The organism is Methyloceanibacter stevinii (assembly GCF_001723355.1).
Classification (GTDB): domain Bacteria; phylum Pseudomonadota; class Alphaproteobacteria; order Rhizobiales; family Methyloligellaceae; genus Methyloceanibacter; species Methyloceanibacter stevinii.
Map to the genome: position 1 here is coordinate 56782 of NZ_LPWE01000013.1, position 113870 is coordinate 170651.

The following is a 113870-nucleotide window of genomic DNA, read 5'->3' on the forward strand; positions in this document are numbered from 1 at the left end:
CGGAGCGCATCGAGCGCCTCGCCAAGAAGTACCTCGAACTCAACCCTGCTAATCCGCAGCAGATCGTCATTCTCGACGAAGTCACCGAGAACGATTTTGCGCGGGTTCGCCAGTTGGCGCAGTCTGCCAAGACGGGTGATGCCAAAGCCGCAAACTACAAGGCGGCGAACTAGGCACGGATCCGAATGGCACAGCCCGAAAACCAGACTCCAACCCCAGCCGAAGCGCGCGCGGCGCGCGCCTATCACGCACGCTGCCGTACAAGGTTCCGGCTGGCCTGCCTGGGCTTCGCCTTGGCGTTCGTCTTGATTGGCGGACGGCTCGTATCGCTCGGCCTTGCCGGCAGCGGGCCGGGACGCGGCGGCGCCTACGACATCTCGACCACCATCCATCGCCCGGACATCCTCGACCGCAACGGTCAATTGCTGGCGACCGACATTCGCGGCGCGACGCTCTTCGCCGATCCCAAGCGCATCCTCGATGCCGATGAAGTGGTGAATGGCGTCGCGAGCGTGCTGCCGGACATCAACCGGGCCAAGCTCCGCAAGCAACTCTCAGGACGCGGGCGCTTCGTGCGCATCGCGCGCGAGCTGGCGCCCAGCCAGCAGCAGCGGGTGCACGATCTGGGGCTTCCGGGCCTAGGCTTCATTCAGGAGTACCGCCGCTTCTATCCGGTCGGACCGACCGCAAGTCATGTTGTCGGGCTGGTCGACGTGGACAATCGCGGTCTCGGCGGCATCGAGAAGTTCATCGACAACAACCCGCAGCTGACCATGATGAACCCGCAGACCGAGTCGGGCGGCGAGACCGTGGCGGTGTCGCTCGACGTTGGTGCACAGCACGTCCTGCGGGAAGAGCTCGCGAACGCAATGAAGCTCTATGAGGCCAAGGCCGCGTCGGGCATCGTCATGGATGTGAATACTGGAGAAGTCGTCGCCCTCGCATCGCTTCCCGATTTCGATCCTCATCGCCGCGAGGAGGCGCTGGACAAGAACCGGATCAACCGCGTCGGCTTCGGCGTCTACGAATTGGGCTCGGTCTTCAAGACCATCACGGTCGCCGGCATCCTCGATTCCGGTTTGGCGAACCTCAATTCCGTCTACGACGCTACCAGCCCCATCTATTTCGGCCGCTTCTCGATCAGCGACTTCCACGGCAAGCGCCGCCCGCTCACCGTCACCGAGGCCTTCATTTACTCCTCGAATATCGCCTCGGCGAAAATGGCGGTGCATATGGGTGTGCCGGCCCATCAAGCGTTTCTCAGGAAGCTCGGTCTGCTCGATCCCGTCGTCACCGAACTCGGTCCGAGCGCCGCACCGATCGTGCCCAAGCATTGGAAGAAGCTGAACACGATGACGATCGCCTTCGGGCACGGACTTTCGGTGACGCCGCTTCAGTTGGCGACGGCGACCGTACCGCTTATGAATGGCGGTCTTGCCATTCCGCCCACGTTCCTGCCGCGCACCCGCACCGAAGCGATGGCGGAGGCGAAACGTGTCGTCTCGCCGGAGACCAGCGCCGCGATGGTGAAGCTGATGCGGGAGAATGTGCTGCGCGGTTCGGGCAAGCGCGCGAACGCGGAAGGCTACCGCGTCGGCGGCAAGACCGGAACGGCGGAGAAGGTGGTCAACGGGCGCTATGCGCGGCACTCGCTGCTGAACAGTTTTCTGTCCGTCTTCCCCTCCGACGATCCGCAATACGTTGTCCTCGTGACCTTGGACGAGCCTCAGCGCGTCGAAGCCACGAACTGGAATTCGACGGCCGGCGTGAACGCGGCCCCGACCGTCGGGAAGGTCGTGGCACGGATCGCACCGATCCTCGGGGTTCAGCCCAGGCTCAGCGAGACGGCATCGCGGTTTGACGCCAAGACATCGGCCACCTATTAGAAGACGGCCGGGGCGCAAAACCAGCCGTCGCGGCCCTGAGTTTTTCTTTTGATATGAGCCGGTTGCGGGCAATCCGACATGACCCTCGGTGAATTGGTAGGACCGGAGGCGAAGCTGAGCGCGGCGGTTGCGGCACTCCCGATTGCAGGCATTGCCGCCGACAGCCGGGAGGTGAAGCCGGGCTTTCTCTTCGCGGCCCTGCCAGGCGTCAACACGGACGGAGCCCGGTTTGCGGCCGACGCCGTGGCGAGGGGAGCCGTCGCCGTCTTGGCATCCGAGCCGATGGATGTGGGCGCGCCGGTCATCGCGGTCCCTGATCCCCGCCGAACCCTTTCATTGATCGCGGCGCGCTTCTTCGGCGCACAGCCCGAGACGACGGTGGCCGTTACAGGCACCAACGGCAAGACATCGGTCGCTGCCTTCACGCGCCAACTCTGGAGCGATGGAGGCCACGCGGCGGCGAGCCTCGGCACGGTCGGCGTCGTATCGCCAAGCGGCACCAAGGTTCTACGGCACACCACCCCCGATCCGATCGAACTGCATGGTCTTCTCGCCGGCCTCGCGGGGGATGGCGTAACGCATCTCGCGCTGGAAGCCTCCAGTCACGGGCTGCAGCAACGGCGGCTCGACGGCGCCGTCCTGAAGGCGGGCGCGTTCACCAATATCTCGCGCGACCATTTGGACTATCACGCAAGCTTCGAAGACTATTTCGCGCAGAAGCTGCGACTGTTCACCGAACTCCTGCAGCCTGGCGCGACCGCGGTCATCGACATGGACAGCGCGGAGAGCGCGCGTGTTGCCGATGCCGCCAAACAACGCGGCCTGGAAATTCTCAGCGTGGGGCGGGCGGGCGAGACGCTGCGCCTCGTCTCGGCGGAGATCGAAGGCTTCGCGCAGCGGCTCGAGATCGAACACGCAGGCAAAATCTACGCGGTGCTGTTGCCGCTTGTCGGCGAGTTTCAGGCGAGCAATGCGCTGGTGGCCGCCGGTCTCGTCATGGCGACGGGCGCGAGCGCGGAAGAGGTGCTGCCGCGTCTCGGACAATTGCAGGGTGCGACGGGACGTTTGGAACTTGCGGGAACGTCTCACTACGGCGCACCGATCTTCATCGACTACGCCCACACGCCCGACGCGCTCACCAAAGCGCTCGACTCTTTGCGGCCTTACGCAGACAAACGGCTCTTCGTGGTCTTCGGCTGCGGCGGCGATCGCGATCGCGGCCGCCCGCAGATGGGCGCGGCCGCGGCGGCCAAGTCCGATGTGGTCATCGTCACGGACGACAATCCGCGCAGCGAAGACCCCGCCGCCATTCGCGACGAGATTCTGGTCGCCGTTCCGGGCGGCCGCGAGATCGGCGACCGCGCCACGGCGATCTCCGAGGCGATCCGCATGATCCGCGCGGGCGACGTCTTGCTCGTGGCTGGCAAGGGGCACGAGACCGGCCAGACCGTTGGAACGACCGTCATCCCGTTTTCCGATCACGACGCGGTCGCCGCTGCGCTGACCAAGGGGGCTCGACTTGGCTGATCCACTCTGGACGTTGGGTGAGGTTGTGAGCGCCACGGATGGCCGTTGCGAGGGAGACCCCGCCGCGCCGATTGCCGGGTTCTCCATCGACAGCCGCGCCATCGAACCGGGCGAAGGCTTCATCGCGATCCGCGGACCGAACCGCGACGGTCACGACTTCGTTCCGAAGGCCCTGGAGGCGGACGCCGCTGCGCCGTGGTCGAGGAGACGTTTCCGGCGGACACTTCAATCGCGCCGCGCGACGCCGATGCACCAACCGAGTTCGACGAGACGCGTCTGGTCCGGGTGCGCGACACGTTCGATGCGCTCAACGATCTCGGCCGGGCGGGCCGCGACCGCACCGACCATGGCTGTCGTAATCGCGGTGACCGGCAGTGCGGGCAAGACGGGAACGAAGGAAGCGCTGCGCGTCGCGCTGCAGCCGAGCGGCAGCGTTCATGCCTCGGCGAAGTCCTTCAACAATCATTGGGGCGTGCCACTCACCCTCGCGAACATGCCGCGCGATATCGATTACGGCGTGTTCGAAGTGGGCATGAACCACGCCGGGGAAATTGCGGCGCTCACGCGGCTTGTGCGCCCCCATATCGCGATCGTCACGACCGTGGCGCCGGTCCATCTCGGCTTCTTCGCTTCGGTGGAGGAGATCGCGGATGCCAAGGCGGAGATCTTCGAGGGGCTGGTACCGGGCGGGTCCGCCGTAATCAATCGCGACAACCCACATTTCGAACGCCTGGCTGCGGTCGCGCGCAGTGAGGGCGCGGAGGTTGTGTCGTTCGGCGAGCATGAGCAGTCGAAGGTTCGGGTCATGCACTGCGATCTCGGGCCGGACGGCTCGACGGTCACCTCGGACATCCTCGGCGAAACACTGACCTACCGTGTTGGCGCGCCGGGACGCCATGTGGTTCAGAACACGCTTGGCGTTCTGGCTGCGGTGAAACTCGCCGGCGCCGATCTCAAGGCTGCCGCCGACGCACTCGGCGCGCTTCAGCCGCCGGCGGGCCGCGGCCAGCGGTTTGTCATTGCGACGGAACGAGGACCCGTCTGCATCGTTGATGAGTCCTACAACGCCAATCCGGCATCCATGCGCGCGGCGCTCGCAACCCTGGGGCTCACGCCCCGCAGCGAATACAAGCGGCGGGTTGCCGTGCTTGGCGACATGCTCGAACTCGGCACGGAAGGCCCAAGACTTCATAAAGAACTGGCGGAAGCCGTTGACGCGGCTGGTATAGATGTTGTCTTTGCGTCCGGCACGGATATGGCCTCGTTGTTCGAAGCGGTGCCGAAAGAGCGCCGTGGGGCTTACGCCAAAACGTCTGAGGAACTGGCGCCGGTGCTATTGTCGAGTGTGCAGCCCGGCGACATCGTGATGGTGAAGGGCTCGCTGGGCAGCCGCATGGCGCCGCTTGTCGAGGGGCTCAAGCGCGAGTTCGAATACCGTTAATTCCGGCCGCTGGAGCCGCGGGGCCCGCAGGGCCGTCGAACAAGGGGGGTAGAAACGCGATGTTTTACTGGTTGGCGGAACTTGCGCCTGACGTCGCCGTTCTCAATATCTTCCGCTACATAACGTTCCGCACCGGCGGGGCCATCGTCACCGCGTTGCTGTTCGTGTTCTTCTTCGGGCCGCGCGTGATCCGCTCCTTGCGCGTGCGCCAGGGCAAGGGGCAGCCGATCCGCACCGAAGGCCCCCAGAGCCACATCATCCAGAAGCAGGGCACACCGACCATGGGCGGCCTGATGATCCTTTCGGGCCTCGTGGTTTCGGTGCTGCTGTGGGGCAACCTCTCCAACCCCTACGTCTGGGTCGTGCTGCTGCTGACGCTGGTCTACGGCGCGGTCGGTTTGTACGACGACTATCTCAAGGTCACGAAGCAGTCGGTGCTGGGTTTCGCGGGCCGCATCAAGATCGTCATCGAGGCGGGCGCGGCCATCATCGCGACCTACATCATCGCCTCTGTCGGAGAGCCGCCGCTCTCGACGACTCTGACTATTCCCTTTTTCAAGGACACCGTAATCCCGCTAGGGATGTGGCTGTTCGTGATCTTCGGGACTTTCATCATCGTGGGCGCCGGCAACGCGGTGAACCTCACCGACGGTCTGGACGGTCTCGCGATCGTTCCCGTCATGATCGCCGCCGCGACCTTCGGCTTCATCGCCTATGTGGTCGGCAACTCGCTCTTCGCCGACTACCTCCAGATCCATTTCGTGAACGGCACCGGCGAGCTGGCCATCATCTGCGGCGCGCTGGTAGGAGCGGGGCTCGGCTTCCTCTGGTTCAATGCGCCACCCGCGCTCATCTTCATGGGCGATACCGGCTCGCTCGCGCTTGGCGGCGCGCTCGGCACGATCGCGGTGGCGACGAAGCACGAACTGGTGCTGGCGATCGTCGGCGGTCTTTTTGTTCTCGAGGCCGTCTCGGTGATCGTGCAGGTCGCGTCCTTCAAGATGTTCGGCAAGCGCGTATTCCGTATGGCGCCGCTGCACCATCACTTCGAACAGAAGGGCTGGCCGGAATCGACCGTCGTCATCCGCTTCTGGATCATCTCCGTGTGCTCGCGCTCGCCGGTCTGGCGACCCTGAAATTGCGGTAGACTTCGTCCATCATGATTCCCGTTACGATCTTCGCTGGGCGCAAGCTGGCGGTCGTCGGCGCTGGCCTCAGCGGTCTTGCGACAGCGCGGTCCCTGCAAGAGGGCGGCGCGGACGTCGTCCTATGGGACGATAAGGACGCGGGCCGTGCCCAGGCCGCCGCAGCCGGCTTTACCGTCGAGGATCTGTCCGAGGCGGATTTGGGCGCGTTTGCCGCGCTCGTACTCGCGCCCGGCATCCCGTTGACCCACCCCGAACCCCATTGGAGCGTGAAGAGCGCGCGCGCCGGCATCGAAGTCATCGGCGACGTGGAGCTATTCTTCCGAGCGCGTGAGGCCTCCGGCGTCGACTGCAAGGTCGTCGCCATCACCGGTACCAACGGCAAGTCCACCACGACGGCGCTGACGGCGCATCTTCTGGAATCGGCGGGGAGGGACGTCGCCCTCGGCGGCAATATCGGTAACGCCGTTCTCGACCTCGCCCCGTTCGCGCAGGAGCGCATCTACGTCCTCGAACTGTCGTCCTACCAGATCGACCTCACGCCCTCGCTGAAGCCCGACGCAGCGGCGCTCCTGAACATCACCCCCGACCATCTGGATCGCCACGGGTCGCTCGAAGGCTATGCAAGCGTCAAGGCGCGAATATTCGCGCAGCTTGCGCCCGACGCGACCGCCGTGATCGGCGTCGACGACGTACCGTGCCGGGCCATCGCAGAAACGCTTCAGGACTCCTATGCGGTCAAGCGCATCTCGATCTCCGGCACCGTGCAGAACGGGGTCTGGGCGAGCGATGCGACGCTCATGGAAATGGAGGGCGGCAAGGAGGTCGCGCGCGCCGCCCTTGCAGGCGTCGGGTCGCTGCGTGGCGCTCACAACTGGCAGAACGCCGCCACCGCCTATGCGCTGGCCCGTAGCCAAGGCGTCGAGCCGGGCGTGCTCCAAGAGGGCCTGCGGAGTTTCGGTGGCCTCGCCCACCGCATGGAGCAGGTGGGACGAGCCGGCAAGGTGCTGTTCGTGAACGACTCCAAGGCCACCAACGCGGATGCCGCCGGGAAGGCCCTGGGCAGCTTCGACACCATCTATTGGATCGTCGGCGGCGTGGCCAAGGAGGGCGGTCTCGCGGGGCTCGAGTTCTTCTACCCTCGGATTGCGCGCGCCTATCTCATCGGCGAAGCCTCCGACGCGTTCGCGGGCCAACTCGGGGACGCCATCCCCCATATTGCCTGCGAGACGCTCGACCGTGCCGTGGAGCTGGCGGCCGCCGATGCAAGCCAATCGCAAGCGGACGAGCCGGTTGTGCTATTGTCCCCTGCCTGCGCGTCGTTCGACCAGTATCCGAATTTCGCCAAGCGCGGCGACGCCTTCAAAGAACTCGTGATGCAGCGTAACGGTGTCACAAGCCTTAGCGAGTAGGGTTGCGTGTCATGAGGATTACGCGCGCCGACAAAAGCGTCCTTTCCGATTGGTGGTTCACCGTCGATCGGCTGATGCTTGTCGCCTTGATGCTGCTGATGGGCGCGGGCGTCGTGCTGTCTTTGGCCGCCAGCCCGCCCATTGCCGAGAAGCTCGGGCTTGATCAGTTCCATTTCGTTCGGCGCCATGTGGCGATGCTTCTGCCGGCATTTGCGATCATGTTCGCCGCTTCCACCCTGACGCCGAAGCAAATCCGGCGCGCGAGCCTCATCTCTCCTGATCGGATCGCCTTGATGATAGGCATTCTGTTCGTCGGGCCGGAGGTGAAGGGCGCCAAACGCTGGCTGCACATGGGTCCCATCGGCATCCAGCCCTCCGAATTCGTGAAGCCCGCCTTCATCGTGCTCACCGCCTGGCTCTTCAACGAGAGCCAGAAGCGCAAGGATGTCCCCGGGCTGGAGCTTGCGATCCTGATTTACGCCGTGTTCGCGCTGCTCCTCATTCTGCAGCCGGATTTCGGCCAGACGCTGCTCGTCAGTATCGTCTGGGGCGGACTGTTCTTCATGGCCGGGATCAACATGATCTGGATCGTGGTCCTGATCGGCCTTGGCGTGCTGGGGCTGCTCTCCGCCTATTTCCTGCTGCCTCATGTGGCCTCGCGTATCGACCGGTTCCTGTTTCCGGCCTCCGGCGATACCTACCAGTCGGATCGCTCGCTGGAGTCCTTCCTGCGCGGCGGGTGGTTCGGGCGCGGACCGGGCGAGGGGACGGTCAAGGATGTCCTGCCGGACTCCCATACGGACTTCATCTTCGCCGTCGCGGCCGAGGAGTATGGCCTGATCGCCTGTCTGATCCTGTTGATCCTGTTCGCCTTTATCGTCCTGCGGGGGTTGTCGAAGGCCTCTCAAGAGACCGATGGCTTCATCCGGCACGCCATCGCGGGGCTCGTGATGCTGTTTGGATTACAGACCTTGATCAATATGGCCGTGAACGTCGGTCTGCTGCCCGCCAAGGGGATGACGCTGCCCTTCATTTCCTTCGGCGGTTCATCCATGCTTGCCATGGCGCTCACCATGGGCTTTACGCTGGGGCTGACCCGCAAACGACCGAGGGCGGGGCGACTGGAGTATTCGGCAAGCGCCGCGCATGATGGGGATCCTGCGAAGGCCAGGGGGCAGACGGCTTGACCCAGACCATTCTACTCGCCGCCGGAGGCACGGGCGGACATCTCTTCCCGGCGACGGCACTGGCCCAGGAACTGACGCGCCGCGGCTTCGCGGTGGAGCTGGCGACCGACGAGCGGGCCGGGCAGTACGGCACCGACTTTCCCGCACGCGCCACCTACGAGGTGCCCTCGGCCACATTCTCGGGGCGGTCTCCGGGCGCGGTGATGAAGACGCTGTCCACGCTGGGGAAGGGCTATTTCCGGGCCCGGCGCCTGCTGGAGATGGTGCAGCCGCATGTGGTGGTCGGCTTTGGCGGCTATCCCACGCTTCCGCCCTTGCTCGCCGCGCGCTCGCTGGCGATCCCGACGGTGCTGCATGAGCAGAATGCGGTCATGGGGCGCGCCAATCGCCTGCTGTCCCGTTTTGCCGATGCCATCGCCTTATCGTTCGGGACCACGAAGCATCTGCGGCGCAGTGCCGAAAAGCGCTCGGTCGTGACCGGCAACCCGGTGCGCGATGCGGTCGTGGGGTTCCGCGATCAGGACTATGCGCCGCCGGAGGCCGCGGGCCGGCTCCTGCTACTCATCTTCGGCGGCAGCCAGGGCGCGCGCTTTTTCTCCGAGATGATGCCGGAAGCTTTGGCTAAGCTGCCGTCGCCCCTGCGCTGGCGCTTGACGGTTGTGCAGCAGGCGCGGCCCGAGGATGTCGCTGAAGTGCGCGACGCCTATCGTGAAGCGGAAATTACGGCCCACGTGGCGCCTTTTTTCAAGGATTTGCCGGAGCGGATCGCGAACTCCCATCTCGTTATCTCACGGGCAGGGGCGTCGACCGTGGCCGAGGTGACCGCGATCGGGCGTCCGGCCATTCTCGTGCCGCTGCCCCATGCGATCGACAACGATCAGCTCGAGAACGCGCGCCGCCTCGAAGAAAGCGGCGGCGGCTGGTGTATGCACCAGTCCAGTATTTCGCCGGAGTTCTTGGCCGGTCGGCTGGAGGAATTGCTCGCTAATCCGGACAGGCTGGCCCAGGCGGCCGCCAAATCCAAGGCCATGGGCAATGTCTATGCGGTGAACAGGCTCGCCGACCTCGTGGCGGATCTGGCCGGACCGGACGGAGCGTAGGCGACCATGCATTTGCCACCGCCTGACACCACAGGCCTGTTTCATATCGTCGGCATTGGCGGCATCGGCATGAGCGCCATCGCCGAGGTCATGCACACGCGCGGCTACCGGGTCCAAGGCAGCGATCTCAAGGACGGGCCCAACCTGGCGCGGCTTCGCGACCATGGGATCGAGTGCCTCATCGGGCACGACCCCGGCAATGTCGAGGGCGCGTCCTACCTCGTGATCTCCAGCGCGGTGAAGCCGGGCAACCCGGAGTTCGAGGCGGCGCAGGAACGCGGCATCCCGATTATCCGGCGCGCAGAGATGTTGGCCGAGCTCATGCGTCCGTGCACGACCGTGTCGGTGACCGGAACCCACGGGAAGACCACCACCACGTCGTTGGTGGCGGATCTCTTTATGGCGGCGGGCTCGGATCCGACCGTGATCACCGGCGGCATCATCAACGCCTGGGGCACCAATGCCCGGATCGGCCAGGGCGAATGGATGGTCGTCGAGGCCGACGAGTCCGACGGGACCTTCCTCAAGCTGCCGACCCAGATCGGCGTCATCACCAATCTCGATCCGGAGCACATGGACTTTTGGGAGTCCGAGGAAGTCCTCCACCAACCTTCGAGCAATTCATCGAGAGCATCCCGTTCTACGGCACGATGGCTTGCACCGACCATCCGGTCGTGCGCAGCCCTGATGGCCGCGCTCGGCGGCGCGGAGAACGGACGGCGGACGCTGACCTATGGCGTGTCGCGCTCGGCTGATCTGCGGCTGTTCAATGTGCGCCCCGATCACGCCACCATGACGTTCGATGTCCGCCTCGGGTCCGGCGTCGCCGGCGGCGCGCGCGAGATCAACGATCTGATGCTTCCCGCGCTCGGCCACTACAACGCGCTGAACGCAATCGCCGCGCTGGCCGTCGCCACGGAAGCCGGTATCAGCGACGATGCGATCCGCGCGACCCTGGCGAACTTCTCCGGTGTGAAGCGCCGCTTCACCCGCGTCGGTGAGTGGCAGGGCGTCGCGATCTATGACGACTATGCCCATCACCCCGTGGAGATCGCGGCGGTCTTGCGCGGCGCGAACGCCGCCGGGAAGGGCCGCATCGTCGCGGTCATGCAGCCGCACCGCTACACGCGGCTCCAGGCTTTGTTCAACGATTTCTCGGCGTGCTTCGACGATGCCGACGTGGTGATCCTCACGCCGGTCTACTCGGCTGGTGAAGCCCCGATCCCCGGCATCGACCGGGACGAACTTGCCCGCAGCCTGCGGCGTCACGGTCATGCGAACGTGCTCATGGTCGACGACGGAGAGTCGCTGGTAAGCACGGTCGCCTCGGTAGCGCAGGACGGCGATCTCGTGGTGGGGCTCGGCGCCGGCACGATCACCGATTGGATCAACGCGCTGCCGGCCAAGCTCGCCGCGCAGGGAGGCGCTTCGTGAGCGGAACGAAATTGTACGAAATACTCGTTGCGGCGATGCCGGACTTGCGGGGCCGCCTCGGCGCCGGATCGGTCCTCAAGGACTACACGTGGTTTCGCGTCGGGGGTCCCGCCGAAGTGCTGTTCTCGCCCGCCGACGAAGCGGATCTCGCTTATTTCATGAAGGCGCTGCCGGCTGACGTGCCCGTGACGACGATCGGGCTCGGCTCCAATCTCCTCGTGCGCGATGGCGGGATCGACGGTGTTGTCATTCGCCTCGGCCGCGGCTTCAACCAAATCGAAGTCGAGGAGGGGAGTCGGCTTCGCGTCGGCACCGCTGTGCCCGATACGAAAGTGGCGCGCGCTGCAGCAGATGCCGGGATCGCGGGGCTTGCCTTCTACCGGGGCATCCCCGGCGGCATTGGCGGCGCCTTGCGCATGAATGGCGGTGCGCACGGAACCGAGACCTGCGATGTCCTCGTCGAGGCGCGGGCGTCGGACCGCTCGGGTAACATCCACGTCCTTTCCGTGGGCGACATGGGCTACACGTACCGGCATTGCGGGGCGCCGGAGGATTACATCTTCACGGAGGCGCTGTTCCAGGGGCGCCCCGGCGATCCCGCAGAGATTCTCGCCGAGATGGACGAGATCGCCGCCTATCGCGAAGAGGTGCAGCCCATCAAGAGCCGTACGGGCGGCTCGACCTTCAAGAACCCGCAAGACAACAAATCCTGGCAGCTCATCGATGCGGCCGGCTGCCGGGGGCTCGCCGTGGGGGATGCGAAGGTCTCCGAATTGCACTGCAACTTCCTCATCAACGAGGGCAATGCCTCGGCGGCCGATCTCGAAACGCTCGGCGAGACCGTGCGGGAGCGCGTCAAGGAAACGAGCGGCGTCCAGCTCGAATGGGAAATCAAGCGCCTCGGCAAGCCCGCCTAGCCGCCGGCCCATCCTTCGGTCCTCTTCGGCGTGGCCTACGGGCTACAGCTCCCCATTTTTCGCCCAAAATCAATCGGCGTGCGCCGTCGCGCAATTACGGTTAATGCAGCGTTAACCAAATCGGGGTGTCTTGCGTAGTGAAGGACGCGAGGCGCTCTTTCCGCGTTTCAGTCCAAGTCACAAGGGCCGTTCCATGACCGAAAAACAAACCCACGTCGCCGTCCTGATGGGAGGTCTGTCCTCCGAGCGCGAGATATCGCTCCGGTCCGGCACCGCCTGTGCCGAGGCCCTCGAGGGCGAAGGCTACAAGGTCACCAAGGTCGATGTGGGCCGGGACGTCGCCGAGCGTTTGGCTGCGATCAAGCCGGATGTCTGCTTCAACGCGCTCCACGGCAAGTACGGCGAAGACGGCTGCATCCAGGGCGTTCTCGAGACCATGGGGCTGCCCTACACCCATTCGGGCGTTCTGGCCTCGGCGCTCGCCATGCACAAGGAACGCGCGAAGGCTGTTCTCCGCGAGGCTGGCGTGCCGGTGGCCGAAAGCCGGGTCGTAAGCCGGGCCGAAGCGGCGAAGGGGCACCCCATCGACCCGCCTTATGTGATCAAGCCGCCGGCAGAGGGCTCATCCGTCGGCGTTTACATCATCCGTGAAGACCAAGCGCACCCGCCGCAGGAGCTGATGTCCGCCGATTGGGCGCTGGGCGAGGAACTGATGGTGGAGCGTTTCATCCCCGGCCGCGAGCTCACCTGCGCCGTAATGGGCGACGAAGCGCTGGACGTGATCGAGATCCGTCCGGCCGAGGGCCTCACCTTCTACGACTACGAGTCGAAATACGCCCCGGGAGGGTCAATTCACGTCCTCCCGGCGCCAATTAAACTAAATGTTTACCAATTGGTACAGAAGCTGTCGGTAGCGGCTCATAGGGCACTGGGCTGCCGTGGGGTCAGTCGGAGCGACTTCCGTTACGACGACCGGCCGGATGGAACGGGGGAACTGATCTGTCTTGAGGTCAACACCCAACCGGGCATGACGTCCACGTCGCTGGTGCCGGAGCTTGCCGCCCACAAAGGGCGATCGTTTGGTGAGCTGGTCCGTTGGATCGTGGAGGATGCGTCGTGCAATCGCTAGGCACGTCAAGAGGTTACGGCAGACAAGGAGGGTCCCGCAGGGCGCCGGTGGCGAACCGCGTGGCGAGCCCTTACGAGCGCCAGCTCCCCGTGCCGCAAGGACGCCGGACGGTCGCGACGAAGGGACCGAGGCAGATACAGCTCGGCCGCACGCGCCGGGGTCCCCTCGGCGCCAAGTGGCAGCTCTTGTGCGCTGCGTTCGTGGCCAGCGCGGTCCTCTATGGCGCGATCGTCGGCGGTCAAATCGAAAAGATTTTTAACGCGACGGTAACAGGCGCCGAGCGCGCCGCCGTCGCGATGGGTTTCGGGGTCAAGCGCGTGGTCGTCGAGGGGCAGAAGAATGCCACCGACTATGCGATCACGACGACTCTCGGCGCCGGGCCCGAGACATTCATGCTGGCCTTCGATACGGACGCCGCCAAGGACCGCCTGGAGGCGGTTCCGTGGATCCGCCATGCGCGCGTGATGCGCCTTCTGCCTTCAACCTTGCAGGTCGAGATCGAAGAGCGCGACCCATACGCGATTTGGCAGAACAAGAGACAGACCTTCGTCGTCGACAGCGAAGGCGTCGTGTTGGCGCCGGCGCTGCCGCAGGCCTTTCCGCACCTGCCGCTCGTCGTCGGCGAGGGCGCCGGTAAGCACGCGGCAGCCCTCTACCAGACCCTTGAGCCCTACAAGGATCTGAGAAGCCGGATGCTCGCGGCCTTGCGCGTCGGCGACCGCCGCTGGACGCTGAAGCTGCGCACGGGCACCGAAATCATGCTGCCCGACGGCAATATCGAGATGGCCCTGGATGCGCTTCAGAAGCTCGAGCGGGAACGCGGAGTATTCGAGCAGGATATCGCCGCCATCGACATGCGCCTCCTGGACCGGATCACGCTGCGTCTGCGCGAGACCACGGCCGCGTCCGCTCAGGACGCCACGACGCCTGCCGGCGTGCCCACATCGGCGACCGGCACGATCAATCAGCCCGCAATCCATCAACCCAACGGCAGAACGTAAGAGGGAGCTTGAGGGCAGGGGGATGACCTACAACCCATCGATCAGAGGAAAGCGCCAGCGCATCGTGACCGCTCTCGATATCGGCACGAGCAAAGTGTGCTGCCTGATCGGCAAGACGTCCGACATGCCCGATTGGGCCGAGGGCGGCACTGACGCCGTCCAGTTCGACGTGCTCGGCTTCGGTCATACGCGCGCCGAAGGTCTCAAGGCCGGCATGGTGACCCATCTGGACAGCGCCGAGCGCTGCATCCGTGCCGCCGTCGATTCCGCCGAACGCATGGCCGGTGTGATTGTCGAGGACGTGCACGTCTCGGTGACGGCCGGACGCCTCAAGAGCGACAGCTTCTCGGCGGGCGTTGGGCTTCCGTCCGGTTCCGTGCGGGAAGACGATGTGCAGCGCCTGCTCGCCGGCGGCCGCCAATACGCCGCCCGCGACCGGCGTACGGTCCTGCATGCTCTGCCCACTGATTTTCGCCTCGACGACAACGGCGGCATCTCCGAGCCGCACGGCATGTGCGGCGAACGCCTGTCCGTCGATCTGCATACCGTTACCGCGGACGATGCCGCGACCCGCAATCTGATGCTCAGCGTCGAGCGCTGCCATCTCGGCGTTGGCGGTCTGGTGGCGGCGCCCTATGCCAGTGCACTGTCCGTCGTGACGCCCGATGAAGCGAAGCTTGGCGTGGCGGTCATCGACTTCGGTGCCGGAACGACGACCTTATCGGTCATCGCCGATGGACATTTCCTGCATGCCGATGCAATCGCGCTTGGCGGTCACGGCGTGACGGTCGATATCGCGCGCACGCTCGGCGCGCCGATGGAGCATGCCGAGCGGCTCAAGACCCTGCATGGCAGTGCGTTCGCAACGCTGTCCGACGAACGCGAAATCATCACCTATCCGTGCGTGACCGGCGTCGCGCAGGGGAACATCAATCAAATCACGAAGGCCCAACTCGCCTGCGTCATCCGTCCGCGCGTCGAGGAAATCCTCGACCTCATGCGCCACCGGCTCGCATCGAGCGGCTTCCCGGCAGAGGTCGCCCAGCATCTGGTGCTGACCGGCGGCGGAAGCCAGCTTACGGGCCTCGTCGAGCTTGCCTCGAACATGTTTGGCGCCCGGCGCGGCTTGGCCGCCCGCGCGTCATGACGGGATTGCCGCCTGCCGCCGCCGCGCCGGATTTCTCCGCCGCGATCGGTCTGCTTCTGCATTGGGCGCGCGGTGACGAAAGGCTCGGAACCCAAACCGGGCAACGGTTCTTGCGTACGGGGACAGGCTACTTCGCCCGGATGGGCGAGTGGATCATGGAGAATTTCTAACGGACACGAAGCCGGACGCCGCGCGTTAAATGGGGGTGTGGGTGTCGGCTCAATAGCAAGGGGCAATTCGCAAGGATTGGAAGCCACCATGACGATCAATCTCAAAGTGCCAGATCTGACCGAGCTCAAGCCGCGGATCACCGTTTTCGGTGTGGGTGGCGCCGGCGGAAACGCCGTGAACAACATGATTGAGCGCGGGCTCAACGGGGTCGAATTCGTCGTCGCCAATACCGACGCGCAGGCCCTGGCAAGCTCAAGCGCCGAACGCCGCATCCAGATGGGCAACAACGTCACCGAGGGTCTCGGTGCCGGGTCCAAGCCGGAGATCGGCGCCGCCGCCGCCGAAGAAGCCATGGCGGACGTGAAAGCTCACCTCGTCGGTTGCCATATGGCCTTCATCACGGCCGGTATGGGTGGTGGAACCGGAACAGGCGCTGCGCCCGTTATTGCCCGTGCCTCCCGGGAGGAAGGCATTCTGACGGTCGGTGTCGTCACCAAACCATTCCAGTTCGAAGGGGCGCGCCGCATGCGCGCTGCCGAGGCCGGTATCGAGGAGCTGCAGAAATACGTCGATACCCTGCTCATCATTCCGAACCAGAACCTGTTCCGGATCGCCAACGAGAAGACGACCTTCACGGACGCTTTCGGCATGGCCGACGACGTGCTGCGCTCCGGTGTCGGCTGCATCACCGACCTGATGGTCAAGGAAGGCCTCATCAACCTCGACTTCGCCGATGTCCGGACGATCATGGCCGGCATGGGCAAGGCCATGATGGGAACGGGCGAGGCAAGCGGCGACCGGCGCGCGATCGACGCTGCCGAGGCTGCCATCTCGAACCCGCTGCTCGACGATGTCTGCATGAAGGGCGCGAGCCGCCTTCTGGTCTCGATCACGGGCGGCAGCGATCTGACGCTCTATGAAGTCGACGAGGCCGCCAGCCGCATCCGTACCGAGGCGGATGAGGACGCCAACATCATCGTCGGCGCGACCTATGATGACGAGCTTGACGGCTTGATCCGGGTGTCCGTGGTTGCCACGGGGATCGGGACACTCTCGGTCGAGGAGCAGTCTCCGGAGACGGCGGCACAGCCGCAAGCCGATCGCGGGCGTCTGACGGAGCGTCTGGCCGGGCTCACGATGGTCCCGGGCGGCAGCCCCGACGAACCGGTTGATCTGGACGAGAGCCTCATGGTGCCTGCGCAGGAGCCGGCCAAGGATGCTCAGGTCTGGCATGCGCCGAATGACGTGACCATCGAGAAGCGGCCTCAGGCTGTCGGCGGCGTTGCCCTGCCGCGGCCGCCGGCCGCGCCGAAGCCGTCGGAAGCGCCGCGCAATTTCCAGCCTGCGCCTCCGGCCGCCATCAAGCGGCCCGTACGCCGCATGCCGAGTGTCGAAGAACTGCCCATGGTGGCTCAGAAGGCCCTTCAGGCGAAGGCGGGCGAGAACGATGCCGCTGGCCTGGATGCCCACAAGAAAAAGGTCGGCTTCTTGGAGCGCCTGGCGAACGTCGGGCGGGGCAAGAAGGATGACGATGCGGAAATGTCGCCCAAGATGGAGCCCGACTTTGCGCCGACCCCGGTGGCGGGCCGTCCGGCACCGCGTCCCCCCGGCACCGCCTGCGGCCGCCGCACAAGCTCAAGCCGCCCCGGCGCAGCCGCCGCGGCCCCTGAATGTGCAACGGCCCGCCGTGCAGCAGGCCCGGCCGCCGCAGCGTCTCGATACCCAGCCGCGGGTCGTCCACACCCAGGCGGCAGCAGCCGTCGCGCAGGTAGAATCGCTCGGGGACGACGACCTCGAGATTCCGGCTTTCCTGCGCCGCCGCGCGAACTGATACGGGGGGCGGGCGTTAACGATAATGCCTGCCCCGTCACTCCGGTTTTAGAAAATATACGCTAGATCAATAAGTTACGGGCATTACAGGCCCGTAATAGAGTGTAAGAAACCGTGATTTGTCCCATGTCTGACCGAGGGGGTATGGTTCCTAATAGATTGATTGGCCGACTCAAATAGGCACACCCGATAGACCGACAATAAAGGGTGACGCGATCCGAGAAATAGGGAAAACGGATCGATGATAATGCCGAAGACAGCCGATCGATTGGGGGGCCCGGAGCTTTCTCCGGGCTTGAGTAGGGGCCTAAAGACTGCGCGGGGGCCAACGGGGGCCATGAAAGGTTTCATCGGGGCAAGGCAAACAACGCTTGCCAACGAGATTTCACTCACAGGTATCGGGGTCCATAGCGGCGCTCCTGTTTCCTTGACACTGTGTCCGGCCGACAGCGACACCGGCCTTCGCTTCCTAATTTCCAATGATGACGACGCGGACGGCGTTGAGATTGCTGCCGATCAGCAGTGTGTCTCCGGCGTTACGCTCTGTACGGTTCTCGGCGACGGGAACGGTGCTTCGGTCGCGACTGTCGAGCACGTGCTTGCCGCGCTCCGCGGTCTCGGCGTCGATAACGCCCTGATCGAGATCGACAGCGGCGAAGTACCGATCATGGACGGCAGCGCCGCCCCGTTCGTCGAAGCGATCGACGAGGTCGGGATCGCCGAACTCGAGGCACCCCGCCGCTTCCTGAAGGTTCTCAAGCCGATCTGCGTCGAGGAAAACGGCGCCGTCGGCGAACTGACCCCCTACAATGGCTTCCATCTCGACGTCGAGATCGACTTCGAGACCCCGCTGATCGGCAAGCAGAACCTGTCGATTGAGCTCAATCCGGGCGCTTTCCGCCGCGATATCTCCCGCGCCCGCACTTTCGGCTTCATGAGGACGTCGAGCAGCTCTGGGCCGCCGGCCTTGCACTCGGTGCCTCCCTCGACAACACCGTCGCCATCGGCGGAGGACCGCGTCATCAACCGTGAAGGCCTGCGTTACGCCGACGAGTTCGTGCGGCACAAGGCCCTGGACGCCGTTGGCGATCTGGCTCTGGCTGGTGCACCGATCCTCGGCGCCTATCGCAGCCGTCGCGGCGGCCATCGGCTCAATGCTCTGGTTCTCAAGGAGCTGTTCGCGGATCCGGACGCCTGGACCATGGTCGAGGCCCCGCGCTACCGCGACGTGCGTCATGCCGAGCTTACCCCCGGCCTGGCGGCAGCCCACTTTGCGGCCGATCGCAGCTAGCGCGCCTCGTTCCTAAACGATTTGAAGTAAATTTGTGGCATCGTGCCGCTAATCTAGCGGGACGATGTCTGCCGTTTGAGGCGCCTGAGGCCCAAAAGACACCATAATACAGGAGTTTGTTGTGGCCTCGTCCGCTTAGCGCTTGCCCTTGGCGGATTTTGCGTGACATTGACCGCATTGATGACCGGCGATTTGAGGGGGAACATGTCCGGACCGGCTCGGCCGTCTTTTGGGACAGCACAGGTGGAACGGAACAGACGGCTGCTCTCGGGGCTGCTGTCGGTTGCGCTTCTTCTCACCGTGCCGCTGGTCGGCGGTTGTGGCTCCTTCGGAGGCTTCGACTCCCTAGGCTCGGGCGGCGGCCCGCTGGGCAAGTGGTTCGGCAAGAAGGACGAGGTCCCGCCGCTCAACACCGACCCGGCCGAAGTCATCTACGGCCAAGCCGATCAGATGGCCGATCAGGGCAAGTTCAAGGAAGCCGCCCGCCAATACGAAGAAGTCGATATCGCCCATCCCTATTCGCGGGAAGCGCGCCGGGCCATCATCATGGCCTCTTACTCCTATTATCGTGCGGGTAAGTACGACGAGGCCATCTCTTCCGCCGACCGGTATCTGACGCTGCATCCGGGCACTCAGGAAGCCGCCTTCGCGCAGGACATCATCGCGAAGTCCTATTACGACCGGATCCTCGATCCCAAGCGGGATCAGACCTTCGCGCGCCGGTCGCTGGGCGCCTATGAAAAGTTGGTTCAGCGCTACCCGTCGTCGGAGTACGCCGCCGAGGCTGCAAACCGCATCCGAATCCTGCAGGATCTGATCGCCGCAAGCGAGATGCAGGTCGGGCGTTACTATCTGCGCCGGAACAACTATCTTGCAGCCATCAATCGCTTTAAGACGGTGGTCACCGAGTACCAGACCACCGAGCAGGTCGAAGAGGCCTTGATGCGGCTGACCGAGGCCTATATGGCGTTAGGTATCGTTAATGAGGCCCAGACGGCGGCCGCCGTGCTTGGCCATAACTTCCCGGACAGTAAGTGGTACAAGCACGCTTACAAACTCCTAGGACAGCGCGGTCTCGAGCCTCAGCAATATCAGGGGTCGTGGATCACCCGGGCGTGGAAGACCCGAAGCTGGACCGGCGCCGGGCAAACCTAATAGGCCACCGGTGTTAGCGGCCCTGTCGATCCGCGACATCGTCCTGATCGACAAGCTCGATCTCGAGTTCGGCGAGGGCCTGTCCGCGCTGACCGGCGAGACGGGCGCCGGCAAATCCATCCTCCTCGATGCCTTGTCGCTCGCCCTTGGCGGGCGTGGCGATGCGTCTCTGGTCCGGCGTGACGCCGAACAGGGGCAGGTGACCGCCAGCTTCGAACTCGCGCCCGATCATCCCGTCTTTGCGCTTCTGTCGGAGAATGGAATCGCGATCGAAGACTCCGTGCTCATTCTCCGGCGTCTTCAGGGCATCGATGGGCGCAGCCGCGCCTTCATCAACGACATGAGCGTCAGCGTGCAGCTTCTGCGGCAGGTGGGGCGGGCGCTGGTCGAGATCCACGGCCAACATGACGAGCGCGCCCTGATCGATCCGAGCGGCCATCGCGACTTGGTCGATGCCTTCGGCGGGTTGGAGCGCGATGCCGTCAAGGTCGCAGCCTGCTACGAGGCCTGGGCCGACGCCGACGCCGCGCGCCTGCGCCACGAAAGCGAAGTCGCCGCGGCCCGCGCCAATGCGGACTACCTGGCGCACGCTCTGGACGAGTTGCAGAAGCTCGCGCCGGAAACCGGCGAAGAGGAGACACTGTCTTCCCGCCGGCAGCTCATGATGAACGCCGAGAAGATCGCGTCCGAGCTCGACGAGGCTATGGACGCGTTACAGGGGGAGGGGACGGCCGGCGCCCGGCTCGCCTCCGCGCTGCGGCGGATCGAGCGTCAGGCCGCAACGGCGGGGGCCGATGCAAGTTCGCCCTTTGCCGCCGTGGCGGACGCACTCGAGCGGGTGCTGAGCGAGACCGAGAATGCGCGAGGGCGGATAGAGGAAGCCCTCGCAGCCACCGCGTTCGAGCCTGGAGACTTGGAGCGCACCGAAGAGCGGCTGTTCGCGCTGCGGGCGCTCGCCCGCAAGCATCGCGTTCAGGTCGACGCGCTGCCCGCGCTCCAAGAGAAGCTCGAGGCCGACCTCGCGGCGATCACCACGAGCGAGTCCAAGGCGGCGGAGCTCGCCAAGGCCGCCGAGCAGGCCCGGGAGGCTTACGAGCAGGCGGCGCTTGCCTTGAGCAAGGCCCGCGCCAAGCCGGCCAAGAAACTGGACAAGGACGTGGCGGGCGAACTCGCCCCGCTGAAGCTCGAAAAGGCGCGCTTCGTGACCCAGGTCGACACGGTCGACATCGGCGAAGGCGGACCCTCGGGTGTCGATCGCATCGCTTTCTTCGTAGCGGCCAATCCCGGCACCGAGCCCGGGCCAATGATGAAGGTTGCCTCCGGCGGCGAACTGGCGCGCTTCATCCTGGCGCTGAAGGTCGTGCTGGCCTCGCGCGGCTCCGCGCCCACACTCATTTTCGACGAGGTGGAGTCCGGTGTCGGCGGGGCGACCGCGGCCGCGGTCGGCGAAAGGCTCGCGGGGCTCGGCGAGAGCGTTCAGGTGCTCGCGGTGACCCATGCGCCCCAAGTCGCGGCGCTGGCGCGCGGGCATCTGCGGATCGCGAAGGAAGCGGTGCCGACAGCAAAGGGCGAGGCCATGACGACACGCGTCGCCGTGCTCGGCGACGAGGAGCGGCGCGAGGAAGTCGCGCGCATGCTGGCCGGCCAGACCATCACGGATGAAGCGCGCGCTGCCGCCGACCGTCTGCTGCGCAAGTCGGCGTGAGGCGCGAGGACATGGCCAAAAAAAACAGCGAAGAAAGCCACAGCGAAGTCCACGAAACAGGACGAACTTGCAGAGAGGCCCGTCGACGATGTGACCGAAGACGAGGCGGCCAAGGAACTGGCGCGGCTTGCAGCCGAAATCGCCCATCACGATGCGCTCTATTACCAGAAGGACGATCCGGAGATTTCGGATGCGGACTACGACGCGCTGCGCTTGCGTAACGAGGCCATCGAGGCGCGCTTCCCGGGACTGATCCGCGAAGACAGTCCGGCAGAGAGAGTCGGCGCCGCGCCGGCGGACGGCTTCAGCAAGGTCACCCACGCGGTGCCGATGCTGTCGCTCGGCAATGTGTTCGACGATGAGGGCGTGCGTGACTTCGTGGACCGCATCCGCCGCTTCCTCGGCCTCGATGCGGACACGCCGCTCGCCTTCACCACCGAGCCCAAGATCGACGGGCTGTCGATCGGCTTGCGCTACGAAGGCGGCCGCCTCGTGCAGGCGGCCACGCGCGGCGATGGCTATGTGGGCGAGAACGTCACGGCCAATGTCATGACCATCGGCGACATCCCCAAGCAGGTCAAAGCGCGCGACTTCCCCGATCCGTTCGAAGTGCGCGGCGAGATCTATATGAGCCACAGCGCCTTCACCGCACTGAATGCGGAGCAGGAAAAGGCAGGGGCCAAGATCTTTGCCAATCCGCGCAACGCCGCGGCCGGGTCGCTGCGCCAGCTGGATTCTAGCGTGACCGCCTCGCGGCCGCTCCAGTTCTTCGCCTATGCCTGGGGCGAGGCGTCGAGCCTGCCGGCCGACACTCAATGGGGCGTATACGAAGCTTTTGCGAGATGGGGCTTTCCGCTCAATCCGCTGGCGAAGCTCACGGACTCCCTTGACGAGATGCTCGGCATTTATCGCGAGATCGAGGAGGGCAGGGCTGGCCTGGACTACGATATCGACGGCGTGGTCTACAAGCTCGACCGGCTCGATCTGCAGCAACGTCTCGGCTTCGTTTCGCGCTCGCCGCGCTGGGCCATCGCGCACAAGTTTCCGGCCCAGAAGGCGACCACGATCCTGCGCGACATCGAGATCCAGGTCGGTCGCACGGGCGCGCTGACCCCCGTCGCCAAGCTGGAACCGGTGACGGTCGGCGGCGTCGTGGTCCAGAATGCCACCTTGCACAACGAAGACGAGATCGCGCGCAAGGACGTCCGCATCGGCGACACGGTCATCCTGCAGCGGGCGGGCGACGTGATCCCGCAGATTCTCGGGCCCGTTCTCGACAAGCGGCCCAAGAGCGCCAAGCCGTTCAAGTTTCCGACCGTGTGTCCCGCCTGCAGCAGTCACGCTGTGCGCGAGATCAATCCCAACACGGGCAGGGAAGACGCGGTGCGCCGCTGCACCGGCGGCTTGATCTGCCCGGCGCAACGCGTCGAACGGCTGAAGCACTTCGTCTCGCGCAATGCCTTCGACATCGAGGGCCTGGGCGAGAAGAACATTCAGGCCTTCTACGACGAGGGCCTCATTCAATCCCCGCCGGACATTTTCACGCTGGCCGCGCGCGACGCCGCCGCGGAAGAGAAGCTCGAAAAGCGGGAAGGCTGGGGCCCGACCTCCGCGCAGAAATTGTTCGATGCCATCACGGCACGGCGCAACGTGTCGCTCGACCGTTTCATCTATGCGCTCGGCATCCGCCATGTGGGGGAGATCACGGGGCGGCTGCTCGCGCGCAGCTACGGCACCATCGAGAACTTCCTCAAAGCCATGGGCGAAGCCGCCAAGGATCGCGACGGCGACGCCTTCAAGGATCTCGACAACATCGACGGCATCGGCCCGACGGCCGCGTCCGCCATCGCCGACTTCTTCGCCGAACCGCACAACACCGAAGTGATCCACGATCTCCTCGAGGAGGTGAAGCCGCAACCCCTCGAGCTGGTCGCCAAGTCGTCGGCGGTATCGGGCAAGACCGTGGTGTTCACCGGCACGCTGGAACACATGACGCGGGCGGAAGCCAAAGCTCAGGCCGAACGGCTCGGGGCAAAGGTCGCGGGCTCAGTGTCGAAAAACACCGACTACGTCGTGGCGGGCCCGGGCGCCGGTTCCAAGCTCAAGAACGCGAAGGATCTCGGCGTCGAGGTTCTGACCGAGGAAGAGTGGCTGAAGCTGATCGGGTAGGTCAGCCGTAGCGCAGCTTCATCGCCACAATCGTCAGAGCCAACGCCAGCGTGACGATGTTCGCCAGGATCATCGGCCAGTTCCAGAGCATCAGACCGAAGATCAGCCAGAAGGCCACGCCTGTTGCGAACACAAGATACATCTGCAGCGAGATGGCCCGCGTTTCCTTGTGCCGGATGATGTGCAGAGCCTGGGGCACGAACGCGATGGTGGTGAGTGTCGCCGCAATGGCCGAAACAAGAAATTCCATGTGTGGCGCTAGCGGATCGGCGCAGTGGCGTGACGGAGCCAGGGCCGGTCTTCGCTCGCGATCAGCGGTTCGATCTTCTCGCGGACGCGCGCGTGGTAGTCGTTCAGCCAGGCAAGCTCCCAAGGTATGAACTGCTTGGGATCGATCAGACGCCGGTCGAACGGCACCAACGTCAGCGTCTCGAAGCCGAGCATCTTGCGCTCGCCGCCTTCGATGTCTTCGGCCGGTGTGACGAGGACGAGATTTTCGAGACGGATGCCGTACTGGCCCTCACGGTAATAGCCCGGCTCGTTGGAGAGGATCATGCCCGGCTCCAACTCTTCGGTGCCGAGCCGCGAGATGCGCTGCGGGCCTTCATGAACCGACAGATAGCTGCCGACGCCGTGGCCCGTGCCGTGATCGAAATCCAGCCCCGCCGCCCAGAGCGGTCCGCGCGCGAACGGGTCCAGGTCCTGCCCGCGCGAGCCGGCCGGAAAGCGCGCCGCCGCGATGGCGATATGGGACTGGAGCACGAGGCTGTAATGGCGCTTCATCGCCGCTGTCGGCTGGCCCACGGCAACCGTGCGGGTCACGTCCGTAGTGCCGTCCGCATACTGGCCGCCGGAGTCGATCAGGAAGAGCGAGTTCTTGTCGAGCACGCGCTTCGATTCGGTGGTCGGGCGGTAATGCACCACGGCCCCGTGGGGCCCGGAAGCCGCGATCGTGTCGAAGCTGATGTCCTTGAGTTGGCCGGTCTCGCGGCGGAAGTCCTCGAGCTTCATCGCGGCTGAGACCTCGTCCACGCGCCCCGTCTCGGCGACCTCGTCGAGCCAGGCGAGGAAGCGCGCCATGGCTGCCCCGTCGCGTACATGCGCGGCACGCGCGCCGGCCTGTTCGGCTTCCGTCTTGATTGCCTTGGGCATTGTGCAGGGGTCCTCGCCCGACACGTGCTTGGCGCCAGCGGCTTGGAGCACGCTGGCGAAGCGCATCGACGCGGAGCCCGGATCGAGGCGGATTTTGGCGCCGGATTTCGCCAGCTCCGTCAAGGCCTCGTCCAGCGCGTCGGGCGCGGCGATCTCGGTGAACGGCTTCAGCGCGATGCGCACTGACTCGCTGACCTTTTGCGGATCGATAAAGAGCGTCGGGCGCCCCTTGGCGGGGATGACGGCATAGGCGAGCGCGACCGGCGTGTGCTTGATGTCGCCGCCGCGAAAGTTGAACAGCCAGCAGATCGAATCCGGCGCGGTCAGAAGAACCGCGTCGTGCTCGGCCTCCACCAGGTCCATCTGTACCTGCATGAGTTTCTCGCCAGAGCCTTTGCCCGCGAGCTCCAGGGGCTGCATGAAGATCTCTGCGCGCGACGGGCTGGGGCGATCCTTGCCCCAAATTTTATCGATAGGGTTCTCGTCGAGGGGCGTGAGGCGAATACCGACGGCGCTGAGAGTCTTGGTCAGGCGCTCGATTTCTCTGATCGTGTGCAGCTTCGGGTCGTAGCCCAGCCGACTGCCCCGCGCGAGCGTCTCCTTCAGCCATTCGGAAGGCTTGGCCTTCGGGATTTGGAGGACCTCGAAAATGTCCGTGTCGACCTGTTTCGGCGCTTGCAGGATGTAGCGTCCGTCTACGAACAGCGCCGACCCCTTGTCCGTAACCACGGCGACGCCGGCCGAGCCGGTGAAGCCCGTCAGCCAGGCGAGCCGCTCTTCAGACGGCGGCAGAAACTCGTTTTGGTGCTGATCGCTATGGGGAACGAGGAAGCCTTTGAGCTGCCGCTGCTTCAGCTCCCGCAACAATGCCTTGACCCGCTCGCCGCTCTCCGCCGGAGCGCCGGTCTCATCGAACACTTGATACATGCGAAGCTTTGTAAGCCGAAGCGTCGCCGCCAATCAATCGAACAAAGTGCTTGCGTTGCGACGGCCTAGCAGCAGGGCCGCCCAACCGTCGAGAAGGATTCGCTTTTCCAGATCGAAGCCGAGCGAGGCATAGCGCGCCGTGGTCGCCCAGGCTTGGTTTTCGGTGATCCCGGACAGGAGCACGTAGCCGCCCGGCTGGACGGCGCGCGCCATGGCGGGGGCGAGGTCGTAGAGCGGGCGCGCGAGGATGTTCGCAACGATCAGGTCGGGCGCGAGCCGCCGCAGGGTCGGGTGCGCCAGGCCCTCCGCGACGAAGGCATGAACGGACTGGCTGACGCCCGCCTTGGCCGCGTTCTCCTCCGCGATCTCGACGGCGATGGGGTCGTTGTCGGTGGCGATGACGGGGCGATCGAAGGCCAGGGCCGCCGCGATGGCGAGGATGCCCGTGCCCGTGCCAATGTCCAGAACCAAGTCCGGACGCCCCCGTTTCGCGAGTTCGTCCAGCGCCAGCAGACACCCGCGCGTGGTCGCATGGTGCGCCGTGCCGAAGGCTTGGTCGGCGTCGATCTCGATGGTGTAGCGATTCCGGGAGACACGCCCCCGGTCGTGGCTGCCATGGACGAGAACCGTCCCGCGCGAACCGGCCCCCGCTGCCCCTGGCTGATCGTGACCCAGTTGGCGTCGGGCACCTCTTCGATGCGCAATGGCGACGCAGGACCGCCATTCGTGCGGCTCTTGTCGATCAGCGCCTGCAGACGGGCTTCGTCTGGAGCAGCCTGGTAGAGCGCGGAGACTTCGTAGAGGCCGTTGCCGAGCTCGAAATAGCTGACGGAGAGGGCTTCAGGGTCCCCGGCCTCGTCCAGGGCCTCATCCAGAAGCTCGGCGATGCGCGCAGCGCCGGGCCCGTCGGCCTCGACGGTTACGCGATAGGTCCGCGGTGATGCGGCTTCACTCACTGTGCTCTCCATTTTGGGCGGCAATAACCGCGCGCCACAATTCATCCACGGCCGGGTCGGAAACGCCGAGTTGATCCAGATGCTCGCGGACATTGGCGATGTAGTCGTAGCTGGACCCGGCGATCCCCTCGGCCACGAGGATCATGGCCGCGCGCGCATGAAGCGTCAGGCCGTCCTCGATCAGGCGCGGTCCGTCGTAGATGTAGGTGCGCGCCGCGACAGCCTCGTCGGGCAGGTGGACGGCGATGTCCGATGCGTGACAGGTCTCCCGCTCCGACAGATAGGCCTCGATCTCCGTCTGGTGCTCATCGGGAAAGTCGAAGGCGATTCCTCTACAGAGGTGAGCGTCCTCGCGCGCCGGCGCGAGATTGAGGGTCAGTCCCGGCTGCGCGTACGTGCCCCAGCGTTCCAGCGACTTCTTGTTGAGACGCGGCGGTGTTCGGGCGCCACAGCATGCACGCGCCGGCGGCAGCCATAGCGGGCTTCCCATCCGTCCCACATCAGAGAGCCATAGCCGAAGAGCCACATGGTGGCGCGTTACACCCGCTCGACGAAGCTGTCGACCACCTTCTTGCGGCCGGCCTTCTCGAAGTCGACGGTCAGCTTGTTGCCGTCGATGGCGGAGACGCGGCCATAGCCGAACTTCTGATGGAAGACACGTTGCCCCAACTCGAGCCCTGAACCTTCCGCGGTACTTGCGGCGACGAGCGTGCCCTCGATCGTGATCGGCTCGCGCCGCGGCCCGCTTCCCGAGCGCTGCCGGTTCGCGCGCGCCCGCTGCCAGCCCGGCGTCTCGTAGTTGCCGGATGCGAACATGTCCTCGCTGTCGAAGCGGCTGGGGCCGTAGCCGCGCAGTCCGTCGTCTTCGGCCACCTGCACGTGCTCATGCGGTAGCTCGTCGATGAAGCGCGAGGGCACGGCGGTCTGCCACATGCCATAGTTCCGCCGGTTCTGCGCGAAGGTGATCTTCGCGTTCTTCCGCGCGCGCGTCAGGCCAACGTGAGCAAGGCGGCGTTCTTCTTCGAGCCCGGAGCGGCCCGCGTCGTCGAGGCTACGCTGGTGGGGGAGGAGCCCTTCGTCCCAGCCGGGCAGGAACACCGTGTCGAACTCGAGCCCCTTGGCCGAGTGCAAGGTCATCAGATTGACCCGGTCGGTACCTTCCTCGGTCGCCGCATCCATCACCAGCGACACGTGCTCCATGAAGCCCGCGAGCGTATCGAACTCTTCCATGAAGCGGATGAGCTCTTTCAGGTTCTCGAGCCGCCCTTCGGCCTGCTGCGAGCGGTCCGCCTGCCACATGCACGTATAGCCGGACTCATCCAGGATCAGTTCCGCAAGCTCCGTATGCCGCATCGTGTCGACCATGGAGCGCCAGCGGTCGAAATCGGCCAGAAGCCCCGCGAGTGAGCGGCGCGGCTTCGGTTTCAACTCCTCGGTCTCGACGATGAGCCGTGCCGCTTGTGTGAGGGGGATTTCGTTGGCGCGTGCGAGCTGATGCAGCGATTTCAGCGTCGCCTCGCCAAGGCCGCGCCGGGGCACGTTGACGATGCGCTCGAATTTCAGATCGTTGGACGGGTTCAGCGTCACGTCGAGATAGGCGATCGCGTCGCGGATTTCCTGCCGCTCATAGAACCGGGGACCGCCGATGACGCGGTAGTCGAGGCCGAGCGTGATGAAGCGGTCTTCGAAGGCGCGCATCTGGAACGAGGCACGCACCAAGATCGCGATTTCGTTCAGCGCATGCTCGTGGCGCTGGAGCTGCTCGATGTCCTCGCCGATGACGCGCGCTTCTTCCTCGTCGTCCCAGCACCCTTGCACCACGACCTTCTCGCCGTCGTCGCCCTCGGTGTGCAGGGTCTTGCCGAGCCGTCCCTGATTGTGCGCGATCAGCCCGGACGCGCGCCCAGAATATGCGCCGTCGAGCGGTAATTGCGTTCGAGCCGGATGACCTTGGCGCCGGGAAAGTCCGTCTCGAAGCGAAGGATGTTGTCCACCTCCGCGCCGCGCCAGCCATAGATTGACTGATCGTCGTCGCCGACGCAGCAGACGTTCTGCGGTTCACCGTCCTCGCGCTGCGCGAGCAGACGGAGCCACAGATACTGGGCCACGTTGGTGTCTTGGTACTCGTCGACCAGAACATAGCGGAAGCGCTGCTGATAGCGGGCCAGCACATCCGGATGGTCCTGGAACAGCCGCAGGTTCTCCAACAGCAGATCACCGAAATCGACGGCGTTGAGATCCTTCAGACGCCGCTGATAGGCCGTATACAGATCGCGCCCCTTACCGTTGGCGAAGCCGTAGCTCTCGCCGTCGGGGACGCGCGCGGGTCTCAGGCCACGGTTCTTCCAGCCGTCGATCATGCTGGCGAGCACGCGTGCCGGCCAGCGCTTCTCATCGATGTTCTCCGCCGCGAGAAGCTGCTTGATCAGCCGGATCTGGTCGTCGGTGTCGAGCACCGTGAAGGAGGGCTTGAGGTCGACGAGTTCGGCGTGGCGCCGGAGGATCTTCACGCCGATGGCGTGGAACGTGCCGAGCCAAGGCATACCCTCGACGGCACCGCCGATCAGTTCGCTCACGCGCTGCTTCATCTCGCGCGCCGCCTTGTTGGTGAAGGTAACGGCGAGTATCTGGCCCGGATGGGCGCGTCCCAGGCGCAACAGATGCCCAATGCGCGTGGTCAGAACCCGCGTCTTGCCCGTGCCGGCGCCGGCCAGGACAAGAAGCGGTCCATCCAGCGTCTCGACAGCCTCCCGCTGCTCGGGATTGAGCGCCTCCAGATAGCGGTCCGCGCCGCGCCGCATGGCGCGCTGCGAGATCGAAAGCGTCTCGACGGGAGGTGTCTGTGGCGCCTCTTCGAACCCGTCACCCGGAGGGGGGACGTTTTCGGCGGCGCCCGTGCGAATCTTGCCCATGGCGTGGGACTATAGCACCGCACGCGTCCGCAACAGCCGGTGCGTACCAATGTCCACCGCCTGCTGGGCCAGACCAAGGCTGGGCTACGTGTGCGTACGAAATGCCACACTCACAAAATGTTGCACCGCAAGACTTGAAGGGGGGAACAACCGGTGGCAAATGGGGTGTACCGCTTGTGGGCTGTGATTTGGAGGTGGGAATGCTTCGTGTTTGGAAGGCGGGCTTCGCCTTGCTTGGGTTCTCGGTGCTGTTTTTCGGGGCCGTCCAAACGGCCGACGCCGGCTGTGAAATCGTAAAGGCCACCAACAGCGCGGACTCGAAGGCCGCCGCCGCAAGGGCCGCCTATGCCAACGCCCTTCAAACGGCCGAGCAGATCCGCCGCCGCCGGGGCTGGAAATACGTCACGCTGCGCCCTCGCAAGGTAAAGCCCGACCCGTTCTGGAAGGCCGTGCGGCCGGTCGTGACGCCCGACATGCTGCTGAAGCCCGATGTGGTGACACGCAAGACCTATGCGCAGTGCTGGAAGGGCGTCGTCGTGCCCTATGTCTGCACGGCGGGCGCCACGGCCTGCGGCAACTAGCAAGCCCCCGAAACCCGGCGCAAAAGCCGTCCCTGAAAGCGACAACTAGACTGAATTTGTTCAGGATCTCGGTCTAGACTGGGGCCATGACGACAGTCTCGGCAGTCGAAGCGCTTGGCGACCCGGCCTCCCCGGAGGCCTTGGAGAGCCTTTTTGCGCGGTTTTCCGCCCGTTTTGGCGACCGTTTCTCGCGCAGCGAGGCTTTGCGGGAGCAGCACGCCAATACCCTGACCTGGCTTAAGGTCCAGGCCCCCGACGCGGTCCTGTTCGCCGAGACCACCGAAGAGGTCTCCGAGGCCGTGGCGGCCTGCGCGGCGGCGCGGGTTCCCGTGATCCCGTTCGGGGCCGGCAGCTCGCTCGAAGGCCACTTGAACGCCCCCTTCGGCGGGCTCTCGCTGGACCTGTCCCGCATGAACGCGATTCTCGCCGTGCACGAGAACGATCTCGATTGCGCCGTGCAGGCGGGCGTCACCCGCAAGCAGCTCAACGAACATTTGCGCGATACAGGCCTGTTCTTTCCCGTCGATCCGGGCGCGGACGCCAGCCTCGGCGGCATGGCCGCGACGCGGGCCTCCGGCACCAATGCGGTGCGCTATGGCACGATGCGCGACGCCGTGCTGGGCCTGACCGCCGTGCTCGCCGATGGACGGATCGTCACGACGGGCGGCCGGGCCCGGAAATCCTCGGCCGGTTACGATCTCACGCGGCTCCTGGTCGGGTCGGAAGGCACGCTGGGCGTCATCACCGAGTTGACGCTGAAATTGTTCGGCATCCCCGAGACCATCCTGGCTGGCGTCTCGACCTTCCAAACGCTGGAAGGGGCCTGCAACGCGACCATCGCGGCGCTGCAGATGGGCCTGCCTCTGGCCCGTATCGAGCTGCTGGACGAGGTGCAGGTGCGCGGCTGCAATGCGTATTCGAAACTATCGCTGCCGGAGCAGCCAACCTTGTTCCTGGAGTTCCACGGGAGCGAGGCTGGCGCCCGCGAGCAGGTCGAGATCTTCTCGGAGATCGCGCAAGGCGAGGGCGGCGGTGCTCTGGAGTGGGCCGCGCGGCCCGAGGACCGGAGCAAGCTTTGGCAGGCGCGCCATGATGCCTATTGGGCAGCGAAGAATTTGCGTCCGGGGACCGATCTGATCGCGACCGATGTGTGCGTGCCGATCTCGGCGCTTGCGGCCTGTGTCACGGAAACGAAGCAGGATATCGAGAGACTGGATCTGATCGCGCCGATCGTCGGCCATGTGGGCGACGGCAATTTCCACGTGATGCCGCTGATCGACATGAGCTCGGCGCACGAGATGGAGCGGGCGCGGCAGTTCCTGGATCGCCTGATCGAACGGGCGCTCCGTTACGAGGGAACCTGCACCGGCGAGCATGGGGTCGGTCAGGGAAAGATCCGCTACCTGGTCGCGGAGCATGGCGAGGGGGTGGACGTAATGGTTGCCATAAAAAAGGCACTCGATCCGTTGAATATCCTGAATCCTGGCAAGATTTTTGCTGCAGATTTGTAAGTGTTTCCCGCAATGGCCCTGAATGGTTTGCGGTACTATTGAGAGGAACGGCGTACGCGGCAATTGGCTCAGTGTCTTTCGAAGGCTCTTGGCCTTTTGTTCTGCACGGGGACCATGCGCCGGCACACCCAGCCCTAGGCAGAGAGATCGGTGAATTCGTTTCTGCTGACACTCACGGCACTGTTGATATTGGTGCTGAGCGCGCTTTTCGCGGCGCCGCTCTTCGTCGATTGGGACGACTATCGTCCTGCGATCGAAGCGCAGATGACGAAGCTCGTGGGCCGCGACGTCAAGGTGGACGGCGAGGTCCAACTGATCGTGCTTCCCGCGCCGTATCTCAAGTTCGATGACATCAAGGTTGCCAATGCCGACGGCAGCCTTGAGACGCCTTTTCTCGAGGCTTCGTCCCTCGAGGCCAAGCTCAACGTGGGGACATTGCTGACCGGCAAGGTCGAGGCGCATGAACTCACGATCATCAATCCCACGGTGAGGCTTCAGGTCGATGGCACGGGCGCCGGCAATTGGAGCGATCTCGGTCAGCGCAAGCCGGGCGCGGTGTTCGTGCCCAGCGACGTGCTTCTCGACTCCGTACGCGTGACCGGCGGGACGCTGGAGATATCGAGAGGCGGCAGCACCGCTTTCGTGTTCACGAATATCGACGGTGAGGCGAGCGCCTCGTCTCTCGCGGGACCCTACAAGGTCTTGGCGGACTACGACTTCGAGGGCAGGTCCCAGTCCATCCGTTTCTCGACGGGCATCATCGATGACAGCGGCAAGTTCCGGGTCAAGACGGCGCTGCGGGATCCCGAGCGCTCGGCCTCGTATCAATTGGACGGCAGCATTTCGGGCCTGCGCGCCATGCCCGCCTATGACGGCACCTTCATCATGCGCGTCTCGAAGTTCGAGACATTGAACGTGGACGAACCCGCACAAGGCGACGCCGAGCCGGAGCCGGTGCTGGAAGAGGGCGAGATCTTCATTGAGCCGGCCACGGAGCCGGTAAGCGAAGTGGACCCGGAGGTCGTGACGGAAGAGACCGCGCCGCGCGGCCTCCGCGATGCCACCTCCTTCCTCGAAGTGAAGGGACCTCTAAGCGCCACGCCGGACCGCGCCGAACTGACCGGTTTCGAGCTCACACTCCATGCGTCAGGACGGCCGCAAATTCTGAAAGGCGACGTCGCGCTCGACTTCCGGCCGCCGTTCAAGGCGGACGCGACATTGGCGGCACGCTGGATCGATTTCGACGCGCTATTCGGTGCGGCTGGGACCGACAATCGGCCTGCGCCCGCGGCGGTCGTGCGCATGTTCGCCGACTGGGTCTTGGACGAGGCTGCGAAGGTCGGGCAGGGGACGCTCTCCCTCGACGTGGAACAGGCTGGCCTTGGCGGCGATCTCGCCGGCGGGCTCGCGCTCGAGCTCGCAAGCACAGACGGCGGTGTGGCTATCGAGAAGCTGAATGCGACGCTGCCCGGTGAGAACCGGGTCTCGGCGTCCGGATCCTTGCGCAAAGGCGAGTCCGGGCCGCTCTTCGAGGGACCGGCCTCGATCGACGGCTCCGGCTTGAGGGCGCTGACGCGCTGGGCGGCCGGCGATCGCGCCATCACCGGGCAGTCCTTCGTGGGCGACTTTTCTCTTTCCGCGGATGCCAAGGTCGGCGAGGGCGAGGTCGTCCTCTCGAATGCCAACGGCGCCGTAAGCGGTACGCCGTTCGGAGGCAACTTCCTCTACCGGTCCGGCGAGACCAATCTCATCAACATCGATCTCAGAAGCGAGCGTCTTGACTTGCGAGAAACGCTCGGTGGCGAACCGATCTGGTCCGCGTGGCTGCCGTCGCAGAGCGGCGAAGCCAAACCGCAAACCCCTTCCGAAGGCGCGGGCCTATCAGGCAGCTTCGCGGCGACGAAGTGCATGCGCGCTTGGAGATCGGCGAACTCCTGCTGCCCGACATCACGCCGGGCCGGCTCGATGCGGAGCTCTCTCTCACCGATGGGGATCTCGACATCCGGTCGCTGGCGTTCATCGCGCCTGGCGCCATGACCCTCGACGCAAAAGGGCGGGTCGTCAGCGTGGTGGAGGCACCGTCCGGCCAGATCGATTTGTCGCTGCAGGCGCAGAGCACCGACAACCTGCGGGCGCTCGCGGGCCTTGTCGGCTTTGGGAACCGTGTCGTGAAGTCCGAACATTTCTCCGCGCTGGCCCCCTTCGATGTCAGGGCCGCACTGGTAGCCGCGCGCGTGGGCGAGGCGACGGACGCATCGCTCGAACTGAGCGGCCAGGTCGGCGGGTCTGATCTCGCGGTCGTGGCCAAGGCAAAAGGCACGCTGGCGAACCCCCGCGACGCCGAGATCGACATTTCGGGCAGCGTCATGGGCGAGCGGCCGCAGGCGCTTCTCGTCCTCTGGTTCCCGGACCTGCCCCAAGACCGGCTCGCCGCGGCCGCAGGTGGGGAGGGCACGCTGTCTATCAAGGCCGCCGGCATCCCGAGCCAGCAACTCTCCGGCCGTGCCGCCCTGGAAACCACCGCCCTGCAGCTCGCGTTCGAGGGCATCGGGGCACTGAAAGATGACGGGACGACGCTGAACGGCTTCGGCTCCGTCGCGACCTCGGACGCGAGCCTGGCACTGCCCTTGCTGGGCCTCGACCCGCCGCCGAGTGCGCTGGGTGTACCGGCTGTCGGTCAACGGCCAACATCGCCGCTGCGGTCCGGCAAGGTGGACCTCGAGCAGGTCAGCGACAGTGATGGAGCAGCCGATCGAGGGTGCCGCGCATTTCGACCGCACGGGCGACGTCACGGCGTTCGATATTACGGCGCGTGCGGAGTGCATTTCTGTTCCCGCGCTGATGGGCCTCCTCGTGGCCTGGGAAAGGGCCGAGTCCACCGAGGAGATGCTGGGCGCCGTCGATGGCGATGCGGCGACCGTCTGGCCCGCACGCGGCCTCGCGCTTGGACTTCTGGAGAAGGCGGAAGGGAGCCTCGCGCTCAGCGCCAAGACTCTGTCCCTCGGCGAGCCGTTCCAAGTTTCAGACGGAAAGCTCAAGGCAAAGGTCGATCGCGGCACTCTGGCCATCGAGTCCATCGATGGCGGCTTGTACGGCGGCACGCTTACAGGGTCGGGTACGCTATCGCCCCGTGGCAGCGGCGCGGCCCTGACGGCAAGAGCCGATCTCAAGCAGGGCAGCCTTGCCGCGCTGAGCGAGGCAGTTGCCGGTGCGCCGCTTGCAAAAGGCGCATTCGATCTATCGTTCGATGTCGCGGGCGACGGCCTGAGCCCACCCGGCATTGTCGCGGATCTCGGCGGCACCGGTGTCCTGACGCTTGGGGCGGGCGAGCTGACGTCGTTCACCGCAGCCCCCTTGCGGCAGATTGCCGCCAAGGCGGCGGCGAGCAACGTGGCCGCCACCGCCGAACAGATCGACGCGGATGCCGAGAGCATTCAGAGCGAATTGAGACAAGGGCGCTACGCCTTCGAACCTGCGACGCTGAACTTCGAGGTGAAGAACGGCACCGTGCGCTTCGCACCGGCGAGCCTCGTGAGCAAGGACGTCGAGACGGCGCTCAAGACCTATGTGGATCTCGTCGGTCTCAAGCTCGACAGCGAATGGCAGATGCGGCTGACCTCTGCGCGCTCTGCGAACGTGCCGCCGCTGACAGTGGTTTTTGCCGGTCCGCTCGACAACGCGGGCACCATCTCGCCGGCGGTCGGCACGGCCGCCATCGAGAGCAAGCTCACCATCGATCGCTTGCGCGAAGACGTCGAGCGGCTCGAGTCTCTCGACGTCTCGGGAGGCCGTGCGCCCTCGAATGCTCAGGCGGAGGCAGCCGCAAAAGAAGCCGCAGCGCGAGAAGCCGCCGCCAAGGAAGCTGCTGAAAAGGAAGCCGCTGAAAAGGCGGCGGCGGAAGCCGCAGCGCAAGCCGCTGCCGAACGCGCCGAAGCTGCCCGCATAGCCGCCGAAAAGGAGGCTGCGGAGAGAGCCGCGCGCGAAAGAGCCGAGGCCGAAGCCCGCGCCGCCGAACAGAAGGCAGCCGCGGAACGGGCAGCTCAGGAGCAGGCGGCGCGAGAAGCAGACGCTGCTGCCCAGAAAGCAGCTGCCGAGCAAGCTGTGGCAGAGAAGGCCGCGGCGGCTGAAGCAGCCGATCAACGCGCGGCGGCAGAAGAGCGGGCCGCAGCGGAGAAGCGTGCGGCCGATGAGGCGCGCGCCGAGGCGGAAGCCCGCGCCGCCGCCGAAGCCCGTGCGGCCGCCGAAGCGAAAGCCGCGGCAGAATTGGAGGCTGCCAAACGCGCCGCCGCGGAAGCCCAGGCCGCTGCCGAGAAAGCCGCCCAGGAAAGAGCGGCGGCCGAAGCAAGAGCGGCCGCGGAAGCGAAGGCCGCTGCGGAGGCGAGGGCGGCAGCGGAGGAGGCTGCCGCGGCGCGCGTGGCAGCAGAGGCCCGTGCTGCGGCGGAGCGCGCCGAGCGGCAGCGTATCGAGGCTGAGGCGAAAGCCGCAGCCAGCGCCGCGGCCGCAGCCAGTACTGCGACTGAAGCGAATGCGGCCGCATCCGTCCCCGACGAATTCCTGCCGCCTCTGCCGACCCATGCGCCGGCCAACGACAATGCCGAGCCGGGCGATCCGATCGCGGATCTTCTCGAGGACGGGACGATAGCGGAAGACGCCGAGGCGGAGGAAGCGCCCGTCGCTGCGCCGCCTCAGCGCAAGCGCCGAAAGGTGATCCGCCGGTCTCGTCGCGACGATTGGCGCCGGAACTACGGTCCCTTCGGCGGCCTGTTCGGAGGCCGCTAGGCGGGAGCGTCTAGGAGGTCTCGCGTTTGCGCGCCTCTTTCATGCGCGCCAGCACGTAGAGGCGCAGCGCGGCCGAGAGACTGGTCCCGTCGCCCCGTTCCGTTCGTTCCTGATCGATTTCGCCGACGAGTCCTGCAATCGACTTGCCCTGGTCTCGTGCCAGTTCCGCCAACGCGTCCCAGAACGGTTCTTCCAGCGAAACACTGGTCCGGTGCCGGGCGATGGTGAGCGAGCGCTTGTTGCGGGCATTGGCCATCGGTGCGGAGCCGCTACTTTTTCGGAGCGACCATCTCCTCCGGGCGGACGAGCCTGTCGAAATCCTCCTCCTCGACATGACCGAGCCGCACAGCCTCTTCTTTCAGTGTGGTCCCGTTCCTGTGCGCGGTCTTCGCGATTTCGCTGGCGTTGTCGTAGCCGATATGAGGCGCAAGCGCGGTCACCAGCATCAGGGACCGCTCCATATGCTCGGTGATGCGCTCCCGGTTGGCTTTGATGCCGACCACGCAGTTCTTGTTGAAGCTGTCGGCCACATCGGCCAGGAGCCGCACCGACTGCAGAAGTGCGTAGGTCAGGACCGGCTTGAACACGTTGAGTTCGAAATGCCCCTGGCTGCCCGCGAAGGCGACGGTAGTCTCGTTCCCGAACACGCGCGCGCAGACCATGGTCACCGCCTCGCACTGGGTCGGGTTGACCTTGCCCGGCATGATCGACGAGCCGGGTTCGTTTTCCGGCAACAGCAGCTCGCCCAGACCCGAGCGCGGTCCCGATCCGAGCAAGCGAATGTCGTTGGCGATCTTGAACATGGCGGTTGCCACGGCCGTCAGGGCGCCATGGGTGAACACATAGGCGTCGTTTCCGGCCAGCGCCTCGAACTTGTTCTCGGCCGGGACGAAGGGAAGCTTCGTGAGCTCCGCCATCTTGCGGGCGAAGATGTCCGCGAAGTCGGGATGGCTGTTCAGCCCCGTGCCGACGGCCGTGCCGCCCTGCGCCAGAGCGTAAAGGCCCGGCAGGGTCATCTTGAGCCGCCTGATGCCGAGATCGATCTGCGCCGCATAGCCGCCGAACTCCTGGCCGAGGGTGAGGGGGGTCGCGTCCTGCATATGCGTCCGGCCGATCTTCAGAATGTCCTGAAAGGCTTCGGCCTTGTCTTTGAGGGCCGCATAGAGGCGAGACAGGGCCGGGTCCAGCCGGTAGGCGATCTCCTCGGCGGCGGCCACGTGCATGGCCGTCGGGAACGTGTCGTTCGAGGATTGGCCCATATTGACGTGGTCATTCGGATGAACCGGCTTTTTCGTGCCCAACTCCCCGCCGAGGATCTCGCTGGCCCTGTTCGCGATGACTTCGTTGAGGTTCATATTGGTCTGGGTACCGGACCCGGTCTGCCAGACCACGAGCGGGAAATGCCCTTCCATCTTGCCGTCGATGATCTCGGTCGCCGCGGTGGCGATGGCCTCGGCCAGCGTGGAATCGAGGCGTCCGAGCTCCTGATTCGTGAGCGCCGCGGCCTTCTTGACCAGGGCCATGGCGCGGATCATAGGTTCGGGCATCCGTTCGTCGCCGATCTGGAAATTTTGGCGCGAACGCTGGGTCTGCGCGCCCCAATAGCGGTCGCCGGGGACCTCGATCGGCCCAAAGGCGTCCGTCTCCGTACGCGGTGCGGACGAGGATTTCGGGGCGTCGGCTGCAGACATGAGCGAGATTTCCTTTTTGTAACTTGGAGATTGGTCGAGGAGCAGGTTTCTGGAATCCTTGGCCTGCCAACGACCGGACAATCTGACCTAACGCTATACCATTGCGGCGAGGGATGAGAGAACCTGGGATGTGGCGGCGTTTGCCACAATGGCGGTAGGGGCACGAGGGCTGGCTAGGCCAAAGCGCCTGACGAGGAGGATGTGTGACGGCGGCGTCCAGTAAGATCGTGCTGCCTCAGTCGAAGACAGTGCAAGCTTGCGAAACCTATGCCCGGTTCGCGGCTGTGTTGGTCTGCGTCATCGGCGAGGTGGTGCTGGCCGCATGGATCGGCATCTTGCCAGAGCGCTTCCTGCCGAGCCTGGCCGGAATGCCCCCCATCGCGGCCATCGGCGTCATCCTCGCAGGCCTCGGCCTCTTATGTTTCACCTACAAGCGGATCCGCTTCCTCTCGAGAACCATCGGCCTCGTGCTGGCCTTGTTCGGGCTCTTGATGCTCGGCCAGGCGGCTTTCGGCGATATCGGGCTGAATACATTTCTGATCCCAGACGAGGCTATCCCGCAGGCTCAGCTGAGCCATGAGTTCTCCTTCGCTCAAGCCGCGCCGGCTGCGCCGCTCCCAGTCCACGAGGGGACATCGACCGGTATCGTGGTGGCGCTCATCCTGTTCGGCGTGGCGCTGTTCTATGCCGAGCATCACCGCGTGGCGCCCTCAGTCCTCAGCCAAGTGCTGACGCTCGTCTTGCTCGCCCAGGTTCTGCTCGTGGTGACGGGCGCGGCCTATGGTGTCGACATGGACGGCGATCCTTTCCCATTCATGCGGCTCACGGTCTATGGCGTGATCGCGTTCGTCTTGCTGGCGACAGGGCTGATCTTGGCGTCCCCGGAACGGGGCATTGCGTCCGCGATTCTGGAGCAGTCTCCCGCGGGCGAGATGCTGCGCCGGCTCCTGCCGGGCATTCTGACCGTTCCGCCGGTGCTGGGATGGTTCGCGCGGGAAGCGAGGTCAACGCGCTCTACGACAGCGCCGCGACCCTGGTCATCTTTGCCGTGGCCAGCATTGTCGTGCTCGCCCTGTTCGCCTGGACGGCCCTTGGGGCCGTGCGCCGGGCCGATAGCGGCAGGCAGGTGGCGCTCATGGATTTGCGGGGACAGCGCGAGTGGCTCTCGACGACATTGGGATCGATCGGCGACGGCGTGATCGCGACGGACCCGAGCGGAAGCGTGCTACTGCTCAACAGGGTCGCCGAGGAACTGACGGGCTGGCCGGCGGCGGAAGCGCGCGGACGGCCCATCTGGGTCGTATTCCGTGTCGTGGATGAGGAGACGCGCAAACCCGTCGACGATCCGGCCCTGAGAGCGCTCCGCGAGCGCGAGGTATCCCGTATGGAGTCCGGCGCCATGCTCCTGACGCGCGACGATCGCGAACTCCCGGTGGAGCATTCGGGCGCCCCGATCATCGGGCAGGACGGCTCACTCGCCGGCGCCGTGCTCGTGTTCCGCGACGTCACCGAGCGGCGGCGCACGGCGCAGCGCCAAACCATGCTGGTCGGCGAACTGAACCACCGGGTGAAGAACGCGCTGGCGATCGTTCAGTCGCTCGTCCAGGCCAGCCTGCGCCAGGCCAAGGACCCGACCACGCAAACCATGGCCCGCACACTGGCCGAGCGCTTGCGCGCCTTGCACCGGGCGCACGATCTGCTGCTCGAATCCCAATGGTCCGGCGCGAGCCTGAAGGCGATGGTGGAACGCGAACTCGAGCCCTACAAGCGGGAGGGTGGACCCAAGGTCGTGATCAAGGGGTCCGACGTGCTGCTGCCGCCGCAATGCACGTCGATCCTCGCCATGACGCTGCACGAGCTCGCCACCAACGCGGTCAAATACGGCGCCCTGTCGCAGAACGACGGCCAGTTGAACGTCGCCTGGAAGACGCAGCGGCGAAACCGGCTCATCCTCGTCTGGGAGGAGAAGGGCGCCCCCATGGTGCAGAAGCCCACGGCCCGGAAAGGGTTCGGGTCGCAGCTCATCGATCAGGGCATCCGCCACAATCTCGGCGGCGAGACCAAGACCGAGTTTCGCAAGTCCGGACTCTATGTGGAACTCAGCGTACCCCTGACGCCATCCAACGAGCCGCGCGCCGCTCCCGACAAGGTTCACGCGCCGGCTGCCTAGGAGCACGGTCTCCCGCCTGGAGTCCTATTCCAGAACGCTGATTTCCTCGTTGGCGTGACGGAGACGCTCGGAGAATTCGCGCGTCAGATTGCCGAGAATAGTGATCATCACGTTGGGATGCTCTTCGGCCAACTCGTGCAACTCTTCGACGCCGAGCCCGTAGCAGATCACCTTCTCGTTCGCGATCACGTCGGCGGAGCGTGTACCGCCGTCGAGCAGCGCCATCTCGCCGAAGGTCAGGCCGGGCCCGATCGAGCACGCGCTTGTGCCGCCCGGGCTTGTCGTGGAGCTTGATCTCAACACTGACCGTGCCGCGCGCCAGCACGAAGAAAAGCTTGGCGGGATCGCCCTCGCGCATGATGACGTCGCCCTTGTCGAAGACGAGGGGCCGCACGATCCCTTCGACCAATCGGCATTCCTCGGGCGTGAGCCCGTCGAACAGGTTGATCTGATTGAGCGAGAACTTGGTGCCGGTGCTGGAGCCCTTGCCGGCGAGAAGCTGATCCTCGCACCATTCCAGCGCGGCGTCGGCATCGCGGAACTGGCGCAGGGCGTGACCTTCCGCCGTCTCGGCAAGCACCCGCGTGAGCCGGTCGAGCGATCCCTCGTTGTCGATGGACGCAAAGACGAGCTCCGTGTCGCTCTTCGCCATCGCGCGCACCGCCCGCCCGATCAGTTTGCAGGCCGCGTTGTCGGCATGGTGTACGCGCTTGAAGTCGACGACGATATATTTCGAGTCCTTGGCGAGTTCGGTCAGCTTGCGCAAGAGTTGCTCGGTCGAGCCGAAGAAGAGGGCGCCCTGTGCTTCGAGCACGGCGATCTTGTGGCCTTCCTCCGCGAGGAGCGTTCGCTCTTCCAAAGTGCGCAGCCGGTTCGAACGGACCATGTCGGCGCGGTAGTCGCGGCGCAGAACGCTGCGGACGTTGGTGTGATTGTAGAAAGAGTGGAGCTGGAACTCCCTCGACATGTCCTGGCACACGGCGATGCCGCGCACGCTGTTTCCCTGCGTATCGATCGGAGGCGCGTAAACGCAGATCCCGATCTGTCCGGGGATCGCGGCGATGATGCACCCCGACACGCCGCTCTTGGCCGGCATGCCGACTTCGTAGGCCCATTCGCCGGCATAGTCGTACATGCCGCAAGAATTCATCACCGTGAGTACGTCCCGCACGTACTGGGTGTCGAAGATCTTGTGATCGGTCACGGGGTTCGTCCCGTCATTGGCCAGCGTCGCCGCCATGACAGCGAGGTCGCACGCGGTGACGCTGAGCGCACACTGACGGAAGTAGAGTTCGAGGACTTCCTCCGGGTCGTGCTCGATCATGGCGGTGTTGAGCATCATGTACGCGATGGCGCGGTTGCGGTGGCCCGTCGCCAGCTCCGACTTGTAGACCGCTTCGTCGATCTCGATCTTGCGGGCGGCGAGGCTCGAGAACAATTCGAGCATGTTGTTGGTGCGCTGCTGTAGCGTGTCGCCCTGCATCATCTCCGCGACCGCGATCGCGCCCGCGTTCACCATGGGGTTAAAGGGCCGGTTGGCGGCCTCGTCGAGTAAGATGGAGTTGAAGGCCTCACCCGTCGGCTCCACGCCGACCTTCTCCAGGACGCGCGAACGCCCGTGGTGCTGTAGGGCGTACCCGTACATGAACGGCTTGGAGACCGATTGGATCGTGAACGGCACGCGGGCATCGCCCACCGTGTAGAGCTGACCGTCCACGGTGGCGATGGCGATACCGAACAGCTTTGGATCGACCTTGCCCAGCTCGGGGATATAGGCCGCCGGCGCACCACCCTCGATTTTCGAGATGCGTGCGTGGATCTCGTTCAGATAGTCCTGAATGGGCGCAAGCGCCCCGCCGTCCGCGTTCGGCGCGCCGCGGATTAGATCGAGTTTGTTCAAGTATGCGTCTCCCCAGCCGATGCGTGACACCGCATCCCGCGAGCATCAATCAGAAATCATGCCATGTCGACCATCCGGCCAATTGGGCGGACGGGCCATTTCGCACGTGCCGTGATGGCTAATGTGTGGGCATACCGTCGCCGCGGACGCACAAGAAAGCGGCTGCTTCGGGGTGCGCTACTTCTTGCGGAAGTTGTCGAGCTGCACGACTTCGGCCGGAGGCCGGGACATCACCACTTCGACCGGTTCGGTTTCGCTGGTTTCTTCGGCCGGTGGCTCCGTACCCGGACGGTCGTCGGACTGGTCGCTCACCACATCGGGCAGAGCGGAGGCCATATGCTGGCGCGCCGAGTCGTTGGCGGCGCCCGGCTTTCCGAACTGGAGACCGAATTGCGCCGACGGATCGTAGAAGGCCTTCACCGCGCTGAAGGGAATTACCAGCCGTTCGGGCACATTGGCGAAGGACAGCTTCACCTCGAAGCGCTCGTCCCACACGAACAGGTCCCAGAACTGGTACTGGAGGACGATTGTCATCTCCTCCGGGTACTGTTCCTTCAGGCGTTTGGAAATGGAAACGCCTTCGGCGCAGGTGTCGAAGGCGATGTACAGATGGTGCTCGCCGGGGAGCCCATCGCGCTGGACTTGTGTCAGGACCTCGCGCACCACGCCGCGGAGCGCGTCCTGTGTCAGAAGATCGTATCGAATTCCATCGTCTGCCATGTAATGGCGCCGCTCCATTTTTGGCGACGTAGGCAGTCCACCCCGTCAGAAGTGGAGGGCTTCTGTTGCCCGGTGCCCTCCGAAACCGCGCCTAACCTCTGCGAGGAGGCTAGGGCTTTAATTTAGGCTATCGCGCCGCATTACGCAGCGAGACGTGCCTCCGCATAGTTGTCATTGGCAACTATAAGGTTCGGCCCGATAACGGCGGATACCATGCCGAGCGAAAGTACGACCTTTACACCCTCGTCGATCCTATTTCGGCCCCGCCACGTTTCAGTCGTTACCGACTTAACGCCGCAAGTCCCATGCCACAGCTCTCTGGCCCGCACGTCACGTGCTCGAGAGACTGAAACCTGGTGGAGCCGCCGGGTACCGCCCCCGGGTCCGAATGGTTTATTACGTCAACCGTTTATCGCCATAGTCGGCCGAAGCCGACACCACATATATAAGCCCCAAAGAGGTTAATTGAAAGATCGGGAGGTAGATAACCCCCAATCTTCACCCCTTGAATAGGCTTGTCGCACAGTGAGTTGGCAGAGCCGGATCGGATGCGCTAGTCGCGTTCCATCTTGAGCACGCGGCCGGTCGTGGCATCGACGTGCATCTCGATATCGTCGCCGCGGGCATCTTCGCCCTCGACTTTCCAGATATTCCTTCTGCGCTTGTATTCGATGTCTTCGAGGTCGACGATACCCCGGTCGAAGGCCATCTGCCGGACCCGCTCGATGCCGATGCTCTGGGCATAGGCGGCGGTGGAGACGAAACCAAGGGTAGTGCAGGCCGCAAGGCCGAGGACAACTGTCAGACGACGCATTGAATGCTCCTTCTACAAGTCTATCGACAAAGTAGCGAGCCCGGCCTGTGAGTCTCGGCATTCCGGACCTCGGTGAATATAGGGACACTCTGACGTTGCGCCAATATCTCGAGCTCCTCTCTCATGTCCGCCATGCGGGCCTCCGCAAGGAGGATCGGACCGGCACCGGCACCCTCAGCCTATTCGGGGCGCAAATGCGCTTCGACTTGAGCGAGGGGTTCCCACTCATGACCACCAAGAAGCTGCATGTGAAATCGATCATCCATGAGCTTCTGTGGTTTCTGCAGGGCTCGACGAATATCCACTATCTCAAGGAACATGGCGTCAGGATTTGGGACGAGTGGGCCGACGAGAACGGCGATCTCGGGCCCGTCTACGGCAAGCAGTGGCGCTCATGGCCAACCGCGTCGGGGGGCGAGGTCGACCAGATCACGGCGCTGGTCGAGGGCATCAAACAGAACCCCGATTCGCGGCGTCACATCGTCAGCGCGTGGAATGTGGGCGAGATTCCCAACATGGCGCTCCCGCCTTGCCACTGCCTGTTCCAGTTCTATGTCGGCGACGGCCGGCTGTCCTGCCAGCTCTATCAGCGCTCCGCGGATATCTTCCTCGGCGTGCCGTTCAACATCGCGTCCTATGCCCTTCTCACGCACATGGTCGCGCAGGTCACGGGGCTGGAGCCCGGCGACTTCGTGCACACATTCGGGGATGTGCATCTGTACCTGAACCATCTGGATCAGGCCGACGAGCAGCTTTCGCGCACGCCCCGGACGCGGCCGCGCCTCGAGATCAACCCGGAAGTGACCTCGCTGTTCGACTTTGTCTACGACGATTTCAAAATCGTCGGCTACGACCCCTATCCGGCGATCCGCGCGAGGTGGCTGTGTGACCGACGAGTCCGGAGGACGGTCCCCCGCCATCGCCCTGGTCGTCGCCATGGGCGAGAACCGCGCCATCGGCCTGGACGGCGGGCTGCCCTGGCACTTGCGGTCCGACATGAAGTTGTTTCGCGCCGTGACCATGGGCAAGCCGGTGGTCATGGGGCGGTTCACCTTCGAATCGCTGCCACGCGTTCTCGACGGCCGCCTCAATATCGTCATGACCCGGAACGCAACGTCACGGCGCCTGGGGTGGTCGTGGTTCGCGATCTTGCGGCGGCGCTGGAAGAGGCGCGCCTCTGGGCCGCCAAGGAGGGTGCCGACGAAATCGCCGTGATCGGCGGGGAGGCGGTGTTTGCCGAAGTCCTGCCTCAAGCCGACCGGATCTATCTCACCGAAGTCCATGCCGCTCCGGAAGCCGATACCTGGTTCCCGGAACTCGACCCGGACGCGTGGCGGGAGGTCTCGCGGGAAGCCTTCGAGGCGGGTCCAAAGGACGACCACGATTTCAGCATCGTGATCTTGGAGCGGGTTTGAGCGAATAGGGCCGCCTTCGATTGCGCGCCCATTGGTACTGGCCTATAACCTCCCGGATTCTTGTCGCGGTTCCGCCACTTGGTGCGCCTAATCTCCCCTGCGATTGGCGCGGCCCAAATGTGGCGGCTTCGCGCGAAAGCCCCCTCAGCAATCAGGACGAGAGACAATATGCCTTGGAGCAATCAGAGCGGCGGTGGCGGCAACAACGGGCCCTGGGGGCCCAGGCCGGGCGGTTCCGGCGGTGGCGGCCAGCAACCTGACCTGGAAGACATACTGCGCAAGAGCCAAGACAAGCTGCGCCAGGCCATGCCCGGTGGCGGCGGCTGGCTGCTTCCGGCCGTCTTGGCCGTGCTCGTCGCCGTTGTGGTCGGCTTCTTCGGCTTCTTCGTTCGGGTGAACACGGACGAGGTCGGCATCGTGCTGCGCTTCGGTGAATATGTGCGCCAGCTTCCGCCTGGCCTGCATGTCCGCCTGCCGTATCCAATCGAGGAGGTCATGCTCCCGAAGGTGACGCGCGCCAACCGGATCGAGATCGGCATTCGCTCCGCTCAAGGCGGCGGGCTTTCGGTGCGGGATGTGCCCGAGGAAAGCCTGATGCTCACGGGCGACGAGAACATCGTCGACATCGACTTCGTCGTGGTCTGGAAGATCAGTGACGCACCCGACTATCTCTTCAACATCCAAAATCCCGAAGGCACCGTGAAGGACGTCTCCGAAAGCGCCATGCGTGAAATCGTCGGACAAAGCGATATCGAGCCCATCTTGACGTCGTCTCGCGCCCAGACCGAAGGCAAGGTGCAGCAGCTCATTCAGCGCACGCTCGATGGCTACAAGGCCGGTATCGAGATCACGCAGGTTCAGTTGCAGAAGGTCGATCCGCCGGCTCAGGTCATCGACGCGTTCCGCGACGTGCAGGCGGCTCGCGCCGACGAGGAGCGTCTGCAGAATGAGGCCCAAGCCTATGCGAACCGGGTCGTCCCGGAAGCCCGCGGTGAGGCCGAACGGATCCTTCAGAACGCACAAGGCTATCGCGATCAGGTCATCGCCGAGGCGAAGGGTGAGGCGGAACGCTTCGAGAAGGTCCTGCAGGAATACGAGAAGGCGCCGGACGTGACGCGTCAGCGCATCTTCATCGACACGATGAAGGAAGTCTTTTCCAAGACTGACAAGATCATCATCGACAAGGATGGCGGCGGTGGCGTGGTGCCCTATCTGCCACTCACGGAATTGCAGAGGAAACCGCCGCAATCGCCGGCATCGTCCACGTCGGCTCCCTCGCTCCAGACCGGAGGGCAGCAGTAATGAAAAAGGCAACCCTTACGCTCATTCTGCTGCTGATCGGCATCCTGGCCATCGGCGCCTATCTGACGCTGTTTAGCGTCTACCAGACGCAGCAGGCCCTGGTTCTCGAGTTCGGTAAGGCGAAGCGGGTCATCGATGACCCGGGCCTGAACTACAAGATCCCGTTCATCCAGAACGTGGTCTTCTTCGACAAGCGGCTGTTGGATTTGGATTCGGCGCCTCAGGAAGTCATCGCCGCCGATCAGAAGCGGCTTGTGGTCGACGCCTTCGCGCGCTGGCGGATCACCAATCCGCTGCTGTTCTACCAATCGGTGAACAACGAGTTCAACGCACGGACACGGCTCAGCGACTTTCTTGAAGCCGCGCTTCGCCGCGTCCTCGGTTCGGCAAGTTCGAGCGTCGTGCGGGACGATCGTAACGAGCTGATGCGGAAGATCACCAACGAGATGAACGAGAACGCCCAGAAGTTCGGCATGACGGTCGTCGATGTCCGGATCAAGCGGGCGGACCTGCCCGAGGCCAACAGCCTCGCCATCTTCCGCCGGATGCAGACGGAACGTCAGCGCGAGGCCGCGGAGATCCGAGCCGAAGGTGAGGAGGCGTCCCGCCGCATTCGCGCAGACGCTGACCGCCAAGTGACGGTGGTGAAGGCCGAGGCGACGGGTGAATCCGAGCGGATTCGCGGTGCGGGCGATGCGGAGAAGAACCGCGTCTTCGCCGAAGCCTTCGGCAAGGACCCCGACTTCTTCGCCTTCTACCGCTCCATGCAGGCCTATGAAGGCGCCTTGCAGTCGGGCGATACCAGGATGCTGCTCAGCCCGGATTCGCAGTTCTTCCAGTACTTCAACGACGCTTCGGGAGCCCGTCGCGGTGCTTCTTCCAGCATGCCGAAAGGGGACAAGAGCGCCGTAAGCCGGCCCTTGAGTTCGACCCCTTAGGCGGGTTGTACGGGCATGGAAGACCTGGGAGTGGCCATCGGTCTCGTCCTGGTGATCGAGGGCCTGGTTTGGGCCCTTGCGCCCCGGTTCGGGCGCCGGCTTCTGGAAGCGGCGTCCGATACACCCGAACAGTCCCTGCGGCTGGCGGGCACCCTCGCGGTTGCGGTGGGTGTCCTCCTCGTTTGGCTGATAAGAGGCTGATCGTGGGCCGGCCCGCGGGGACCGCCGGTCTGCTCCTGCGCACCTCTTGGGGTGAAACCGTGCTTCCTCAGGGCCTACGACTCTCGTTAAAATGCGCGGAACGCTCCGAGGCCTCGGCGCGCTTGAGCTTGGTACGATGACAGGAGTGCGCAGAAGGATGTCCGGACGCAACGGCCAGAGCTGGGCTCGTCGTTTTCGGGGCGCATGCGCCGTGCTTGTCTTCTGCGCTATGCCGCAACTGCCGGTCTCGGGCTTGCCGCGCTCCTCGCGCCGGCGCCGGGTTTTGCGAAGGGCCCCGTATCGGTCGCCGACATAGCCGAGGGACTCCAGGATGCTGTCGTCAATATATCGACGACGCAGACCCTCAAGGAACGGAACGGGAGTCCGCCCGGCCGGAAGGGACCGAAGACCAGCCCCTTCGACGAGTTGTTCGACGACTTCTTCGACGAGGAGGGACCCGACGGTTCCCCGCGCAAAGTCAGCTCGCTCGGATCGGGGTTTGTGATCGATCCCTCGGGACTAATCGTCACCAACAATCACGTGATCGAAGGCGCCGACGAGATCATCGTGAATTTCACCGATGGGTCGAAGCTCAAGGTGATCAAAATCCTCGGCCACGATCCCGAGACCGATCTTGCTCTGCTGCAGGTCAAGCCGCGCAAGCCGCTCAAGGCGATCACCTTCGGAGATTCTTCCATCCTGCGCGTGGGCGATTGGGTGATGGCGATCGGGAACCCCTTCGGCCTCGGTGGTAGCCTGACCGTTGGCGTCGTCTCCGCCGTGAAGCGCGACATCAACGCGGGGCCCTACGACAACTTCATTCAGACCGACGCGGCAATCAATCGGGGTAACTCCGGCGGTCCCTTGTTCAACATGGACGGTCAGGTCGTGGGCGTGAATACCGCGATCATTTCGCCGACGGGGGGATCGATCGGCATCGGTTTTGCGGTTCCGTCCAACACGGCTGTCCGCGTCCTGAACCAGTTGAAAGAATTCGGCGAGACGCGGCGCGGCTGGCTCGGCGTGCACGTTCAAAACGTCACCGACGAGATGGCCTCAACCCTTGGCCTGGAGGAGCCGATGGGCGCTTTGGTAGCCTCCGTCGCTCCCGAGGGGCCGGCGGGCAGCGCCGGGATCAAGCCGCGCGACGTCATTCTCGACTTTGGCGGACAATCCATCCGGAACATGCGCGATCTGCCGCGCGCGGTCGCTAACGGCACGGTGGGAGCGGACGTGCTCCTCAAGGTCCTTCGCGACGGCGAGCTCTTGGATCTCACCGTGACGCTCGGCCGCTTGCCTGCATCCGAGGATGACGAGGCGATCGAGACTGAGGATTCCGACGGTGTGAAAGAACTCCTTGGACTTACGATCGAGCCGTTGACCGCCGATCTGCGGGCCAAGTTCGAAATCAGCGGGACCGTCGACGGGGTTGTGGTGACGGCCGTCGACCCGGACAGTCCGGCGGCGAAGAAGCGCATAGAGGTTGGCGACGTAATCGTCGAAGTGACTCAGGAAGCCGTCCACCGGCCTGAGGAGGTTGTTGCCCGGCTGCGGGCCGTGGAGAAATCAGGACGCCGCAAGATCCTGTTTCTTCTCGCCAACGCGGATGGCGATCTGCGCCTCGTCAACGTCCCGATCAGCTGACGTGGCTCGTCGCCGTCGGCGCGAACCCCAATGGCCCATCGTGTTTGAAGCCGTTCTCATCGCCGGACCTACTGCTAGCGGCAAGTCCGCGGCGGCGCTGGCGCTGGCCGATCGCCTGGGCGGTGCGGTCATCAATGCCGATTCCATGCAGATCTATCGCGAGCTGCAGATCTTGACTGCGCGTCCCAGCGCGGCGGAGATGGCGGGCGTGCCCCACCACCTGTACGGCACCGTGCCCGGACGCGAGGGCTATTCGGTCGGGCGATGGGTTGGCGAAGCGGCCGCCGCCATCGAAGAGGCGCGCGCGGCCGGACACGTGCCGATCCTTGTCGGCGGTACCGGACTCTACTTCATGGCGCTGCTGCGGGGGCTCTCGCCGGTCCCAGACATTCCCGACGAGGTCAGACAGCGCTGGCGCAGCTTTGCGGCCACAGCGCCCGCTAGCGACCTCCACGCCGCACTGGGCGCTCGGGACCCGGTCATGGCCGCTCGCCTCGATCCCACGGATACGCAGCGTCTCGTGCGTGCCCTCGAAGTCGTCGAGGCTACGGGCGTGTCGCTTGCCGAGTGGCAGGAGACAGAAGGGGAGCCTGTTCTTCGTGACGAAGGGCTGCTGAAGCTTGTGGTCGCGCCGGAGCGGGACGTGATCTACGCCGCCATCGACGCCCGATTCGATTCCATGCTGGAGCATGGCGCGCTTGCTGAAGTCGAAGCGCTGACCAAGCTCGGCCTCGATCCGGGGCTTCCTATCATGCGGGCCTGCGGCGTCCCCGAACTCGCGGGCCACTTGGGCGGCGCCATGAGCCTGGACGAGGCGGCCGAGAAAGCGAAGACGTCGAGCCGGCGCTATGCGAAGCGCCAGATGACGTGGGCGCGGCGCTTCATGGCCGATTGGACGTGGGTTCCGGACAGCGAAGCCGCCCTCTTAGTAGGCCCAGAGCCAGGTCCAAACAAACGCTAGACGGTCACCTGCGTGCCGATAGCCACGACGCGGTCGGTCGGCAATTGGAAATAGGCCGACGCATCGTCCGCATTATGCGCAAGATAGACAAAGAGACGGTCCTGCCATTGCGGCATGCCGGATCGCGGGTCCGGCCGTATCGTCCTTTGCGACAGGAAGAACGACGTCGACATGATGTCGAACTGCCAGCCTTTCCGGCGGGCGATCGCGAGAGCTTTCGGAACGTTCGGCCGTTCCACAAAACCGAAATGCAGCGTCATCCGCATGAACTTGTCGCTTATCGGTTCCAACTGAACGCGGTCCTGGGGTGCGACGCGCGGAATGTCCTCGTTCTTGATGGTGAGGATGACGTTGTGCTCGTGCAGCACCTTGTTGTGCTTGAGGTTGTGCAGGAGTGCAGTCGGCGCGAACTCCGGATCGGCACTCAGGAACATGGCGGTTCCGGGCACGAGATGCGGCGGTTTGGTCTCGAGGCTCTTGATCAGAGGCTCGAACGGCACCTCGATGCGGCGTGTCTTCTGTGCCAGGAGCCGCGTGCCGCGCCTCCAGGTGAGCATGACGAGGACCAGGATCATGCCGACGAGCACCGGCAGCCAAGCTCCCTCGACGATCTTCAGCATGCTGGCCATGACGAAGGCGGTGTCGACGAAGGTCAGCGGCGCCATCAGGGCGATCGCCCAGTACAGCTTCCAGCGCCACAGTTTCCAGATGACGATGAAGCCGAGGATGCCTGCCACCCACTCCGTCGCCGCCACCGCCAGCACATAGGCGGAGGCAAGCTCGCTCGACGACCGGAACATGAACACCAGCAGCAGAACGCCGGTCAGTAGGACCCAGTTGACCCGCGGCATGTAGATCTGACCCGCCTGCGATTCCGATGTGTGCCGCACTTCCATGCGCGGCAGAAGGCCAAGTGCATGGCTTGCCGCGTGATCGAGTAGGCGCCCGTGATCACCGCCTGGCTCGCGATGGCAGTGGCCATCGTCGCCAAGGCAACCATGGGATAGAGCGCCCAATCGGGGAACAGTAGGAAGAATGGGTTCGACAGTGCGTCTGGATGTGCAAGCACCAGCGCGCCTTGCCCGAAATAGTTCAGGAGCAGGGCGGGGAGAACCAGAATGAACCATGCCGTCTGAATTGGCTTCCGTCCAAAATGGCCGAGATCGTTGTAGAGGGCCTCGGACCCCGTCACGACCAGGAACACCGCACCGAGCGTGATGAGGCCGATCATGCCGTGGGTGAAGAGAAACTTCAGCCCGTAATAGGGGTTCAGCGCCAGAAAGATGCGCGGGTATTCGGCGATCTCGACCGCCCCAGCGATCGCTATCACCAGGAACCAGACGGTCGTGATCGGCGCGAACAGCGCCGAGACGCGCGCCGTCCCGTGGCTCTGCACGGAAAACAGCGCGACGAGAATGATCACGGTGATCGGGAGCACATAAGGCTCGAACGCGTCCGTCGCGACGTTGAGACCTTCAACGGCCGAAAGCACCGACAGGGCAGGGGTGATCAACGTGGAGCCGTAGAACATGGCCGCGCCGACAATGCCCAGTCCCAGCACGAGCGGCGTGCGTTTGCCCAGTGCGGTGAACGCGAGCGCGGTCAGCGCCAAAGTGCCGCCTTCGCCGTTGTTGTCCGCGCGGAGGAGCAGCACCACGTATTTCAGCGTGACGACGATAATCAGCGACCAGAAGATCAGCGACAGGACGCCGAAAACGGCGGCCTCCGTCACGGCGCCGTAAGAACCGCCCGCGGCGAGCACGGCTTCGCGCAGCGCGTAGAGGGGGCTCGTGCCGATGTCGCCATAGACGACGCCGATCGACCCAAACGTCAGCGCCCAGAACGCGCGGCTCGTTATAGGCGCATTCGCCGGCTCATGGCCGTGGCCGTGTCCATTGCCGTTGGCAACGGCCGGTTCTGACGATGCGGTCTGCTGCATTCAGGATGTGATGAACTGGAAAAGCGTTTTCAGTTACGGGCCCACCAGAGCGTCTCTGCGCCGGCGTGGCTTTGTCCCTCTGATCGAGGTTGCCCCACTAATCGGTATGAGCCTTAGGCGTATCGTCGGCCATTGTCTAGAACGCTTGTGGGAAAAGATGAGGCCCTTTGTCATCATATTTCCCAATCGTGTAATTAATTTACAAAAACAAACTCAGATAGGTAATATATGCAAAGATTGGCCCGAAAAAACTTACCATACATTCGCATTTGTCGTTGACCCTGTGACACCGAGGCCCTAGGGTGCGCGGCCTAATCCGGCACTTTTGCCATTTTGATCGAGATTAACCGGGCAGTGGTTGGTCCAGCCGCTGAGGCCCGGTTTTGTCAGTGGAAAGAGACATGTCTGCCAACGAAAACGGCGCAGCCACGATGACCGGCGCGCAGATCGTGCTTCAGGCGCTCGCCGACCAGGGTGTGGATCACATCTTCGGCTATCCGGGCGGCGCCGTTCTGCCGATCTATGACGAGTTATTTCAACAGGACCGGCTGCAGCACGTGCTGGTCCGTCACGAGCAGGGCGCGGTCCACGCGGCCGAAGGCTATGCGCGCTCGACCGGCAAGGTCGGCGTCGTGCTGGTGACGTCTGGTCCCGGCGCGACCAACGCGGTGACGGGGCTGACCGATGCGTTGATGGATTCGATTCCGGTTGTCTGCATCACGGGACAGGTGCCGACGCATCTGATCGGTAACGATGCCTTCCAGGAATGCGACACGGTCGGCATCACGCGCCCCTGCACGAAACACAATTATCTGGTGAAGGACGTCAATCAGCTCGCCGAGGTGCTGCACGAGGCGTTTTACGTCGCCCGTTCGGGCCGGCCGGGTCCCGTCGTCGTGGATATCCCCAAGGACATCCAGTTCATGACGGGCACCTACAAGGGCGTCTCGAACTCTCAGCACAAGAGCTATGTCCCTCCGCAGAAGGGCGATCAGAACGCGATCGACGCGGCGGTCGAGTTGATGATCAATGCCAAGAAGCCGGTCTTCTACACGGGTGGCGGCGTTATCAACGCGGGACCGGCGGCCAGCGAGAGCCTGCGCGAACTCGTGCGCATGACCGGCTATCCGATCACCTCGACGCTGATGGGGCTTGGCAGCTATCCGGCTTCGGACAAGCAGTGGCTCGGCATGCTCGGCATGCACGGCACCTACGAGGCCAACAACGCCATGCATGACTGCGATGTCATGATCTGCATCGGCGCGCGCTTCGACGACCGCATCACCGGCAGGCTCGACGCGTTCTCGCCGGGCTCGAAGAAGATCCACGTAGATGTCGATCCGTCCTCGATCAACAAGAATGTCCATGTGGACCTTCCGATCGTCGGCGACTGCGCCTTCGTGATCGATCAGATGATCGAGACGTGGAAGGCTAAGAAGCCGTCCGTCGACAAGGACGCGCACGCGCGCTGGTGGGATCAGATCGAGACCTGGCGCAAGCGCAAATGCTTGCATTACCGGAACAAGAGCGACGTGATCATGCCGCAATACGCCATCGAGAGGCTGTTTGCGCTGACACGCGATCACGACACCTACATCACCACGGAAGTGGGCCAGCACCAGATGTGGGCGGCTCAGTATTTCCATTTCGACGAGCCGAACCGCTGGATGACGTCCGGCGGCCTCGGCACGATGGGCTATGGCATTCCGGCCGCGGTCGGCGTGCAGATGGCCCATCCGGAGTCGCTCGTGATCGATATCGCGGGCGAGGCGTCGGTGCTGATGACCATGCAGGAGATCTCGACGGCGGTTCAGTACAACCTGCCGGTCAAGATCTTCATCCTGAACAACGAGTACATGGGCATGGTCCGCCAGTGGCAGGAGCTGCTTCATGGCGGCCGCTATTCGCACTCCTACAGTGAGGCGTTGCCCGATTTCGTGAAGCTGGCCGAGGCCTATCACGCGGTAGGCATTCGCGCCGAGAAGCCGGACGAACTCGACGATGCGATCATCGAGATGATCAAGACGCCGCGCCCCGTCATCTTCGACTGCATGGTCGACAAGCACGCCAATTGCTTCCCGATGATTCCGAGCGGTGAAGCGCACAACAACATGCTGATGGGCGACGACCTGACGGAAGAGGATATCGAGAAGGCCATCTCCGAAGAAGGCAAGGTGATGGTCTGATGGGGCAGCCTGGTTCCGCTTACTCGCTCGAAAAGCCCGTAGAGTCTCTCGAGACGCATACGATGAGCGTGCTCGTGGACAACGAGCCCGGCGTGCTCGCGCGCGTCATCGGCCTGTTCTCGGGCCGCGGCTACAACATCGAGTCGCTGACCGTGTCCGAGACCGAGCACGAGGCGCATCTGTCCCGTATCACCATCGTGACGACGGGAACGCCCATGGTTATCGAGCAGATCAAGAACCAGCTCGACAGGCTGGTGCCGATCCACTCGGTCACGGACCTCACCGTCTGCGGCGAGACGATCGAGCGGGAATTGGCGCTGGTGAAGGTGGCGGCGCGGCGAGAAGCGCGTCGAAGCGCTCGCCTTGCCGAAACCTTCCGCGCGAAGGCTGTGGATGCCTCGCTCGAGCATTTTGTGTTCGAAATCACCGGGCGCCAATCCAAGATCGAACAATTCATCGCGCTGATGCAGCCGCTCGGTCTCGTGGAGGTCTGCCGGACGGGCGTCGCGGCCATCGGCCGGGGCCCGGAGCGGATGTAGCTCTCACGGGGTCATCCGACACTTGTCTTTTTGCGGGTCCGGCGGCAAAACCCGGACCAAATCGTCACAGCCAAGTTTTGAAGACATTGAAATTGTAGAACGTAGGGGAAGAGGTATGCGTGTCTATTACGATCGGGATGCCGATCTCAATCTGATCAAGGGCAAGAAGGTCGCCATCATCGGCTACGGCAGCCAGGGCCACGCCCATGCTCTGAACATGAAGGATTCCGGCGTCGCCGAAGTGGCCATCGGCCTGCGCCCCGGCTCCAGCTCCGCCGCCAAGGCCGAGGGCGAAGGGCTCAAGGTCATGAGCGTCTCCGAGGCGGCCGCCTGGGCCGACGTGGTCATGATGCTGACGCCGGACGAGCTCCAGGCCGATATCTGGGAAAAAGAGCTCAAGCCCAACATGAAGCAGGGCTCCGCGCTCTTCTTCGCCCATGGCCTCAACATCCACTTCAACCTGATCGAACCGCGCGCGGACATGGATGTCTGCATGGTGGCGCCTAAGGGCCCCGGCCACACGGTGCGCGCCGAATATAAGCGCGGCGCCGGCGTGCCGTGCCTCGTGGCCATCGCCCAGGACGCCACGGGCAATGCCCACGATCTGTCGCTCTCCTACGCCTCCGCCATCGGCGGCGGCCGCGCGGGCATCATCGAGACCTCGTTCCGCGAGGAGTGCGAGACCGACCTGTTCGGCGAGCAGGCCGTGCTCTGCGGCGGTCTCGTCGAGCTGATGCGCAGCGGCTTCGAGACGCTGGTCGAGGCGGGCTACGCTCCCGAGATGGCCTATTTCGAGACCGTCCATGAGGTGAAGCTGATCGTCGACCTCATCTACGAGGGTGGTATCGCCAACATGAACTACTCCGTGTCCAACACGGCCGAGTACGGCGAGTACGTCTCCGGTCCGCGCGTCGTGACCGGCGACAGCAAGGCCGCCATGAAGGACGTGCTGACCGACATTCAGAACGGCACCTTCGTGAAGAACTGGATGCTCGAAAACAAGATCAACCAGCCGAGCTTCAAGGCCATGCGCGCCAAGTGCGACGGCCACGAGATGGAAGTGGTTGGCGAGAAGCTGCGTGCCATGATGCCGTGGATCGCAGAGAGCAAGATGGTCGACAAGTCCAAGAACTAGTCGCCTCGCGATCTTCTCTTAGAGACAACGAATGGCCGGGCTCGTCCCGGCCATTTTTCGTTTGGGCAGGCGCGTTCCACGGCGTCTTGCTCTAAGGTTCCCCATCGTCATACGGACGCAGAAGTTTCAGGACACCATCCCGAGGTTTTGAGGGCTATCGGGGCAGGGGGGATCGCCATGTACACCGCTCGTATTGCCAAGATCGTCATGGTCGCGTGTCTCGCGGCCTTCTGCCTGCTGGTCGTGTTCGGCAATCTCACCGACTACCAGTCCAATTTTCTGTTCGTGCAGCATGTGATGAGCATGGACACGACCTATCCGGGCAACAAGCTGATGTACCGGGCGGTCACGGAGCCGGCGTACTGGCAAGCGCCTATCGGCTGATCATCTTCGGCGAAGCGGTGGCGGGCGTACTCTTCCTCGCCGGCGCCATTCGTCTCCTGATGGTCCGGCGTGCCCCGGGGGCCGTCTTCGACCGGGCCAAAGCCATGACGGTCATGGGCGCGCTGGTCGCCTTTCTCGTGTGGTTCTTCGGCTTCATGGTCGTTGCCGGGGAGTGGTACGCCATGTGGCAATCGGCGACCTGGAACGGCCAGGAGTCGGCCTTCCGCTTTTACATGACGGCGCTCGCGGTCTTGATCTTCGTCATGCTGCCCGACCGTGACCTCAAGGAGCCGGCCACAGTCGCGGACGCTCCCAAACCCGCCCGTGCGTCGGCCAAAGCGGCGCCGGCCAAGAAAAGAGCGGCGCTCGCCAAGAAGAAGGCCCCGGCGAAGAAGCGTGCGCCGGCCAAGAAGCGGACGCAGACCAAAACGAGCACCGCCAAGACAAGTGGAGCGAAGACGGGTGCAGCCAAGAGCCGGCTGGCCGCGGCCAACGGCAAGATGGGGGAGGAGAGCTGATCGATGGACAGCACCGAGTTGGAGGCGTTTCTGAAAAAGTTCTACGCCGCGCGCATCGAAGGAGACGTGGAAGCTGTCGGCGCGATGTTCGCAGACGATGCCCGGTTCCGGATTGTCGGCTCACCCGAGTTCAGTATGTTGGCCACATCGGTCCAGGGACGCGAGGGCATCATGAGCCTGTTCAGAACCCTCTCGGACAGCTTCGGGCTGGACGAATTCTCGATCGAAGACTTGCTGATGGATGGGAACAAAGCGGCGATCCGCTGGAGCGCCCGTGTCCAAAATATCACATCCGGCGAGACCTTCACCACGGAGCTGGCCGATTTCATTGAAATCGACTGTGGAAAAATTATATCGCTCAGTGAGTTCCTCGACACCGCGCTCGCGGGCTAGAGGCGTCCGCCGGCCGGTCCTTTCCAGTGATTTCTGCCACTTCTGGGCCGAAATTGGGTGGTCGAATGGCGGAATGATGCGCATAATCCCGCAAATCAGCTGGATTTTGAGAGATTCGGTTCAAGTTTGCGGGGAAGAGGAGCCGATACGCGGGGACGTTGGACAGGGGTCCAGAGGGAGCCAAGAATGACTACATTCAGTCTGAGATCAGCCGCCATCGGCATTGCGGCTGCGGTCTCATTCGCTGCCCCGGGGTTTGCCGCCGAGCCTGACGGCCCGGCCGAACTCGTCACGCGTTCCGAAGCAATCCGGATTTCCGTGCAGGATCAGGTTGGCGCCGTGCCCATGAAGGACACAGCCGAGCAGATCGCCCTGGCCGAGTACTACTCCGTCCCGGACCGCAAGCTGCTCTGGGTCGGCGAAAACGGCCTGAGCGCACGCGGCAAGGCCATCGTCCAGGAGATCGCCAAGGCCGACGATTACGGGCTGCGCGCTTCGGACTACAAACTGCCGAACCTGGCCGGCTTCGACGCGAGCGGGCCCGATGCGGTGACGAAGCTCGCGGACGCCGAGTTGAAGATCAGCGCGGCGGTCATCGAGTATGCACGGGACGCGCGGGGCGGCCGGATCAATCCGCAGAGCCTCAGCAAGAATCTCGATCCCAGTCTTTACCTGCCGGACCCGGCCGAGGTCATCGGCTTCATCGCCATCCGCTCCGATCCTGCCGCTTACTTGCGGAGCTTTCAGCCGACGCATCCCCAGTTCGAGGCACTGCGCAAGCAGTTGATTGCCGAGCGCAAGGGCGGCGCGGCGCCGGCGCCCGTCGCCGACAAGCCCGAAGACGTCGACATTCCCGCTGGCCCGACGCTCAAGCTGGGCGTCAAGCACGGCCAGGTGGCGTTGCTGCGTAAGCGGCTCGAGACGCCGGCCCAAGAAGGTGCCGACGAGTACGTCTTCGACAAGGACCTGCAGAAGGCAGTCATAGCCTTTCAACGTGCGCAAGGCGGCAAGCCGGATGGCATGGTCGGCTCGGGCACGCGCCGCATGCTGAACGGGGGCGAGACCTCGACAACGGTCGTGTCCGGCCAGCAGAAGATCGATCTGCTGCTTGTGAACATGGAGCGTTATCGCTGGCTGCCGCACGACCTGGGCGCGTCTACGTCGACGTGAACATCCCGGAATTCAAAGTGCGGGTCTTCAAGGAAGACGAGCCCATTCACGAGACGCGCGTGATCGTGGGCAAGACGCACACGCAGACGCCCATTTTCACCGATGAGATGGAAGAGATCGTGTTCCGCCCGAACTGGTACGTACCCAATTCGATCAAGCAGAACGAGATTGCGCCCTATCTGCGCAGAGGTGGCGGCTTCTTCTCCAGCGGCTGGGACACGTCCGTGCTGCGGCGTCAGGGCTTGCGGATCCGTGGCGCCAACGGGCGCGACATCGATCCAGATCGGATCGACTGGAGCCGGAACGATATTCGCCGCTACGAGCTTTATCAGCCGCCGGGCCCGCGCAACGTGCTGGGACTGGTGAAGTTCCGCTTCCCGAACACGCACGACGTCTATCTGCACGACACCACGCAGAAGAATCTGTTCTCCAATCCGGTGCGCGCCTTCAGCCATGGCTGCGTGCGGGTCCAGAACCCGGACAAGCTTGCGACGGTTCTGCTCGGACACGATCAGGACTGGTCGGCGGCACGGGTGTCGTCTGCGATGCATAACGGCGCGGATGCCAACAAGGTCTTCATCAAGAACCGCATCCCGGTGTACCTGACCTACTTCACGGCGGTCGCGGACGAGAACGGCGAGTTGAAGCAATACAAGGACCTGTATGGCCACGACCGGCGGATGATCGCCGCGCTCAACGGCCGGCCGATCCCGGCCGGGCTGCCGGACAACGTCACGGCGTCGAGCGGCGGCGGTGAGCGGCGTGTTTCCAGGCGGTCGCGGCGCGGGGACAACCCGTTCGCGGGCATCTTCGACTTCTAGAGATAGACCGCACGCTCACTTCGAGAGCGGCATGAACAGCGCAATTGCCGCGCAGGTGGCGAGGCCGACGATGATGTTCATCGGCACGCCGATGCGCAGGAAGTCGCTGAAGCGGTAATTCCCCGAGGCGTAGACCATCGTGTTGGTTTGATACCCGATGGGCGTGGCGAAGCTGGCGCTCGCGCCCATCATGATGGCGACGAGCAACGGCCGGGAGTCCAGGCCGAGGCTTTCGGCCAGCCCGATGGCGATGGGTGTCAGCACGACGGCCACGGCGTTGTTGGTGATGAGCTCGGTCAAGACGGCAGCCAGGAAGTAGACCACCACGAGCAGCACATAGCCCGAGTTCCGGCCGAGCATCGGCTCGATCGCGGCTACGATGCTTCCACCGCGCCTGTCTTCTCCAGGCCGATGCCGATCGCGAGCATGGCGAAGATCAAGACCAGGATTCCGCCGTTGATCGACTCCCAGGCCTCTTCGGCGTCGATGCATCGCAAGAGCAGGATGGCGGCTACGCCCAGCACCGCCAAGCCACCGATGGGCATGACGTTCAAGGCGGCCAGCGCGACGACGCTGGCGAGCGCGATGATCGCCACCGGGGCTTTCTTGCGCCGGTAGCTCCTCGACCGGGGCTGGGACATGTTGATGAGATCCGCCTCGTCGGCCGCCGCGGCCAAGCCCTCCGGCGTGCCTTCAAGCAGAATTCGATCTGCGCGCGCAGTTGAACCTGCTCGAGGGCGATGCCGGGCAGGTAGCGATGGCGGCTGATGCCGAGAAGGCGGACTCCGAACCGGCCGAGCCGCATGGCGCTGACCGTGTGGTGCGCGCCGCGGCCCGGTGCCAACACCGCTTCGACGATAATGTGATCCCGGTCGCTCTCGCCGCCCCCAACTCCGAGGATGTCGAACCCGCGCTCGCCATGAAGTGTGAGCACCTCGGGCATGGTGGCCTGGATGACAATGCGGTCGCCGGCCTCGAGCACGTGGTCCGCGAGCTTATGGCGGCTCGACGTGCCGTTGCGGTGGACGGCCAACAGCCGGATCCCCTCCCGGTTCAACTCCTTGATCTCGCCCAGAGCCTTTCCGGAGAAGCGGGAGCCCTCGCATACCGTCAACTCCGTCAGGAAATTGACCTTGCCGTCCTCGTCCATCAGGTCCGCCGCGCTCATGCGGGCCGGCAAGAGCACGCGCGCGAGCAGCAGCATGGTCCCCATGCCGACGGTGGCCGCGACAAGGCCGACCGGCGTGATTTCAAAGATGGAGAACGCTGGCAGTCCTTGCTGACGTGCCACGCCTCGACGAGAAGGTTGGTCGACGTACCGATCAGCGTGCAGGTGCCGCCGAGGATCGCGGCGTAGGAGAGGGGGATCAGCAACTGAGTCGGTGCCATGTTCACGGTGCGCGCCAGCCGTACGGCGATGGGGATAAGGACCATGACCACCGGCGTGTTGTTCATGAAGGCGGAGGCGACCATTGTCCCGAGGAGAAACAGCAGCAGCACCGTCTTGGGGCGCTCCTCCGCGTGCGACGTGACCCATGAGGCGGCGGCTTCCAGGGTGCCGGTCCGGACCAGCGCGCCGGAGAGAATGAACATGGCCGCGATCGTGATCGGCGCGCTGTTCGAGAACACGCCCATCACGTCCTTCGTGTCGATCAGGCCGAGTACGAGAAAAGCAGCCGCGCCCGACGTCGCAACGACGGACGGTGGGTACCGCTCGAGCAGGAAAGCGCCGAACGTTGCCGCCAGGATCACGAGCGCGATACCTGTCTGATACTGATCGATAAACTGAGCCAAAGCCGTGCTTGTCCCCTGTTGCCGCGATTGCGCGGACTGTGATCAAAGTTCTATTGCCTGTCCATGGGATCGCCCGGCAGCTCTATTTCATCGCGCGGGGTCCTCAAGCGAAATCCAACCTGGCAGAGACGCTTGGCAGGCCTGGCTTTTTCGGGCCCCGGTCGGCGATGAGGGCAAATTTGCCAAACTTGCGCCTACCGGACTTTCCCGATTGCCCCAGCAGGGTCAATGCGGCGTCTTGCGCTTGCTCTTCGGGGCGGTACACCCTATTTTCCGGTCATCGCAGGCTTCGGAAGGGCCTTCGCGGAGAAGGGCAATGATGCAGCGCTTTGAATTGCAGATGAAAGACGGGCTGGGCGGCATGCTGCCGCGGCAGTCGGCTCTGCGCGCGCGCACCCTTCCGCTCCTCCTTATGTGCCCCTGAGCACCGGCGGTCTCGGCATGCCGAGGCGGGCGTTCAGGGGATGGCGAAACGAACCTCCACGAAGTCAGAGGCTTGAGAAGTCAGCGGCGTGACCGGCCGTGATAGACTGAAGGCCATTCGTTTTAAGGACGAGCACCATGAATACCGAGACGACGCGCGCGACGAGAAGGATCGCGTCATCATATTCGACACCACGCTGCGCGACGGGGAACAGTGCCCCGGCGCCACGATGACCTTCGAGGAAAAGCTGGAGGTCGCCGAACTTCTCGACGAGATGGGCGTGGACGTGATCGAGGCGGGATTCCCGATCGCTTCTCAAGGCGACTTTGAAAGCGTCCAGGAGATCGCCCGGCGGTCGAAGAACGCCGTCATCTGCGGCTTGGCGCGGGCGCAGCCCGGCGACATCGATCGGTGCGCCGAGGCCATCCGGCCTGCGGAGCGCGGCCGCATCCATACTTTCATCGGCACCTCGCCGCTCCATCGCAAATATCAGATGGATATCGACGAAGCCGAGTGTCTGGCCCGCGTGACGGCCTCCGTCAGCCGGGCCCGCGGCCTCACCGACGATGTCGAGTGGTCGGCCATGGACGCGACCCGCACGGAGATCGACTTTCTGTGCCGCTGCGTGGAAGCCGCGATCAAGGCCGGCGCGACGACGGTGAACATTCCGGACACGGTCGGCTATGCCTATCACGACGAGTTCGGTGATCTGATCCGTGTGCTGCAGGAGAGGGTGCCGGGCGCGGACGAGATCATCTTCTCCACCCACTGCCACAACGATCTGGGCTTGGCCGTGGCCAACTCGCTGGCGGGCGTGACCGCTGGCGCGCGTCAGGTCGAATGCGCCGTCAACGGGCTCGGCGAACGCGCGGGCAACGCGGCGCTGGAAGAGATCGTCATGGCGATCCACACGCGCGCCGATGCGTTGTCCGTGTGGACCGGCGTCGATACGACCCTCCTGACCCGGGCGTCGAAACTGGTGTCGCGCGTGACGGCCTTCCCGGTTCAGTACAACAAGGCCATCGTCGGCCGGAACGCCTTCGCCCATGAGAGCGGCATCCACCAGGATGGCGTGCTGAAACATGCGGGCACGTTCGAGATCATGACGCCGGAGAGCGTGGGCGTGAAAGAGTCCTCGCTGGTGATGGGCAAGCACTCCGGACGCCACGCTTTCCGCGAGAAGCTGAAGGAGCTCGGCTATGAGCTGGGCGACAACGCCTTCGAGGACGCCTTTGTGCGCTTCAAGGGCTTGGCCGACGTGAAGAAGCATGTCTACGACGAGGACATCGAAGCCCTGGTGGACCAGGAGATCGCCTCGGCGCAGGACCGGATCCGGGTGACGTCGCTGACGGTGATCGCCGGAACGGGTGGGCCGCAGAAAGCGACCATTACCCTCGTTATCGACGACAAGCAGCACATGTACGAGGCTGTCGGCGACGGGCCGGTCGATGCGACCTTCCAGGCCATTCGTGCGCTCGTGCCGCACGCGGCCCGCTTGGCCCTGTATCAGGTGAGCGCCGTGACCGAAGGTACGGACGCCCAAGCCGAAGTCATGGTGCGTCTGGAATCCGACGGCAAGATCGCCACCGGTCGCGGATCGGACACGGACACCATGGTCGCTTCCGCGCGTGCCTATGTCAGCGCACTGAACAAGCTGCTGGCGCGCGGGGCGCGCCGGAAGCCAGAGACCATGCTCGCGTCCTAGCGTCCGGACAGGCTCGAGGAACGAATTTGGCAGCATGATTGTCGGCCCGGCTCAATGCGCCGGGCCGATGTCGTTTCCGCCGCCGGGATGCTCAGCAAGTGGGCACTCCCGGGTCGCCGATTGCAAAGGAAGCGCGCAGGTCGGCAAGTTCACCACCGATCCGCGCAACTCGAAAAAAGTTTTCTCAAAACAGTCTGTTCACGCATTGCCCATGCGGGAGATTTGACGCAACATACCGACCGTTGCGGCGGGGTGCGAACCCATTGATTGGGGGCGTTTTCTGCGTCGTGGGTGTCTTCATCCGTGATCGGCGGCCTGACCGGCGGACCGATCCGGATATCAGTAGCGCGTGAAGCTCGCCGGCAGGCGGGCAGGTGGGGCGGTAAATGTTCTCGTGGTTGGGCTCATCCGCGGACATGGCCATTGATCTTGGCACGGCGAATACTGTCGTCTACGTGCCCGGACGTGGAATTGTTCTAGACGAGCCGTCCGTGGTCGCAATCGAGCAGCGCGGCGACGATCAAAGAGTCATCGCGGCAGGCCACGAGGCCAAGACGATGCTCGGGAAGACCCCCACCAAAATCGTAACCGTCCAGCCGCTCCGCGATGGCGTCATCGCCGATTTCAACGCGGCTGAGGAGATGATCAAGTTCTTCATTCGCCGCGTGAATAGGCGGCGCCTGTTCGGCAGCCCGCGGGTCATGATTTGCGTTCCGGCCAGCGCGACCTCGGTCGAGCGGCGCGCTGTCCATGAGGCCGGGCTCTCGGCGGGTGCGCGGCGCGTTTATCTGATTTCCGAGCCCGTGGCCGGCGCGATCGGGGCAGGGCTGCCGATCAACGAACCCCGGGGTTCGATGGTTGTCGATATCGGCGGCGGCACCACGGATATCGCCGTCATGTCCATGGGCAGCGTGATCTATTCGAAATCGATCCGCACGGCCGGCAACGCCATGGACGAGGCGATCGTCAATTATGCACGCTTCAAGCATCACCTCATGATCGGGGCGCCGAACGCCGAGGTCGTGAAGAAGGAGTCCGGGTCGGCTGTCGCGAAGGCCAACGGCACCCACGTCACAATCAAGCTCAAGGGGCGCGATCTGCAGCGCGGTTTCCCCGCCGAGATCACGCTGGGGCCACACGAGATCGCCGATGCACTGACGTTGCCGATCCAGCAGATCGTCGGAGGTATCCGTCAGGCGTTGGCGGACGTGCCGCCCGAACTGACCGCCGATATCGCCGAGTCGGGCATCTATCTGACGGGGGGAGGCGCGCTGCTCGAAAAGCTCGACGTGCGGCTTCAGCAGGAAACGGGTGTGAAATTCCAGATCGCCGAGGATCCCTTGCGGAGCGTGGTTCGGGGAACCGGCATGGCGCTCGAGCGGCTGGACGAAATGGCGGATCTGCTGATCAAGCCCTAGGTATGTGTTATAATAGCTTCGTCTAGGCGCGAGGCCCCTTAGGTGAGGACCACGAACGCCCTGGTGGCGTTCCAAGAGACTGAACGCAATGCCCAAGCGCAGCCCATCTCTGTTCCAACGACACCGGCCTTCCTGGTCGCGCCGGTGGAGTTTCTGAGCTTCGGCCTCTACTTTCTATGCGCTGTTTTGCTGGTTCTTAGCCGGATCGGTCATGGGGTCCTTGAGGACGTCCGCGAAGAACTGGTCGACCTTTCGGCGCCGTTCCTGGAGCTGGCCTCGGTGCCGGCCATCGAGGCCCGGCGGGCCGTGGATCGGGTTCGCCTCTATGTGCGCGTCCATCAGGACGCCGTCGGAGAAGTCGACCGGCTGACTAAGCAGAACGAGGAGCTGAAGCAGTGGCGGTGGCGCACCCAGCTCCTGGAGCGCAAAGTGGCCCACTTGCGCAAACTTCTGCACGCCGCCGAAGAGCCCGCGCTCGTATACGCGACCGGGCAGGTGATCGCCGACGCGCGCGGTCCCTTTGTGAGAAGCGCGCTGGTGAATCTCGGGCGCAATGACGGGCTGCGGATTGGCTACGCGGTGATCAACGGCGATGGGCTCGTGGGACGCACCGTGGAGGCCGGGGACAGCGTCGCCCGCGTGCTTCTGCTCAACGATCTCAACAGCCGTATCCCGGTACTAGTGGGGCCCCGCGGTGCGCGCGGTCTGGCTCTGGGAGACAACAGCCCGGAACTGCAGCTTGGATTCTTGGAGGACGGCGCGGAGATTTACGCTGGCGATGAGGTCTATACCTCCGGCAGCGATGGCGTTCTGCCGCGCGGCCTGCGGGTCGGCATGGTCGTTGGCGAGCCCGGAGCCTACAGACTCCGGCCCTTCGCCGATCTCAATTCGCTCGATGCCGTCAGCGTACTGTTCTTCGATGCGCCCGCCCTCAAGCGGACGGACCCGGAAATTGTAGCCGGGAACCGCGGGCCCCTGTCGGCTTCTCCTGACGCAGAGCCGGAGGAGGACCGGACAGCCGCGGCCCCGGCCGTGCCACTCCCGCCGGTTGCCGCAATATCCTCCGCCACGATATCGCCGCCGATCGCCGCGCAGGCGCAAGCTGAGCGATGACGCGATTTCTCCCGGTATTCTCTGTCTTTATCGCGGTGATCGCCACCGCCGTGCCCTGGGGATTGCCGGCCGACGCGACGTTCATTCTGCCATTGCTGGTCGTGATGATGGTGTTCTGCTGGCGCGCGATCCCCGGCACGGAGCTTCATCCTGCAGCGGCGGCCGTCCTCGGATTGCTCGCTGATCTTCTCAGCGGCGGTCCCTTGGGCTTCTGGGCCCTGATGTGCCTTGTCGCCGCGACGGTTGGGCTGAAGCCCGGCTCGTTCCGGGAGCGCCGTGATCTTTGGAAGCAGTGGCTCGTCTGGACCGCGCTTATCTGTGTCCTCGGACTGTTCGGCTGGCTGCTGGCCAGCCTGTTCTACCTCCGCTGGATCGATTGGTGGCCGATCGCATTCGGCGTTGCAACGTCGATCGCCGTATTTCCGATCGTGCTGTACGGGCTGCTCTGGGTCCAGTCCGGACATATCGGCCATTCGCGCCGCACACTCTTCCGGAGGGCGGCATGAGGAGGTCGAAGGCGGTTCACTACGGGGCGAAGAAGAAGCCCGATTACGTCCGCAAGCAAAGCTACCGCTTTTCGCGGCGGGCGCTCCTGGTCGGCGGCGCGCAGGCCGGCCTGTTCGGGCTGCTGGGCTGGCGGCTGCACCAGCTTCAGATCAAAGAGGCGTCCGACTACCGGCTTCTCTCCGACGAGAACCGCCTGATGATTCAGCTTGCGGCGCCCTCGCGCGGGTCCATCCGCGACCGCACGGGCGCGATCCTGGCCGAAGACAAAGAGAATTTGCGCCTGCTCGTGGTGCCGGCGTTCTCCAAGAACCTGCCGGAGACTATCGATAGGCTCTCACGAATCGTGGATATCCCCCGGGGCGCCCGCGATCGCGTCATGCGGGCCGCGGCGCGCCAGAGCGGCTACTACCCCGTGCTCGTCGCGGAAGGGCTGACGTGGCGCCAGTTCGCGTTGCTCAACGTCCTAGCGCCGCAAATTCCGGGGATGCAGACTGATCGCTCGGCCTATCGCAAATATCATCATGCGCGTCCCATGGCCCATCTGGTGGGCTATGTGGGCATGGCCGGCAAAGGGGAGGTGGACCTCGATCCGGTCATGCGGCTTCCCGGCTTTCGTGCCGGACGGGCGGGTGTCGAGAAGACCTTCGATGAGCAATTGCGCGGCACTCCCGGCACCCAGAAATTCGAAGTGGACTCGCGCGGCCGCGTCGTGCGCGAACTGGGCTCGACCCCGAGCACGCCGGGCAAGGACCTCGTCCTCAGCATCGACCATCACCTGCAGGCGGTGGCGCAGGAGCGCCTGAAAGAGCACAGGGTTGCCTCGGTGGTCGTACTCGACGTCGAGACGGGCGGCATTCTCGCGCTCGCCTCCACGCCGACCTTCGACCCCAACGAGGTCGTCTTCAAGGTCGATCCCAAAGCGTGGGGCAGGATTGCACGCGCCAAGGATCAGCCGCTCCAGAACCGGGCCATCCGCGGCCAGTATCCTCCCGGCTCGACCTTCAAGGTCGTCACGGCGCTGGCGGGGCTCCATGCGGGTGTGATCACCCGCGGGAGACGAGTTGCCCCGGCGTCTATCGGCTGGGCCGGGCCAGGTTCCGGTGTTGGCGCGCTCATGGCGGGCGGCATCGATGTGCACCAAGCCCTCAAACAGTCCTGCGACGTCTACTTCTACGAAACCGCAAAACGCATGGGCATCGATCACCTGGCGGCCGTTGCTCGACACCTCGGCATGGGGCGGGTCTACGATTGCGGACTGCCGGGCCAGAAGGAAGGGATCATTCCCGACGTGGCCTGGAAGCGCGCACATCTGATGGAGCCTGGTACGGCGGCGAGACGGTCATCGCGGGCATCGGTCAGGGCTTCGTCTCCTCCACGCCGCTCCAGCTTGCCGTCATGTCGGCCCGTGTCGCAACGGGCCGCGCCGTCCTGCCGAAGCTCGTTCTCACACCGGACGATCCCCGAGCCCGACTGGCCGGCGCTGCAGCTCGATCCCAACCATCTGGATATTGTTCGCAAGGGTATGTTTGGCGTCGTCAACGAGCCCCGTGGGACCGCCCGCCGTTCGGCACTGGAGATTCCCGGGGTCATGATGGCTGGTAAGACCGGCACATCGCAGGTCGTGAACGCGCATAACGAGCACAAGCTCTCTCCTTATGAGCGCGAGACACATGCGCTGTTCATCGCCTACGCACCGGCCGACAAGCCCCGCTATGCGGCCGCGTGCGTCGTCGAGCATGGGGGCGGCGGATCGAGCGCCGCGGCCCCTATCGTCAAGGACGTCATGACCGAAGCGCTTCTGCGCGATTCCGCCAGCGCCGGCCTTCGTGGGCCTGAGCAGGGATGAAATCGCGCGGCAGGTCGCCGTCGCCGGAGACGACGGATGAAGATGCTGTTCGCGCAAGGACCGGCCGTAAAACTGGACCTCGCCAAGAAGCTTCTGCTGCTGAACTGGCCCTTTCTGGCGTTGATCACGGCGATCGTTCTCATCGGCATCGCCGCGCTTTATTCGGTGGCCGGCGGCTCGTTCGATCCATGGGCATCGCGGCAGGTCATGCGCTATTGCGTCGGCCTGGCGCTGCTGTTCGCCATCGCCTTCTCGGACATTCGCTGGTGGCTGAAAGGCGCTTACCCGCTGTTCATCCTTGCGCTCTTCCTCATGGCGCTCGTGCCACTCATCGGTGTAGAGAGCGGCGGCGCGCGGCGCTGGCTAGGCGTCGGGGAACTGAGCTTCCAACCCTCAGAGATGATGAAGATCGCTCTGGTTCTGGCGATCGCACGCTATTACCAGTGGCTGCCGCCGGAGAAGATCTGGCGCCCCGACGCGCTGATCCCGCCGCTGCTCATGATCGGCGTGCCGGCGCTGCTGGCGCTGACCCAGCCCGACCTCGGCACAGCCGCGCTGTTCGCGATTATCGGCGGAGGCATGATGTTCCTGGCCGGCGTGAGCTGGTTCTACTTCGCCGGCGCCATCGTCGCGGTCGTGGTCGCGCTGCCCTATGCCTGGGAGATGCTGCACGACTACCAGAAGCAGCGCGTGCTGACCTTCATCGATCCGGAGACTGATCCGCTCGGCGCGGGCTACCACATCCTACAGTCCAAGATCGCCATCGGCTCCGGCGGGTTCAGCGGGAAGGGCTTCATGCACGGCACCCAGGCCCAGCTGAACTTCCTGCCCGAGAAGCACACCGACTTCATCTTCACGATGTTCTCGGAGGAGATGGGGTTTGTCGGCGCCGTCATCCTGCTGGCGCTTTATCTGCTGGCACTGGTGTTCATCACCTTCATGGCGCTGCGCTGCCGCAGCATGTTCGCAAAGCTCATCGCGGGCGGCATGGGGCTGACGCTGTTCGCTTATGTGTTTATCAACGTGGCCATGGTGACCGGCCTCGTGCCCGTGGTCGGCGTGCCATTGCCGCTTGTCTCCTATGGCGGCACGTCCATGCTGACGATGATGATCGGCTTCGGTTTCGTGCTGAATGCCCACGTCAACCGCCGGGTGACGTTCCGGCAATCCGAGCTCGGCGGCCTCTGGTAGGCGAAACCGCATTTTTTGGCGCCGCCGACCTGGACAGCCCGCCTGCCTCAGTGCTAAAGGCTCCTCCCTTGGCGCTTCCCAAGCGCCAGACCAGAGCGGTCACGCCACGTGACCTTGAGGCTCTGAGGGCGCATAGCTCAGTTGGTAGAGCAGCTGACTCTTAATCAGCGGGTCCAAGGTTCGAGTCCTTGTGCGCCCACCACCATTTCGGGAAACATATTTCCCCGGTGACCCCTTGCAGCGATGCTTCGTCCATTTGGGCGGAAGTTGGCTGCCATTCGTGCAGCGGGGCACATTAGGCAACGATCCGTTCGGCACTCCACATTCCGGCGTTGTCGAGGATGAGGTCGGGATCCTTGTACTGCTGTCGCAGTAGACGCTCGTAAAGTTTGCCTTCGCTCGCGCTATCGATGGGGGGCGTCTTGCCCAGCAGTCGAGAAAGCGCCTCGTCAAGAGCGGCGGCTGTTCCGCTTCCCTCATCAAACTGAGCCTTCTTGCGCCAGACCAATTCGGCGGGGAGCAGATCCTCGCATGCCTTGCGCAGGATCCATTTTTCCGTCGTCTCGTGTGTCCGCTCGTCAACCCTGATCTTCAGAGAGGCCGGAATCGATTGCGCGAAGTCGATCAGGTCCCGATCAAGAAACGGCGTCCTTGCCTCCAAGCCTTGAGCCATCGTTATTCTGTCTACCCGTTGCAGGTTGATATTGTGCATGGCGCCAAGCGACCGCGTGAGTTCGTCCGCGAGGCTCTGGCTTTCGAGCGTAGGCGTGGTGGTACGCATAGCCAGCGAACAACTCGTCCGCGCCCTCGCCGGTCAACACCGCCTTCACATGACGACGGGCCAATTTCGTCACGAAATGTGTTGGCAAGGCACTCGGCACGACGTCAACATCGGCGCTCTCAAGGTGGTAGATCACATGCGGCAGGATCTGAACGAGGTCGTCGGGTGTGAACACGTGCTCGTAATGGTCTGAGCCGATATGCTCGGCGACCGCGCGTGCGGCCGCAAGATCAGGACTTCCTTCGGTGCCGACGGAAAAGGTCTTTAGCGGACGGTCGATAGCGCGTGCCGCGAGCGCCGCGATGACTGAGGAATCCAGCCCGCCGGACAGAAATGCACCCACCTCGACGTCTGCCACCATCCATTTTTGCACCGCCGCTTCGAGGACGAGACGCAACTCGCGCCAGATCGGTTCCGGTTTCTCACCGGGCTCCAACTCGGCGGCACCCTGCGGCACGCGATACCACTCGCGAAAACCGTCCACGCTGTCGAACATTGCGCCCGGGTCAATGGTCTCGACATTGCTCAGCCCAAGCCCATCGAACGCCTTCAACTCCGAGGCAAGAGCCAAGCCGTCGCCTATGCGGGCCATGTAGAGCGGCTTGATCCCCAGGGGATCGCGCGCGGCGATGATTCGATCCGGCGTCGCCAAAACGAACGCGAACATGCCGTCGAGCCTTGAGATCCATCGCGCGGCATCTGAGCGGAACAGACGCAAAATTGTCTCACTGTCGCTAAGGGTCTCAAAGGCACTCTCACCAAGAATGGCCCGCAAGTCTGCGTAGTTGTATATTTCACCGTTGGCTACGAGCAGGTTGTCGGCGCAATAGATCGGTTGGGCTCCCGTCTCCAAACCAATGATCGATAGCCGGCAGTGTGCCATCACCGCGGGCACGTTAGGGACCCGGCTCACACGCACCTCATCAGGTCCGCGATGGGCGATCTTGTCGATCATCCTCCGCGCCAGGTCCAGATCATCGATTTTCCAAAGACACACAAAGCCACACATTCTTGCCCCGCTTGTTTGTTGTTGAAATCGCCGTTGCGGCAGGAGACCCATACTACAAACATGGACCACTTGTGGAGGCGGTCACCCCTAGGCGCGCCTGTTTGGGGTCATGAGGAGGCGTCTGGCTGGCGAGAATGGCAGGAAGGTGAGGTGCCGAAAGCGGCCGAAAAGCGGCCAAAATCTCCTTGGTCGCTCTTCCTCGCTAGGGTTTGGGCCCGGTGCAACCGTTTCGAGGGCCTCGTTCCACTTTGCCAGCATGCCGAGCAAGGCGGTCGCAGTTTTTCGCTTGGCCCCACCAATCTTTCAAAGACTTAGGTGGTTTGAACTCCGCGGCGCGGCGAGCGCGGGAGGTAGGCTCGGAACGGAAAAGAGTGGCTCAGGAGTCCTTTGAGGCGTCCGGCCCGGTCGTCCCTTCGAACGTCTCCCCGTCCGTGTCGACGATCGTCACCTCGAGCTCGTTCTCGTTGCCCTTGCCGAAGGAGAAGCGGAAGTTGGGGTTCGTTGAGATCGAGAACGTGGCGTCGAGGGAGAAGACTTCCTCGCCGTCGCGCAACACCGAGACATCCTTCACATAGCGCATCGGAATGTAGCCGCCGCTATCGATGTCCATCTGCATGCCGTTACTGTTCGGGTGCTTGATCATCACCTGGCCGGTCCAGTTCGGGCTGCCATCTTGGTCCGGCGGGATGGTTTTCACCTGGATCCGCCCGAGCCCTTTGCGCTCTTCATCGGGGTCTTTCGCATTCATGGCCGCGCACCCGCCGGCAGCCTGCACGTATTTCGTCGCCATGTGCAGCGTGCCGTCTTTCGTCTCGAGCACAGCGCGCACGTGGGAGAAGCGTTCGATACGGACCCGGGTGTTGAAGAAGCGGTCGCCCTCGGCGCCTGCGGCCGGGCCGAATGTCAGCGTCGCCACCTTCGGGTCCGGGTTCTGATCGATGAAGAGCGTCAGCGATTTTGGCCGGCGTGGACCGAGGCGGGAATGTGCACCGTCAGCGGAACGACCGCGGCATCCAGTGCGGTCACGGGCGCATCGAGCATGACCATTCCGTCCTCTTCAGCGATGGCGCGGTCGCCAAAGGTTTGCGCCCGCAAGGCCGTCCAGACGTCCGGCAAATCGGCTTCGCCGGCCATGGCCGGTTGGGGAGCGGCCATGGGCCACGCCAAAATCGTCGCCAAGGCGAGCAGGGCAAGGGGAGTGGCAGCGCGCATGAGGCCTCCTTGGATAGGGCCTCGAAATTACCATGGGGCAGTCGCGGGCGAGTGGCAGAAGAGGCGTCATCAATGCACTGAAAGCATGAGCCTTTTTCAAACGGCGGTCGTCCAGAGTTCTGGCCTCGACCGCCATTTATCCAAGGCCCGCGGATGGAGTCTTGACCGCCCCGCGCGGTCGCGTGCGCGACTTCACATGACATCCCGGCATGCCACCGATTGCGCGGCCTTTGCCTTAGGCTGGCCCGTCTTGCACTATGATGGCTTCGGTGCGTGGAGGGACTTATCGATGCGATTTCTGCTTTTGGTGATCGTGGCCATCGCGATCCTGGCCTTGGTGCAGAGTAAGCGGCACGGCTGCAAGTTCGGGGACGACGACTGGCTCTCGTGTGTCGTCGACAACACGAAGAAGGAGTACTACTCGGCGTTGCCGCCCGATACGCGTCTGGTTCAGGCGGACGCGGCGCGGGCCTCGGCGATGTAGTGCGCGCGAAAGGCGCGGGCGATCGGCCCCGGTTCACCGGTGCCGATGGCGCGGCCGTCGATCGTCACGATCGGGAGCACCGAAGCTGACGCCGCCGTCAGGAAGGCTTCGCGTGCGTCGTAAGCCTCCTCCACGCTGAACGGGCGCTCCTCGAAGGATACGCCGTCTACCTCGGCCAGCCGCAGGATCGCGCGCCGCGTGACGCCCGGCAAAATTTGCGGCCCCAACGGCTGGGTGCGGAGCACGCCATGCGCATCCACGATGAAGGCCGAGGATGATGTCCCTTCGGTCACGGCGCCGTCCTCCACCATCCAGGCTTCATAGGCGCCGCGGGCTTTCGCTTCCTGCTTGCCCATGGTCTGAGCCAGCATGGACGTCGACTTGATGTCCCGCCGCTTCCAGCGAATGTCGGGAATGGTGATCACGTTCACGCCGGTCTCCGCTTGGGGTGTGTTCACAAGCGGGCGGGTCTGGGTGAAGGCGACAACGGTCGGGAGAGGCGAGGGGGGATAGGCGAAGTCGCGTTCGGCGGAGCCGCGGCTGATCTGGAGATAAACGACCCCTTCGTCCACCTGGTTCTCGGCTATAAGGGTCTCGTGCACTTCGCGCAGACCCTCGTCCGGCATGGGCCGGGGAATCTCGATCTCGCCGAGCGACCTGTCGAGGCGGGCGAGATGCCCTTTGAAGTCCACGAGCCGCCCATCCAGGACCGCCGTCACCTCGTAGACGGCGTCGCCGAAAAGGAAGCCCCGGTCGAATACGGAGACTTTCGCCTCTTCCTCGGGCTCGAATGCGCCGTTCACATAGACGATGCGGGACATTCTTGGGCCCAGACAGTTGAAAGCGATGGTTTTGCCTAACGCCCGACGAGCCCGAAGGCAAGCACGGCGCAGCGCGGTTTCTTGCCCCATTGCCGAGGCCGTGCTCAACTTCCCGAGGAGGAGAAGAGCGGTCCACAATGTGGATCGCCCAACCAGGGGGAAGAACGATGACATCAGCAAGTCTGTTGATCGTGCTTTTTGTCGGAACCGTCGTCGGAGCACTAACCGGAATGGTCGTGGGCGGCGGTTACGGTGCCGTGTGGCTCGCCGTTCTCGCCGGCTTCTTTGGTTGCCTCGCGGCAGTCCTCATCCGTCATGCGATCATCAACAAGGCTGCAGGGATGGGACGCGACGACACCAAGATCCCCGGTCTCGTGGTGCTGTACGCGATTATCGCGTCGCTCGCAGGAAGCCTGGCCGCAAAGGAGGTCAGCGATCTCGCCGGACTTGGAGCGGGTACGGGCCTTGGCGCGCTGGCGGGGCTCTTCTCCGCCATGCTGCTGGCGATGCTTCTGATCACCTATCACACCCATCCGGGCGAGAAGCCCGTGATCAGGGCGATCCGCAACTGATCCTTGGCGGCGTTACTGCGAGCAGGTGGGCTTGATCCTTAGGCCCGCCTCTTCGATCAGCGCGCGGTCGTCGGCCGCGTCGTTGTTGGCGGTGGTCAGGAGCTTTTCGCCGTAGAAGATCGAGTTGGCGCCGGCGAGGAAACACAGGATCTGCGCCTCGCGGTTCAGCGCTTCCCGCCCGGCGGACAGCCGCACGAACGAGGTCGGCATCAGGATGCGCGCAGTCGCCACCATGCGGACGAGCTCTAGCGGCTCGACCTTCGCTTGGGACTCGAGCGGCGTTCCGGGCACAGGCACCAGGGCGTTGATCGGTACGCTTTCCGGGTGCGGGTCCAGCGTGGCCAGTTCCTGGAGCAGGCGCGCGCGGTCCTCGATGGTCTCGCCCATGCCGATGATACCGCCACTGCATACCTCGACGCCGGCGCTGCGCACATTGGCGATCGTCTCCAGCCGGTCCTCATAGGTCCGCGTGGTGATGATCTCTTCGTAGAACTCGGGCGAGGTATCGAGATTATGGTTGTAGGCAGTGAGCCCCGCTTCTGCGAGCCGGTCTGCCTGATCCTTCGTGACCATGCCCAGCGTGACGCACGCTTCCATCTCGAGGTCGCGCACGCCGCGCACCATGTCGAGCACCTTGTCGAACTCGGGTCCGTCTTTCACTTGGCGCCAGGCGGCGCCCATGCAGAACCGGGAAGCCCCGGCGTCCTTGGCCAGCTTCGCCTTGGAGAGGACGTCGTCCACGTCGAGCAGGGACTCGCGCTCCAGGCCCGTCTTCTTGGCGTAGTGCGCGGACTGCGGGCAGTATTTGCAATCCTCGGGGCAGGCGCCGGTCTTGATGGAAAGCAAGCTCGCGAGTTGAACCTGCCCGTCCGCATGGAACCGGCGGTTGACGGCGCGCGCTTCGTCCAGCAACTCAAACAGCGGCGCCTGAAGCAGGTCCACGATTTCGAAGGTTTGCCAGTCATGGCGTATGGCAGGGCGGGGCTCGCCCTCACGTTCCGCCTGGCGAATTAGACCCTTGAAAGGATTCAAGCTTTCCAACGTTTCTGTCACGGGACTCCAAGCCATTGATTGCTGGGGATAAGACCTAACGCTAATACAGGATCATGCAGGCAAGCGAAAGCCGATATGAAGCCTTCCTCGAGAAGCTGAGCCGGGAGCGCCTACGGCGGGATCTGACCGAGATCGTCGCGCGTGAGGCGCGGACGCTGGAGGTGGGCGGCCGGAGCTACGTCAATCTGGCCAGCAACGACTATCTGGCTTTGCGGTTTCACGAGGCCCTGATCGAGCGGGCGTGCGCCTGGGCGAGGGAGTTCGGGACGGGTTCGGGCGCCTCGCGCCTCGTCACCGGCAATCTTGAGCTGTTCGGGCAGATCGAGCGCAAGGTCGCTACGCTCAAGAACAAGCCGGCGGCGCTGGTGATGGCCTCGGGCTTCCAGGCGAACGCGGGCGTCCTGAAGGCGCTGTTCGACAAGCAGGTCGTCGGCGCCGACCCGCTGGTCTTTTCCGACCGCCTCAACCACGCCAGCATGCATTTCGGCTGTCAGGCCGCGGGTGTCGCTCAAATCCGGTACCGGCATTTGGACGCAGGCCATCTCGCCGAACTGTTGGATCGGCATGCGGGGGATCTGCGCCCCAAATTCATCCTGACCGAGAGCGTGTTCTCCATGGACGGCGATATCGCGCCGATCCCCGGGATCGTGCGGCTCGCGCAAGAGCACGGCGCGATGCTGGTGGTCGACGATGCCCACGCCACCGGCATCCTCGGGGAGGGCGGCCGCGGACTGTCCGACGGGGCCGACCTGGTGATCGGCACCTTCTCCAAGGCGCTGGGGAGCTTCGGCGCCTATGTCGCCTGCTCGGAGACCCTGCGCGATTACCTCGTGAATCGCTGCGGCGCGCTCATCTATTCGACCGCGCTTCCGCCGCAGGTTCTGGGCGCGATCGATGCGGCGCTCGACCTCCTGCCGACGCTCGATACGGAGCGTGCCCGCGTGGCGGATCTTTCGGCCCAGTTCCGACGTGAGGCCCATGCGCTCGGCTACGACACGGCGGGCTCCGCGACCCAGATCGTGCCCGTGGTCGCCGGACCGGCCGATGCCGCCCTTCGGCTGAGCGAGGCCCTGCGCGAAGCCGGGTTCTGGGCGACCGCGATCCGCCCGCCGACCGTGCCGCAGGGAACGTCCCGTGTCCGCTGCGTGTTCACGGCCGCCCATGGGCCGGAGGACGTGGACGGGCTGCTGGCGGCCTTGGACGCTTCCGCCAGCCGCTTGGCCAAGGCGGCGTCAAACTGACATGCATTTCGTTCTCGTTCACGGCTGGGGGTTCAACGCGTCCATCTGGACGCCCCTGATCCGCATCTCGGCGAGGCCGAAACGACCACGGTCGACCTTGGCTTTGTCGAAGGCGGTGAGAGTTCCGGCGACCAAGACTGGCCCGACGATGCCATCGCGGTGGGACATTCGCTCGGCGTGCTGTGGCTGCTCAAGAACGAGGCCAGCCGGTTCCGAGGGCTGGTGTCCATCCAGGGCTTCGACCGCTACTGCCCGCACGTGCCGAAGTCCCGGGTCGTGGCCTTGAAGCGGGGCATCGATCGCGATCCGGCCGGCACCATGGAGGCCTTCTGGGGGTCCTGCGGGGCGCCCGGCTTTGCGCCGGCGGCGGCATTGAACGCCGACGCTTGCGCGAAGGGCTCGATTGGCTAATACAGTGGGACGCAGAGGACATTCGGAAAAGCCTTAGATGTCCTGTCCTTAGCCTTGCAACCCAAGACGACGTCATCGTCCCGCCGGCGATGACCGAGGCCATCTGGGGCAAGGAGAATGTGGTTTGGCAGGCCGAAGGCGGCCATGTCTTGCCGATCAAGTTTCCGGAGTGGTGTGCCACCCATGTCGTTGAATTCGCCAATTCTGTCTCGCCGTAGCGCCGCCATCGCGGCGCGGTTCGGCGCGAAGGCGTACGTGTACGAAGCGCACGCCGGGCTGCAGGCCGATGTCGCGGCAAGGCTCGCGAAGCACCTTCCCGACTTCGACGCGCCGAAGGTGCTGGAGCTCGGTTGCGGGACGGGATTGCTGAGCCGTCATCTCGTGGCGCGCTACCCGGACGGCGAGTTTCATCTGACCGATGCGGCCCCCGGCATGATCGGGGCCTGCCGCGGCAATCTGGAAGGCACGGGCGCGAACGTCTCCTACGAGGTCCTGGATGCGGCCGCGCCCATCGCCTACGAGACTCTCGACCTGATCGTCACCAGCATGATGCTCCACTGGTTGAACGACCCGGTCGCCGTGCTGACGGGATTGCAGCGCCGGCTCGCGCCGGGCGGTGTGCTCCTGTTCGCGACCTTAGGACCCGACAGCTTCGCGGAGTGGCGCACCGTGCTCGCCACCGAAGGTCTCCCGAGCGGTACGCCGTATCTGCCGGAGTTGCCCGGCGTGGTCGAAGAAGAGCATCTAACGCCCGATAAGGATTCACTTTCCTTCCTCCGGCGCATGCAGGCTGTCGGCGGTCTTCATCCGCGCGACGGCTACGACCCGCTCTCGCCGGGCGCGCTGCGCCGGGCCATCCGCGCGACCAATATCCGCTTCGGCGGCCGCGTGACATGGCACATCGTCTATGGGCGTCTAGAGCGACCCTGACGCCAGCCGGTCCATGCCTTCGATCATGGTGGCGTAGGCGTGGGCGAGTTCCTCGTCGGTGATGCAATAGGGCGGCATCAGATAGACCGTCGAGCCGATGGGCCGAATATTGAGCCCGTTCGCCAGATACCACGCGCGCAGCTTCAGGCTCGCCTCCGACTGGTACTGGGTGTCGCTGCCGAAGTCGAAGGCGAGCGCCGAGCCGAGCACCCGTGGCCGCATCACGTCGGTCCGTGCCGCCAACACGTCGAGCATGGTCCGGTGGTGCGCGTTGATCTGCGCGATCCGCGCCATCGTCTGCTCTTCCTCGTAGAGGCCGAGCGAAGCGAGTGCCACCGCGCAGGCCAGCGGATTGCCGGTGAACGAATGCCCGTGCGGCAGAGCTCTGTCGAAATCGTGTCCGAGGAAGATGTCGAACAGCTGATCGCGCACGACCGTGGCCGCGAGCGCCATGTACCCGCCCGTCAGGCCCTTGGAGAGGCAGACAATGTCCGGCGTGACCTCCGCATGCTCCATGGCGAAGAGCTTGCCGGTCCGCCCGAAGCCGGTCGCGACCTCGTCGAAAATTACCAGCACCTTCGCCTCGCGTGCCATGGCCACCATGCGCTTGAGGAAGCTCGGACGGCAGATGCGAATGCCAGCCGCACCCTGCATCATCGGCTCGATGATCATCGCTGCGATGTCTTGCTTGTGGTCCGCCAAGAGCGCTTCGAGCGCGGACAAGGCTCCGGCCTCGCGCTCTTCGACCGCATCGTCGCCCTCGAACGTGGCGGGGTAGGGCACGACCCGGACGTCGCACATCAGATCCTTGAAGGCCCCGAACATCTGCGAACTGCGGCCGACCGACATCGCACCCAGCGTGTCGCCGTGGTAGCCGCCGTCGAAGGCGATCAGCGTCCGGCGCGTCTGGCCGCGATTGAACCAGGATTTGTAGGCGACCTTGATGGCGGTCTCGACGGCGGTGGAGCCGTCGTCGGTGAAGAAGACTCGGTTCAGATCGCCCGGCAACAGCTCGGAAAGCGCCTTGGCGAGATTGACGGCCGGCGCATGGGTGAAGCCGGCGAACATGATGTGTTCCAGCGTGTCCGCCTGGCGGGAGAGCGCGGCGTTGATCTTGGGATGGGCATGGCCGTGGGTGCAGGTCCACCAGGACGAGATCATGTCCAGGATCTCGCGCCCGTCCGCGTCGAACAGCGATGCGCCCTTGGCGCGCGCGATCACGGGAGGCTCCACCTCGATGCCGTGCTGCGTGTAGGGATGCCAGACATGGCGCTTGTCGAGCGCGATGATCTCTTCTGCGGACTGCGAGCCCTGTAGATTTGAGTGTTCGTTCACGGCCTTACCGTTGCAAGTTTGAGAAGATCGAGTTCCGGCTCGATAGCCTTCAGCGTGTCGCGGTTGACCGTCTCGAGCTGTGGAATCTCGGCGATCACTTCGACCTTGCCGAAGCGCTCGATGGCCGCCCGATTATGCGGCGTTTCGGGCCCGCTGATGACGACGCCCGCGAGCGGCAGGCCCCGCCGCCTGATCGCTTCCAGCGACAGCAGCGTATGGTTGATCGTCCCGAGCGTCGAGCGGGCGACAAGGACAATGGGCAGGTCGAGCGCGTCTGCAAGATCGATCATGTAGACGCCGTCCGAAATCGGCACCATCAAGCCACCGGCACCCTCGACCACCACGAGCCCATCGTGAGGCGGCAGTTTGATCTTCTCCATGTCCAGCGCGATGTTGGCCCGGCGCGCGGATTCGTGCGGCGCCATGGGCTCGGGCAGGAGATAAGCCTCGGGCAGGACGCGGCTGACGGGGAGCTCGGCCAGTTGCTGAACGGTCGCCGAGTCCGTGGTGGGAACGGTGCCGGCCTGGATCGGCTTCCAATAGGCGCCGTCGAGCTGGGTCAGCAGCCAGGCGGACACCAGCGTCTTGCCGACCTCGGTGTCGGTGCCTGTAACGAAAAAGCCGGACAATGCGGCACTCCTAGCGTTGTTCGGGCGCGGGTGGGGGACTTTATCGGCCAGGGACGGAGAGGCAAGAGGACCCGAGTACGACCTTTGGCGGCCAAAATGCCGCTCAAATCGTTTTCGTCTGGACGGGATGCGCCGAGTTGGGCGAAAAATCGCATCCATGACCCGCTTTCTGATGATCTTTCTCGTGGCGCTTTTGGGATGCGCCACGATCGCGACTGCCGAGGGCAAGACGCTTCGGATGGCCTACGACGCCGATCCGACCTCGCTCGACCCCCATGAGCAGCTCGCCAGCGCGACGCTGCAGCTCTCGCATCTTGTGTTCGATCCGCTGGTGCGGCGCCGCCAGGACAACTCGTTCGAGCCGCGCCTTGCGGAAAGCTGGGAGCAGGTCGACGACGTCACCCTGCGCTTCCATTTGCGGGACGGGGTGACGTTTCACTCGGGCCGCAAGATGACCGCGGACGACGTGGTCTGGACTTTCGAGCGCCTCAAGAAGAGTCCAGATTTCAAAGCGTTGTACGAGCCTTTTGAATCAGCAAAGGCAGTCGATGCGCACACGGTCGACATCGTCACCAAGGCGCCGTATCCGCTCACGCTCAATCTGGCCACCTACATCTTCCCCATGGACCGCGAGTTCTATTCAGGGACCGACGAGAACGGCCGGCCGAAGGATGCGGTGGTGAAACACGGGTCGTCTTTCGCGTCGTCCCACATCAGTGGGACGGGGCCGTTTCGCGTGACGAAGCGCGAGCAAGGTATCCGGCTCGAGCTCAAGCGCGTCGACGACTATTGGGACAAGGACTCGCCGGGCAACGTGGACAAGATCGTGCTGACGCCGATCAAGGAGCCCGCGACCCGGGTCGCCGCGCTTCTTGCCAGTGACGTGGATTTCATCGCGCCCGTTCCGCCCACGGACTTCAAGCGCTTGGAAGCGGCGTCCTGCTGCACGCTTGTGACCATGCCATCGACCCGGATTTTGACCTTCCAGCTGAACCAGGATCGCGTCGAGGCGTTCAAGGACCCGCGCGTCCGCAAGGCCATGAGCTATGCCATCAACCGGGAAGGGATCGCCAAGAAGATCATGCGCGGCTTCGCAACGCCCGCCGGGCAGGTCAGCCCCGAAGGTTATGCGGGACACGATCCGGGTCTGACGCCTCCTTATGACATCGAGAAGGCCAAGGCGCTGATGAAGGAAGCCGGGTACGAGGACGGCTTCTCGGTGACCGTGATCGCGCCCAACAATCGTTACGTGGGTGATGCCCGCATCGCCGAGGCGGTCGCCGCCATGCTGGCCAAGATCAACATCAAGGTCGACCTGCAAACCATGCCGAGGCGCAGTATTGGCAGCGCTTCGACCAGCGCGACGGCGATATCCTGATGATCGGCTGGCAGTCCGATACGCAAGACTCGGCGAATTTCTACGAGTTCCTGGCCATGACGCCGGACGCCAAGACCGGATACGGCCAATACAACGCGGGCGACTATTCGAACGCCGAAGTGGACCGGCTCACGATGCAGACGCAGACGATGACGGATCCTGAAGCCCGCGCCGAGGTCCTCAAGCAGATCGAGCGGATACTTGCCGACGATGCGGCGCTGCTGCCTATTCAATGGCAGCACCTTGCGTGGGCCGCGCGCAAGAATGTGAATATCGAGCCCATCGTGAATGCCATAGACATGCCCTATCTTGCGGACCTCGTGATCGACTAGGTCGCGCCTTCTGGGGAGGATTGGTGATGTTCAAGAAAATTCTGCTCGTGCTCTTGGTGCTGATCGGCGCCTTTGCGATCTACGTCGCGCTCCAGCCCGACGAGTACAGGGTCGAACGCTCGGTGACCGTCGCCGCACCGGCGGGCGCGGTCTTTGGGAACGTCGACAATCTGCGCAACTGGGAGGCGTGGTCGCCTTGGGCGAAGCTCGACCCCGATGCCAAGGTCGCGTTCGAAGGACCCGAGGCAGGGAAGGGCGCCGCGATGACCTGGGACGGCGACGACAATGTGGGGGCCGGCAAGATGACCATCGTCGAAAGCGAGCCCGACAAGGCCGTCAACATCCAGGTGACGTTCACCCGGCCGTTCGAAGGCGGCACGAATTCGGATTTCAGCTTCACGCCCAAAGCCAACCAGACAGGGAGCGACCAAACCGAGGTCACCTGGGCGATGCATGGCACGCACAACTTCATGGAGAAGGCGTTCTGCGTCGTCTTCAATGGGCTCGGCATGATGGGCAACGACATCGACAAGGGCCTGTCCCAACTGAAGTCCGTTTCGGAGCAGTCCTGAACCAGACTTCGACCGTGGCCACTGCGGTCCAGGTCAATTGGTCTGATATCGGCGCCTAGGCTATAGTTGCATCATGTGGTTCGCCGAAGCGCGCATCCCCGCGCGGGCGGCTACGAGCGGCAACGGCTTAGGGGGGCGCGGCAGCGACATTGGCATTGCCCGCTAAAGGTAATGGTTTGGGATTTCCTGAAGGACGACACCCAGCCGCGGTTGCCCAATCGCGCGCGTGTCGTTCTGACCATGGCCTTGGTTGGAATCCTGACCGGTCTGATCTCGAGCCTGCCATCGCCATTGCCGTCCATTCGCCTCGAGGAAGACGGGCTGATCCTCAACACGGCGAGCAGCCCGCTCCATGCGGGCCTTGCCTTCGCGATCGGTATTGCCGTCTGCATGTGGGCCTGGGTGTCGCGCGAGGTGGGCAAGTGTCTGCTGACTGCTGTGCTGGTCTTCCTCGGCTGGCTGGCAGCCGTGAACACGGCCAACGACCTCTATCAATTCCTGATCGGTTCGGGTGCGTTCGGCTCCGAGACCGGAGCGAAGGCGACACGCGAAGCTTCCGGACTCATTATCGGGGGCGTGGTGGCCGGTGCTGTCGGGGCGGGCCTGTCGGCTTTCGGCGCCGGAATTCCGGCGGCGGCGATCCGCCGGCCCCAAAATTGGGGGCTGATCGTTCTTGCGGGCGCGGTGGCGGGCATCATGCTGTACCCGGCGGCCGTGCTGCGCATGCCGCATGTGATGTTCGTGCCGTGGCAAGCCTTGGTGGCGGCGTCCATCGGCTTTGGTTTGACGCGGCGTTGAGCGGTTTCCACTCGGCGCAGCGCCCCGATCCGGGAGCGCGCCAAAATGGATAGTCTGCTTTCGGCCCTAGCATTCCTCGCGCGGCGGCTCGTTCAGGCCCTTCTCGTCATGCTGGCGATCCTGGTTATCGCCTTTGCGGTACGCGAGAGCTTGGCGATCCGATCCGCGAGTTCACGGGGCAGGTGGTGTCGGAGTCGGAGCGCGCCGAGTTGCGCAAGGAGTTGGGTCTCGACCGCCCGTGGCCCGTCCAGTTTGCCGACTATCTCGGCCGGGCCGCCCACGGGGACCTCGGCACCTCCTTCATCTACAAGAAGCCGACTGTCGATGTGGTGCTGGCCAAGTTTCCGGCGAGCTTCGAATTGGTGCTGGGCGCGAGCCTGATCGTGCTGCTCTTCTGCGTCCCGGCCGGCGTCTACTGCGCCGTCCGTCCCAACCGGCTTGGCGCCAGGCTGGTTCTGGGCTTAAGCGTGCTCGGGATCTCGATCCCCGTGTTTCTCACCGGCATCGTGCTCATCACGGTGTTCTCCGTCTGGCTCGGGTGGCTGCCAGCGTTCGGGCGCGGCCAGACCGTCGCCATCGGGCCCTGGACCACCGGGGTCCTCACGCTCGACGGCCTGGAGCACCTCCTGCTGCCGGCGCTCACGCTCTCCTCGATCATGCTGCCGCTGTTCGTCCGGCTGGTACGCAGCGCCATGCTCGGCGAGCTGGGGCATGACTATGTGCGCACCGCCTGGGCCAAAGGAGCCTCGCCCTTGCGCGTCTGGATCGTCCATGCGCTGCGCAACGCGCTGCTGCCGCTGGTGGCGGTCGGCGGTCTGCAAGTCGGCACGCTGGTCGCCTATACGCTCCTGACCGAGACCGTGTTCCAGTGGCCCGGCATGGGCTTTCTGTTTCTCGAGGCGGTGACGCGCTCCGACATTCCCCTGATCACGACCTATCTTGTGCTCGTCGGATTGCTGTTCGTCGTGGTGAATACGCTGGTCGACCTTCTGAGCCTGGCGCTCGACCCCCGCGTCAGCCTGGAGGGGGCACGATGAGCGTGTCTCCCGCCGCGGCTGGCACAAACGGTGTGCTGGCCTTCACCCGAGGGCGGCCAGGCGTCGGCCTTGCCTTCATCGTGCTGGTCGTCATCGCGGCGGCTGCCTTGTTGGCGCCGGTGATCGCGCCCCAGGACCCATTCGACCTTGCCGGGTTCGACATTCTGGATGCCGAACTGCCCCCGGCCTGGCTGGAAGGGGGCGAGGCCCGCTTTCCGCTGGGGACCGATGCGCAAGGCCGCGATCTCCTCAGCGCCATCCTTTACGGCGCCCGCATCTCGCTCGTGATCGGCGTTCTGGCGGTGCTGATCCAGGCCGTGATCGGCGTGACCTTGGGGCTGCTTGCGGGCTATTTCGGGGGGCGCACTGATGCCGTCGTGACGCGCTTGGCCGATATCCAACTCGCCCTGTCGACCCTCATGATGGCCATCGTCGCCATGGCGCTGGTTCGCGCCGGGCTCGGCGGCGCGGCGCTCAGCGTCTTCGCGGTGCCGCTGCTAGTGGTCGTGATCGGCCTCGCGGAATGGCCCATTTTCGCCCGCACGACCCGCGCCGCGGTGCTGGTCGAGGCCACCAAGGATTACGTGCGTGCGGCCCGGGCGGTGGGCGACACCGATTGGACCATCTTGCGCCGCCACATCCTCCCCAACAGCCTCTCTCCCTTGATCATCGTGGCCACCACGCAAGTCGCCGGCGCGATCATGGCCGAGGCGGCCTTGTCTTTTCTCGGGCTCGGCATGCCGGTCACGAAGCCGTCGCTCGGCACGCTGATCCGCTCCGGCTACGATCTCATGTTCGCCGGGAGCTGGTGGGTCACGGTTCTACCCGGCCTGGTTCTCATCGCCGTGCTGATCTCGATCAACGTCCTGGGGGACGGCTTACGCGATTGGCTGGATCCGCGCCGCCATTCGGTCTGATCCTCCGCCCAAATGAAGGGCAAAACGGCCAAAGCGCTTGATAATTTGGGCTACGGCGACCCATAAGATATACAGGGGCGCGAGCCTAGTCGCCCGGGGAGTGGCGCCATGGGGCGGCCCGGATACGCGTCCGGGCGCCCTGCGTACGGCAGAACCCCCAAAAGCAGAGCCCTGAGAGCAGAGCCTCGAAGGCACCGCGGAGGAGACGTCATGGAGACCCCGAGCCCGGCCAATCCGGATCTCATTTTTGCTTTGCGCCGCGTGACCGAGGGCGCAGCCTGCGCGGCCTTCAACTGGATCGGCCGAGGCGACGCGGACGATGGCGGCAATGCGGCGCTGGAAGCCATGCGCGCCGCGCTCGGGGAGATCGACGTCGACGCGGTGGTCGTCATCGGCGAGGCCACGGCGGGCGAAGCCCCGCAGCCGCACCGCGGCGAGCGCCTGGGACGCCCCGGCGCGGCCTTCAAGGCCGATATCGCCGTCGATCCGGTCGAGGGCACCAGCTACCTCGTCCGCGGCCTCACCAACGCTTTGGCGGTTTTGGCTGTCGCGCCGCGCGGCGCCATGATGGACCCAGGCCCCGCCTTCTACATGGAGAAGTTCGTGGCCGCAGCGCCCGCGCGCGGCAAGATCGACCCGTCCTGGCCAACGGCAAAGAAGCTTGAGGAACTCGCGAAGGTCCTGGGCAAGGATATCTACGATCTGAACGTCTTCGTTCTGGAGAAACCCCGTCACCGCGAGCTCGTGAACGAGATCTTGGCCGCAGGCGCCCGCGTGGCGATGTATCCGGCAGGCGACGTGGCCGGCGCGCTTATGGCGGCCGTTCCGGGTTCGTCGATCGATGCGCTGATGGGGACGGGAGGAACGCCGGAGGGCATCATGTCCGCCTGCGCCGTCCGTGCCATCGGCGGTGAGTTCCTGGCCCGGTTCGATCCTCAGCTCCAAACGGAGACGCAGGCCGTGCACGATGCCGGCATCGACACCACGCGCTGGTACCAGCGCGACGAACTCATAACCTCGGACGATGTGTTCTTTTGCGCGACGGGCATCACCACGGGCCTATGCTCGAAGGCGTGGAGCGCGGAAAATCGCACTATAAAGTGCAGACAATGATGATAACCGGTGCGACGGGCGAACGGCAGATCATGACGAGCTATCTGCCGACCGACCGCCTTGCGAGTGTGGCGGCTCGCGACGTCGCCTAATAAGCCATAACGGTTGGAGACGCCTGGGAAGGGATATGCCCAAGCGAGTAGATCATCCGATCATCCTCGGAATCGTGGGTGATTCTGCGTCTGGAAAGACGACCTTGTCGGCCGGAGTCGCACAGATTCTGGGTGAGGAGCATTGCTCGGTCTTTTGCACGGACGACTACCACTGCTATTCCCGGAAGGAGCGGAACGACGCGGGTCTTTCCGCCCTCGACCCCCGCGCGAATTACATCGACGTTCTCGAGCAGCACCTGCGGCTCTTGCGCAAGGGCGAGCCGGTCCTGAAGCCCGTTTATTGCCACCACGACGGGACACTAGGGCGTCCGCGCTATTTCAGACCGACCGAGTTCGTGATTGTCGAAGGCCTGCTCGGCTATAGCACGCGCGCCATGCGGGACTGCTACGACGTCAAAATATACCTCGATCCGGTCGACGACCTGAGGATCAAATGGAAGATCCACCGGGACACGACGAAGCGGAACTACAGGCTGGAGGACGTTGTCGCCTCGCTCGAAAGGCGAAAGCGCGACAGCTCGAAATTCATCCATCCGCAGCGCACCTTCGCCGATATCGTCATCCGGTTCCTGCCGCCCCAGGAGGTGGACGACACCGATACCCATCTCAGCGTGCGGCATCTTTTGCGGCCCACATTGCCGCACCCGGACTTCTCGCCGCTGTTCGACGGCAGCAGCAATGCGGGCCTGCATCTCGAGCTCGCGCGCGATAGGGATGGAAAACCCGTCGACGTACTTGAGATCAACGGCAATATCTCCGACAAGAGAGCCGAGCGGATCGAGGATCTGCTCTGGAATCTCATCCCGGAGGCGGGTCACTTGCGCGACCAGGTCGGTCGTATCGATATCGCCAACGGAGCCAATGGCGCGCGTAAGAGCCACCCGCTGGCGCTGACCCAGCTTCTCGTGGGCTATCACGCGGTCAAGGCGGCGATGGGCGTTCGCGCTTACTAGGCGTTGGACGCGTCACAACAACACGGGGCTAGGGGCCATCGATGCAGGATCAGGCAGTGGCGGATGTGACACATAAGGACATGGCGAACGCTATCCGGGCGCTCGCCATGGATGCTGTGCAGAAGGCGAATTCCGGCCACCCCGGCATGCCCATGGGCATGGCCGATGTCGCCACGGTCCTGTTCACGCAATTTCTGAAATTCGACGCCGCCCATCCCGAGTGGCCGGACCGGGACCGCTTCGTGCTCTCGGCGGGCCACGGGTCGATGCTGCTTTATGCGCTGCTCTATCTGACCGGCTATCCGGACATGGATATCGGAGAGATCGAGCGCTTCCGCCAGCTTGGCGCGCGCACCGCCGGCCACCCCGAATACGGCCATGCGCCCGGCATCGAGACGACAACGGGCCCGCTGGGGCAGGGGATCGGCAACGCGGTGGGAATGGCGCTCGCGGAGCGTCTGCAGAACGCCCATTACGGCGACGACATCGTCAGCCACTTCACCTATTGCCTGGCCGGCGACGGTTGCCTGATGGAAGGCATTAGCCAGGAGGCGATCTCTTTCGCCGGACATTTGAAGCTCGGCCGCTTGATCGTCCTTTTCGACGACAATCAGATTTCGATCGACGGATCGACGGACCTCGCGGTCAGCGACGATCAGTTGCAGCGCTTCGGCGCCTCCGGTTGGCACACGGCGGCCGTGGACGGTCACGATGCGGAAGCGGTGGCGCTCGCCATCGAGAATGCGCGCAACGTCACCGATCAACCCTCCATTATCGCCTGCCGGACCGTGATCGGCTACGGCGCGCCCAACAAGCAGGGCACGTCCTCCACCCACGGCTCGCCGCTGGGCGATGAGGAGATCGCCGGCGCGCGCGAAGCGCTGGGCTGGCCGCATCCCCCGTTCGTGGTGCCGGACGAGATCCTCGCCGTGTGGCGCGAGGCGGGCCAGCGCAACCGGGCGGCGTTCGATCGCTGGACGGAAGCGGCCGGAAAACTGGATGCGGACGAACGCACCCATCTCGTCGACCCCGTGGATACGAAGGTGGCCGCGGCCATCTCCGAGGCCGTTGCCGGCATCAAGGCCGATTTCGCCGCCGAAGGTGCGAAGCTCGCCACGCGGCAATCCTCGCAGAAAGTGCTCGAGCGCCTCGTTCCCGTCGTGCCGGGTCTGGTTGGCGGTTCGGCGGACCTCACCGGTTCTGTCGGTACACTGACGAAACAGCACGGCATCGTGAAGACGGGCGACTTTTCCGGGAACTACATTCACTACGGCGTGCGCGAGCACGCCATGGGCGCGGCTATGAACGGCATGGCCCTTCACGGGGGGATCGTGCCCTATTCGGGAACCTTCCTGGTGTTCTCCGACTACTGCCGTCCCGCGATCCGGCTTTCGGCGCTGATGGAGCAGCGTGTGGTCTATGTGATGACCCATGATTCCATCGGGCTCGGCGAGGACGGTCCGACGCACCAGCCGGTCGAGCAATTGGCCGCGCTCAGGGCCATCCCCAATCTCAACGTGATGCGCCCGGCCGACTCGGTGGAATGCGCCGAGTGCTGGGACATCGCGCTCAAGTCCAAGTCCTCGCCCGCGATCATGACACTGACGCGCCAAGGTCTGCCACTGCTGCGGACGGCGCCCACCAACGAGAACCTCTGCGCCAAGGGGGCATACGTCCTAATCGAGCCAGACGGCGCGCGCGACGTCACGTTGCTTGCAACTGGTTCGGAAGTCTCGCTGGCCGTCGAGGCGGCGAAGCTCCTGGGCGGTGAGGGGGTCAACGCCGCGGTCGTGTCCATGCCCTGTTGGGAGCTGTTCGAAGCTCAGGAGCCCGCTTACAAGGACGCCGTCCTGGGATCGGCGCCGCGCGTGGGCGTGGAGGCAGCTGTCGAGTTCGGCTGGCAGGAATGGCTGGGCCCGAAGGGGGCCTTCGTCGGGATGCGCGGATTTGGTGCTTCCGCCCCGGCTGGAGAACTCTATAAGCATTTCGGTATCACGCCCGAGGCCGTTGCGGCCGCGGCGCGCGAGCTCATTGTTTAAGTCATAGATACGTAAAGGGTAGGGAGGTTATGGCCACACCACGCGTTGCCATTAATGGATTTGGCCGGATCGGCCGTTTGACGTTCCGGGCCTTCATGGAGGCCGGCCGCGACGATCTCGACTTCGTGGCGATCAACGATCTCGGCTCTGCCGATATGAACGCGTTGCTGCTCGAGTACGATACCGTGCACGGCAAGTTCCCGGGCGAGATCTCCGTGGACGGCAGCAGCCTCCGCGTCAATGGCAAGGACGTCGCGGTTCTGGCCGAGCCCGATCCCGAGCAACTGCCGTGGGACGAGCTTGGCGTCGACATCGTCATGGAATGCACCGGCCGCTTCACCAAGCGCGAAGCCGCCGCTCAGCACCTGAAGGCAGGCGCGAAGCGCGTGCTCGTCTCCGCACCGTGCTCGGGCGCCGATCTCACCGTCGTATATGGCGTCAACGACCAGAAGCTCACTGAGGCCGACGTCGTCGTGTCCAACGCGTCCTGCACCACCAACTGCCTCGCCCCCGTGGCCGAAGTCCTGCACAAGTTGGTCGGCATCGAGCGTGGCTATATGACCACGATCCACGCGTATACGGGCGATCAGCGGACGGTGGATACGCTCCACAAGGATCCGCGCCGCGCCCGTGCGAGCGCCGCGAACCTGATCCCGACCTCGACCGGTGCGGCGAAGGCGGTTGGCCTTGTCCTGCCCGATCTCGAAGGCAAGCTCGACGGCGCATCGATCCGCGTGCCCGTACCGAATGTCAGTCTCGTCGACCTCACGTTCCAGGCGGGCCGTAAGACCAGCGCGGATGAGATCAACGAAGCCATGGCGGAAGCTGCATCCAAGGCGCCGCTGCTCGGTGTGCTCGGCATCAACGACAAGCCGCTGGTGTCGTCGGACTTCAATCACAGCCCGCTCAGCTCCGTGTTCGACGCGACCGGCACCCAGGTGATCGACGGCACGTTCTGCCGCGTCGTCGCCTGGTACGACAACGAATGGGGCTTCTCCAATCGCATGAGCGACACCGCCGTCGCGATGGGACGCTTGCTATGACGTCAGGGAACGGCATGGCGGACATCGACCTCGCCAGCATCAAGACCACCGACGGGCTTGATGTGGCGGGGAAGCGTGTCCTCGTCCGTGCCGATCTCAACGTTCCCGTCGAGGATGGGGCCGTCGCGGACGCGACGCGCATCGAGCGCGTCCTGCCGACGATCGAAGCCCTGCGGAAAGCCGGAGCGAAAGTCGTTCTGATGTCGCACTTCGGCCGTCCCAAGGGCGAGCGCTCACCCGAGACCTCATTGAAGCCGGTCGCTGCGAAGCTCACCGAGCTTCTGGGTACGGACGTCCTGTTCCTCGATGACTGCATCGGCCCTGAGGTCGAGGCCGGGATCGCGTCGCTCAAAGACGGCGATGTCGTGCTGCTCGAGAACCTGCGCTATCACGCCGGCGAGACCAAAAACGACATCGGCTTCGCCAAACAACTCGCGGCCCTTGGCGACATCTATGTGGACGATGCGTTCTCCTGCGCCCATCGCGCGCATGCCTCCGTCGAGGCCATTGCGCGTCTCATGCCTGCCTATGCGGGGATGGCGATGATGGCGGAAATCGATGCTCTGAGTGCCGCGCTGGAATACCCGAAGCGCCCCGTGATGGCCGTGGTCGGCGGTGCCAAAGTCTCCACGAAAATCGAAGTGCTGACCAACCTGGCGCAGCGCATGGACATGATCGTGGTGGGCGGCGGCATGGCCAACACCTTCCTCTTCGCCGACGGTATCGACGTGGGCAAGTCTCTGTGCGAGCCGGACTTTGCCGACACCGTCAAGGAGATCACGGAGAAGGCCAAGGCGTCCGGTTGCGAGATCGTGCTGCCCGTCGACGTGGTGGTCGCGAACAGTCTGGCCGAGGATGTCGAAACATCCGTGTGCGGTGTCGATGAGATTCCGGCCGACGCGCTAGCACTGGATCAAGGACCGAAAAGCGTCGATCTGCTGATCGAAAAGCTCGAAGGCGCTCACACAGTTCTTTGGAACGGCCCGCTCGGCGCGTTCGAGATCGCGCCCTTTGGCGCGGCGACCTTTGCGCTTGCGACAGAGGCGGGCGCCCGGACGAAAGCCGGAAAACTCATTTCTGTCGCCGGCGGCGGCGACACTGTGCGCGCGCTCAACATGGCGGGCGCGGCGGACAACTTCACCTATATCTCGACGGCCGGTGGGGCCTTCCTCGAGTGGCTCGCCGGCGAGCAATTGCCGGGCGTCGCCGTTCTGGCAGACGGCGCAACGCCGCCCCAATCGGCGGTGGCGTGACCATGCCGGGCGAGATCGTCATCGCACCGTCGATCCTGTCGGCTGATTTCGCCAAGCTCGGCGCAGAAGTCGAGGCGATCGACCGGGACGGATGCGATTGGGTCCATCTCGATGTGATGGACGGTCACTTCGTGCCGAACATCACATTCGGTCCGGATGTCGTCGCCGCGCTTCGTCCGCACTCTGACAAGGTTTTCGACACGCATCTGATGATCGCACCGTGCGATCCCTATCTCGAGGCGTTCGCGAAGGCCGGTTCCGACATCATCACGGTGCATGCGGAAGCGGGTCCCCATCTCGACCGTTCGCTGCAGCACATCCGCAGCCTCGGCAAGAAGGCGGGTGTGAGCCTGACGCCGTCCACGCCGGAGAGCGCCATCGAGTACGTACTCGACAAGCTCGACCTCGTTCTGGTGATGACCGTCAATCCGGGCTTCGGCGGACAGACCTTCATCCCCGCGCAGCTCGAAAAGATACGCGCCATCCGCAAGATGATCGGAGAACGTCCGATCCATCTGGAAGTCGATGGCGGTGTGAATGTCGACACGGCCGGGCTCGTCGCCGAGGCCGGCGCCGATGCGCTCGTGGCGGGCTCCGCCGTATTCAAGGACGGCGACTACGCGAAGAACATCGCGGCCATCCGCGCAGCCGCCAAAGCGGGCGTCGCCGCCTGATGTCACACCTCCAGCCGTGCCAAGCCGTCATCTTTGATCTCGACGGCACGCTTGCGGACACGGTGGGGGACCTTACGCTGGCCATCGAGAGAACATTGGCCGATTTCGGCCTGCCGCCCCATCCCGAGGATGTGGTCCAGGGCATGGTGGGAAACGGTCTCAGGAAACTGGTCGATCGCGCCTTCGCCGAGCATGGCGTGACGCTCGACGATGCGGAACACAAGAAGGCCTTCGCGCGCCTGCTTGTGCACTACAGCGACGATCCCTTCGAGAACTCAAAACTGTACCCTGGCGTCCGTGAGACGCTCGAGCGGCTCAACGCGGCGGATATCGAGTGCGCGGTGCTGACCAACAAGATGGAGCCGATCGCCCACGATGTCCTCGAGGGGCTCGGCATCGCCGGACTGTTCAAGGTGGTGCACGGCGAAAAGGATGGGCGTCCGCGCAAACCTGATCCCGCCAGCGCTCTCGAGCTCGTCCAGGTGCTCGGCACGGCGCCGGAGACGACGCTCCTCGTGGGCGACAGCCAGACCGATCTGAAAACGGCGCGCGCGGCCGGGCTGCGGTCGGTCCTGGTCTCGTATGGTTACTCCACGGTCCCGGTGGCGACGCTCGAACCGGACGCCGTCATCAACCATCTTCACGACTTGGTGGGCGGTCTTGCTCTTGCCCCGGAAGCGGACTAGCACAGGCTCATGGACGTCACCTATTACGGCGCGCTTCTGGCAGGCTTTCTGAGTTTTCTCAGCCCATGCGTCCTGCCACTGGTTCCGCCTTATCTCTGCTTCCTCGGCGGCACCACGTTCGACCAGCTCACGGGCGAAGACGAAACCCCGGCCCATGTCTACCAGACGGTGGTCTTGTCCTCCGTCGCCTTCGTGCTGGGCTTCACGACGGTCTTCGTGATTCTCGGCGCTACGGCGACGGCATTGGGGCAGATCGTGGTGACCAATCTGCCGATCCTGTCGAAGATCGCGGGCGTCGTGATCATCATCGCCGGCCTGCATTTCCTCGGGGTGATCCATATCCCCATTCTCCATCGCGAAGCGCGCTACCACGCCGATACGCGTCCTGCGGGCCTGTTCGGCGCCTATGTCATCGGCCTTGCCTTCGCCTTCGGCTGGACGCCGTGCATCGGCCCCGTTCTCGGCGCGATTCTGGCGGTGGCGGCGGGCGGGTCGACCGTCAGCAAAGGCGTGAGCCTGCTGTTCGTCTATTCGCTGGGGCTCGGCATTCCCTTCATCCTGGCCGCCGTGGCGGTCAAGCCGTTCATGAAGGCCCTCGGGCGCTTCAAGAAGCATTTGGGGAAGGTCGAGAAGATCATGGGCGGCCTTCTCGTCTTGACCGGCATCCTCTTCCTGACGGACTCCATGACACTCATCGCAGGCTGGATCCTGCAGGCCTTCCCGTCTTTGGCGACGATTGGCTGACCTGTCTGGGCAGACGCCGCCAGCGTCCAGCGTGGAAACCTGCGCCAGGGCGGCGCGCGGCACTCACTGACTTCCGGGGACCACAAACAAGATGACAGCAGACAGAACCCTGATCGCACTCACCGTGGCCGGTTCGGACTCATCGGGCGGTGCGGGCATCCAAGCCGATCTGAAGACCTTCTCCGCGCTGGGCGTCTATGGCGCGAGCGCGATCACGGCGCTGACGGCACAGAACACGCTTGGCGTCGACGATGTCATGGCCGTGCCGCCGGAGTTCGTGCTGGCGCAGATGCAATCTGTCGCGCGCGATCTCGATGTCGGGGCCATCAAGATCGGGATGCTGGCCACGGCCGAGACGGTCGAGGCGGTGGCGACGGGCCTCGACCTCTTCGAAGACGTTCCCGTCGTGCTCGACCCCGTCATGGTGTCGACCAGCGGCGATCTGTTGCTCGATGAAGATGCGGTCGGCGTGCTGCGAGACCGGCTCCTGCCGCGCGCGACCGTCGTCACGCCCAATCTTGCGGAGTGTGCGGCCTTGCTTGGAGAGCCGCCGGAGAGCCGGGAGCAGATGATGGAAGGCCGCGCGGAGAGGCTGCGGGCTCTTGGGGCGGACGCGGTGCTACTGACCGGCGGCGAATCCATGGCCGAGACGGCGCTCGACATTTTCGCCGATGCGAACGGCGTTCTAAGGATCGAGGCCCCCCGCCACGAGACCCGAAATACACATGGCACCGGCTGCACCCTGTCCTCGGCAATTGCCGCGGAGCTCGCCAAGGGTGAGACCGTTGAAAAGGCCGTCAAGCTTGCCAAGATGTACGTCACGGCGGCGATCATCGCCGCGGACGAGATTCATGTGGGGCAGGGCGCCGGGCCGCTGCACCACTTCCACGCCCTCTGGCAGAAGCCGGAGTAGGGTGCCGCCTAGCTTTCGGCGACCACGACCGAGTGTTGTTCGCCGAGGCCTCCGATGCGCAGCACCATGTCGTCGCCCGGCTGAGGAACACGCGCGGGTTCCGCGCCATGCCCACGCCTGGCGGCGTGCCCGTGACGACGACGTCGCCGGGAACCAGCGTCATGTATTTGCTGATATAGCTGACGAGTTCGGCCACGGAGAAGATCATGGTCGAGGTATTGCCCGTCTGCATGCGCTCGCCGTTGAGATCCATGGTGAGATCGAGATTCTGCGGATCGGCAATCTCATCCGACGTGACGAGCCACGGACCGAGCGGGCCGAATGTCTCGTAGCTTTTGGCCTTGATCCATTCACCCGGACCGCCCTTCTGCAGGCTGCGCTCGGAAACGTCGTTGCCGATGCAATAGCCGGCCACATAGTCGAGCGCGGTCTCGACGGGCACACGCTTCGCGGTGCTGCCGATGACGAAGCCGAGCTCGACCTCGTAGTCCATGCGCTTGAAGTCCGCGGGCGCCAATACCTGATCGTTGGGACCGCAGATCGAAGAGGTCGCCTTCACGAAGACGATGGGCACTTCGGGGATTGGCAGGCCGGTCTCTTCCGCATGGTCGCGGTAGTTCAACCCGATGCCGAAGAACTTGCGGACATTGCCGACCGGTGCGCCGAGACGGGTATTGCCGTCGACGAGCGGCAGGGACTTCGGATCGATCTCGCGCAGGCGCTGCAGACCTGCCGGCGTGAGGACCTCGTCCGCAATGTCGTCCACGCCGCCGGACAGGTCGCGAATGGCGCCATTGGCATCCAGAATGCCGGGCTTTTCCTGCCCGAGTTCACCAAACCGTACGAGCTTCATCGTCTCCCCCGCGAGAATGTTTGGGGCATGATGCACATGGCGTTGAGCCGCGCAACGCCGGGAACGCGAATTTCTTCGCCGCCACGAGCCTCATCGATAGGGACGATTGAAGGCCGCCCAAACGTCCGCAAAAAGCTCTTCGTGGCCGGCTCGTCGGAGGCCGTTGCGCATTTGCCACAAGACCGTCGAAAGATTTCCCGCTCGAGCGCATTCATGAGCCCCCGGCAGCAACACAATCCGGAGAGTGGCGACCCAGCGGCGCATTTGCGATAAATGTATAACACATTGAAGTATAAGATGAAAATACGATCATGGATGTGCCCGAAGCGGGCCTCTTGCATTTCCGCAACACTGCGACAGCGAAGTGCATTCAGGGTGCTTCGCTTTGTTGAAGCGCCGCGCCGCCCTGGGATAGCTTTGCATCACACCACGGGGGACGGGCTGGGGGGCCTTCTTCTCCTGAAGAAGAACGAAGCGGGTGACACCGCGAGGAATTCGAGCGACGGCTCGGGAACATAATGGGGGGGCGAGTCGAGACCTCATGAAGGCTTTACGCCTTCAGCTTTCGGCTCGTTCGCAGGGAGACCGGCCCGGCTTTGCCCGGGCCGGTTCTTTTTTGCCCAATAGCGATCGTCGCTGCCGCAACCCTCGAGCTCAGACGCCGAGCTTCGCCAGGATCCGCTCGATAGCCGCGACATAGCCGCCGCCGAACAGCCGGACATGCACGAGCGTCGGGTAGAGATTGTAGATGTCTCGCCGCAGTTCGTGAAAGCCGGGCTCTAGAGGCAAAACCTCCTCATAGGCCTCGAAGAAGGCGCGCCCGAACGTCCCGAACATGGTGGTGAAAGCCAGCTCGATCTCGGGATGTCCGTAATAGATTGCCGGATCGACGAACCCGGCGATGCGATCGCCCTTGACCAGCACATTGCCTGTCCAAAGGTCGCCATGGAGAAGGCTTGGATGGGTAGGCTCGGCGAGATACTCGCCGAGAACGGCCGCAAGCCGCTCGATCCGGCCGTAGAGGGGGAGGGGCAGGCTGCCTTCGTCGCGCGCGGCCTGCGCCATATGGAGCAGGCGATGGTCGCGGAAGAAGGGCAGCCACTTTTCACTCAGAGGGTTCGGCTGATGCAACGGGCCGATCAGCGTGTCGTAGGCAAACCCGAACCGATCGCGCGGCGTGACATGAAGTTGTGCGATCAGCGTCGCCGCGTGGCGCTCCACAGCGGGCGTAATGGACCCGCCGTCATTGTCGATGAAGTCCATCACCAGGAGATCGGACTCGGCCGCATAGACGTGCGGCACGGGCAGGTCCGACAGGCGCGCCAGATCGGCAAGCATGGCGCCCTCGAGTGCAAGGCTAGGTCCGCGCGTCGAATCGTTTGTGCGCGCTTTGACGGCGACAAGGCGTCCATCGCTCAGTGTGGCCACTAATCCGGTCAAACCGAAGCCGGCCGAAAGGGGAGCGCGCGACACCACGCTGGTGCCGAGAATCGTGTCCAGGCGATGGTTTAGCGGGGCGTCGGGATCGTCCATTTCAACTGCGGTTTTTGGTCGTACACAGATCGTGCGCGATGTCACAACGCTGATACAAAACCAGCTTATTCGCCGATTTACTATGTTGGACACGCGCAGGGAAGAAGAGGAGCCGTCCGACGCTGGCGTCCAGCGTTATCGTGCTCTTTTTATTTCGGACATTCATCTTGGCACCAAGGCTTGCCAAGCAGAAGCGTTTCTGGACTTCCTGAAGACGCACAAGGCGCCGAAGATTTATCTTGTCGGCGACATCGTAGACTTCTGGCGCATCCGGCGCGGAGTCTATTGGCCGCAGCCCCATAATGACGTCCTGCAGAAACTGCTCCGCGAGGTCCGCAAGGGCACCGACCTCGTCTACATTCCCGGCAATCACGATGAAGCCATGCGCGAGTATTGCGGGTCGCAGTTCGGCGGCATCGCCATCGAGCGCCAGACCGTCCATACCGGCGCGGACGGGCGGCGCTATCTGATCATGCATGGCGACGAGTTCGATGTCGTCGTGCGCTACGCCAAATGGCTGGCCTTCCTTGGAGATTGGGGCTATGTCACCGCGCTGTGGTTCAATACCCACCTGAACGCGGTACGCCGGTGGTTCGGCATGCCTTACTGGTCGCTTTCGGCCTATCTCAAGTACAAGGTCAAGCGCGCCGTGAATTTCATTGGTGAGTTCGAGCACGCGTTGGTACAGGAAGCCCGCCGGAGTGGCGCCCAAGGCGTAATCTGCGGACATATTCACCATGCCGCTATGCGTCAGGTGGAAGACGTGGTTTATATCAACACGGGCGATTGGGTCGAGAGCTGCACGGCAGTCGTCGAGACCGAAGAAGGAGTCTTCCAGATCATCCGTTGGAATCCTCATACTGGTGTGCGTGAGCCCGAGACTTCCTCCAAGGAGCTTGAGGCGGCCGCCTAATGCACGTTCTCGTCGTCACCGACGCCTGGTTCCCCCAGGTCAACGGAGTTGTGCGCACCTACGAGCGGCTTGCGCAGGAAATTCCCAATTTTGGCGCGGAAATCAGCTTCCTCGTTCCAACGCAGTACCGCACGCTTCCTTGCCCCACCTATCCTGAGATCAGGCTCGCGCTGGCGACTCCGGGCATGGTCGATCGCTACATCGAAAGCGTCGGAGCGGACTTCGTTCACATCGCGACGGAAGGACCGCTTGGTCTCTTGGCACGCCGCCATTGCCGTAGGAACAAGCGACCGTTCACCACGAGCTATCACACCCGCTTCCCCGAATATGTCTCGGCGCGCCTGCCTGTGCCCGAATCCTGGTGCTACAGCTTCCAGCGCCGCTTCCACAATAGCGGCGCCGGCATGTTCGTAGCCGCACCTTCGGTGGAGGAGGATCTCGCGGCCAAGGGGTTCAAGCGCATGATGCGCTGGACGCGCGGCGTCGATGTGGATCTGTTCCGGCCGCAAAACGTGCGGCTGTACGGCGACGGTCCCGTCTTCATGTATGTGGGCCGCGTGTCCGTCGAGAAGAATATCGAGGCTTTTCTGAAGCTCGATCTTCCCGGCCGCAAAGTCGTTGTCGGCGGGGGTCCGCAACTGACGGAGCTCCAGCGCGCCTACCCGGATGTGCACTTCACCGGTCCCAAGGAAGGCGAGGAGCTGGCCGCGGCCTACGCCTCCGGCGACGTCTTCGTCTTTCCCAGCCTTACGGACACGTTCGGCTGGTGCTCCTGGAAGCCCTGGCATGCGGGGTCCCTGTGGCGGCCTATCCCGTCCACGGGCCCAAGGACGTCGTGACCGATCCAGCCGCCGGCGTGCTCCATAGCGACTTGCAGACGGCGGCGCTGCAGGCCCTGGACCTCAACGGCGAGGATGCCCGGTCCCATGCCTTGAACTTCAGCTGGGAAAACTCGGCACAGCAGTTCCTGGATAATGTGCTGGCGGCCCACAATCTCGGCCTGCCCGAGCGGCGTCGGCTCTTGCCCCGCCTGCGTCCTAGCCGCTTGATGCGTAAGAAGACAGCGGCTTAAACAGCCTCTCCGAAAGCGACCCTAAAAAGAAAACGGCCCGGTGGGGGGACCGGGCCGTTCGCATTTTCATGCGTCAGTTTGGGGGACGCGTTGGGGGATCTTGCGTCCTCCCAGAAATGGGCAGGGGCCTATAGGCTTTCAAGACCCGGCAGACGATTTTTCCAGAGCTGAGCTTAAAGCACTGAAACTATTGACTTAAAAGTCATCCGAAAAGCGCCGCACGTTGTGCGGCGACAAGCGCTTCGAGGGTCAAAGGCTCGGGCCGCTCGAAGGGGCGGGGTCCGTCGGAGAGAAGGGCAGGTGCCGCCGCTCCGGTAGGCACTGGCAGGCTTGTAGATGCTGGCAACTTAACAAGCGCGGGCTCGTCTACCGGGGCCGCATCGTTTGCAGGAGCGGGAAGCACCTCCTCGGGCACGAGACGGTTCGTCCGCCGCGGTGTCGGTTCAGATGCTGGTTCCGGACCCGCATGAGGCTGCTCGTCGCGAGCGGGTTCGCTCTCGTCCACGGTCGCTGCGCCGGCGCGTGTCTGCTGCGGCGCCGTTTCGAAGGCCCCGCTCACGTCGAGAGCCTTAGCAGCATCCAGAAGATTCTTCGTCTCGTGGTCGCTCCAGTCCTCGATCAGCGCATCGATGCGGCGCTCCACGTCGCGCAGCAGGTTCACGGCATCGGCTGTCTGCTGTCCCGAGATCTCGCGCCGTGCACATGCCGTGTAGATGTCGGCGGCCCGTTCATCCAGCCTGTCGCAACAGTCGAGCGCGACGCCCTGCTCGCGCAGCGCCCATGAAACGCTTTGAATCTCTTCCAGTGCCTCGAGCACATCGGATGTTGCACGGGCCGAGGCTTCGACGATCTGCTCGAAGGCGCATGGCGCCGCAATCGGATCGGACACCGGGATGTCCACGCGTTGGAGTTCGCCGATCTCCCGCCGCATTTCGCCGATGGTCTCGCTCATCGCGACGAGCTCGGACACGAGGCCATGCGATTGGCGAGTCCGTTCCGGTGCGGCCGAAGCGGACTCAAGCCGCACGAGCGCATCTAGCAGCAATTTGACTTCCGGTGTGGGGTGCTGGCGCGCATAGTCCGCCAAGAATCGGCGGCCAAGTTCGGACCCTCTCAGCGTCGTCTCTAGCGCTGCATATTCCGCATGCTCGGCGGAGCCGGATTGCGGATCGCTTCGAGACAGAGCCTGTGCGGCGCCAGTTGCGCGGTTCAGCATGGTGCAACCAATCTATCTGATTCGATGGTGCACTCGAAGGTAGTCATCGTCCTAAAGGGAATGGTTAACGAACATGGACGGCTTCGCGTCACCTGAGAATGCCACGCAGGCGACGAGCCGCGCTCTCGCTTGGCGTCTAGGCTTTCTCTACGCGGTCCTGTTCCTGATCATCGGCTGCTACCTGCCTTACCTGCCCGTGTGGTTGGAGTGGCGTGGCTTCACGCCCGATCAGATCGCCATCCTGCTCGCGACCCCGCTGTTCGGCCGCATCCTCATCGCGCCTTCGATCAGCTTCGTTGCCGACCTGCTGGGAGACAGACGCTTCGTGCTGATCCTTTCAGCCTGGGGATCGCTGCTCGCCTATGGCACGCTCTGGGTCTCGAGCGGCTTCTGGCAGATGTTCTTCGCCATGGTCCTCGTCGCATTGGCTTCGACCACGCTGATGCCCTTGACCGAGACGATCGCGATCACCGGCATACGGCGCGCCCGGCTCGATTACGGCAAGGTCAGGCTCTGGGGTTCGCTCAGCTTCATCGCGGCCAGTCTCGGGGTCGGTGTTGTCATCCAGCAGGCCGGGGCCGGGCTCGTCGTGCCACTGCTGATGGGCGCGGCCGCGTTGATGATCGTGGGCACCTATTTCATTCCACACGACCTCGCGGTGACGCGCCGCGCCAAACCTACAGGCGAGGGGACGCCACCGCGGCGGCTGCGCTTGTCCGATGCCACGGCGCTCATGCGCTCGCCGCTGTTCCTCCTGTTTCTCGTCGCGACCAGCCTCGTGCACGGGAGCCATGCCATGCTCTATGCGTTCGGCTCGCTCCATTGGCGCGCGCAAGGATTCTCCGGCGGCACGATCGGCGCGCTGTGGTCGATCGGCGTCATCGCGGAAGTCCTGCTGTTCGCCGTGTCGGGCCGGATCGTCGGGCGCATCGGTTCGACGCGCCTTCTGGTCGTGGCCGGCTTCATGACGGCGCTTCGCTGGAGCCTTATGGCGTTCGACCCGCCGCTGTGGGCAACGGCGATCTTGCAGACGCTGCATGCCATGAGCTTCGGCGCCGCGCATCTCGCCGCGATCCACTTTCTGACTCACGCGATCCCGGAGGACCGCTCCGCCACGGCCCAGGGCCTGTTCTCGGCGGTGGTCGCCGGCCTTGTGATGGGAACGGCCACGTTGCTGTGCGGCCCGCTCTACGCAAGCTTTGGCGGGGAGGCCTACGCGGTCATGGCGGCAATCGCCGCAGTGGGGACGCTTGCTGCGATGTTGCTGCGCAGGCACTGGCATGGCGGCATCGTCATCGGACACGCGAGGTTGGATCGCCCAGGTTCGGACGCTCAGCCCCAAAGCGCGGGCGAGGGCGGGTAGACGTCTCCGTTCTTATAGGAGAGGGCGGGGTCCCTGTCGCGCGCGAGCAGCAGCGGCCCGTCCAGGTCGACCCAGTCCGCCGTCTGCGCGAGGAGGACGGCCGGCGCCATCGCGAGCGACGTCGCCACCATGCAGCCGACCATGATCTTGAGGCCGTGCGCACGGGCGTGCTCGGACATGCGCAATGCCTCGGTGAGGCCGCCCGTCTTGTCGAGCTTGATGTTGACCGCGTCGTAGCGGCCGACAAGCTCGTTGAGCGAAGCGCTGTCGTGAGCCGATTCATCCGCGCAGATCGGAACGTCATGGGCGATGTTGGCAAGCATTGCGTCGTGGTCTGCCGGAAGCGGTTGCTCGACGAGCTCGATCCCTGTTTCGGCGGCCACGGCGAGAAGCGGCTGGACCTGGTCCGCGTCCCACGCCTCGTTGGCGTCGACGATCAGACGGGCATCGGGCACCGCATCGCGGACCGCCCGCATCCGGTCCGCATCGCCGTCGCCGCCCAGTTTGAGTTTTAGCAGCGGATGGGCGGAAGCTTCATGCGCCTGCGCGGCCATGAGCGCTGGCGATCCCAGCGAGATCGTGAAGGCCGTCGGGAGCGCCTTGAGGGGCGCCAACCCGATGCGCTCAGCAACCGTCCGTCGCGTCTGCTTGGCTTCAATGTCCCACAGCGCGCAGTCGACCGCGTTGCGTGCGGCGCCAGGCGGCAGGAGCTCTTCGAGGCGGCGGCGATCGAGGCCACGGCCGAGTTCCGGGCGAAGGTTTTCGATCGCGGCGACCACGCCGTCGACGCTTTCACCATAGCGGGCATAAGGAACGCACTCGCCCCGGCCGGTCGCGCTGCCGTCGCCGATCTCAGCCACAACCACGACCGCTTCGGTCTTCGATCCGCGCGCGATGGTAAAATTGCCGCGAATAGGCCAGTGTTGCACGCGAACCGAAAGGGTCAGCGGCTTGCCGTCGCCAATACGCTCGGCGGGTTCGCTTCCCATCGCAGCTTTATTTCTCCGTTGTTTTCGGCCAAAACGGTTGCGCTGCCATTTGCGCCGAATGCCACAAAGAAGCTTAGATTCTGAGCCAGGCCAAGCCCTTACATGCTAAAGCGTGACAATCAATTCGTCCTTTCGACCGAAATCGAGGCCCCGGGCTTTCGGGTCGAGTTGCGTGGCACGACGTTTCGCCTGGTTGCGACGGGCGCCTGGACGATCTCCGAAGTCGCGGTTCTGGACGAGGAACTGAAGCGGCTGAAGGTCCCGATCCCTCCGTCATCCGAGTTCACGGGCGAAATGGACATCTCCGGCATCGCCGAGATCGACACGTCCGGTGCCTGGCTCCTGCAGCGCACGGCGTCAGCATGGCAGCGCGGAGGTTTGAAGACGCGCTACGCCGGCGCAACGGATAGCTTTCGTATTCTCATCGAGGAAGTTCATCGACGCGCGCAATCGGATCTGCCGGAGATCGACGAGGTCCCGCCGCTCCAGCAGTTCGTCGACACGATGAAGACAAGCGCGTCGAGCATCTGGCAAGACACGGTCGCCCTGACCGCGTTTTCTTGGCGAGGTTACGTTTGCCGCTGTTCGTGTGGTTCGTGAACCCTGGCGGTTCCGTCCGATCTCCTTCATCCATCATCTCGATCATGCGGGCCTGCGGGCTTTGCCGATCATCTTTCTGATCTGCTTCCTGATCGGCGCGGTGGTCATGCAGCAAGGCGTGGTCCAGCTGTCCTATTTCGGGGCCGAGGTCATGGCCGTGAACATGGTCGCTATCCTCTCCTTGCGAGAAGTGGGCATCCTGCTGACGTCGATCATGGTGGCCGGCCGTTCCGGTTCGGCCTTCACCGCAGAGATCGGCTCCATGAAGATGCGCGAAGAGATCGACGCCATGCGTACGCTCGGCATCGATCCCATGGACACGCTGGTCCTGCCGCGGGTCGCCGCGCTCATTGTGGCGTTGCCGCTCCTCACCTTCATGGGAGATATCGCCGCGCTCGCTGGCGGCGGCGTGATGGCGTGGGTCATGCTCGGACTGGATCCGCCTCTCTACATCGACAAGCTCCAAGAGATCGTCAGTTTCCGGCATTTCATGGTCGGCATGATCAAGGCGCCGTTTGCGGCCGTGATCATCGCACTCGTCGGGTGCCTAGAAGGCCTGCGCGTTGAAGGCAGCGCCGAGTCCTTGGGCGTTCACGTGACCTCCGCCGTGGTCAAGGCGATCTTTCTCGTGATCTGCATCGACGGCATCTTCGCCATGTTCCTCGCGGGGATCGGCCAGTGATCGTCGAGGACGGACGCGAAATTCTGATCCGCGTGCGCGGGCTCGCAAAGAGTTTCGGCACACATCAGATTTGGGAGTCGCTCAACCTCGATGTGTACCGGGGGGAAATCCTGGCCATCGTCGGCGGCTCGGGCCAAGGCAAGTCCGTGTTGATGCGGGTGATCACGGGTCTGGTTCGACCCGACAACGGGGTCGTCACGCTGTTCGGACAAGAAGAACACTCGCTGTCGCCCGGGGCGCGGCTCGAGATCGAAAGGCGCTGGGGCATTCTCTTTCAGGACGGAGCGTTGTTCTCGTCTCTCACGGTGTTGCAGAACATCGAGGTCCCGATGCGCGAGCACCTGGACTTGTCGCAGTCGATGATGGACGACCTTGCGTTCCTCAAACTAACCATGGTGGGGCTGCCGCCCGAGGCGGCGCACAAGTACCCATCCGAGCTGTCCGGTGGTATGCGTAAGCGCGCAGGTCTGGCCCGCGCGCTCGCACTCGATCCTGAGATCGTGTTTTTGGACGAGCCCACGGCCGGTCTCGACCCGATTGGCGCGACCGAGTTCGATCACCTTATTCGCAAGCTACAACAGACACTTGGGCTTACGGTCTATATGGTCACGCACGACCTTGATACGATCTTCACGGTATGCGACAGGGTGGCGGTTCTGGCGGACAAGAAGATCGTCCGGACCGGATCGCCCGAAGAGCTACAAAGCACCCCCGATCATCCGTGGATTGAAGAGTACTTCTGTGGCGAACGCGCACGCGCCGCGAGCCCTACCGAGGAGCGGCGGGTGGTCAGCTGACCGGCGCCAGGTTCTTTCTGAGAGGATCCGATGGAAACTCGAGCCAACTACCTGATGATCGGCGGCTTCATCCTGGGCGCGCTTGCGCTCATCTTCATCTTTGTGTTCTGGGTCGCGAACATCGCCGGCGGCGGCAACCGCTATCAGATCGTCTTCGATAGCTCGGTGGCGGGGCTGACAACCGGATCCCGCGTCGGGTTCAACGGCATCAAGGTCGGTGAGGTGCAGTCCTTTGCGCTCGATTCGCAAGATGCGCGAAAAGTCCGTGTGGTGATCAGCGTGAGTGACAATACGCCGATCCGCGAGGACTCGCTCGCGACTATCAAGTCCATGGGATTGGCCGGCGGCAGTGGCGTTGAGATCACACCGGGGTCACCGGATTCGCCTCTTCTTGTGGCGACTGACGACAATCCTATCCCGACCATCGAGGCGGCGCCCATGGCCGGTGCCGGTATCTTCGACGCGGCGCCGGCTGCCCTCAATACGGCGAATGCCTTCATCAAGCGCTTGGACGCGTTGATCGCCGCGAACGAGCAAGAGATCAACAACACGATGAAAAACGTCGATGAGTTCACCTCCATGCTGGAAGGTAAGAACCAGGAGATCGAGCAGGCGATCGTCGATTTGCGATCCGGCGCGGAGGACTTCAAGCAGATCAGCGCCAAGCTCGACAAGAACCTGGACGAGCTGACCCTCGAGGCAAAGAAGGGCATGCAGGACTTCAGCGCCGCGATGCAGCAGGCCCGGCAGACGGCGGCCACCATGGACCGTGTCCTCAAGAAGTTCGAAGCCAACCCGGCGAGCTTCCTATTCGGGGGCTCGCGGCAAGGTAACGTTCAGCGCCGGTAGCGTATGGCCCGGCTGGCGCGTAGCCGGGCACGTGGGCGTTCCCCGCCTGGGACCAATCACGCGAGGTTTGCGGCGGCCGCGGCCAGCGGTGCAACGCAGGCAAGGCAAAGGAAAACCCCCTCGCTCCGGAGATGGAGGAGGGGGTTTTCCTTTGGGGGAGCCGGACCGGTGTGGTTCGCCTCCGCTAATCTTGTCGTGACGCGGGACTACCGCAGCCGGCCGCTCGCATGGGCAAGCAGGAGATAGACCCGTCCGGTCTCGGACGTCAGGTAGTTCTGCAGCATGTTGCCGGCCGGATCGGACTGCTCGGCTTCCGCGAGCAGCCGCTCGAAGTCAGAGACATACCGGTCGACTGTGTTGCGGAACTCGGGATCGCGATCGTAGCGGTTCGAGATCTCGTCGAACGTGGCCTGGCCTTCGTAGGTGTAGATGTGCCGTCCGAGCACGCCCCGCTCGCCGGCCCGCATGCGATACCAGACCTCCGTAGCGGTCCTGATATCGATCGAGCGTGCGAGCTCGTCGATGCGGAGCTGGCCGGCGCCCGTCGAGGCATAGCCAGCCCGCTGCTCGGGTTCCGCCGGGGCCCAGCTCTGGCGGCTTTGACCGCCTGACATTTGCGGCGGCAAGCCGCCTGCGGCCTGGTCCAGATCGGTCGCTTCCTGACCGCCTGCCACCTGGCGCCCGTGAGCGTCGAAGCGCGGCATTGGCGGTAGGCCGTATTCGTCAGCCGCAGGCCGGGGTTCCTCGGCCTGAGGTGCATAGGAAGCCGGTGCGGACTGCTGTGGTGCAGGCTGCTGCGGAGAGGGCTGCTGCGGAGCAGGCTGCCGGTAAGGGTCAGGGTTCAGCGTCAGCGGCGAGGCACCCAGCGGATCGGCCGCAGGAGGCGTCGAAGATGGCGCCGGTGCTGGCGCAAACGAACCGGCCGTGAAGGGTGCCGGCTGCGTGTTGGCCTGGGAGACCGCCTGTGTAGCGGCGAGCTGGGCAGCTTGGTTCGCCGCCTCGGAAGCGGCGATTGACGCGGCTTCCTTTGCAGCCTGGCGCGCAGCTTCCTTCGCGGCCTGCGTTGCCGCCGCCGTGGCAGCCTGGGCGGCGGCCTGCGATGCGGCTTGCGTCAGGTTCGGCGTCATCGACTCGATCTCACGTAGCTGATCGTTGAGTGCCTTGCGGATCGCCGTTGTCGCCTGCGCGGCCTGCTCCGGCATGCTGTCCAAGCGCGCCTGCATGCTCTGACGGAGCGAGTCGAGATCGACCGCGGTCTTCTGAGCCTGTTCGCGCATGCCGCGCGAGGTGTTGTCGAACTGACCGCGGATCTGTTCGAGCTGGCGGCCGACCTGTGTGATGACCGTCTCGAAGTTGCCCTTGAGGTCGGTGACGCGCGGGCGGTGTGTGCCTGAGCCTCTTCGCGCAGCTTCTCGATCTGGCCGAGCGTCTGCTGAACCTGACCGGCCGTTTCGTGGCCGAGGGAGGTCGTGATCTGCTTGGCCCGTTCCTCCGCCTGGGTGAGGGCGCTTTCCATGAGGCCGGAGTAGTTCCGCATCATGCCGTCGAGCTCCGTCGCTTGGTGTTCACCGTATGGAGCAGCGAGATGATGGCCTGATGGCGTCCCTCCAGGATCGAGTCGATCTTGGCGTTGGACGAGTCGAGCGCCTTGGCGGCCGTAAGGATCGCCTGGCCCTGGCTCTCGAAACGCTGTGTCAGCCCATGGATCTGATCGAGCAGGCCGCGGGAGACTTCACGCAGCGTGCCGGTCTGGTTGGTCAGGATGTTGACAGCCTCGGTGGACTGCGCCCCGACCTGTTCGGCGGTCTGCTGCATCATCTGCGAGTTGTTCGCCAGGACCTCGTTGAGCTGCATGGTCTGGGACGAGAACACCTGACCCACCATGCGCGTGTGCTCGCCGAGCATCTTGTCGGTCTCGGCCGTGTTCTGGCCGAACGTGGTCTCGATGACCTTCAAACGCTCGGCAAGAGCGTTGATGACGTACTGGGCACGCTCGTTCATGACCTTGTCGAACGACTGCGCTTGCTCGGTGATCGAGGCTTCCAGGCCCTTCGCCCGGTCGAGCAGCGTCTGCGTGAAGGCATCCGCCTGGCCGGTGATCAGCTTGGTGAAGGTGTCCGAGCGCTCCGCCAGCGTCTTGTCGAGCGCGATGGCGCCCTGGTTGACGGCGGAGGTGAACTGCGCCGTGCGGTCCGCGAGGGTCTTGTCGACCTTCGACGTCTGCTCCTCGACGGCAGCGGCAAGACCGGCGGTCCGTTCCTGGAGCGTCTGGTCGAAGCTGACGGCGCCTTGAGCGACGACGCCGGTGAGGGCCTCGGTCTGGTGCGCGATCGTCTCGCCGAGCTTCGCCGTTCCGGCGGCGACCGTGGCGTTCAGGGCCTCGGTGCGATCGGCAAGCGTCTTCTCGAAGGTGACCGCGCTCTCGGCGACCATGTTGGTCAGTCCGTCGGTCTTGTCCTGAAGCGTCTTCTCCAGGGTAACGGCGCTTTCGGCCACCACGTTGGTGAAGGCCGCAGTGCGCTCGCTCAGCGACTGGTCGAGTGTGACGGCGCTCTCGGCGATGACGGAATTCAACGTATCCGTCCGGTCCGTAAGCATCTTGTCGAGTGTGACGGCGCTCTCGGCGACGACGGAATTCAGCGTATCTGTCCGATCCGTGAGCATCTTGTCGAGCGTGACCGCACTCTCGGCAGCCACGTTCGTGAAGGCTTGTGTCTTGTCCGTCAGGGTCGTGGACAGAGCCTCGGTTTTCTCACCAAGGGTCGTCTCAAGCGCAACGGCGCCTTGGGCCAAGAGGTTCGTCAGTTCGTTCGTCTTGTCGGTAAATGTCTGCCCCAGCGCGACGGCGCTTTCGGCAGCAAGATTGGTGAACGTCTCGGTGTGGTCGCCGAACGTCTTGTCGAGCGTCACGGCACTCTGGGCTACGACGGCGGTCAACGCTTCGGTGCGTTCGCTCATCGTCTTGTCGAGAACGATGGCGCCTTCCGCGACGGTGGACTCGAGCCCCTTGATGCGCTCCGAGAGCGAAGTCTGAAGGGCTTCCGTACGATCCTTCATGGTGTTGTCCAGAAGGGTCGTCTTTTCCGTCACGGTGGTTTCCAGCGACGTCAGGTTCTTGGTGGCGGCGTCGATGATCTTGGTCAGGCGGCCCTGTTCCTTCGTCATGCGCTCAATAAGGCCGGGCACCTGCTCGGAGATCTTGGTCTGTGCCTGATGGACCTGCTCGGCGGCTTCGTTGGAGCGCGCGACCAGGAGTTCGGTCAGCTGGGTGCCGCGCTCGGAGAGGCGCTGGTCGATCGAGCCGCTGGCATTGGCGATGTCGCGGGAAATCTGCGCGCCCACACCCTTTAAGGCCTCGCTTACGCGCTGGCTGTTGTTGGTGAGCGCATCGCGCTCCGTTGCCAGTTCGTTGATGAGATTCCGGACCCGAAGCTCGTTCTCACCATAGGAACGCTCAAGAGCGGCGACCTCGTTGTGAACCATGGCTTCGAGCTCGGAGGCGCGGCCGATGGCGCGCGAGATGGCGTCGTTCATCGCCGCGACCTGGCGGCGGATGGTCTGGCCCACCGAGGCCACGGACTGTTCCGCAAGCTTGTCGGGCTCCGCCAGACGTACGGCAACTTCGGTCATGGCGGACGCCATGAGCCGCAGTTCCTGGGCACGCCAAACGAGGAGGGCCAGGAACCAGAAAATGATGATCGGGACGAGGATAGCGGCGGTCGACGAAAGGACCGCGCTGGCCGTGCTGCTGGCATCGGAGATCACACCGAAGGCGAAGAAGCCGCCCAGGATGAACCAAGCGACCGAGGCGCCGAGCGCAATCAGAAACGGTGTGCGGGCAGGACGCTGCTGCAGTGCGAAGATCAAACCGCCGATGGACGGGATGTCGTCGTTGGCGGGGGCCGACAGACGGCGCTGCGGCGGCGGGCCGGCCGGCCGGCGCGTACGGGCCAGATGCTTGGGCGAGGGGGCCGTGCTTGCGCTCTCGGGTGCGTCTCCGGCGCCAGCGTCCTCCTGCGGTGTCTTGAGCGGCCGCGATGTCGCCTGGGGCTTGGGCTGGTCCTTGAACTCGACCTTCGGCTCTTCGCGCTTTTGAGCTGCTTCGCCGCGCGGCTCGTCGCGTCTACGCTGTTCGGCCTTGAGCCGGTCCGCCAAAGAAGAGCGTCGGGGCAGGGTCGGCGTGTCCTCGACATCGTCGTCGGACGAGCCCCCCATCATTGCCTCAAGCGGCCCCTTGGTCTGATCCTTCTCGTCGGATGCTTCCTTTTCCGGAGCCGACTTCGCTTGTTCCTGCGCCATTACGCGTTCCTCGCACCACTTGATACTCAGAGTAGGAGAAGTTTTGCCGTCCGACACAAAGACCGCCAGTGGCAGCGCATCGCGTCCGGGGAGGACCGCCTCTCATCTGGCCTTATCTAACCAGAAGGTCCCCAACGCTTTTTCCCCCTCATGCCAACATCGTTAACGAATTCTTAGCGATAAACAAAGCTGAATCGGTTACTTGGGTTAACGGCCAATAACCCATTATAAAGAAAGAAAATTCCGTAGGCCAGTGCTGCGAATCGCCTATAGTTAAGTGCCTGCCGATCCTTGGGCGGATCAATTCTTAGTTGCGCAAGGGACACAGCAGTTGCCCTGATGCAACAAATTTGCATCTCGCTTGTTGGTTTTGCCGTGGAATCAGGGGCAAGGTCCGGTTGCAGAACGGGATTTCGAGCGGAACATCGCAACGGAGCACCGCTATGGCTGGTGAGCATGCGCAGCAGGTCGGTACGGTAGGATCGGCGGTCGACGGTGAAGAGCCGGAGGCGCCGGTCGATATGGCCCATTTGGCGCGCTACACGCTTGGGGATGCGGCGCTGGAGCGCGAGGTCCTTGAGCTGTTTTGCACACAGTCGGTGTCGTATCTGGAGCAACTCCGTGCGGCCACATCGCACAAGGACTGGTGCCATGCCGCCCATTCTCTCAAGGGCTCGGCCCGCGCGGTCGGGGCTTGGCGCATGGCGCGGGCGGCCGAGTATATCGAGGCGCTGCGGGAGGATATTCCGCCTGAGGTCCGCGCGGCGCAGATTGGGGAACTGGAAGCCTCTCTCCAGGAAGCATCGGCCTTCGTGGCGAACCTGAGTGAAGATCGCGGCCCATAGAGGTCCGACGCCTTGTTGTCGCATGGCTCTGGCGCCATCAGGTCAATTGGCCTATAGAGCACGGGCCGAGAACGGGAGGGACATCCCGGATCGCGCAATCTGCCGGGCACAGTGATCATCGACATCCAAGGCCCGAAGTCCGAAATGCAAAGCCGTTTTCAAGCCTCCCCACCTCATGCTCAAAGTCACCTTCATTCAACCGGATGGAATAGAAAACACGGTCGAAGCCGAACCGGGCATGACCTTGATGGAAGCCGCCGTAAAAAATTCGGTGCGAGGGATTGCGGCCGAGTGCGGCGGCGCCTGTTCCTGCGCGACATGCCACGTGTATGTCGAAGAGGCTTGGCGCGAGGCCACGGGCGAGCCTGAGGCGATGGAAGAGGACATGCTAGACTTTGCATTCGATGTTCGTCCTTCGAGCCGCCTTTCTTGTCAGATCAGACTGACCGAAGAGCTCGACGGGCTCACGGTCCGGATTCCAGAAAAGCAATTCTGAGGCACTATGTCAGTGGACGTCATTAAGACCGATGCGGTCATTATCGGCGCGGGGCCGGTTGGACTCTTCGCCGTTTTCGAACTCGGCTTGCTCGACGTGAAGTGTCACGTCATCGATATTCTCGATCGCGCCGGCGGTCAGTGTGCGGAGCTTTATCCCGAAAAGCCGATCTACGATATTCCGGCCATTCCGGTGGTGACGGGCCAGCAGCTCACCGATCAGCTCATGGAGCAGATCCAGCCCTTCGGCCCTGAGTTTCACTTCAGCGAGCAAGTGGATTCGATCGAGAAGACCGAGGACGGCTTCCGGCTCGCGACCGACGCAGGCACGACATTCGAGTGCAAGGTCGTTGTGATCGCCGCCGGCGGCGGGTCTTTCACGCCCAAGCGTCCGCCGCTTCCCGGCATCGAGAACTACGAGGCACGTCGGGTCTATTACTCCGTCCGCAAAATGGATGCCTTCAAGGACAAGGACGTCCTGATTGTCGGCGGTGGCGATTCCGCGCTCGACTGGACTTTGAACCTTCAGCCTGTCGCCAAGTCGCTCACGCTGCTGCATCGGCGTTCGGAGTTTCGGGCCGCGCCCGCGTCCGTGCAGAAGATGCTGGAGTTGGTCGAAGGCGGCGACATCTCGTTCAAGCTCGGACAGGTGACCGAACTACACGGCGACAACGGTCAACTCACCGGTGTTACCGTCAAAGGGTCGGACGGCGAGACCTTCGAACATCCTGCCGAGGTCATGCTGCCGTTCTTCGGTCTCACCATGAAGCTCGGCCCGGTGGCGAACTGGGGGCTCAATCTCGAGGAGAACCTCATTCCCGTCGATACGGAGAAGTTCGAGACGAGCGAGAAGGGCATCTTCGCCATTGGTGACATCAACACCTATCCGGGCAAGCTGAAGCTCATCTTGTCGGGCTTCCACGAGGGCGCTCTCATGGCGCAGGCCGCGCATCGGATCATCTATCCCGACAAGAAGCTCATCTTCCAGTACACGACATCGTCGTCGAACCTGCAGAAAAAGCTCGGCGTCAAGTAAGCTTGCGTCGTTGGGAGTGGGGGAGGCCGCTACGCCAAGGAGCGGTAGACCGCAACGGTGTGGGGGCTGAGCAGCTTCAGCTTGAACTCATCGATCTGCGAGGGCTCGACGCGTGCGAAGACGCCGCTGGCTTCGACCAAGTCGGCTGCGACCGGGTCAACCAGGATGAGATAGAGCCGCCGGGGCGTCATCCGATAAGCCATCACGATATTGTTCAGCACCTCGGCGAAGACTTCGCGCGCGAACGGATTGAAGAAGAAGTGCACGGAGGCGCCGTCGGGCGGCCCCACCTCAACCGCATCCGCAAGAACACATTCGACATTCCGGCAGCGCATGCTGGAACGCGGATACTGAGCGATGTTCATTTCCGCATTGTCGTGTAGTTCGGCTGCGAATTCGACACCGGCGACAGCGGCAAACGGATGTTCGGCCGCCAGAAGCATGGCGCGGCCCTTGCCGGCGCCATAATCCACAAAGGTGAACTCGGACAGGTCCTCGGCCACTTGCGCCAGCGCCCAGTCAAAGACTTGGCAGGGGACAGGTCGGTAGTCGTGCCCGAACGCACGGTTGGGACTGTCGATCGTCAGCGTCGACAGCGCCTGGGGATCCTTCGTCGGCACGAAGAACAACTGCTCGCGCGATGCATCGAGCACGCGTTCGTGGAGCTTGCGCACGAGCGACTGGTGCTCCGCCTTCAGCCTGTCCATCCAAGAGCCGGTGGGCGGGGTCTTCTTTTTCTCGGACTTTGCCTTGGCGGCTTGAGGCGCGGGCTGAGGCGCGGGAGTGGTAGGCGCGGGCGCAGCCGCTACGGGTGCCGCGGCTTGCTGCGGCGGAGGTGTCTGGGTTGGGGCCTGCGCTTGCGGCGGCACTGCCGCCTTGTTCGCGATCTGCGCCATGCGCTCCGCGAGCCGCCCGCGGATCGCGACCTTGCTTGAGGCGGTCACATCCGCAGTGGTCCGTGCGCTGACGGCTGAAGGGCGGGCAGCCGAAGGATCGACAGCCGCCGCCGCGCCGCGGTCCTTAGAAGACGCAGCGACAGTCTTCTCCGCCGGTTGTGAGCCGCGGGTTATGGCCGTCATCGACAATTCCCCCTTCTGCGCAACGATTAGGCAGAGTGGCATGCGACGCAAGCATTCCTAAGGGGGTTAGGTTAACGGTGCCCGTCCAAGTTGCCAGAGAAATATGGTATCCTCTTGATTCGCTGGGAAGACTCCGGCGTTTCGCCGGCATCGACCCAAGCTGCGGGGATTAAGGCGTGCACGCACGAGATTTGTACGATTCCGTAAGACCGGGCCTTGTGGCGATGCTCCCGAGGCTGCAGCGCTTTGCCGATGTGCTCGCTGGCGGGCGCGGCGCGGGCCGCGGCCTGTTGCAGCGGGCGCTGCAGTACATGCTGGCCGAACAGCATCGCTATCAGCGCGGCACGGCGCTGGATGTGTGGGCCTTCAGCGAGGTCTATCGCCAATGGCGCTACGAGCTGAGCGGCGAATCCGATCCGATGGCGCAGGCAAAGATCGACGATGTGGCGTTCGGCGCCTTGTTCGACATTGAGGAGGAGCCGGGCTTTCGCGACGAGCCCGTGATCGATTTTCTGGTCGGATTGCCGCCGCAGCAGCGTCTGACGCTTCTTCTCGTCTACGGCGAGGGCTTTGAACACGAGGATGCGGGACGGATCCTCGATGTGTCGTCCGAGATGATCGCCGCGCGTCTCATCCGTATGAGTACGTCATTGGCAGACCGGCTGAGCGATCGGCCGCCGGCACAGGCCGCCGCGATTGTCGAAACATTATATCCCGAGGGACACAGAGCTTCACCATGACCGAACTCTCAGATGAACTCTTGGTGGCGTATGTGGATGGTCAACTGGCGCGGAAGCAGACCCGCGCTATCGACAAGGTCCTGGAACAGGACGACGTACTGGACGCCCGCGTCACGGCGCTCAAGCACGCCCACGCGCGGCTCGAGGCGGCGTTCGAGGCAA

Annotated in this window: 103 protein-coding genes, 1 tRNA gene, 1 other RNA gene and 9 pseudogenes (2 of these 114 only partly in view); 80 read left to right on the forward strand and 34 right to left on the reverse strand. The window is 64.1% G+C overall.

What is annotated here, in order from left to right; translation table 11 throughout:
- The 19 genes and pseudogenes from ftsL to ligA all read left to right on the forward strand — a co-directional run.
- Positions 1 to 173 carry the 3' end of a cell division protein FtsL gene (gene ftsL / locus AUC70_RS12455; RefSeq protein ID WP_069445173.1) on the forward strand. Its footprint begins 181 nt before the window's first position, so only the last 173 of its 354 coding nucleotides appear in the window; its start codon lies off the left edge, out of view; it ends in the stop codon at positions 171 to 173.
- 12 nt (positions 174 to 185) lie between these two features.
- Positions 186 to 1886: a peptidoglycan D,D-transpeptidase FtsI family protein gene (locus AUC70_RS12460; protein ID WP_069445174.1), complete on the forward strand. Its 1701-nt coding sequence runs from the start codon at positions 186 to 188 to the stop codon at positions 1884 to 1886.
- A gap of 78 nt (positions 1887 to 1964) precedes the next feature.
- Positions 1965 to 3413 (forward strand): UDP-N-acetylmuramoyl-L-alanyl-D-glutamate--2,6-diaminopimelate ligase, encoded by a 1449-nt coding sequence (locus AUC70_RS12465; protein ID WP_069445175.1) that lies wholly within the window; start codon positions 1965 to 1967, stop codon positions 3411 to 3413.
- Entirely contained in the window at positions 3406 to 4854 is a 1449-nt protein-coding gene (locus tag AUC70_RS12470) for a UDP-N-acetylmuramoylalanyl-D-glutamyl-2,6-diaminopimelate--D-alanyl-D-alanine ligase (protein WP_069445176.1), read from the forward strand. Before AUC70_RS12465 ends, AUC70_RS12470 begins: the two co-directional genes overlap by 8 nt.
- Before the next feature lie 59 nt (positions 4855 to 4913).
- Positions 4914 to 6001, forward strand: a pseudogene (gene mraY, locus AUC70_RS12475) (phospho-N-acetylmuramoyl-pentapeptide-transferase).
- 12 nt (positions 6002 to 6013) lie between these two features.
- Positions 6014 to 7411, forward strand: a complete 1398-nt coding sequence (murD, locus tag AUC70_RS12480) for a UDP-N-acetylmuramoyl-L-alanine--D-glutamate ligase (RefSeq protein WP_069445177.1) — start codon at positions 6014 to 6016, stop codon at positions 7409 to 7411.
- 11 nt (positions 7412 to 7422) lie between these two features.
- On the forward strand, positions 7423 to 8598 hold the full coding sequence (gene ftsW / locus AUC70_RS12485) for a putative lipid II flippase FtsW (RefSeq protein ID WP_069445178.1): 1176 nt from the start codon (positions 7423 to 7425) through the stop codon (positions 8596 to 8598).
- Positions 8595 to 9698 (forward strand): undecaprenyldiphospho-muramoylpentapeptide beta-N-acetylglucosaminyltransferase, encoded by a 1104-nt coding sequence (murG, locus tag AUC70_RS12490; protein WP_069445179.1) that lies wholly within the window; start codon positions 8595 to 8597, stop codon positions 9696 to 9698. Before ftsW ends, murG begins: the two co-directional genes overlap by 4 nt.
- A 6-nt stretch (positions 9699 to 9704) precedes the next feature.
- The gene (murC, locus tag AUC70_RS12495; RefSeq protein WP_244505614.1) at positions 9705 to 11132 is read left to right on the forward strand and encodes a UDP-N-acetylmuramate--L-alanine ligase; all 1428 of its coding nucleotides are present in this window, start codon (positions 9705 to 9707) and stop codon (positions 11130 to 11132) included.
- Between the two features lie 35 nt (positions 11133 to 11167).
- Positions 11168 to 12049, forward strand: a complete 882-nt coding sequence (gene murB, locus AUC70_RS12500; RefSeq protein WP_083241544.1) for a UDP-N-acetylmuramate dehydrogenase — start codon at positions 11168 to 11170, stop codon at positions 12047 to 12049.
- A gap of 193 nt (positions 12050 to 12242) precedes the next feature.
- Positions 12243 to 13178, forward strand: a complete 936-nt coding sequence (locus AUC70_RS12505) for a D-alanine--D-alanine ligase (protein ID WP_069445181.1) — start codon at positions 12243 to 12245, stop codon at positions 13176 to 13178.
- A gap of 59 nt (positions 13179 to 13237) precedes the next feature.
- Positions 13238 to 14179 (forward strand): cell division protein FtsQ/DivIB, encoded by a 942-nt coding sequence (locus tag AUC70_RS12510; RefSeq protein WP_141702116.1) that lies wholly within the window; start codon positions 13238 to 13240, stop codon positions 14177 to 14179.
- A 22-nt stretch (positions 14180 to 14201) separates the two neighbouring features.
- Positions 14202 to 15326, forward strand: coding sequence for a cell division protein FtsA (ftsA, locus tag AUC70_RS12515; protein WP_206599383.1), 1125 nt, complete (start codon positions 14202 to 14204; stop codon positions 15324 to 15326).
- Positions 15323 to 15496: a hypothetical protein gene (locus tag AUC70_RS17595; RefSeq protein WP_206599384.1), complete on the forward strand. Its 174-nt coding sequence runs from the start codon at positions 15323 to 15325 to the stop codon at positions 15494 to 15496. Before ftsA ends, AUC70_RS17595 begins: the two co-directional genes overlap by 4 nt.
- A gap of 88 nt (positions 15497 to 15584) precedes the next feature.
- The gene (gene ftsZ / locus AUC70_RS12520) at positions 15585 to 17393 is read left to right on the forward strand and encodes a cell division protein FtsZ (protein WP_342022304.1); all 1809 of its coding nucleotides are present in this window, start codon (positions 15585 to 15587) and stop codon (positions 17391 to 17393) included.
- 271 nt (positions 17394 to 17664) lie between these two features.
- On the forward strand, positions 17665 to 18618 hold the full coding sequence (lpxC, locus tag AUC70_RS12525) for a UDP-3-O-acyl-N-acetylglucosamine deacetylase (protein WP_158007447.1): 954 nt from the start codon (positions 17665 to 17667) through the stop codon (positions 18616 to 18618).
- 243 nt (positions 18619 to 18861) lie between these two features.
- A complete protein-coding gene (locus AUC70_RS12530) occupies positions 18862 to 19773 on the forward strand; it encodes an outer membrane protein assembly factor BamD (protein WP_244505615.1) in 912 nt (303 codons plus the stop codon).
- 10 nt (positions 19774 to 19783) lie between these two features.
- Positions 19784 to 21478: a DNA repair protein RecN gene (gene recN / locus AUC70_RS12535; RefSeq protein ID WP_069445184.1), complete on the forward strand. Its 1695-nt coding sequence runs from the start codon at positions 19784 to 19786 to the stop codon at positions 21476 to 21478.
- Positions 21479 to 21568: 90 nt separating this feature from the next.
- The gene (ligA, locus tag AUC70_RS12540; RefSeq protein WP_069445185.1) at positions 21569 to 23647 is read left to right on the forward strand and encodes an NAD-dependent DNA ligase LigA; all 2079 of its coding nucleotides are present in this window, start codon (positions 21569 to 21571) and stop codon (positions 23645 to 23647) included.
- Between the two features lies 1 nt (position 23648).
- Here the strand turns inward: ligA and AUC70_RS12545 are convergent, their stop codons facing one another.
- From AUC70_RS12545 to AUC70_RS12555, 3 genes are read right to left on the reverse strand one after another with little or no spacing between them, the layout of a single operon-like run.
- The gene (locus tag AUC70_RS12545) at positions 23649 to 23897 is read right to left on the reverse strand and encodes a SemiSWEET transporter (RefSeq protein ID WP_069445186.1); all 249 of its coding nucleotides are present in this window, start codon (positions 23895 to 23897) and stop codon (positions 23649 to 23651) included.
- Positions 23898 to 23905: 8 nt separating this feature from the next.
- A complete protein-coding gene (locus AUC70_RS12550; protein ID WP_069445187.1) occupies positions 23906 to 25726 on the reverse strand; it encodes an aminopeptidase P family protein in 1821 nt (606 codons plus the stop codon).
- A 33-nt stretch (positions 25727 to 25759) separates the two neighbouring features.
- Positions 25760 to 26299 carry a 50S ribosomal protein L11 methyltransferase gene (locus AUC70_RS12555; protein ID WP_342022564.1) on the reverse strand — a complete coding sequence of 180 codons (540 nt, stop codon included), beginning with the start codon at positions 26297 to 26299 and terminating at the stop codon, positions 25760 to 25762.
- On the opposite strand from AUC70_RS12555, the gene AUC70_RS18115 reads away from it, so the two are divergent.
- Positions 26258 to 26509, forward strand: coding sequence for a hypothetical protein (locus AUC70_RS18115; protein ID WP_244505616.1), 252 nt, complete (start codon positions 26258 to 26260; stop codon positions 26507 to 26509). The genes AUC70_RS12555 and AUC70_RS18115 overlap by 42 nt on opposite strands.
- Positions 26510 to 26674: 165 nt before the next feature.
- Here the strand turns inward: AUC70_RS18115 and AUC70_RS12560 are convergent, their stop codons facing one another.
- Together AUC70_RS12560 and AUC70_RS12565 are read right to left on the reverse strand one after the other, a co-directional pair.
- Positions 26675 to 27172, reverse strand: a complete 498-nt coding sequence (locus AUC70_RS12560) for a gamma-glutamylcyclotransferase (RefSeq protein WP_083241548.1) — start codon at positions 27170 to 27172, stop codon at positions 26675 to 26677.
- Positions 27173 to 27219: 47 nt separating this feature from the next.
- A pseudogene (locus AUC70_RS12565) lies at positions 27220 to 29594 on the reverse strand (UvrD-helicase domain-containing protein).
- Between the two features lie 200 nt (positions 29595 to 29794).
- On the opposite strand from AUC70_RS12565, the gene AUC70_RS12570 reads away from it, so the two are divergent.
- From AUC70_RS12570 to AUC70_RS12585, 4 genes are all read left to right on the forward strand, one after another.
- Positions 29795 to 30175 (forward strand): hypothetical protein, encoded by a 381-nt coding sequence (locus AUC70_RS12570; RefSeq protein ID WP_069445188.1) that lies wholly within the window; start codon positions 29795 to 29797, stop codon positions 30173 to 30175.
- Positions 30176 to 30261: 86 nt separating this feature from the next.
- Positions 30262 to 31686, forward strand: coding sequence for an FAD-binding oxidoreductase (locus AUC70_RS12575; RefSeq protein ID WP_069445189.1), 1425 nt, complete (start codon positions 30262 to 30264; stop codon positions 31684 to 31686).
- 150 nt (positions 31687 to 31836) lie between these two features.
- Positions 31837 to 33723, forward strand: coding sequence for an AsmA family protein (locus tag AUC70_RS12580; protein ID WP_069445190.1), 1887 nt, complete (start codon positions 31837 to 31839; stop codon positions 33721 to 33723).
- A 702-nt stretch (positions 33724 to 34425) separates the two neighbouring features.
- Positions 34426 to 36465, forward strand: a complete 2040-nt coding sequence (locus AUC70_RS12585) for an AsmA family protein (RefSeq protein WP_069445191.1) — start codon at positions 34426 to 34428, stop codon at positions 36463 to 36465.
- Positions 36466 to 36475: 10 nt separating this feature from the next.
- Here AUC70_RS12585 and AUC70_RS12590 read toward each other — a convergent pair whose 3' ends face one another.
- Together AUC70_RS12590 and fumC are read right to left on the reverse strand one after the other, a co-directional pair.
- Positions 36476 to 36721 (reverse strand): ribbon-helix-helix domain-containing protein, encoded by a 246-nt coding sequence (locus AUC70_RS12590; protein WP_069445192.1) that lies wholly within the window; start codon positions 36719 to 36721, stop codon positions 36476 to 36478.
- A 13-nt stretch (positions 36722 to 36734) separates the two neighbouring features.
- The gene (gene fumC, locus AUC70_RS12595) at positions 36735 to 38156 is read right to left on the reverse strand and encodes a class II fumarate hydratase (RefSeq protein WP_069445493.1); all 1422 of its coding nucleotides are present in this window, start codon (positions 38154 to 38156) and stop codon (positions 36735 to 36737) included.
- Positions 38157 to 38359: 203 nt separating this feature from the next.
- Between fumC and AUC70_RS18120 the strand changes: the two genes are divergently transcribed.
- Complete coding sequence (locus tag AUC70_RS18120; protein WP_069445193.1) at positions 38360 to 39355, forward strand: hypothetical protein; 996 nt, start codon at positions 38360 to 38362, stop codon at positions 39353 to 39355.
- The gene (locus AUC70_RS12605; protein WP_158007449.1) at positions 39292 to 40326 is read left to right on the forward strand and encodes a sensor histidine kinase; all 1035 of its coding nucleotides are present in this window, start codon (positions 39292 to 39294) and stop codon (positions 40324 to 40326) included. The genes AUC70_RS18120 and AUC70_RS12605 overlap by 64 nt, the downstream gene beginning before the upstream one ends.
- A 24-nt stretch (positions 40327 to 40350) precedes the next feature.
- On the opposite strand, the gene AUC70_RS18920 is transcribed toward AUC70_RS12605, so the two are convergent.
- From AUC70_RS18920 to AUC70_RS12625, 5 genes and pseudogenes are all read right to left on the reverse strand, one after another.
- Positions 40351 to 40860 (reverse strand): cyclic nucleotide-binding domain-containing protein, encoded by a 510-nt coding sequence (locus tag AUC70_RS18920; RefSeq protein ID WP_425283608.1) that lies wholly within the window; start codon positions 40858 to 40860, stop codon positions 40351 to 40353.
- Positions 40861 to 40945: 85 nt separating this feature from the next.
- Positions 40946 to 42256: pseudogene (glsA, locus tag AUC70_RS18925) on the reverse strand (glutaminase A); the annotation flags it as partial.
- 147 nt (positions 42257 to 42403) lie between these two features.
- Positions 42404 to 42946, reverse strand: coding sequence for an SspB family protein (locus tag AUC70_RS12615; RefSeq protein WP_069445494.1), 543 nt, complete (start codon positions 42944 to 42946; stop codon positions 42404 to 42406).
- 50 nt (positions 42947 to 42996) lie between these two features.
- Positions 42997 to 43421: a transfer-messenger RNA gene (ssrA, locus tag AUC70_RS12620) on the reverse strand.
- 78 nt (positions 43422 to 43499) lie between these two features.
- On the reverse strand, positions 43500 to 43760 hold the full coding sequence (locus AUC70_RS12625) for a PepSY domain-containing protein (protein ID WP_069445195.1): 261 nt from the start codon (positions 43758 to 43760) through the stop codon (positions 43500 to 43502).
- A 95-nt stretch (positions 43761 to 43855) separates the two neighbouring features.
- Between AUC70_RS12625 and AUC70_RS17600 the strand changes: the two are divergent.
- The 7 genes and pseudogenes from AUC70_RS17600 to miaA form a co-directional block, all read left to right on the forward strand.
- A pseudogene (locus AUC70_RS17600) lies at positions 43856 to 44635 on the forward strand (thymidylate synthase); the annotation flags it as partial.
- Between the two features lie 261 nt (positions 44636 to 44896).
- On the forward strand, positions 44897 to 45175 hold the full coding sequence (locus AUC70_RS18930) for a dihydrofolate reductase (protein ID WP_425283609.1): 279 nt from the start codon (positions 44897 to 44899) through the stop codon (positions 45173 to 45175).
- 168 nt (positions 45176 to 45343) lie between these two features.
- A complete protein-coding gene (gene hflK / locus AUC70_RS12640) occupies positions 45344 to 46477 on the forward strand; it encodes an FtsH protease activity modulator HflK (RefSeq protein ID WP_069445197.1) in 1134 nt (377 codons plus the stop codon).
- Positions 46477 to 47415 carry a protease modulator HflC gene (gene hflC, locus AUC70_RS12645; RefSeq protein WP_069445198.1) on the forward strand — a complete coding sequence of 313 codons (939 nt, stop codon included), beginning with the start codon at positions 46477 to 46479 and terminating at the stop codon, positions 47413 to 47415. The genes hflK and hflC overlap by 1 nt, the downstream gene beginning before the upstream one ends.
- Positions 47416 to 47430: 15 nt before the next feature.
- A complete protein-coding gene (locus tag AUC70_RS12650; protein ID WP_069445199.1) occupies positions 47431 to 47616 on the forward strand; it encodes a DUF2065 domain-containing protein in 186 nt (61 codons plus the stop codon).
- A 204-nt stretch (positions 47617 to 47820) separates the two neighbouring features.
- Positions 47821 to 49260, forward strand: a complete 1440-nt coding sequence (locus tag AUC70_RS12655) for a Do family serine endopeptidase (protein ID WP_069445200.1) — start codon at positions 47821 to 47823, stop codon at positions 49258 to 49260.
- Between the two features lie 40 nt (positions 49261 to 49300).
- Entirely contained in the window at positions 49301 to 50221 is a 921-nt protein-coding gene (gene miaA / locus AUC70_RS12660) for a tRNA (adenosine(37)-N6)-dimethylallyltransferase MiaA (protein ID WP_244505617.1), read from the forward strand.
- Here miaA and AUC70_RS18935 read toward each other — a convergent pair.
- Together AUC70_RS18935 and AUC70_RS12665 are read right to left on the reverse strand one after the other, a co-directional pair.
- The gene (locus tag AUC70_RS18935) at positions 50218 to 50778 is read right to left on the reverse strand and encodes a KUP/HAK/KT family potassium transporter (protein WP_425283610.1); all 561 of its coding nucleotides are present in this window, start codon (positions 50776 to 50778) and stop codon (positions 50218 to 50220) included. The genes miaA and AUC70_RS18935 overlap by 4 nt on opposite strands.
- Positions 50758 to 52160: pseudogene (locus AUC70_RS12665) on the reverse strand (KUP/HAK/KT family potassium transporter); the annotation flags it as partial. The gene AUC70_RS18935 and the pseudogene AUC70_RS12665, both read right to left, overlap by 21 nt.
- A 401-nt stretch (positions 52161 to 52561) precedes the next feature.
- Between AUC70_RS12665 and AUC70_RS12670 the strand changes: the two are divergent.
- From AUC70_RS12670 to AUC70_RS12705, 7 genes and pseudogenes are all read left to right on the forward strand, one after another.
- Entirely contained in the window at positions 52562 to 54346 is a 1785-nt protein-coding gene (locus tag AUC70_RS12670; RefSeq protein ID WP_069445201.1) for an acetolactate synthase 3 large subunit, read from the forward strand.
- Positions 54346 to 54885 carry an acetolactate synthase small subunit gene (gene ilvN, locus AUC70_RS12675; protein ID WP_069445202.1) on the forward strand — a complete coding sequence of 180 codons (540 nt, stop codon included), beginning with the start codon at positions 54346 to 54348 and terminating at the stop codon, positions 54883 to 54885. The genes AUC70_RS12670 and ilvN overlap by 1 nt, the downstream gene beginning before the upstream one ends.
- A 115-nt stretch (positions 54886 to 55000) precedes the next feature.
- Positions 55001 to 56020: a ketol-acid reductoisomerase gene (ilvC, locus tag AUC70_RS12680; RefSeq protein ID WP_069445203.1), complete on the forward strand. Its 1020-nt coding sequence runs from the start codon at positions 55001 to 55003 to the stop codon at positions 56018 to 56020.
- Positions 56021 to 56227: 207 nt separating this feature from the next.
- Positions 56228 to 56922, forward strand: a pseudogene (locus tag AUC70_RS12690) (DUF2165 family protein).
- Positions 56923 to 56925: 3 nt separating this feature from the next.
- On the forward strand, positions 56926 to 57315 hold the full coding sequence (locus tag AUC70_RS12695) for a nuclear transport factor 2 family protein (protein WP_069445206.1): 390 nt from the start codon (positions 56926 to 56928) through the stop codon (positions 57313 to 57315).
- A gap of 186 nt (positions 57316 to 57501) precedes the next feature.
- Entirely contained in the window at positions 57502 to 58485 is a 984-nt protein-coding gene (locus AUC70_RS12700) for a L,D-transpeptidase scaffold domain-containing protein (protein WP_069445207.1), read from the forward strand.
- The gene (locus AUC70_RS12705; protein WP_069445208.1) at positions 58482 to 59306 is read left to right on the forward strand and encodes a L,D-transpeptidase family protein; all 825 of its coding nucleotides are present in this window, start codon (positions 58482 to 58484) and stop codon (positions 59304 to 59306) included. The genes AUC70_RS12700 and AUC70_RS12705 overlap by 4 nt, the downstream gene beginning before the upstream one ends.
- A gap of 15 nt (positions 59307 to 59321) precedes the next feature.
- Here AUC70_RS12705 and AUC70_RS18125 read toward each other — a convergent pair whose 3' ends face one another.
- From AUC70_RS18125 to AUC70_RS18140, 4 genes and pseudogenes are all read right to left on the reverse strand, one after another.
- Positions 59322 to 59666: an SLC13 family permease gene (locus AUC70_RS18125; RefSeq protein WP_244505618.1), complete on the reverse strand. Its 345-nt coding sequence runs from the start codon at positions 59664 to 59666 to the stop codon at positions 59322 to 59324.
- Positions 59667 to 59680: 14 nt separating this feature from the next.
- Positions 59681 to 59983 (reverse strand): SLC13 family permease, encoded by a 303-nt coding sequence (locus tag AUC70_RS18130; protein ID WP_342022323.1) that lies wholly within the window; start codon positions 59981 to 59983, stop codon positions 59681 to 59683.
- A gap of 314 nt (positions 59984 to 60297) precedes the next feature.
- Positions 60298 to 60519, reverse strand: a pseudogene (locus AUC70_RS18635) (hypothetical protein); the annotation flags it as partial.
- The gene (locus AUC70_RS18140) at positions 60471 to 61100 is read right to left on the reverse strand and encodes an SLC13 family permease (protein ID WP_244505621.1); all 630 of its coding nucleotides are present in this window, start codon (positions 61098 to 61100) and stop codon (positions 60471 to 60473) included. The pseudogene AUC70_RS18635 and the gene AUC70_RS18140, both read right to left, overlap by 49 nt.
- A gap of 539 nt (positions 61101 to 61639) precedes the next feature.
- Here AUC70_RS18140 and AUC70_RS12715 point away from each other — a divergent pair.
- The 7 genes from AUC70_RS12715 to AUC70_RS12745 all read left to right on the forward strand — a co-directional run bounded on the left by AUC70_RS12715 (position 61640) and on the right by AUC70_RS12745 (position 69506).
- Complete coding sequence (locus AUC70_RS12715; RefSeq protein WP_069445496.1) at positions 61640 to 63229, forward strand: 2-isopropylmalate synthase; 1590 nt, start codon at positions 61640 to 61642, stop codon at positions 63227 to 63229.
- Between the two features lie 416 nt (positions 63230 to 63645).
- Positions 63646 to 64647 (forward strand): rod shape-determining protein, encoded by a 1002-nt coding sequence (gene mreB, locus AUC70_RS12720; RefSeq protein WP_280138255.1) that lies wholly within the window; start codon positions 63646 to 63648, stop codon positions 64645 to 64647.
- 42 nt (positions 64648 to 64689) lie between these two features.
- A complete protein-coding gene (gene mreC / locus AUC70_RS12725; RefSeq protein ID WP_069445210.1) occupies positions 64690 to 65760 on the forward strand; it encodes a rod shape-determining protein MreC in 1071 nt (356 codons plus the stop codon).
- Entirely contained in the window at positions 65757 to 66266 is a 510-nt protein-coding gene (mreD, locus tag AUC70_RS12730; RefSeq protein ID WP_069445211.1) for a rod shape-determining protein MreD, read from the forward strand. The genes mreC and mreD overlap by 4 nt, the downstream gene beginning before the upstream one ends.
- Complete coding sequence (locus AUC70_RS12735) at positions 66263 to 68113, forward strand: penicillin-binding protein 2 (protein WP_083241554.1); 1851 nt, start codon at positions 66263 to 66265, stop codon at positions 68111 to 68113. The genes mreD and AUC70_RS12735 overlap by 4 nt, the downstream gene beginning before the upstream one ends.
- A gap of 36 nt (positions 68114 to 68149) precedes the next feature.
- Entirely contained in the window at positions 68150 to 69304 is a 1155-nt protein-coding gene (rodA, locus tag AUC70_RS12740) for a rod shape-determining protein RodA (RefSeq protein ID WP_069445212.1), read from the forward strand.
- 126 nt (positions 69305 to 69430) lie between these two features.
- Positions 69431 to 69506, forward strand: a tRNA-Lys gene (locus tag AUC70_RS12745).
- A 93-nt stretch (positions 69507 to 69599) separates the two neighbouring features.
- Here AUC70_RS12745 and AUC70_RS18145 read toward each other — a convergent pair.
- From AUC70_RS18145 to AUC70_RS12760, 4 genes are all read right to left on the reverse strand, one after another.
- Positions 69600 to 70016, reverse strand: a complete 417-nt coding sequence (locus AUC70_RS18145) for an asparagine synthase-related protein (RefSeq protein WP_342022329.1) — start codon at positions 70014 to 70016, stop codon at positions 69600 to 69602.
- Entirely contained in the window at positions 69940 to 71040 is a 1101-nt protein-coding gene (gene asnB, locus AUC70_RS12750; RefSeq protein WP_244505623.1) for an asparagine synthase (glutamine-hydrolyzing), read from the reverse strand. The genes AUC70_RS18145 and asnB overlap by 77 nt, the downstream gene beginning before the upstream one ends.
- Positions 71041 to 71470: 430 nt before the next feature.
- Positions 71471 to 72010: a quinoprotein dehydrogenase-associated SoxYZ-like carrier gene (locus AUC70_RS12755; RefSeq protein ID WP_069445213.1), complete on the reverse strand. Its 540-nt coding sequence runs from the start codon at positions 72008 to 72010 to the stop codon at positions 71471 to 71473.
- Positions 72011 to 72042: 32 nt separating this feature from the next.
- On the reverse strand, positions 72043 to 72306 hold the full coding sequence (locus AUC70_RS12760) for a hypothetical protein (protein ID WP_069445214.1): 264 nt from the start codon (positions 72304 to 72306) through the stop codon (positions 72043 to 72045).
- 289 nt (positions 72307 to 72595) lie between these two features.
- Between AUC70_RS12760 and AUC70_RS12765 the strand changes: the two genes are divergently transcribed.
- Entirely contained in the window at positions 72596 to 72790 is a 195-nt protein-coding gene (locus AUC70_RS12765) for a hypothetical protein (protein WP_141702119.1), read from the forward strand.
- On the opposite strand, the gene AUC70_RS12770 is transcribed toward AUC70_RS12765, so the two are convergent.
- Complete coding sequence (locus tag AUC70_RS12770; protein WP_069445216.1) at positions 72757 to 73611, reverse strand: D-amino-acid transaminase; 855 nt, start codon at positions 73609 to 73611, stop codon at positions 72757 to 72759. The two genes, AUC70_RS12765 and AUC70_RS12770, sit on opposite strands and share 34 nt — an antisense overlap.
- Before the next feature lie 167 nt (positions 73612 to 73778).
- Between AUC70_RS12770 and AUC70_RS12775 the strand changes: the two genes are divergently transcribed.
- The gene (locus AUC70_RS12775) at positions 73779 to 74183 is read left to right on the forward strand and encodes a hypothetical protein (protein ID WP_141702120.1); all 405 of its coding nucleotides are present in this window, start codon (positions 73779 to 73781) and stop codon (positions 74181 to 74183) included.
- A 12-nt stretch (positions 74184 to 74195) separates the two neighbouring features.
- Here the strand turns inward: AUC70_RS12775 and bioB are convergent, their stop codons facing one another.
- Positions 74196 to 75251, reverse strand: coding sequence for a biotin synthase BioB (bioB, locus tag AUC70_RS12780; protein ID WP_083241556.1), 1056 nt, complete (start codon positions 75249 to 75251; stop codon positions 74196 to 74198).
- A 38-nt stretch (positions 75252 to 75289) separates the two neighbouring features.
- Between bioB and AUC70_RS12785 the strand changes: the two genes are divergently transcribed.
- Complete coding sequence (locus AUC70_RS12785; RefSeq protein WP_069445218.1) at positions 75290 to 76477, forward strand: aminotransferase class I/II-fold pyridoxal phosphate-dependent enzyme; 1188 nt, start codon at positions 75290 to 75292, stop codon at positions 76475 to 76477.
- Between the two features lie 18 nt (positions 76478 to 76495).
- Here the strand turns inward: AUC70_RS12785 and AUC70_RS17215 are convergent, their stop codons facing one another.
- Positions 76496 to 76645 (reverse strand): hypothetical protein, encoded by a 150-nt coding sequence (locus tag AUC70_RS17215; RefSeq protein ID WP_158007451.1) that lies wholly within the window; start codon positions 76643 to 76645, stop codon positions 76496 to 76498.
- On the opposite strand from AUC70_RS17215, the gene AUC70_RS12790 reads away from it, so the two are divergent.
- From AUC70_RS12790 to AUC70_RS12795, 3 genes are all read left to right on the forward strand, one after another.
- Entirely contained in the window at positions 76637 to 76888 is a 252-nt protein-coding gene (locus tag AUC70_RS12790; RefSeq protein WP_141702121.1) for a hypothetical protein, read from the forward strand. The two genes, AUC70_RS17215 and AUC70_RS12790, sit on opposite strands and share 9 nt — an antisense overlap.
- 89 nt (positions 76889 to 76977) lie before the next feature.
- Complete coding sequence (locus AUC70_RS18435; protein ID WP_280138256.1) at positions 76978 to 77106, forward strand: hypothetical protein; 129 nt, start codon at positions 76978 to 76980, stop codon at positions 77104 to 77106.
- A gap of 37 nt (positions 77107 to 77143) precedes the next feature.
- Positions 77144 to 77818 (forward strand): methyltransferase domain-containing protein, encoded by a 675-nt coding sequence (locus AUC70_RS12795; protein WP_069445220.1) that lies wholly within the window; start codon positions 77144 to 77146, stop codon positions 77816 to 77818.
- Here AUC70_RS12795 and bioA read toward each other — a convergent pair.
- Together bioA and bioD are read right to left on the reverse strand one after the other, a co-directional pair.
- A complete protein-coding gene (gene bioA / locus AUC70_RS12800; RefSeq protein ID WP_069445221.1) occupies positions 77804 to 79153 on the reverse strand; it encodes an adenosylmethionine--8-amino-7-oxononanoate transaminase in 1350 nt (449 codons plus the stop codon). The genes AUC70_RS12795 and bioA overlap by 15 nt on opposite strands.
- Positions 79150 to 79782 (reverse strand): dethiobiotin synthase, encoded by a 633-nt coding sequence (gene bioD / locus AUC70_RS12805; protein ID WP_069445222.1) that lies wholly within the window; start codon positions 79780 to 79782, stop codon positions 79150 to 79152. The genes bioA and bioD overlap by 4 nt, the downstream gene beginning before the upstream one ends.
- A gap of 157 nt (positions 79783 to 79939) precedes the next feature.
- On the opposite strand from bioD, the gene AUC70_RS12810 reads away from it, so the two are divergent.
- From AUC70_RS12810 to thiD, 15 genes are all read left to right on the forward strand, one after another.
- Positions 79940 to 81160 (forward strand): ABC transporter substrate-binding protein, encoded by a 1221-nt coding sequence (locus AUC70_RS12810; RefSeq protein WP_206599385.1) that lies wholly within the window; start codon positions 79940 to 79942, stop codon positions 81158 to 81160.
- Positions 81160 to 81492: a periplasmic substrate-binding domain-containing protein gene (locus AUC70_RS17610; protein WP_206599386.1), complete on the forward strand. Its 333-nt coding sequence runs from the start codon at positions 81160 to 81162 to the stop codon at positions 81490 to 81492. Before AUC70_RS12810 ends, AUC70_RS17610 begins: the two co-directional genes overlap by 1 nt.
- Positions 81493 to 81518: 26 nt before the next feature.
- Positions 81519 to 82064, forward strand: a complete 546-nt coding sequence (locus tag AUC70_RS12815; protein ID WP_069445223.1) for an SRPBCC family protein — start codon at positions 81519 to 81521, stop codon at positions 82062 to 82064.
- 171 nt (positions 82065 to 82235) lie between these two features.
- A complete protein-coding gene (locus AUC70_RS12820) occupies positions 82236 to 82862 on the forward strand; it encodes a hypothetical protein (protein WP_069445224.1) in 627 nt (208 codons plus the stop codon).
- A gap of 185 nt (positions 82863 to 83047) precedes the next feature.
- Positions 83048 to 83899: an ABC transporter permease gene (locus tag AUC70_RS12825; RefSeq protein ID WP_206599387.1), complete on the forward strand. Its 852-nt coding sequence runs from the start codon at positions 83048 to 83050 to the stop codon at positions 83897 to 83899.
- A complete protein-coding gene (locus tag AUC70_RS12830; protein ID WP_069445225.1) occupies positions 83896 to 84816 on the forward strand; it encodes an ABC transporter permease in 921 nt (306 codons plus the stop codon). Before AUC70_RS12825 ends, AUC70_RS12830 begins: the two co-directional genes overlap by 4 nt.
- Positions 84817 to 85026: 210 nt before the next feature.
- Positions 85027 to 85929 (forward strand): class II fructose-bisphosphatase family protein, encoded by a 903-nt coding sequence (locus tag AUC70_RS12835; protein ID WP_206599388.1) that lies wholly within the window; start codon positions 85027 to 85029, stop codon positions 85927 to 85929.
- A 127-nt stretch (positions 85930 to 86056) separates the two neighbouring features.
- Positions 86057 to 86995 (forward strand): phosphoribulokinase, encoded by a 939-nt coding sequence (locus tag AUC70_RS12840; protein WP_069445226.1) that lies wholly within the window; start codon positions 86057 to 86059, stop codon positions 86993 to 86995.
- Between the two features lie 41 nt (positions 86996 to 87036).
- Positions 87037 to 89034 carry a transketolase gene (tkt, locus tag AUC70_RS12845; RefSeq protein ID WP_069445227.1) on the forward strand — a complete coding sequence of 666 codons (1998 nt, stop codon included), beginning with the start codon at positions 87037 to 87039 and terminating at the stop codon, positions 89032 to 89034.
- Positions 89035 to 89063: 29 nt separating this feature from the next.
- A complete protein-coding gene (gap, locus tag AUC70_RS12850) occupies positions 89064 to 90077 on the forward strand; it encodes a type I glyceraldehyde-3-phosphate dehydrogenase (RefSeq protein ID WP_069445228.1) in 1014 nt (337 codons plus the stop codon).
- A gap of 14 nt (positions 90078 to 90091) precedes the next feature.
- Positions 90092 to 91330 carry a phosphoglycerate kinase gene (locus AUC70_RS12855; protein WP_193427325.1) on the forward strand — a complete coding sequence of 413 codons (1239 nt, stop codon included), beginning with the start codon at positions 90092 to 90094 and terminating at the stop codon, positions 91328 to 91330.
- A gap of 2 nt (positions 91331 to 91332) precedes the next feature.
- Positions 91333 to 92004, forward strand: coding sequence for a ribulose-phosphate 3-epimerase (gene rpe, locus AUC70_RS12860; RefSeq protein WP_069445229.1), 672 nt, complete (start codon positions 91333 to 91335; stop codon positions 92002 to 92004).
- Positions 92004 to 92690 (forward strand): HAD-IA family hydrolase, encoded by a 687-nt coding sequence (locus AUC70_RS12865; RefSeq protein ID WP_069445230.1) that lies wholly within the window; start codon positions 92004 to 92006, stop codon positions 92688 to 92690. The genes rpe and AUC70_RS12865 overlap by 1 nt, the downstream gene beginning before the upstream one ends.
- A gap of 9 nt (positions 92691 to 92699) precedes the next feature.
- Positions 92700 to 93434, forward strand: coding sequence for a cytochrome c biogenesis CcdA family protein (locus AUC70_RS12870; RefSeq protein WP_069445231.1), 735 nt, complete (start codon positions 92700 to 92702; stop codon positions 93432 to 93434).
- A 91-nt stretch (positions 93435 to 93525) separates the two neighbouring features.
- On the forward strand, positions 93526 to 94347 hold the full coding sequence (gene thiD / locus AUC70_RS12875) for a bifunctional hydroxymethylpyrimidine kinase/phosphomethylpyrimidine kinase (RefSeq protein ID WP_069445232.1): 822 nt from the start codon (positions 93526 to 93528) through the stop codon (positions 94345 to 94347).
- 8 nt (positions 94348 to 94355) lie between these two features.
- On the opposite strand, the pseudogene AUC70_RS12880 reads toward thiD, so the two are convergent.
- Positions 94356 to 95200 (reverse strand): annotated as a pseudogene (locus AUC70_RS12880) (fumarylacetoacetate hydrolase family protein).
- Between the two features lie 654 nt (positions 95201 to 95854).
- Positions 95855 to 96733, reverse strand: coding sequence for a fructosamine kinase family protein (locus tag AUC70_RS12885; protein WP_069445233.1), 879 nt, complete (start codon positions 96731 to 96733; stop codon positions 95855 to 95857).
- A gap of 82 nt (positions 96734 to 96815) precedes the next feature.
- On the opposite strand from AUC70_RS12885, the gene AUC70_RS12890 reads away from it, so the two are divergent.
- Together AUC70_RS12890 and AUC70_RS12895 are read left to right on the forward strand one after the other, a co-directional pair.
- Positions 96816 to 97646, forward strand: coding sequence for a UDP-2,3-diacylglucosamine diphosphatase (locus AUC70_RS12890; protein ID WP_069445234.1), 831 nt, complete (start codon positions 96816 to 96818; stop codon positions 97644 to 97646).
- A pseudogene (locus AUC70_RS12895) lies at positions 97646 to 98718 on the forward strand (glycosyltransferase family 4 protein). Before AUC70_RS12890 ends, AUC70_RS12895 begins: the two are co-directional and overlap by 1 nt.
- 202 nt (positions 98719 to 98920) lie before the next feature.
- Here the strand turns inward: AUC70_RS12895 and AUC70_RS12900 are convergent.
- Complete coding sequence (locus tag AUC70_RS12900; protein ID WP_069445235.1) at positions 98921 to 99934, reverse strand: hypothetical protein; 1014 nt, start codon at positions 99932 to 99934, stop codon at positions 98921 to 98923.
- A 73-nt stretch (positions 99935 to 100007) separates the two neighbouring features.
- Between AUC70_RS12900 and AUC70_RS12905 the strand changes: the two genes are divergently transcribed.
- Entirely contained in the window at positions 100008 to 101297 is a 1290-nt protein-coding gene (locus AUC70_RS12905; protein ID WP_069445236.1) for an MFS transporter, read from the forward strand.
- Here the strand turns inward: AUC70_RS12905 and dgcA are convergent.
- Entirely contained in the window at positions 101267 to 102286 is a 1020-nt protein-coding gene (gene dgcA / locus AUC70_RS12910; RefSeq protein WP_069445237.1) for an N-acetyl-D-Glu racemase DgcA, read from the reverse strand. The genes AUC70_RS12905 and dgcA overlap by 31 nt on opposite strands.
- A gap of 102 nt (positions 102287 to 102388) precedes the next feature.
- Here dgcA and AUC70_RS16430 point away from each other — a divergent pair, with 102 nt between their 5' ends.
- The 4 genes from AUC70_RS16430 to AUC70_RS12925 are packed head-to-tail and all read left to right on the forward strand — an operon-like array spanning position 102389 to position 105214.
- Complete coding sequence (locus AUC70_RS16430; RefSeq protein ID WP_083241559.1) at positions 102389 to 102886, forward strand: STAS domain-containing protein; 498 nt, start codon at positions 102389 to 102391, stop codon at positions 102884 to 102886.
- Positions 102876 to 103568 carry an MlaE family ABC transporter permease gene (locus AUC70_RS16435; RefSeq protein ID WP_083241560.1) on the forward strand — a complete coding sequence of 231 codons (693 nt, stop codon included), beginning with the start codon at positions 102876 to 102878 and terminating at the stop codon, positions 103566 to 103568. The genes AUC70_RS16430 and AUC70_RS16435 overlap by 11 nt, the downstream gene beginning before the upstream one ends.
- Positions 103565 to 104365 carry an ABC transporter ATP-binding protein gene (locus tag AUC70_RS12920; protein WP_141702122.1) on the forward strand — a complete coding sequence of 267 codons (801 nt, stop codon included), beginning with the start codon at positions 103565 to 103567 and terminating at the stop codon, positions 104363 to 104365. Before AUC70_RS16435 ends, AUC70_RS12920 begins: the two co-directional genes overlap by 4 nt.
- Before the next feature lie 30 nt (positions 104366 to 104395).
- On the forward strand, positions 104396 to 105214 hold the full coding sequence (locus tag AUC70_RS12925; protein ID WP_083241561.1) for an MlaD family protein: 819 nt from the start codon (positions 104396 to 104398) through the stop codon (positions 105212 to 105214).
- Positions 105215 to 105420: 206 nt separating this feature from the next.
- Here AUC70_RS12925 and AUC70_RS12930 read toward each other — a convergent pair whose 3' ends face one another.
- Both AUC70_RS12930 and AUC70_RS12935 read right to left on the reverse strand, forming a co-directional pair.
- Positions 105421 to 106491 (reverse strand): hypothetical protein, encoded by a 1071-nt coding sequence (locus AUC70_RS12930; RefSeq protein WP_069445239.1) that lies wholly within the window; start codon positions 106489 to 106491, stop codon positions 105421 to 105423.
- Positions 106492 to 106750: 259 nt separating this feature from the next.
- Entirely contained in the window at positions 106751 to 109513 is a 2763-nt protein-coding gene (locus tag AUC70_RS12935) for a hypothetical protein (RefSeq protein ID WP_069445240.1), read from the reverse strand.
- Between the two features lie 443 nt (positions 109514 to 109956).
- Between AUC70_RS12935 and AUC70_RS12940 the strand changes: the two genes are divergently transcribed.
- From AUC70_RS12940 to AUC70_RS12950, 3 genes are all read left to right on the forward strand, one after another.
- On the forward strand, positions 109957 to 110358 hold the full coding sequence (locus AUC70_RS12940) for an Hpt domain-containing protein (RefSeq protein WP_069445241.1): 402 nt from the start codon (positions 109957 to 109959) through the stop codon (positions 110356 to 110358).
- A 175-nt stretch (positions 110359 to 110533) separates the two neighbouring features.
- Entirely contained in the window at positions 110534 to 110854 is a 321-nt protein-coding gene (locus AUC70_RS12945; protein ID WP_045366504.1) for a 2Fe-2S iron-sulfur cluster-binding protein, read from the forward strand.
- A 6-nt stretch (positions 110855 to 110860) separates the two neighbouring features.
- Positions 110861 to 111889, forward strand: a complete 1029-nt coding sequence (locus tag AUC70_RS12950; protein WP_069445242.1) for an NAD(P)/FAD-dependent oxidoreductase — start codon at positions 110861 to 110863, stop codon at positions 111887 to 111889.
- Positions 111890 to 111918: 29 nt separating this feature from the next.
- Here the strand turns inward: AUC70_RS12950 and AUC70_RS12955 are convergent, their stop codons facing one another.
- Entirely contained in the window at positions 111919 to 112833 is a 915-nt protein-coding gene (locus AUC70_RS12955) for a class I SAM-dependent methyltransferase (RefSeq protein WP_069445243.1), read from the reverse strand.
- A gap of 359 nt (positions 112834 to 113192) precedes the next feature.
- Here AUC70_RS12955 and AUC70_RS12960 point away from each other — a divergent pair, with 359 nt between their 5' ends.
- Together AUC70_RS12960 and AUC70_RS12965 are read left to right on the forward strand one after the other, a co-directional pair.
- Positions 113193 to 113708, forward strand: coding sequence for a sigma factor-like helix-turn-helix DNA-binding protein (locus AUC70_RS12960; protein ID WP_069445244.1), 516 nt, complete (start codon positions 113193 to 113195; stop codon positions 113706 to 113708).
- A protein-coding gene (locus tag AUC70_RS12965) for an anti-sigma factor (protein ID WP_069445245.1) crosses the window boundary here: on the forward strand, positions 113705 to 113870 show its 5' portion. 263 nt of this gene lie beyond the right edge of the window; 166 of the gene's 429 nt are visible here — the first part of the coding sequence; it begins with the start codon at positions 113705 to 113707; its stop codon lies off the right edge, out of view. Before AUC70_RS12960 ends, AUC70_RS12965 begins: the two co-directional genes overlap by 4 nt.

Bases quoted from the DNA above. Each gene is read 5' to 3' on its own strand.
- AUC70_RS12550 (WP_069445187.1), bottom strand. From the start codon at position 25,726: ATGTATCAAGTGTTCGATGAGACCGGCGCTCCGGCGGAGAGCGGCGAG.
- rodA (WP_069445212.1), top strand. From the start codon at position 68,150: ATGAAGATGCTGTTCGCGCAAGGACCGGCCGTAAAACTGGACCTCGCC.
- AUC70_RS12960 (WP_069445244.1), top strand. From the start codon at position 113,193: ATGCTCCCGAGGCTGCAGCGCTTTGCCGATGTGCTCGCTGGCGGGCGC.
- AUC70_RS12760 (WP_069445214.1), bottom strand. From the start codon at position 72,306: ATGCGCGCTGCCACTCCCCTTGCCCTGCTCGCCTTGGCGACGATTTTG.
- AUC70_RS12900 (WP_069445235.1), bottom strand. From the start codon at position 99,934: ATGCTGAACCGCGCAACTGGCGCCGCACAGGCTCTGTCTCGAAGCGAT.
- gap (WP_069445228.1), top strand. From the start codon at position 89,064: ATGGCCACACCACGCGTTGCCATTAATGGATTTGGCCGGATCGGCCGT.
- murC (WP_244505614.1), top strand. From the start codon at position 9,705: ATGCATTTGCCACCGCCTGACACCACAGGCCTGTTTCATATCGTCGGC.
- thiD (WP_069445232.1), top strand. From the start codon at position 93,526: ATGACAGCAGACAGAACCCTGATCGCACTCACCGTGGCCGGTTCGGAC.
- AUC70_RS12590 (WP_069445192.1), bottom strand. From the start codon at position 36,721: ATGGCCAATGCCCGCAACAAGCGCTCGCTCACCATCGCCCGGCACCGG.
- mreD (WP_069445211.1), top strand. From the start codon at position 65,757: ATGACGCGATTTCTCCCGGTATTCTCTGTCTTTATCGCGGTGATCGCC.
- AUC70_RS12625 (WP_069445195.1), bottom strand. From the start codon at position 43,760: ATGCGTCGTCTGACAGTTGTCCTCGGCCTTGCGGCCTGCACTACCCTT.
- AUC70_RS12700 (WP_069445207.1), top strand. From the start codon at position 57,502: ATGACTACATTCAGTCTGAGATCAGCCGCCATCGGCATTGCGGCTGCG.
- AUC70_RS12670 (WP_069445201.1), top strand. From the start codon at position 52,562: ATGTCTGCCAACGAAAACGGCGCAGCCACGATGACCGGCGCGCAGATC.
- fumC (WP_069445493.1), bottom strand. From the start codon at position 38,156: ATGTCTGCAGCCGACGCCCCGAAATCCTCGTCCGCACCGCGTACGGAG.
- AUC70_RS12935 (WP_069445240.1), bottom strand. From the start codon at position 109,513: ATGGCGCAGGAACAAGCGAAGTCGGCTCCGGAAAAGGAAGCATCCGAC.
- murB (WP_083241544.1), top strand. From the start codon at position 11,168: ATGCCGGACTTGCGGGGCCGCCTCGGCGCCGGATCGGTCCTCAAGGAC.
- AUC70_RS12870 (WP_069445231.1), top strand. From the start codon at position 92,700: ATGGACGTCACCTATTACGGCGCGCTTCTGGCAGGCTTTCTGAGTTTT.
- AUC70_RS12830 (WP_069445225.1), top strand. From the start codon at position 83,896: ATGAGCGTGTCTCCCGCCGCGGCTGGCACAAACGGTGTGCTGGCCTTC.
- AUC70_RS12575 (WP_069445189.1), top strand. From the start codon at position 30,262: ATGACGACAGTCTCGGCAGTCGAAGCGCTTGGCGACCCGGCCTCCCCG.
- AUC70_RS17595 (WP_206599384.1), top strand. From the start codon at position 15,323: ATGACGGGATTGCCGCCTGCCGCCGCCGCGCCGGATTTCTCCGCCGCG.
- AUC70_RS12930 (WP_069445239.1), bottom strand. From the start codon at position 106,491: ATGCGCGAACAGGCTCAGAAGACCGCGGTCGATCTCGACTCGCTCCGT.
- AUC70_RS12810 (WP_206599385.1), top strand. From the start codon at position 79,940: ATGACCCGCTTTCTGATGATCTTTCTCGTGGCGCTTTTGGGATGCGCC.
- AUC70_RS12940 (WP_069445241.1), top strand. From the start codon at position 109,957: ATGGCTGGTGAGCATGCGCAGCAGGTCGGTACGGTAGGATCGGCGGTC.
- AUC70_RS12865 (WP_069445230.1), top strand. From the start codon at position 92,004: ATGTCACACCTCCAGCCGTGCCAAGCCGTCATCTTTGATCTCGACGGC.
- AUC70_RS18115 (WP_244505616.1), top strand. From the start codon at position 26,258: ATGGTGCGCCGTGCCGAAGGCTTGGTCGGCGTCGATCTCGATGGTGTA.
- AUC70_RS12945 (WP_045366504.1), top strand. From the start codon at position 110,534: ATGCTCAAAGTCACCTTCATTCAACCGGATGGAATAGAAAACACGGTC.
- ilvN (WP_069445202.1), top strand. From the start codon at position 54,346: ATGGGGCAGCCTGGTTCCGCTTACTCGCTCGAAAAGCCCGTAGAGTCT.
- bioB (WP_083241556.1), bottom strand. From the start codon at position 75,251: ATGGCTTGGAGTCCCGTGACAGAAACGTTGGAAAGCTTGAATCCTTTC.
- AUC70_RS12650 (WP_069445199.1), top strand. From the start codon at position 47,431: ATGGAAGACCTGGGAGTGGCCATCGGTCTCGTCCTGGTGATCGAGGGC.
- tkt (WP_069445227.1), top strand. From the start codon at position 87,037: ATGCAGGATCAGGCAGTGGCGGATGTGACACATAAGGACATGGCGAAC.
- AUC70_RS12950 (WP_069445242.1), top strand. From the start codon at position 110,861: ATGTCAGTGGACGTCATTAAGACCGATGCGGTCATTATCGGCGCGGGG.
- AUC70_RS12605 (WP_158007449.1), top strand. From the start codon at position 39,292: ATGGATTTGCGGGGACAGCGCGAGTGGCTCTCGACGACATTGGGATCG.
- AUC70_RS12775 (WP_141702120.1), top strand. From the start codon at position 73,779: ATGACATCAGCAAGTCTGTTGATCGTGCTTTTTGTCGGAACCGTCGTC.
- asnB (WP_244505623.1), bottom strand. From the start codon at position 71,040: ATGATCGACAAGATCGCCCATCGCGGACCTGATGAGGTGCGTGTGAGC.
- AUC70_RS18920 (WP_425283608.1), bottom strand. From the start codon at position 40,860: ATGCCGACGCCGCGCTGGAATGGTGCGAGGATCAGCTTCTCGCCGGCA.
- AUC70_RS12890 (WP_069445234.1), top strand. From the start codon at position 96,816: ATGTTGGACACGCGCAGGGAAGAAGAGGAGCCGTCCGACGCTGGCGTC.
- hflC (WP_069445198.1), top strand. From the start codon at position 46,477: ATGAAAAAGGCAACCCTTACGCTCATTCTGCTGCTGATCGGCATCCTG.
- AUC70_RS12770 (WP_069445216.1), bottom strand. From the start codon at position 73,611: ATGTCCCGCATCGTCTATGTGAACGGCGCATTCGAGCCCGAGGAAGAG.
- AUC70_RS12840 (WP_069445226.1), top strand. From the start codon at position 86,057: ATGCCCAAGCGAGTAGATCATCCGATCATCCTCGGAATCGTGGGTGAT.
- AUC70_RS12735 (WP_083241554.1), top strand. From the start codon at position 66,263: ATGAGGAGGTCGAAGGCGGTTCACTACGGGGCGAAGAAGAAGCCCGAT.
- AUC70_RS17610 (WP_206599386.1), top strand. From the start codon at position 81,160: ATGATCGGCTGGCAGTCCGATACGCAAGACTCGGCGAATTTCTACGAG.
- AUC70_RS12585 (WP_069445191.1), top strand. From the start codon at position 34,426: ATGGAGCAGCCGATCGAGGGTGCCGCGCATTTCGACCGCACGGGCGAC.
- AUC70_RS12820 (WP_069445224.1), top strand. From the start codon at position 82,236: ATGGTTTGGGATTTCCTGAAGGACGACACCCAGCCGCGGTTGCCCAAT.
- AUC70_RS18435 (WP_280138256.1), top strand. From the start codon at position 76,978: ATGACCGAGGCCATCTGGGGCAAGGAGAATGTGGTTTGGCAGGCCGAA.
- ftsZ (WP_342022304.1), top strand. From the start codon at position 15,585: ATGACGATCAATCTCAAAGTGCCAGATCTGACCGAGCTCAAGCCGCGG.
- ilvC (WP_069445203.1), top strand. From the start codon at position 55,001: ATGCGTGTCTATTACGATCGGGATGCCGATCTCAATCTGATCAAGGGC.
- mreB (WP_280138255.1), top strand. From the start codon at position 63,646: ATGGCCATTGATCTTGGCACGGCGAATACTGTCGTCTACGTGCCCGGA.
- AUC70_RS12560 (WP_083241548.1), bottom strand. From the start codon at position 27,172: ATGGGAAGCCCGCTATGGCTGCCGCCGGCGCGTGCATGCTGTGGCGCC.
- AUC70_RS12815 (WP_069445223.1), top strand. From the start codon at position 81,519: ATGTTCAAGAAAATTCTGCTCGTGCTCTTGGTGCTGATCGGCGCCTTT.
- AUC70_RS12765 (WP_141702119.1), top strand. From the start codon at position 72,596: ATGCGATTTCTGCTTTTGGTGATCGTGGCCATCGCGATCCTGGCCTTG.
- AUC70_RS12885 (WP_069445233.1), bottom strand. From the start codon at position 96,733: ATGGACGATCCCGACGCCCCGCTAAACCATCGCCTGGACACGATTCTC.
- AUC70_RS12465 (WP_069445175.1), top strand. From the start codon at position 1,965: ATGACCCTCGGTGAATTGGTAGGACCGGAGGCGAAGCTGAGCGCGGCG.
- AUC70_RS18145 (WP_342022329.1), bottom strand. From the start codon at position 70,016: ATGCACAATATCAACCTGCAACGGGTAGACAGAATAACGATGGCTCAA.
- AUC70_RS18125 (WP_244505618.1), bottom strand. From the start codon at position 59,666: ATGCTCGGCCGGAACTCGGGCTATGTGCTGCTCGTGGTGGTCTACTTC.
- AUC70_RS12545 (WP_069445186.1), bottom strand. From the start codon at position 23,897: ATGGAATTTCTTGTTTCGGCCATTGCGGCGACACTCACCACCATCGCG.
- AUC70_RS12785 (WP_069445218.1), top strand. From the start codon at position 75,290: ATGCAGGCAAGCGAAAGCCGATATGAAGCCTTCCTCGAGAAGCTGAGC.
- rpe (WP_069445229.1), top strand. From the start codon at position 91,333: ATGCCGGGCGAGATCGTCATCGCACCGTCGATCCTGTCGGCTGATTTC.
- hflK (WP_069445197.1), top strand. From the start codon at position 45,344: ATGCCTTGGAGCAATCAGAGCGGCGGTGGCGGCAACAACGGGCCCTGG.
- ftsW (WP_069445178.1), top strand. From the start codon at position 7,423: ATGAGGATTACGCGCGCCGACAAAAGCGTCCTTTCCGATTGGTGGTTC.
- AUC70_RS12905 (WP_069445236.1), top strand. From the start codon at position 100,008: ATGGACGGCTTCGCGTCACCTGAGAATGCCACGCAGGCGACGAGCCGC.
- dgcA (WP_069445237.1), bottom strand. From the start codon at position 102,286: ATGGGAAGCGAACCCGCCGAGCGTATTGGCGACGGCAAGCCGCTGACC.
- AUC70_RS12925 (WP_083241561.1), top strand. From the start codon at position 104,396: ATGGAAACTCGAGCCAACTACCTGATGATCGGCGGCTTCATCCTGGGC.
- AUC70_RS12460 (WP_069445174.1), top strand. From the start codon at position 186: ATGGCACAGCCCGAAAACCAGACTCCAACCCCAGCCGAAGCGCGCGCG.
- AUC70_RS12835 (WP_206599388.1), top strand. From the start codon at position 85,027: ATGGAGACCCCGAGCCCGGCCAATCCGGATCTCATTTTTGCTTTGCGC.
- ftsA (WP_206599383.1), top strand. From the start codon at position 14,202: ATGACCTACAACCCATCGATCAGAGGAAAGCGCCAGCGCATCGTGACC.
- murD (WP_069445177.1), top strand. From the start codon at position 6,014: ATGATTCCCGTTACGATCTTCGCTGGGCGCAAGCTGGCGGTCGTCGGC.
- AUC70_RS12570 (WP_069445188.1), top strand. From the start codon at position 29,795: ATGCTTCGTGTTTGGAAGGCGGGCTTCGCCTTGCTTGGGTTCTCGGTG.
- AUC70_RS12615 (WP_069445494.1), bottom strand. From the start codon at position 42,946: ATGGCAGACGATGGAATTCGATACGATCTTCTGACACAGGACGCGCTC.
- AUC70_RS16430 (WP_083241559.1), top strand. From the start codon at position 102,389: ATGCTAAAGCGTGACAATCAATTCGTCCTTTCGACCGAAATCGAGGCC.
- AUC70_RS12505 (WP_069445181.1), top strand. From the start codon at position 12,243: ATGACCGAAAAACAAACCCACGTCGCCGTCCTGATGGGAGGTCTGTCC.
- AUC70_RS12655 (WP_069445200.1), top strand. From the start codon at position 47,821: ATGCGCCGTGCTTGTCTTCTGCGCTATGCCGCAACTGCCGGTCTCGGG.
- lpxC (WP_158007447.1), top strand. From the start codon at position 17,665: ATGAAAGGTTTCATCGGGGCAAGGCAAACAACGCTTGCCAACGAGATT.
- AUC70_RS18935 (WP_425283610.1), bottom strand. From the start codon at position 50,778: ATGCTCACCTGGAGGCGCGGCACGCGGCTCCTGGCACAGAAGACACGC.
- AUC70_RS17215 (WP_158007451.1), bottom strand. From the start codon at position 76,645: ATGTCCCACCGCGATGGCATCGTCGGGCCAGTCTTGGTCGCCGGAACT.
- AUC70_RS12695 (WP_069445206.1), top strand. From the start codon at position 56,926: ATGGACAGCACCGAGTTGGAGGCGTTTCTGAAAAAGTTCTACGCCGCG.
- AUC70_RS12855 (WP_193427325.1), top strand. From the start codon at position 90,092: ATGGCGGACATCGACCTCGCCAGCATCAAGACCACCGACGGGCTTGAT.